Source organism: Duganella sp. SG902 (assembly GCF_013376005.1).
Classification (GTDB): Bacteria; Pseudomonadota; Gammaproteobacteria; order Burkholderiales; family Burkholderiaceae_D; genus Rugamonas.
On record NZ_JABMJK010000009.1, the window covers coordinates 1 to 115343 of the forward strand.

The 115343-nt window shown below is 64.6% G+C and carries 105 protein-coding genes, 1 tRNA gene and 1 rRNA gene (1 of these 107 running past the window's edge); 44 read left to right on the forward strand and 63 right to left on the reverse strand.

The window, feature by feature from the left end; translation table 11 throughout:
* Both FHW83_RS18865 and FHW83_RS18870 read right to left on the reverse strand, forming a co-directional pair.
* Positions 1–278: ribosomal RNA gene (locus FHW83_RS18865) — 16S ribosomal RNA — on the reverse strand; the annotation flags it as partial.
* Positions 279–537: 259 nt separating this feature from the next.
* Complete coding sequence (locus FHW83_RS18870) at positions 538–1314, reverse strand: enoyl-CoA hydratase (protein ID WP_176647897.1); 777 nt, start codon at positions 1312–1314, stop codon at positions 538–540.
* 72 nt (positions 1315–1386) lie between these two features.
* Between FHW83_RS18870 and FHW83_RS18875 the strand changes: the two genes are divergently transcribed.
* Together FHW83_RS18875 and FHW83_RS18880 are read left to right on the forward strand one after the other, a co-directional pair.
* A complete protein-coding gene (locus FHW83_RS18875; protein ID WP_229224262.1) occupies positions 1387–2658 on the forward strand; it encodes an MFS transporter in 1272 nt (423 codons plus the stop codon).
* A gap of 44 nt (positions 2659–2702) precedes the next feature.
* Complete coding sequence (locus FHW83_RS18880; RefSeq protein WP_176647898.1) at positions 2703–3140, forward strand: universal stress protein; 438 nt, start codon at positions 2703–2705, stop codon at positions 3138–3140.
* Here the strand turns inward: FHW83_RS18880 and FHW83_RS18885 are convergent.
* A complete protein-coding gene (locus tag FHW83_RS18885) occupies positions 3137–4363 on the reverse strand; it encodes a murein transglycosylase A (RefSeq protein WP_176647899.1) in 1227 nt (408 codons plus the stop codon). The two genes, FHW83_RS18880 and FHW83_RS18885, sit on opposite strands and share 4 nt — an antisense overlap.
* A gap of 96 nt (positions 4364–4459) precedes the next feature.
* A complete protein-coding gene (apaG, locus tag FHW83_RS18890) occupies positions 4460–4834 on the reverse strand; it encodes a Co2+/Mg2+ efflux protein ApaG (protein WP_176647900.1) in 375 nt (124 codons plus the stop codon).
* Between the two features lie 158 nt (positions 4835–4992).
* Between apaG and rpe the strand changes: the two genes are divergently transcribed.
* The 7 genes from rpe to trpC all read left to right on the forward strand — a co-directional run bounded on the left by rpe (position 4993) and on the right by trpC (position 11118).
* Positions 4993–5658 carry a ribulose-phosphate 3-epimerase gene (gene rpe, locus FHW83_RS18895; protein WP_176647901.1) on the forward strand — a complete coding sequence of 222 codons (666 nt, stop codon included), beginning with the start codon at positions 4993–4995 and terminating at the stop codon, positions 5656–5658.
* A 4-nt stretch (positions 5659–5662) separates the two neighbouring features.
* Positions 5663–6355 carry a phosphoglycolate phosphatase gene (locus tag FHW83_RS18900; RefSeq protein ID WP_176647902.1) on the forward strand — a complete coding sequence of 231 codons (693 nt, stop codon included), beginning with the start codon at positions 5663–5665 and terminating at the stop codon, positions 6353–6355.
* A 199-nt stretch (positions 6356–6554) separates the two neighbouring features.
* Positions 6555–8051: an anthranilate synthase component I gene (trpE, locus tag FHW83_RS18905; RefSeq protein WP_176647903.1), complete on the forward strand. Its 1497-nt coding sequence runs from the start codon at positions 6555–6557 to the stop codon at positions 8049–8051.
* Between the two features lies 1 nt (position 8052).
* On the forward strand, positions 8053–8616 hold the full coding sequence (locus tag FHW83_RS18910) for an aminodeoxychorismate/anthranilate synthase component II (protein WP_110846629.1): 564 nt from the start codon (positions 8053–8055) through the stop codon (positions 8614–8616).
* Positions 8617–8633: 17 nt separating this feature from the next.
* Positions 8634–9671: an anthranilate phosphoribosyltransferase gene (gene trpD / locus FHW83_RS18915; RefSeq protein WP_176647904.1), complete on the forward strand. Its 1038-nt coding sequence runs from the start codon at positions 8634–8636 to the stop codon at positions 9669–9671.
* Positions 9672–9673: 2 nt separating this feature from the next.
* Entirely contained in the window at positions 9674–10315 is a 642-nt protein-coding gene (locus FHW83_RS18920; RefSeq protein WP_176647905.1) for a LysE family translocator, read from the forward strand.
* Positions 10316–10317: 2 nt separating this feature from the next.
* Entirely contained in the window at positions 10318–11118 is an 801-nt protein-coding gene (gene trpC / locus FHW83_RS18925) for an indole-3-glycerol phosphate synthase TrpC (RefSeq protein ID WP_176647906.1), read from the forward strand.
* Here the strand turns inward: trpC and FHW83_RS18930 are convergent.
* The 7 genes from FHW83_RS18930 to FHW83_RS18960 form a co-directional block, all read right to left on the reverse strand.
* Entirely contained in the window at positions 11069–12262 is a 1194-nt protein-coding gene (locus FHW83_RS18930; RefSeq protein WP_229224263.1) for a diguanylate cyclase, read from the reverse strand. The two genes, trpC and FHW83_RS18930, sit on opposite strands and share 50 nt — an antisense overlap.
* Positions 12263–12401: 139 nt before the next feature.
* Positions 12402–14210 (reverse strand): M61 family metallopeptidase, encoded by a 1809-nt coding sequence (locus tag FHW83_RS18935; RefSeq protein WP_373997236.1) that lies wholly within the window; start codon positions 14208–14210, stop codon positions 12402–12404.
* A complete protein-coding gene (locus tag FHW83_RS18940) occupies positions 14210–14776 on the reverse strand; it encodes a nucleotidyltransferase family protein (protein ID WP_176647908.1) in 567 nt (188 codons plus the stop codon). Before FHW83_RS18940 ends, FHW83_RS18935 begins: the two co-directional genes overlap by 1 nt.
* A 5-nt stretch (positions 14777–14781) precedes the next feature.
* Positions 14782–16998 carry a xanthine dehydrogenase family protein molybdopterin-binding subunit gene (locus FHW83_RS18945; protein WP_176647909.1) on the reverse strand — a complete coding sequence of 739 codons (2217 nt, stop codon included), beginning with the start codon at positions 16996–16998 and terminating at the stop codon, positions 14782–14784.
* A 13-nt stretch (positions 16999–17011) separates the two neighbouring features.
* Positions 17012–17470: a (2Fe-2S)-binding protein gene (locus FHW83_RS18950; protein WP_092279619.1), complete on the reverse strand. Its 459-nt coding sequence runs from the start codon at positions 17468–17470 to the stop codon at positions 17012–17014.
* Positions 17471–17510: 40 nt separating this feature from the next.
* Positions 17511–18239 (reverse strand): DsbC family protein, encoded by a 729-nt coding sequence (locus FHW83_RS18955; RefSeq protein WP_176647910.1) that lies wholly within the window; start codon positions 18237–18239, stop codon positions 17511–17513.
* Positions 18240–18260: 21 nt separating this feature from the next.
* Complete coding sequence (locus tag FHW83_RS18960) at positions 18261–19481, reverse strand: FAD-dependent monooxygenase (RefSeq protein WP_176647911.1); 1221 nt, start codon at positions 19479–19481, stop codon at positions 18261–18263.
* Between the two features lie 77 nt (positions 19482–19558).
* Between FHW83_RS18960 and FHW83_RS18965 the strand changes: the two genes are divergently transcribed.
* From FHW83_RS18965 to FHW83_RS18985, 5 genes are all read left to right on the forward strand, one after another.
* Positions 19559–19634 (forward strand) — tRNA-Phe (locus tag FHW83_RS18965).
* A 151-nt stretch (positions 19635–19785) separates the two neighbouring features.
* Positions 19786–20253 (forward strand): DUF2846 domain-containing protein, encoded by a 468-nt coding sequence (locus tag FHW83_RS18970; RefSeq protein ID WP_176647912.1) that lies wholly within the window; start codon positions 19786–19788, stop codon positions 20251–20253.
* Positions 20254–20385: 132 nt separating this feature from the next.
* Positions 20386–22419 carry a sugar nucleotide-binding protein gene (locus tag FHW83_RS18975; protein ID WP_176647913.1) on the forward strand — a complete coding sequence of 678 codons (2034 nt, stop codon included), beginning with the start codon at positions 20386–20388 and terminating at the stop codon, positions 22417–22419.
* 5 nt (positions 22420–22424) lie between these two features.
* The gene (locus tag FHW83_RS18980) at positions 22425–22886 is read left to right on the forward strand and encodes an outer membrane beta-barrel protein (RefSeq protein WP_176647914.1); all 462 of its coding nucleotides are present in this window, start codon (positions 22425–22427) and stop codon (positions 22884–22886) included.
* Positions 22887–22962: 76 nt separating this feature from the next.
* Positions 22963–23457 (forward strand): CAP domain-containing protein, encoded by a 495-nt coding sequence (locus FHW83_RS18985; RefSeq protein WP_176647915.1) that lies wholly within the window; start codon positions 22963–22965, stop codon positions 23455–23457.
* Positions 23458–23464: 7 nt separating this feature from the next.
* On the opposite strand, the gene FHW83_RS18990 is transcribed toward FHW83_RS18985, so the two are convergent.
* The 19 genes from FHW83_RS18990 to FHW83_RS19080 form a co-directional block, all read right to left on the reverse strand.
* Positions 23465–24001 (reverse strand): DUF2058 domain-containing protein, encoded by a 537-nt coding sequence (locus FHW83_RS18990; RefSeq protein WP_218106353.1) that lies wholly within the window; start codon positions 23999–24001, stop codon positions 23465–23467.
* A gap of 57 nt (positions 24002–24058) precedes the next feature.
* Complete coding sequence (locus FHW83_RS18995; RefSeq protein WP_176647916.1) at positions 24059–26488, reverse strand: cyclic nucleotide-binding domain-containing protein; 2430 nt, start codon at positions 26486–26488, stop codon at positions 24059–24061.
* A gap of 2 nt (positions 26489–26490) precedes the next feature.
* The gene (locus tag FHW83_RS19000; RefSeq protein ID WP_176647917.1) at positions 26491–27852 is read right to left on the reverse strand and encodes a multiheme c-type cytochrome; all 1362 of its coding nucleotides are present in this window, start codon (positions 27850–27852) and stop codon (positions 26491–26493) included.
* Positions 27849–31610 (reverse strand): multiheme c-type cytochrome, encoded by a 3762-nt coding sequence (locus tag FHW83_RS19005; RefSeq protein ID WP_176647918.1) that lies wholly within the window; start codon positions 31608–31610, stop codon positions 27849–27851. Before FHW83_RS19005 ends, FHW83_RS19000 begins: the two co-directional genes overlap by 4 nt.
* Position 31611: 1 nt before the next feature.
* Positions 31612–33609, reverse strand: a complete 1998-nt coding sequence (locus FHW83_RS19010) for an SH3 domain-containing protein (protein WP_229224272.1) — start codon at positions 33607–33609, stop codon at positions 31612–31614.
* The gene (locus FHW83_RS19015; protein WP_176647920.1) at positions 33599–35593 is read right to left on the reverse strand and encodes a heme-binding protein; all 1995 of its coding nucleotides are present in this window, start codon (positions 35591–35593) and stop codon (positions 33599–33601) included. Before FHW83_RS19015 ends, FHW83_RS19010 begins: the two co-directional genes overlap by 11 nt.
* Entirely contained in the window at positions 35590–37038 is a 1449-nt protein-coding gene (locus FHW83_RS19020; protein WP_176647921.1) for a cytochrome c3 family protein, read from the reverse strand. The genes FHW83_RS19015 and FHW83_RS19020 overlap by 4 nt, the downstream gene beginning before the upstream one ends.
* A 6-nt stretch (positions 37039–37044) precedes the next feature.
* On the reverse strand, positions 37045–37863 hold the full coding sequence (locus tag FHW83_RS19025; protein WP_176647922.1) for a hypothetical protein: 819 nt from the start codon (positions 37861–37863) through the stop codon (positions 37045–37047).
* A gap of 114 nt (positions 37864–37977) precedes the next feature.
* Complete coding sequence (gene ccmI, locus FHW83_RS19030) at positions 37978–39201, reverse strand: c-type cytochrome biogenesis protein CcmI (protein ID WP_176647923.1); 1224 nt, start codon at positions 39199–39201, stop codon at positions 37978–37980.
* Positions 39198–39629 carry a cytochrome c-type biogenesis protein gene (locus FHW83_RS19035; RefSeq protein WP_176647924.1) on the reverse strand — a complete coding sequence of 144 codons (432 nt, stop codon included), beginning with the start codon at positions 39627–39629 and terminating at the stop codon, positions 39198–39200. The genes ccmI and FHW83_RS19035 overlap by 4 nt, the downstream gene beginning before the upstream one ends.
* A complete protein-coding gene (locus FHW83_RS19040; RefSeq protein ID WP_176647925.1) occupies positions 39622–40161 on the reverse strand; it encodes a DsbE family thiol:disulfide interchange protein in 540 nt (179 codons plus the stop codon). Before FHW83_RS19040 ends, FHW83_RS19035 begins: the two co-directional genes overlap by 8 nt.
* Positions 40158–42110 carry a heme lyase CcmF/NrfE family subunit gene (locus FHW83_RS19045; protein WP_176647926.1) on the reverse strand — a complete coding sequence of 651 codons (1953 nt, stop codon included), beginning with the start codon at positions 42108–42110 and terminating at the stop codon, positions 40158–40160. Before FHW83_RS19045 ends, FHW83_RS19040 begins: the two co-directional genes overlap by 4 nt.
* Positions 42107–42544, reverse strand: a complete 438-nt coding sequence (gene ccmE, locus FHW83_RS19050; RefSeq protein ID WP_176647927.1) for a cytochrome c maturation protein CcmE — start codon at positions 42542–42544, stop codon at positions 42107–42109. Before ccmE ends, FHW83_RS19045 begins: the two co-directional genes overlap by 4 nt.
* Complete coding sequence (ccmD, locus tag FHW83_RS19055) at positions 42534–42692, reverse strand: heme exporter protein CcmD (protein WP_176647928.1); 159 nt, start codon at positions 42690–42692, stop codon at positions 42534–42536. Before ccmD ends, ccmE begins: the two co-directional genes overlap by 11 nt.
* On the reverse strand, positions 42689–43429 hold the full coding sequence (ccmC, locus tag FHW83_RS19060) for a heme ABC transporter permease CcmC (RefSeq protein ID WP_176647929.1): 741 nt from the start codon (positions 43427–43429) through the stop codon (positions 42689–42691). The genes ccmD and ccmC overlap by 4 nt, the downstream gene beginning before the upstream one ends.
* Positions 43430–43454: 25 nt before the next feature.
* On the reverse strand, positions 43455–44111 hold the full coding sequence (gene ccmB / locus FHW83_RS19065; RefSeq protein ID WP_176647930.1) for a heme exporter protein CcmB: 657 nt from the start codon (positions 44109–44111) through the stop codon (positions 43455–43457).
* Positions 44105–44761: a cytochrome c biogenesis heme-transporting ATPase CcmA gene (gene ccmA / locus FHW83_RS19070; protein ID WP_176647931.1), complete on the reverse strand. Its 657-nt coding sequence runs from the start codon at positions 44759–44761 to the stop codon at positions 44105–44107. Before ccmA ends, ccmB begins: the two co-directional genes overlap by 7 nt.
* A 15-nt stretch (positions 44762–44776) precedes the next feature.
* Positions 44777–46429: a M28 family metallopeptidase gene (locus tag FHW83_RS19075; protein ID WP_176648135.1), complete on the reverse strand. Its 1653-nt coding sequence runs from the start codon at positions 46427–46429 to the stop codon at positions 44777–44779.
* Between the two features lie 42 nt (positions 46430–46471).
* Entirely contained in the window at positions 46472–47947 is a 1476-nt protein-coding gene (locus FHW83_RS19080; protein ID WP_176647932.1) for an amidohydrolase family protein, read from the reverse strand.
* 123 nt (positions 47948–48070) lie between these two features.
* Between FHW83_RS19080 and FHW83_RS19085 the strand changes: the two genes are divergently transcribed.
* Genes FHW83_RS19085 through FHW83_RS19095 form a run of 3 tightly spaced genes read left to right on the forward strand, consistent with a single transcriptional unit; the run spans position 48071 to position 50585 of the window.
* Entirely contained in the window at positions 48071–48991 is a 921-nt protein-coding gene (locus FHW83_RS19085) for a DUF2167 domain-containing protein (RefSeq protein WP_176647933.1), read from the forward strand.
* Positions 48992–48995: 4 nt separating this feature from the next.
* Positions 48996–49709, forward strand: a complete 714-nt coding sequence (locus FHW83_RS19090) for a site-2 protease family protein (protein WP_176647934.1) — start codon at positions 48996–48998, stop codon at positions 49707–49709.
* Between the two features lie 60 nt (positions 49710–49769).
* The gene (locus FHW83_RS19095; RefSeq protein WP_176647935.1) at positions 49770–50585 is read left to right on the forward strand and encodes a DNA-formamidopyrimidine glycosylase family protein; all 816 of its coding nucleotides are present in this window, start codon (positions 49770–49772) and stop codon (positions 50583–50585) included.
* Here the strand turns inward: FHW83_RS19095 and FHW83_RS19100 are convergent.
* Together FHW83_RS19100 and FHW83_RS19105 are read right to left on the reverse strand one after the other, a co-directional pair.
* Positions 50527–51948: a GntP family permease gene (locus FHW83_RS19100; protein WP_176647936.1), complete on the reverse strand. Its 1422-nt coding sequence runs from the start codon at positions 51946–51948 to the stop codon at positions 50527–50529. The two genes, FHW83_RS19095 and FHW83_RS19100, sit on opposite strands and share 59 nt — an antisense overlap.
* 87 nt (positions 51949–52035) lie before the next feature.
* Entirely contained in the window at positions 52036–53871 is a 1836-nt protein-coding gene (locus tag FHW83_RS19105; protein ID WP_176647937.1) for a glycosyltransferase 87 family protein, read from the reverse strand.
* An 87-nt stretch (positions 53872–53958) separates the two neighbouring features.
* On the opposite strand from FHW83_RS19105, the gene FHW83_RS19110 reads away from it, so the two are divergent.
* From FHW83_RS19110 to FHW83_RS19120, 3 genes are all read left to right on the forward strand, one after another.
* Positions 53959–55107 (forward strand): TIGR04552 family protein, encoded by a 1149-nt coding sequence (locus FHW83_RS19110; protein ID WP_176647938.1) that lies wholly within the window; start codon positions 53959–53961, stop codon positions 55105–55107.
* A 64-nt stretch (positions 55108–55171) separates the two neighbouring features.
* Positions 55172–55927, forward strand: a complete 756-nt coding sequence (locus FHW83_RS19115; RefSeq protein WP_176647939.1) for a hypothetical protein — start codon at positions 55172–55174, stop codon at positions 55925–55927.
* 9 nt (positions 55928–55936) lie between these two features.
* Positions 55937–56347, forward strand: coding sequence for a hypothetical protein (locus FHW83_RS19120; protein WP_176647940.1), 411 nt, complete (start codon positions 55937–55939; stop codon positions 56345–56347).
* A gap of 57 nt (positions 56348–56404) precedes the next feature.
* Here FHW83_RS19120 and FHW83_RS19125 read toward each other — a convergent pair whose 3' ends face one another.
* The 5 genes from FHW83_RS19125 to FHW83_RS19145 all read right to left on the reverse strand — a co-directional run bounded on the left by FHW83_RS19125 (position 56405) and on the right by FHW83_RS19145 (position 66258).
* A complete protein-coding gene (locus FHW83_RS19125; RefSeq protein WP_176647941.1) occupies positions 56405–59566 on the reverse strand; it encodes a S8 family serine peptidase in 3162 nt (1053 codons plus the stop codon).
* 16 nt (positions 59567–59582) lie between these two features.
* On the reverse strand, positions 59583–60293 hold the full coding sequence (locus tag FHW83_RS19130; RefSeq protein WP_176647942.1) for an NF038120 family PEP-CTERM protein: 711 nt from the start codon (positions 60291–60293) through the stop codon (positions 59583–59585).
* A gap of 378 nt (positions 60294–60671) precedes the next feature.
* The gene (gene pepN / locus FHW83_RS19135) at positions 60672–63299 is read right to left on the reverse strand and encodes an aminopeptidase N (protein WP_176647943.1); all 2628 of its coding nucleotides are present in this window, start codon (positions 63297–63299) and stop codon (positions 60672–60674) included.
* Between the two features lie 93 nt (positions 63300–63392).
* Positions 63393–65450, reverse strand: coding sequence for a S9 family peptidase (locus FHW83_RS19140; protein ID WP_176647944.1), 2058 nt, complete (start codon positions 65448–65450; stop codon positions 63393–63395).
* A 100-nt stretch (positions 65451–65550) separates the two neighbouring features.
* A complete protein-coding gene (locus tag FHW83_RS19145; RefSeq protein ID WP_176647945.1) occupies positions 65551–66258 on the reverse strand; it encodes an ABC transporter substrate-binding protein in 708 nt (235 codons plus the stop codon).
* Between the two features lie 107 nt (positions 66259–66365).
* Between FHW83_RS19145 and FHW83_RS19150 the strand changes: the two genes are divergently transcribed.
* The 9 genes from FHW83_RS19150 to FHW83_RS19185 all read left to right on the forward strand — a co-directional run bounded on the left by FHW83_RS19150 (position 66366) and on the right by FHW83_RS19185 (position 75506).
* A complete protein-coding gene (locus tag FHW83_RS19150) occupies positions 66366–66944 on the forward strand; it encodes a TetR/AcrR family transcriptional regulator (protein ID WP_176647946.1) in 579 nt (192 codons plus the stop codon).
* Positions 66945–67016: 72 nt separating this feature from the next.
* Complete coding sequence (locus FHW83_RS19155; protein WP_176647947.1) at positions 67017–67724, forward strand: SDR family oxidoreductase; 708 nt, start codon at positions 67017–67019, stop codon at positions 67722–67724.
* Between the two features lie 406 nt (positions 67725–68130).
* Complete coding sequence (locus FHW83_RS19160; protein WP_176647948.1) at positions 68131–68697, forward strand: hypothetical protein; 567 nt, start codon at positions 68131–68133, stop codon at positions 68695–68697.
* A gap of 141 nt (positions 68698–68838) precedes the next feature.
* Positions 68839–68961: a hypothetical protein gene (locus tag FHW83_RS31090; RefSeq protein ID WP_255490464.1), complete on the forward strand. Its 123-nt coding sequence runs from the start codon at positions 68839–68841 to the stop codon at positions 68959–68961.
* A complete protein-coding gene (locus FHW83_RS19165; RefSeq protein ID WP_176647949.1) occupies positions 68958–70355 on the forward strand; it encodes an MFS transporter in 1398 nt (465 codons plus the stop codon). Before FHW83_RS31090 ends, FHW83_RS19165 begins: the two co-directional genes overlap by 4 nt.
* A gap of 73 nt (positions 70356–70428) precedes the next feature.
* The gene (locus FHW83_RS19170; protein ID WP_176647950.1) at positions 70429–72780 is read left to right on the forward strand and encodes a S9 family peptidase; all 2352 of its coding nucleotides are present in this window, start codon (positions 70429–70431) and stop codon (positions 72778–72780) included.
* 8 nt (positions 72781–72788) lie between these two features.
* Entirely contained in the window at positions 72789–74081 is a 1293-nt protein-coding gene (locus FHW83_RS19175; RefSeq protein WP_176647951.1) for an alpha-amylase family glycosyl hydrolase, read from the forward strand.
* A gap of 127 nt (positions 74082–74208) precedes the next feature.
* The gene (locus FHW83_RS19180; RefSeq protein ID WP_176648136.1) at positions 74209–74535 is read left to right on the forward strand and encodes a helix-turn-helix transcriptional regulator; all 327 of its coding nucleotides are present in this window, start codon (positions 74209–74211) and stop codon (positions 74533–74535) included.
* Positions 74532–75506 (forward strand): cation diffusion facilitator family transporter, encoded by a 975-nt coding sequence (locus tag FHW83_RS19185; RefSeq protein ID WP_176647952.1) that lies wholly within the window; start codon positions 74532–74534, stop codon positions 75504–75506. The genes FHW83_RS19180 and FHW83_RS19185 overlap by 4 nt, the downstream gene beginning before the upstream one ends.
* On the opposite strand, the gene cysK is transcribed toward FHW83_RS19185, so the two are convergent.
* From cysK to FHW83_RS19200, 3 genes are read right to left on the reverse strand one after another with little or no spacing between them, the layout of a single operon-like run.
* Complete coding sequence (gene cysK / locus FHW83_RS19190; RefSeq protein ID WP_176647953.1) at positions 75503–76435, reverse strand: cysteine synthase A; 933 nt, start codon at positions 76433–76435, stop codon at positions 75503–75505. The two genes, FHW83_RS19185 and cysK, sit on opposite strands and share 4 nt — an antisense overlap.
* A 40-nt stretch (positions 76436–76475) precedes the next feature.
* Entirely contained in the window at positions 76476–76964 is a 489-nt protein-coding gene (locus FHW83_RS19195; protein ID WP_229224264.1) for an FKBP-type peptidyl-prolyl cis-trans isomerase, read from the reverse strand.
* A gap of 48 nt (positions 76965–77012) precedes the next feature.
* Positions 77013–77849, reverse strand: a complete 837-nt coding sequence (locus tag FHW83_RS19200; protein ID WP_176647954.1) for a ThiF family adenylyltransferase — start codon at positions 77847–77849, stop codon at positions 77013–77015.
* A gap of 185 nt (positions 77850–78034) precedes the next feature.
* Between FHW83_RS19200 and pdxH the strand changes: the two genes are divergently transcribed.
* Together pdxH and FHW83_RS19210 are read left to right on the forward strand one after the other, a co-directional pair.
* Positions 78035–79270, forward strand: coding sequence for a pyridoxamine 5'-phosphate oxidase (gene pdxH / locus FHW83_RS19205; protein ID WP_176647955.1), 1236 nt, complete (start codon positions 78035–78037; stop codon positions 79268–79270).
* 33 nt (positions 79271–79303) lie between these two features.
* On the forward strand, positions 79304–80515 hold the full coding sequence (locus FHW83_RS19210) for a cyclopropane-fatty-acyl-phospholipid synthase family protein (protein WP_176647956.1): 1212 nt from the start codon (positions 79304–79306) through the stop codon (positions 80513–80515).
* On the opposite strand, the gene msrA is transcribed toward FHW83_RS19210, so the two are convergent.
* Positions 80508–81032, reverse strand: a complete 525-nt coding sequence (gene msrA, locus FHW83_RS19215; RefSeq protein WP_229224265.1) for a peptide-methionine (S)-S-oxide reductase MsrA — start codon at positions 81030–81032, stop codon at positions 80508–80510. The genes FHW83_RS19210 and msrA overlap by 8 nt on opposite strands.
* A gap of 88 nt (positions 81033–81120) precedes the next feature.
* Between msrA and FHW83_RS19220 the strand changes: the two genes are divergently transcribed.
* Positions 81121–81624 (forward strand): flavin reductase family protein, encoded by a 504-nt coding sequence (locus FHW83_RS19220; RefSeq protein WP_176647957.1) that lies wholly within the window; start codon positions 81121–81123, stop codon positions 81622–81624.
* 91 nt (positions 81625–81715) lie between these two features.
* Entirely contained in the window at positions 81716–82900 is a 1185-nt protein-coding gene (locus tag FHW83_RS19225; RefSeq protein ID WP_176647958.1) for an acyl-CoA dehydrogenase, read from the forward strand.
* Positions 82901–82904: 4 nt separating this feature from the next.
* On the opposite strand, the gene FHW83_RS19230 is transcribed toward FHW83_RS19225, so the two are convergent.
* The 13 genes from FHW83_RS19230 to FHW83_RS19290 all read right to left on the reverse strand — a co-directional run bounded on the left by FHW83_RS19230 (position 82905) and on the right by FHW83_RS19290 (position 97533).
* Positions 82905–84488, reverse strand: a complete 1584-nt coding sequence (locus FHW83_RS19230) for a methyl-accepting chemotaxis protein (RefSeq protein WP_176647959.1) — start codon at positions 84486–84488, stop codon at positions 82905–82907.
* A 205-nt stretch (positions 84489–84693) separates the two neighbouring features.
* A complete protein-coding gene (locus FHW83_RS19235) occupies positions 84694–85374 on the reverse strand; it encodes an OmpW family protein (protein WP_176647960.1) in 681 nt (226 codons plus the stop codon).
* A gap of 25 nt (positions 85375–85399) precedes the next feature.
* Positions 85400–86776, reverse strand: coding sequence for an SGNH/GDSL hydrolase family protein (locus tag FHW83_RS19240; RefSeq protein ID WP_176647961.1), 1377 nt, complete (start codon positions 86774–86776; stop codon positions 85400–85402).
* Positions 86777–86949: 173 nt separating this feature from the next.
* Positions 86950–88491, reverse strand: coding sequence for a lipase family protein (locus FHW83_RS19245; protein ID WP_176647962.1), 1542 nt, complete (start codon positions 88489–88491; stop codon positions 86950–86952).
* A gap of 105 nt (positions 88492–88596) precedes the next feature.
* The gene (locus FHW83_RS19250; protein ID WP_176647963.1) at positions 88597–89670 is read right to left on the reverse strand and encodes an L-threonylcarbamoyladenylate synthase; all 1074 of its coding nucleotides are present in this window, start codon (positions 89668–89670) and stop codon (positions 88597–88599) included.
* Entirely contained in the window at positions 89667–90863 is a 1197-nt protein-coding gene (locus FHW83_RS19255; protein WP_176647964.1) for a 5-(carboxyamino)imidazole ribonucleotide synthase, read from the reverse strand. Before FHW83_RS19255 ends, FHW83_RS19250 begins: the two co-directional genes overlap by 4 nt.
* A 3-nt stretch (positions 90864–90866) precedes the next feature.
* Entirely contained in the window at positions 90867–91364 is a 498-nt protein-coding gene (gene purE, locus FHW83_RS19260; RefSeq protein ID WP_176647965.1) for a 5-(carboxyamino)imidazole ribonucleotide mutase, read from the reverse strand.
* A gap of 3 nt (positions 91365–91367) precedes the next feature.
* Positions 91368–92261: a phosphoribosylaminoimidazolesuccinocarboxamide synthase gene (locus FHW83_RS19265; RefSeq protein ID WP_176647966.1), complete on the reverse strand. Its 894-nt coding sequence runs from the start codon at positions 92259–92261 to the stop codon at positions 91368–91370.
* A gap of 95 nt (positions 92262–92356) precedes the next feature.
* Positions 92357–93421: a class II fructose-bisphosphate aldolase gene (gene fba, locus FHW83_RS19270; RefSeq protein WP_176647967.1), complete on the reverse strand. Its 1065-nt coding sequence runs from the start codon at positions 93419–93421 to the stop codon at positions 92357–92359.
* Positions 93422–93544: 123 nt separating this feature from the next.
* Entirely contained in the window at positions 93545–94993 is a 1449-nt protein-coding gene (gene pyk / locus FHW83_RS19275) for a pyruvate kinase (RefSeq protein ID WP_176647968.1), read from the reverse strand.
* 183 nt (positions 94994–95176) lie between these two features.
* Complete coding sequence (locus FHW83_RS19280) at positions 95177–96394, reverse strand: phosphoglycerate kinase (RefSeq protein ID WP_304506229.1); 1218 nt, start codon at positions 96392–96394, stop codon at positions 95177–95179.
* Positions 96395–96461: 67 nt separating this feature from the next.
* Complete coding sequence (locus FHW83_RS19285) at positions 96462–96794, reverse strand: AzlD domain-containing protein (protein ID WP_176647969.1); 333 nt, start codon at positions 96792–96794, stop codon at positions 96462–96464.
* A complete protein-coding gene (locus FHW83_RS19290) occupies positions 96787–97533 on the reverse strand; it encodes an AzlC family ABC transporter permease (RefSeq protein ID WP_176647970.1) in 747 nt (248 codons plus the stop codon). The genes FHW83_RS19285 and FHW83_RS19290 overlap by 8 nt, the downstream gene beginning before the upstream one ends.
* A 135-nt stretch (positions 97534–97668) precedes the next feature.
* Here FHW83_RS19290 and FHW83_RS19295 point away from each other — a divergent pair, with 135 nt between their 5' ends.
* Genes FHW83_RS19295 through FHW83_RS19310 form a run of 4 tightly spaced genes read left to right on the forward strand, consistent with a single transcriptional unit; the run spans position 97669 to position 99861 of the window.
* Positions 97669–97872, forward strand: a complete 204-nt coding sequence (locus FHW83_RS19295) for a zinc-finger domain-containing protein (protein ID WP_176647971.1) — start codon at positions 97669–97671, stop codon at positions 97870–97872.
* 27 nt (positions 97873–97899) lie between these two features.
* Complete coding sequence (locus tag FHW83_RS19300) at positions 97900–98322, forward strand: nuclear transport factor 2 family protein (protein ID WP_176647972.1); 423 nt, start codon at positions 97900–97902, stop codon at positions 98320–98322.
* An 8-nt stretch (positions 98323–98330) separates the two neighbouring features.
* Positions 98331–99281 carry an alpha/beta fold hydrolase gene (locus FHW83_RS19305; protein ID WP_176647973.1) on the forward strand — a complete coding sequence of 317 codons (951 nt, stop codon included), beginning with the start codon at positions 98331–98333 and terminating at the stop codon, positions 99279–99281.
* Positions 99274–99861: a DUF2946 family protein gene (locus FHW83_RS19310; protein ID WP_176647974.1), complete on the forward strand. Its 588-nt coding sequence runs from the start codon at positions 99274–99276 to the stop codon at positions 99859–99861. The genes FHW83_RS19305 and FHW83_RS19310 overlap by 8 nt, the downstream gene beginning before the upstream one ends.
* Here FHW83_RS19310 and FHW83_RS19315 read toward each other — a convergent pair.
* Positions 99833–101509: a M48 family metalloprotease gene (locus tag FHW83_RS19315; protein ID WP_176648140.1), complete on the reverse strand. Its 1677-nt coding sequence runs from the start codon at positions 101507–101509 to the stop codon at positions 99833–99835. The two genes, FHW83_RS19310 and FHW83_RS19315, sit on opposite strands and share 29 nt — an antisense overlap.
* Positions 101510–101612: 103 nt before the next feature.
* Here FHW83_RS19315 and moaC point away from each other — a divergent pair, with 103 nt between their 5' ends.
* Positions 101613–102098, forward strand: a complete 486-nt coding sequence (gene moaC, locus FHW83_RS19320) for a cyclic pyranopterin monophosphate synthase MoaC (protein ID WP_176647975.1) — start codon at positions 101613–101615, stop codon at positions 102096–102098.
* Between the two features lie 33 nt (positions 102099–102131).
* Here moaC and FHW83_RS19325 read toward each other — a convergent pair whose 3' ends face one another.
* A complete protein-coding gene (locus FHW83_RS19325; RefSeq protein ID WP_176647976.1) occupies positions 102132–102380 on the reverse strand; it encodes a hypothetical protein in 249 nt (82 codons plus the stop codon).
* Between the two features lie 174 nt (positions 102381–102554).
* The gene (locus FHW83_RS31370; RefSeq protein ID WP_176647977.1) at positions 102555–102773 is read right to left on the reverse strand and encodes a DUF2188 domain-containing protein; all 219 of its coding nucleotides are present in this window, start codon (positions 102771–102773) and stop codon (positions 102555–102557) included.
* A gap of 252 nt (positions 102774–103025) precedes the next feature.
* Here FHW83_RS31370 and FHW83_RS19335 point away from each other — a divergent pair, with 252 nt between their 5' ends.
* A complete protein-coding gene (locus tag FHW83_RS19335) occupies positions 103026–103739 on the forward strand; it encodes a flagellar brake protein (protein WP_176647978.1) in 714 nt (237 codons plus the stop codon).
* A 198-nt stretch (positions 103740–103937) separates the two neighbouring features.
* Here the strand turns inward: FHW83_RS19335 and FHW83_RS19340 are convergent, their stop codons facing one another.
* From FHW83_RS19340 to recA, 6 genes are all read right to left on the reverse strand, one after another.
* A complete protein-coding gene (locus tag FHW83_RS19340; protein ID WP_218106355.1) occupies positions 103938–104405 on the reverse strand; it encodes a pilin in 468 nt (155 codons plus the stop codon).
* 169 nt (positions 104406–104574) lie between these two features.
* Positions 104575–105153, reverse strand: a complete 579-nt coding sequence (locus FHW83_RS19345) for an FHA domain-containing protein (protein ID WP_176647979.1) — start codon at positions 105151–105153, stop codon at positions 104575–104577.
* Positions 105154–105218: 65 nt separating this feature from the next.
* Positions 105219–106100 (reverse strand): succinate--CoA ligase subunit alpha, encoded by an 882-nt coding sequence (sucD, locus tag FHW83_RS19350; RefSeq protein ID WP_176647980.1) that lies wholly within the window; start codon positions 106098–106100, stop codon positions 105219–105221.
* A 13-nt stretch (positions 106101–106113) separates the two neighbouring features.
* Positions 106114–107280: an ADP-forming succinate--CoA ligase subunit beta gene (gene sucC / locus FHW83_RS19355; RefSeq protein WP_176647981.1), complete on the reverse strand. Its 1167-nt coding sequence runs from the start codon at positions 107278–107280 to the stop codon at positions 106114–106116.
* Positions 107281–107700: 420 nt separating this feature from the next.
* Entirely contained in the window at positions 107701–108153 is a 453-nt protein-coding gene (gene recX, locus FHW83_RS19360; protein WP_176647982.1) for a recombination regulator RecX, read from the reverse strand.
* Positions 108154–108258: 105 nt separating this feature from the next.
* The gene (gene recA / locus FHW83_RS19365; RefSeq protein ID WP_176647983.1) at positions 108259–109347 is read right to left on the reverse strand and encodes a recombinase RecA; all 1089 of its coding nucleotides are present in this window, start codon (positions 109345–109347) and stop codon (positions 108259–108261) included.
* A gap of 144 nt (positions 109348–109491) precedes the next feature.
* Here recA and FHW83_RS19370 point away from each other — a divergent pair, with 144 nt between their 5' ends.
* The 5 genes from FHW83_RS19370 to FHW83_RS19390 all read left to right on the forward strand — a co-directional run.
* Complete coding sequence (locus FHW83_RS19370) at positions 109492–110205, forward strand: response regulator transcription factor (protein ID WP_176647984.1); 714 nt, start codon at positions 109492–109494, stop codon at positions 110203–110205.
* Positions 110202–111722, forward strand: a complete 1521-nt coding sequence (locus FHW83_RS19375) for a sensor histidine kinase (protein WP_176647985.1) — start codon at positions 110202–110204, stop codon at positions 111720–111722. The genes FHW83_RS19370 and FHW83_RS19375 overlap by 4 nt, the downstream gene beginning before the upstream one ends.
* 37 nt (positions 111723–111759) lie before the next feature.
* Positions 111760–112011, forward strand: a complete 252-nt coding sequence (locus FHW83_RS19380; RefSeq protein WP_229224275.1) for a DUF4212 domain-containing protein — start codon at positions 111760–111762, stop codon at positions 112009–112011.
* Complete coding sequence (locus tag FHW83_RS19385; RefSeq protein WP_176647987.1) at positions 112008–114065, forward strand: sodium:solute symporter family protein; 2058 nt, start codon at positions 112008–112010, stop codon at positions 114063–114065. The genes FHW83_RS19380 and FHW83_RS19385 overlap by 4 nt, the downstream gene beginning before the upstream one ends.
* An 83-nt stretch (positions 114066–114148) precedes the next feature.
* Positions 114149–115343, forward strand: partial view of a S9 family peptidase gene (locus FHW83_RS19390; protein WP_176647988.1) — the 5' portion only. The gene runs 821 nt beyond the window's last position; the window shows 1195 of its 2016 coding nt (coding positions 1–1195); the start codon lies at positions 114149–114151; its stop codon lies beyond the right edge, outside the window.

Here is a 115343-nt window from a genome sequence, read left to right on the forward strand (position 1 = left end):
GATCGATGCCTTGGTGGGCCTTTACCCCACCAACTAGCTAATCAGATATCGGCCGCTCCAGGAGCACAAGGCCTTGCGGTCCCCTGCTTTCATCCATAGATCGTATGCGGTATTAGCGTAACTTTCGCTACGTTATCCCCCACTCTTGGGTACGTTCCGATATATTACTCACCCGTTCGCCACTCGCCACCAGAGCAAGCTCCGTGCTGCCGTTCGACTTGCATGTGTAAGGCATGCCGCCAGCGTTCAATCTGAGCCAGGATCAAACTCTTTAGTTTAATCTCTGTTTGTGGTCATTTCTGACCAGGTTCGCTCACTCAAAATACTGACAGTATTTTTTGTTGAGCATTTAATGCTTTTTGTTGCAGCACCAAATGCCCACACTTATCGACTGTTAATTTTTAAAGATCTTGTCTTGCGCTACGAAGCGTTTTGTTCGCAGCAGAGAGATGAGATTATGAAGTGTTTCGTAGATCTCGTCAACCCCTCGTTTTTCTTAACATTTGCGTGTCTCGAATCGCGAGGGACAGAATCATATCAAAGACCCTCGAAGTTTGGCAAGCGCTTTTCCAGGAAAGCTTGCATGCCTTCTTTTTGGGCAGGCGTGCCGAACGCGGCCTGGAACAGACGGCGCTCATAAGAGACGCCTTCCGACAGCGTGGTTTCAAAGGCGCGGTTGACCGAGTCCTTGATCTGCATGGCCACCGAGGTCGACATCGAAGCGATCTGCCTGGCGATCGCCAGCACTTCCTCGATCAGTTTGTCCGCCGGGATCACGCGCGACACCAGGCCGATGCGCTCGGCCTCGGCCGCGTCGATGGTGCGCGCGGTCAGCAGCATGTCCATGGCCTTGGCTTTGCCGATCGCGCGCGGCAGGCGCTGCGTGCCGCCAGCGCCCGGCACCACGCCGACCTTGATCTCCGGCTGGCCGAACTTGGCGCTGTCGGCCGCCACCAGGAAGTCGCACATCATGGCCAGCTCGCAGCCGCCGCCCAACGCGAAACCGGCCACCGCGCCGATCACCGGCTTGCGCACGCGCAGGATGTGCTCCCAGTTGCGGCCGATATAGTTGTCGCGGTAAGTGTCCGGGTAGGTGTAGTCGACCATGGCGGCGATGTCGGCGCCGGCCGCGAAGGCCTTCTCGCTGCCCGTCAGCACGATGCAGCCGATGGCCGGGTCGGCATCAAACTTATACAAGGCGTCGCCCAGCTCGTTCATCATGCGGTCGTTGAGCGCATTCAGAGCCTTAGGGCGGTTCAGGCGGATCAGGGCGACTTTGTCGTGCACTTCGACGATCAGGTCTTCGTATTGCATGGGATGCTCCTCCAGAGGGAAATATGACTGATCGATTGTAGCGTCTATCGCCGGCGCTGGTATGATTGAAATTTGGCAATCCGCACTGAAGAGTTCCCCATTTTTAACTTCCTTCGCAACGACGAACTGCTGCGCAACGGCGATTTCCGCCGCTACTGGGCCAGCGCCATCCTGAACGGCTTCGGCAGTTATGTCAGCGCGCTGGCGCTGCCGCTGTGCGCGGTGCTGATGCTGAAAGCCTCGCCCTCGCAGATGGGCATGATGGGCGCGGCGGCCGCCCTGCCCTTCGCGCTGCTGGCCCTGCCGGCCGGCGTTTTCCTCGACCGCAACCGAAAGTTGCCGATCTTGCTGGCCAGCAAAGCCATCCAGGCGGCGGCGCTGGTCAGCATCCCGCTGGCTTGGTGGCTGGGACTGCTGTCGGTGCAATGGCTGTATGTGGTGTCGTTTATTTCCGGCGCCTGCGGCGTGGTGGGCGGCGGCGCCGAGCAGGTGTTCCTGACCAATATGATCGGCCGCGACAAGCTGACCGACGCCCAGTCCAAGTTCACCGCCACCGATTCCGCCTCGCGCCTGGTGGCGCCCGGCATCGCCGGCGTGCTGATCCAGTGGCTGACCGCGCCCTACGCGGTGATCCTGAACGCGCTCGGCTTCCTGGTCTCGATCGCCCTGCTGCGCAATGTAAAGGCCAACGATCCCAAACCGCCGCCCTCCGACAAGCATCCGCTGCGCGATGTGATGGACGGCTTCCACTTCATCTGGAGCCAGCCGCTGCTGCGCACGCTGGCCTGGGCCTCGGGCCTGTGGCACATGCTGTTCTACGGCTTCGCCGCGCTGCACGTGATTTTCGCCACGCGCGAGCTGGGCATGAGCCCCGGCATGCTGGGCGTGGCGCAGATGATCGGCGCCATCGGCGTGCTGGCCAGCTCGCTGCTGCTGAAGCCGCTGACGACACGCTTCGGCGCCACCGGCACCATGCTGACCGGCATCGGCCTGTGCACCTTTGCCTATATTATGAATCCGCTGATCCCGGCCAATCTGTTCGGCTATCCGCTGGCCAGCGCGATCGCCTGCGCCGCCATGTCGCTGTTCCTCGACTGCGGCGTGATGCTGTTCCTGATGCCCTACACCACGCTGCGCCAGAAGGTCACGCCGGACGCCTACCTGGGCCGCATGGTCTCCACCATGCGCTTCCTGACAGTGGCGATCGCGCCGGTGGGCGCGCTGACGGCCGGCTACCTCGGCGAGCATTTCAACGTGCGCACCGGGCTGGCCTGCGTGGCGGCCGGCAGCGTGGTGCTGATGTTGCTGCTGGCCCTGTCGCCATCCGTGCGCCAGAAAAGCTGACTAGCCAGTAGGCTGGCTCCAATGCTCACCCACGGGAGTCAGCCATGTTCAAATCCATCCTGCTGCCCACCGACGGCTCCGACCTGTCGGACAAAGCCACCGCCATCGCGGTCGATTTCGCCAAGCTGCACCAGTCGCGCATCGTCGCCGTCACGGTGATCCAGCCCATGCTGCTGCCCTCGCTGGGCGACAGCGGCGCCATGATCGACACCGGCCAGTACGAAACTCAGATCAAGAACGCCGCGCGCCACCATATCGACAAGGTAGCGGCCGCCGCCAGCGCGGCCGGCATTCCATTTGAAGGGGTGATCGCGATGTCGCCCAATCCCTACGAGGAGATTGTGGAAGCGGCCAAAAAATACGGCTGCGACCTGATCATGATGGCCTCGCACGGACGCAAGGGCCTGAACAAGCTGTTCCTGGGCAGCGAGACGCAGCGCGTGTTGTCGCACACCACGCTGCCCGTCCTGGTCCTGCGCTAGAACTGCTTCGGCAGCAGCACCCAGATGCTGCCGCGCTGCTTCATGCGGCCCGCGTTCTCGGCCGCCTCCGTACCGAAGCCGAAGAAGTAGTCGACGCGGATGGCGCCACGGATGGCGCCGCCCGTGTCCTGCGCCATCACCAGCCGCTGCAGCGGAATGTCGCTGTTTGGCTGGGTGGTGGAGAGGAACACCGGCGCGCCCTGCGGCAGCTGGGTGGCGTCGATGGCGACCGAGCGCTGCGGCGTCAACGGCACGCCCAGCGAGCCCTTCGGCCCCACTTTCGGGTCCGGCAGCTTTTCCTCCTTGAAGAACACATAGCTCGGGTTCACATTGAACAGCTCCTGCATGCGGGTCGGATGGCCGGCGATCCACGCCTTGATGCCCTGCGCCGAGGCCTGCTCCAGCGTCAGCTCGCCCTTCTCCACCAGGTATTTACCGATCGACTTATACGGATGGCCGTTCTGGTCCGCATACGCGACGCGCACGGTTTCGCCGGTGTCGCTCAGCTGTACGCGGCCCGAGCCCTGCACTTGCAGGAAGAAGGACTCGACCGGATCGTCCACCCACAGCAGCTCCTTGCCGCTGAAATTGGCCGATTCGATATCGGCGCGGGTGGCATACGGCACCACCTTCTTGCCCACCACCTTGCCGCGCAGGCGCATGCCCTTCAGCTCGGGATAGACGCTGGCCAGGTCGATGGTGACCATGTCGTCCGGCACCTTATACAGCGGCGTCTGGTACGGGCCGCCCTTCTTGCGGGCGCCGTGCAGCAGCGGCTCGTAGTAGCCGGTGATCAGGCCGTCGGTGGCGCCATCCGGCGCGATCACCTGGTTCGGCTCCAGGAAGGTCTCGAAGAACGTGCGGATGGCGCGCTCGTCGTTGGCGTTCACCGAGCGGGCGATGGTGCACGGCTCTTTCCACGTGGCCTGCTTGATCAGCACCGAGCAGGAGGACATGAACGCCGGCCAGGCGGCGCGCACATCGTCCTTGTCCCAGCCCGGCAGCGCGGCATAGGTGGCCGGCACCAGTTGCAGCTTGGCGGGCGGCGCCGGCTGGACGGGCGGCGTCGGCGGCGCGGGCTGGGCCGGCGGCGGCGCGGGAGGCTGCGGCAGCGCCGGCGGCTCGGCCGGTTTTTGCGGCGGCAGCGGGGTGGAGGTGCAAGCGGCCAGGGCCAGCGCGACGGCGCTCAGCGGAACGAGTAGACTACGGGACGTGAGAGACATAAAAGGATAACTATGTGGCTATTGATGATAGAAGCAGGCGTGGCCTTCTTCCTGCTGGTCTTCATCGTCTGGTGGACCATGAAGGGTAAGAAGTAATCAATGCAGAGTGCGCGGCAGCGACAGCACGAATTCCGGGATCTTGGCCTCGAACTGGTGGCCGTCCTCGGCCACGCAGAAATATTCGCCCACCATCGAGCCCTGCGGGGTTTGCAGGGCGGCGCCGCTGGTGTACTCGAACTGCTCGCCCGGCTGCAGCAGCGGCTGGTGGCCGACCACGCCCAGCCCGCGCACTTCCTCGATGTGGTTGTTGGCGTCCGTGATGATCCAGTGGCGCGAAATCAGCTGCGCGGCCACCGTGCCGGTATTCTTGATCGTGATCGAGTACGTAAACACGAAATTCGTGCGCTCCGGGTCCGACTGCTCCGGCAGGTACTGGGTTCTGACCGACACGGTAAATTCATAAGTGGACATCAACATTCCTCTAAATAGCAAACTTGGCGATTGTATATCGCCAAGCACTCATTGCACCGCAAATCCGCTTTGTGTGCAAGGAGGACGCGGCTGAAAACGGGCGCTGGCGTCCGGACCAGCGTAAAATAGCGCATCTTTTTTATTGCAAGCCCCAAGCCATGACCACCTACCGCATCGCTCCCAGCATCCTGTCCGCCGATTTCGCCCGCCTGGGCGAAGAGGTACGCAACGTCGTATCCGCCGGCGCCGACATCATCCACTTTGACGTGATGGACAACCATTATGTTCCCAACCTGACCATCGGCCCGCTGGTGTGCCAGGCGATCCGCCCGCACGTGGATGTGCCGATCGATGTGCACCTGATGGTCAAGCCGGTGGACCGCATCATTCCTGACTTCGCCAAGGCCGGCGCCAACATCATCACCTTCCACCCGGAAGCGTCCGAGCACATCGACCGCTCGCTGCAACTGATCCGCGACCACGGCTGCAAGGCCGGCCTGGTGTTCAACCCGGCCACCCCGCTGAGCTACCTGGAGCACGTGATGGACAAGGTCGACATGATCCTGATCATGTCGGTCAACCCGGGCTTTGGCGGCCAGTCCTTCATTCCGCAGGCGCTGAAGAAAATCGCCGAGGCGCGCCGCCTGATCGACGAATCCGGCCGCGACATCCTGCTGGAAGTGGACGGCGGCATCAAGATCGAGAACATCGCCGCCGCCGCGGCAGCGGGTGCGGACACCTTCGTCGCCGGTTCGGCCATCTTCGGCCAGCCGGACTACAAGGCCGTGATCGACGCCATGCGCACCAACCTGGCCAAGGTATAAGACGATGAGCGTGCTGGCAGGCGTGCGCGCCGCAATCATCGACCTCGACGGCACCATGCTGGACACGATCCCCGACTTCCACGTCGCGATCAACGGCATGCGCGCCGAACTGGGCCTGGACCCGATCACCCAGGAGCAAATCGCCCTGATGGTCGGCAAGGGCTCGGAAAACCTGATCCGCTCCGTCCTGGGGCTGGATTGGGAGGCGGAGCGCGTCGAGGCGGCGTTCGCGCAAGCGATGGACGCCTACCAGCGCCACTACCTGGCCATCAACGGCAATTACAGCACCCTGTTCCCGCAGGTGACCGAGGGACTGGCGGCCATGAAGGCGCAAGGCCTGCGCCTGGCCTGCGTGACCAACAAGCCAATCAGCTTCACCACGCCGTTATTGAAATTGAAAGGCCTGGACCAGTTCTTCGAAGTGGTCTACGGCGGCGACTCGCTGCCGCGCAAGAAACCGGATCCGCTGCCCCTGCAAACGGTGTGCGCCGACTTCGACCTGCCGCCGTCCCAAGTGGTGGCGATCGGCGATTCCTCGAATGACGCGCAAGCCGCGCGGGCTGCGGGTTGCCCGGTTTTGACGGTCCCATATGGATATAACCACGGAGAGTCTATACACGACACGGATTCCGATGGTATAGTAGCCACGCTGCTAGAAGCGGCTAGCCTGATTCGTTCACATCACACCAATAGCTGAACAACTGACCAAAATGTCGTCTCTCACCAAAAAACACATCGTCAACCAACCAGGCTCGATTGAGGCCTGGCTGTGGCGACGCTGGCAATCCTGGCAAAACTAAGCCGAACTGATTGCTGTCGTCCGCCCGCTTGCGCGCGACAGGTTTTTTGATGCACCACTACGCTGGCACACCTCGGCCAGCGCATGGAGAGAACACATGACCGAACTCGAATTCAAATCGCTGGCCACGGATGGCTACAACCGTATCCCCCTGATCGCGGAAGCTTTCGCCGATCTCGAAACGCCCCTCACGCTGTACCTGAAACTGGCCCAGACCCAGAACGCCGGCAAGAACACCTTCCTGCTGGAGTCGGTGGTGGGCGGCGAGCGTTTCGGCCGCTTCTCCTTCATCGGCCTGCCGGCGACCACGCTGCTGCGCACCTTCGGCAACCGCACGGAAATCGTCAAGAACGGCGCCGTGATCGAGACCCACGAAGGCAACCCGCTGGATTTCATCGAGGCGTATCAAAAGCGCTTTAAAGTCGCCATCCGCCCCGGCATGCCGCGTTTCTGCGGCGGCCTGGCCGGCTACTTCGGCTACGACACCGTGCGCCACATCGAGAAAACCCTGGCCCACAGCGCACAAAAAGATGACCTGGGCCTGCCCGACATCCAGCTGATGGTGACCGAGGAACTGGCCGTCATCGATAACCTGAGCGGCAAGCTGTATCTGATCGTCTACGCCGACACGACGCAGCCCGAGTCCTATTCCAAAGCGAAGCAGCGCCTGAAAGACCTGCGCATGATGCTGCGCCGTGGCGTGGAGGCGCCGGTGACCAGCGCCTCGGTGCGCACCGAGGCTGTGCGCGAGTTCGCGAAAGAGGATTACCTGAAAGCCGTGGCCCGCGCCCACGAGTACGTGCTGGCCGGCGACTTGATGCAGGTGCAGATCGGCCAGCGCATCCGCAAGCCTTACGTTGATTCGCCACTGAGCCTGTACCGCGCGCTGCGTTCGCTGAACCCGTCGCCGTATATGTACTTCTACAATTTCGGCGACATGCAGATCGTCGGCGCCTCGCCGGAGATCCTGGTGCGCAACGAGACCGCGCCGGACGGCGAGAAAAAAGTCACGCTTCGCCCGATCGCCGGCACCCGCCCTCGTGGTTCGACGCCTGAACGCGACGCCGAGCTGGCCAAGGAACTGCTGGCGGATCAAAAGGAAATCGCCGAACACGTGATGCTGATCGACCTGGCGCGCAATGACCTGGGCCGCATTTCGGAGATCGGCAGCGTCAAGGTTACCGACCGCCTGGTCATCGAAAAATACTCGCACGTGCAGCACATCGTCTCCAACGTCGAGGGCAAGCTGAAAGAAGGCCTGTCCAACCTGGACGTGCTGCGTGCCACCTTCCCGGCCGGCACGCTGACCGGGGCGCCGAAAGTGCGCGCGATGGAAATCATTGACGAGCTGGAAATCTCCAAGCGCGGCATCTATGGCGGCGCCTGCGGCTACCTGTCGTTCGGCGGCGAGATGGACGTGGCGATCGCGATCCGCACCGGCGTGATCAAGGACGGCAACCTGTACGTGCAGGCCGCCGCCGGCATCGTCGCCGACTCCATCGCCGAGATGGAATGGCAGGAAACTGAACACAAGGCGCGCGCAGTGCTGCGCGCCGCCGAGCAAGTGCAAGATGGTCTGGATGGGGAGTTCTAATATGCTGCTGATGATCGACAACTACGACTCCTTCACCTACAACATCGTGCAGTACTTCGGCGAGCTGGGTGAAGACGTGCGCGTCTACCGCAATGATGAAATCACCATCGCGGAGATCGAGGCGCTGAACCCTGACCACATCTGCATTTCGCCGGGACCGAAAGATCCTTCGCAAGCAGGCATTTCGATTGAAGTGCTGAAGCACTTCGCCGGCAAAAAGCCGATTCTGGGCGTGTGCCTTGGCCACCAGGCCATAGGCGAGGCGTTCGGCGGCAAGGTTATTCGCGCCAAGCAGGTCATGCATGGCAAAACTTCTTTAATCGCGCATACGGGCGTGGGCGTCTTCAAGGACTTGCCCTCCCCCTTCACAGTGATCCGGTATCACTCGTTGGCCATCGAGCGTAGCTCGCTGCCGTCCTGCCTGGAAGTGACGGCATGGACCGACGACGGTGAAATCATGGGCGTGCGGCACAAGGAATACGACATCGAGGGCGTGCAGTTTCACCCCGAGTCCATCCTGTCGGAACACGGCCACCAACTGTTGAAGAACTTTCTCGTACGCTGATTAAAGAAGGATAAGCCATGCCTATCACCCATCAAGAAGCACTGCTGCGCTGCATCGAACATCGCGAAATCTTCCACGACGAGATGCTGCACCTGTTCCGCCAGATCATGTCGGGCGAAATGTCGCCAACCATGGTGGCCGCCCTGACCATGGGCCTGCGCGTGAAAAAAGAAACCATCGGCGAAATCGCCGCCGCCGCGACGGTGATGCGCGAGTTCTCCACCAAGGTGCCGATGGCCGACACCACCGGCCTGCTCGACATCGTCGGCACCGGCGGCGACGGCGCGCATACCTTTAACATCTCCACCACCGCCATGTTCGTCGCGGCGGCGGCGGGCGCGCGCGTGGCCAAGCATGGCGGCCGCAGCGTGTCGTCGTCGTCCGGCAGCGCGGACGTGATTGAGTCGCTGGGCGCCAACATCAATTTGAAGCCGGAGCAGATCGCGCAATCGATCGCGCAGACCGGCATCGGCTTCATGTTCGCGCCGAACCACCACGCCGCCATGAAGCATGTGGCGCCGGTGCGCAAGGAACTGGGCGTGCGCTCGATCTTCAACATCCTCGGCCCGCTGACCAATCCGGCCGGCGCGCCGAATATCCTGATGGGCGTGTTCCACGCCGACCTGGTTGGTATTCAGGTGCGCGTGCTGCAGCGTTTGGGCGCGCAGCATGCCATCGTCGTCTACGGCAAGGACAATATGGATGAAGTGTCACTGGGCGCTTCCACCATGGTCGGTGAGCTGATCGACGGCGAGATCCGCGAGTATGAAATCCATCCGGAAGATTTCGGCATGTCGATGATCGCCAGCCGCAATCTGCGTGTGGCCGATGCGGCCGAGTCCAAGCTGCGCATGATGGAAGCGCTGCGCGGCGAGCCGGGCGCGCCTTACGATATCGTCTCGCTGAATGCCGGCACGGCGCTATACGCGGCGGGCGTGGCCAGCTCGATCGAGGATGGCCTGAAGCGCGCGCGCGAAGCGATTCATTCCGGCGCGGCGCTGCGCAAGATCGAGCAGTTCGTCGAAGTCACGCAAAGCCTCGGCCGGAGTAACTGACCATGTTCGGCATCCATGACCTGACGTTGTTTATCATCTCGGGCCTGCTGCTGAACATCATGCCCGGCCCCGATTCGCTGCTGATCATGACGCGCAGCGCCACCCAGGGCTGGCGCGCCGGATCGGCCGCCGCGCTGGGCATCGGCGCCGGCACCATGGTGCACATCTTCGCGGCGGCCCTTGGCCTGTCGGCCGTGCTGTCCACCTCCGCCGCCGCCTTCACGGTGGTGAAATGGGTGGGCGCGGCCTACATCGTCTACATGGGCATCGGCATGCTGCGGGCGAAGCTGCGCAACCAGGAACCGGAGGCGCCGGCCGCCGCCAGCCAGCCGCTGGCCTGGCGTAAGATTTTCTTCCAGGGCTTCCTGACCAACGTCCTCAATCCCAAGGTGGCGCTGTTCTTCCTGGCGTTTGTGCCGCAGTTTATCTCGGTGGACAGCGGCAGCAAGCCACTGGCCTTCATCATCCTCGGCACCATATTTAATTTCAACGGCATGCTGTATTGCCACGGCCTCGCCTTGTTCACCGCCTTTGCCAGCACGCGTTTGAAAATCAAGCCGCTGGTGTCGCTGTGGCTGAACCGCACCATGGGCGGCCTGTTCCTGGCCCTCGGCGTGCGCCTTGCACTCTCGGAGCAACGTTAATCATGTCTGACATTCTGAATAAGATCCTCGCGGTGAAAGCCGACGAAGTCGCCGCCGCGAAAAAATACCGCAGCTTCGCCAGCCTGCGCGACGAGGTGGAATCCAACACCGAACTGCGCGCCGGCCTGCGCTGCTTTGAAGCCAGCCTGCGGGCGAAAATCGACGCCGGCAAACCAGGTGTGATCACCGAAATCAAAAAGGCCTCGCCATCGAAAGGCGTGATCCGTGCCGACTTCCGCCCGGCGGAAATCGCCGCCACCTACGAAGCCAATGGCTCCGCGTGCCTGTCGGTGCTGACCGACGAGCAGTTCTTCCAGGGTTCGGTGGCGTATCTGCAGCATGCGCGCGCAGCCTGCTCGCTGCCGGTGCTGCGCAAGGACTTCATGATCGACATCTACCAGATCTACGAAGCGCGCGCCATGGGCGCCGATGCCATTCTGCTCATCGTGTCGGCGCTGGATCATGGCCTGATGGCGGAAATGGAAGCCGTGGCGCACGAATTGGGCATGGACGTGCTGGTCGAAACCCACGATGGCGACGAGCTGACCGCCGCGCTGAAACTGAAAACCCGTCTGGTCGGCGTCAACAACCGCAATCTGCGCACCTTCGAGGTCTCGCTGCAAAACACCCTCGGCCTGCTGGACTGCATGCCATCGGACAAGATGGTGATCACCGAATCCGGCATCCTGACTCCGGCCGATGTCAAAACCATGCGCGACGCCAATGTGCATGCCTTCCTGGTGGGCGAAGCGTTTATGCGCGCGCCTGACCCTGGTGCCGAATTGGCACGCTTGTTCCAGTAAATACCGCCTCCGGCGCGATCTCATAGCGGTCGCGCCCTCTTTCCTTAGCGCAATACAGTGCCTTGTCGGCGCGCGCCAGGATGCCATCCAGGCTTTCCTCCGCGCTGGTCTGACACGCCACCCCAACGCTGACGGTGTACGGCGGCACGTCCGCACGCGGTGACCGCAGCGCGGTGCGAATGCGCTCGGTAATGTGCAGCGCCCGGTCCAGGCCGGTGGCCGGCAACAGCACCACGAATTCCTCTCCGCCGAATCGCGCCAGATGGTCGGAGGCGCGCAAGGCTTTGGTAATCACTTGCGCCACGTCGATTAATACACGGTCGCCGACGGCGTGACCGTGGGAGTCGTTAATTTTTTTGAAGTAATCGATATCGATATTCAGCATGGTCAGGAAGGTGCCTTCCCGGCGCATCAACGCATGCTCTTTGGCATAAATATCGGCAAAACCACGTCGGTTTAATACCTCGGTTAATGGATCCAGCGTGGAACGGCGCTCCAGCGTTACCTGCAAACGCCTTGTGCAGACGGTCATAAAGCCCACCGTCATCATCAATGTCATGAACTGCGCCGTCGCCAGATATAAGCTGGCAAATGTACCTGTGCCCAGCAGGTTCACATCGCTATCACTTGTTACGGCCAATATGCCGCGCACCGCAACCATAATGGACTCAATTATCATCAAAGTGACGAAAAACCACATGGAAAAATGGCCGTCGCCATATTTCAGGATAACACCCACGGCACGCACATGCAGGGTAAATACCACCAGTGAAGAAATAGCGACGCGCGTAATAAAATCGGGCTTAATCCACAACCAATAGCCAAGCAGTACGGCGATTAATATCCAGCTTAAATGAAATAAGCGCCACGACGGTTTTATTTCATAAAAACGCTCAGTGCCGATCATCATTAATCCCAATCCCCAGGTCATAACGATGTTGGCGAATAGCAGCAGGATATTCGACTTGCCGTGCAGGGCGAACATCACCACGCCGCCCACCAGCAATACCAGCGCCAGCGCCCAATCGCGCAAGCCCTGGATTTCTTTGGGGAAGTTCAGATGTGCCGAGTACAGCACGACGCTCATGGCGACAGCCATCAGCGTTGCCATCAGCAATATGGTGGAGGGATCGGGTAAATTCATCGGGGCCGATTCTAAACCACAAAGCCTGGCTGGGGAAAAGAAAGCGGGAAACACGCTGGAAACTAGCGAGTACATGCCAAAAACTGGCATGAGCCGGACGAAAAAAAGGCCGCATCGGCGGATGCGGCCCTGTTTTTTATCAGCTAGCGCTTGGACGGAGCGGACCGGCTGCCTTCCTGGCGGGCTGTTCCAGCGTGAGGGTAATGCCTGGCACGCGGTCGCCTTGCAAGGTCAGACTGAACACCATCAGCTCGTCGCGGCGGAAGGCGTGCACCTCCACCGTATCGCCGACCGCATAACGGGACAGCAGATTATCGAGATTAGTGGCCGTCACGCGCAAACCATCGACTGCCACCAGAATATCGCCGGCCGATAGTCCGGCACGATGCGCGGCGCCATTTTCATGGACGGCGGACAATTTGCAGTCATTGCCATCCCGGCCGAGATTCGCATCGAAGCTGGGTTTGGACGATTTACGTTCGTCATTATATTTAACGCCAAATGGCGCCAGCAATTTCGCCAACGGCAAATCTTCGGTGCCGCGAATATATTTGTCGAAGAAAGGTTTGAAACGGCCGCCGCTGATTTCATCAAACAAGGCCTCCGCTTCCGCAGGCGTAACGCCACGGCCGCCGCCATGATAAAAATCGCGGCCATAACGCTGCCATAATGCACGCATCACATCGTCCAGCGATTTTTTACCGCCGGTTTTAGCGCGAATACTCAAATCCAGCGCCAAACCGATTAACGAACCTTTGGTGTAATAGCTGATAATCGCATTTGGCGCATTTTCGTCCTGGCGATAATATTTACCCCAGGCATCAAAACTCGAATCCGCCACGCTTTGCTTGGTGCGCCCGCTGCCGCGCAATACGCTGCCCACGGTTTTACCCAACAGTTTGAAATAAGCCGGTTCCGCGATCAGGCCGGCGCGTACCAGCATTAAATCGTCGTAATAGCTGGTGAAACCTTCAAATAACCATAGCAGCGGCGAATAATTCTCCACCTGCAGGTTATATGGCGCAAACGCGGCCGGCTTGATGCGCTTCACATTCCAGGTATGGAAGTATTCGTGGCTGCACAGGCCGAGGTATTGCAGGTAACCGTCGTTGATTTCCTTGCTTCTGGACGAGGTGGTCGGCAGATCGTTGCGGTTGCAAATCAGCGCGGTCGAGGCGCGGTGTTCCAGCCCGCCATAGCCATCGCCCACCGCCATGGTCATGAAGACATAGCGGTCCATCGGCGCTTTCTTGGTCTTCGGCTCGAAGAAGGCGATCTGGGTTTCGCAGATTTTTTTCAGGTCGGCGCTCAGGCGCGCCAGATCCAGGTTGGGCACACGGCCGGTGATGACGATGTCGTGCGGGACGCCATGCGCCTTGAAGGTGGCCAGCGCAAAGTCGCCCAACTCCACCGGATGGTCGATCAGTTCATCGTAGTTGGAGGCGATATAGGTGCCAAAACCATAACGTTTCGCTTTCAGTTCCGCCAGCGAGGTGGCCACGCGCCAGGTGGCCGCCGCTTCGTCGGCCGGGCGCTGGATGTCCACCACGTGCGGCTGCTCCTCCTGCCCAAGCACGCGCAGGAACACGCTGGTGCCGTTGAAGAAGCCATGGTTCTGGTCCAGGTGCGCGGCGCGCACCGACAGGTCCCAGGCATAGACTTCATAGTGCACCGTCAGCGGCGCGCCGCGGTCGGCCAGCGGGGCGGCCTGCCAGGAGTGCTTATCGAGCTTGGTCAGCTCAACCGGCTGGCCCCTGGACTCGGCGCGGATGCGTACAATATTGCGGGAAAACTCACGGATCATGTAGCTGCCGGGTATCCACGCCGGCAGCGCGAAGATCTGGCCCACTTCGGCCGGCGCGGCCACCGTGACCGAAACATGGAACAAGTGCGCGGCCAGATCATGGCCGACGATGGTATAGGCGATAGCCGCTTGGTTTTTTTTCATCATAAGTCCTGTTTTGTGTCGATGTCGCGCACGATGCCGTCATCATCGACCACCACTTCGCTGACCGCATGGCTTTTCAAGATCGCGCGCGCGCCCTGGTCGCCCTCCAGCGCCAGCAGCAACGGCAAGTGATATGCACTGAAGGCGACCGGATTGCCGCGCCTTCCTTCAAACACGGGCGCCGCGATGCGCGCGCCACGCTCTATTGTAGCGACCAACGCGCGCATGGTGTCCGGCCGGACGTGCGGCATGTCGCCCAGTCCTATCAGCCAGCCTTCGGCGCCCTTGGTGTAATCGATTGCGGTGACGAGGGATTCGCCCATGCCCAGATCGGCGGTGGCGCAGACGCGCACCTCGCAACCGAGGCGGCCCAGCAGCGCGGCGACCTTGTCGTCGCCCTCGCGCACCACGGCCAGCACGCGCGGAAGCACGGCCAGCATATTCTTCGCACTGGCGGCGACGACGATCTCACCGCCGGCCAGGGTTTGCAGCAGTTTGTTCTCCACGCCGGACGGATCGAAACGTCGACCACGTCCGGCGGCCAGCAGGATGCCGGTCAGCGCCACCCTGCTCAGGCGCTGGCCAGGTCGAACGGCAGCTTGCGCAGGCGCTTGCCGGTCAACTTGAACAGCGCGTTGGCGAATGCGGGCGCCAGCGGCGGCAGGCCCGGTTCGCCCATGCCGGTCGGCGGATCGTTGGACGGCACGATATGGACATCGATCTTCGGCATGTCCGTCATGCGCGCAACGGTGTAGTCGCTGAAGTTCTGCTGCTCGACCACGCCGTCCTTCAGCGTGATGGCGGCGCCCGGCAAGGTCATGCCGAGGCCCATCAGCGCCGCGCCCTGGATCTGCGCCTCGATGGTCAAAGGATTGACCGCCGTGTTGCAGTGGACGCCCGCCGTGACCGAGTGCAGTTTTGGCTGGCCGTTCTTCACCGAGGCCACCACCACGTAGGCGATCACGGTGTTGAACGATTCGTGCACCGCCACGCCGTAAGCCTGGCCTTTAGGTAAAGCCTTCTTGCCGTAGCCCGACTTGGCGACCGCCAGATCCAGCGCGGCGACGTGGCGCTTGCCCTTCTCGCCCACGAGCTTTTTGCGATAGGCCACCGGATCCATTTTGGCCGCATGCGCAGCCTCGTCGATCAGGGTTTCCATCACATAGGCCGTGTGGGTCGAACCGACGGAACGCCACCACAGCACCGGCACATTGGCCTTGACCGAGTGCGCGCTCAGGTTGAGCGGCACTTCATAAGGCTCGCCCATGCCTTCGACCATGGTCGCATCGACGCCGTCCTTGACCATCATCGGCTCGAACGGCGTGCCGGTGATGATGGACTGGCCGACGATGACGTGGTTCCACGCCACGATCTCGCCCTTGGCATCGATGCCGATATCGGCGCGGTGCACGTGCGACGGACGGTAGTAGCCGCCCTTGATGTCGTCCTCGCGGCCCCAGATCACCTTGATCGGCTCCTTATGACCGGCGGCCTGCCACACCTTGGCGACGTTGACCGCCTCCACCAGATAGTCCGAAGTCGGCACCGCGCGGCGGCCGAAGCCACCGCCGGCCATCATGGTATTCAGCGTGACCTGCTCCGGCTTCAAGCCGGCGGTGGCGGCAATCGCGCCCTGGTCAATGGTCTGGAATTGCGAACCGGCCCACACCGTGCAGCTGTCCTTGCGCAGGTCGACCACGCAGTTCAGCGGCTCCATCGGCGCGTGCGCCAGATAGGGGAATTCATACACGGCGGAGATTTTCTTCGCCGCGCCGGCCAGCTTGGAGGTATCGGCCTTGCGCACCGGGCTGCCCGGCTTTTGCGACAGCGTCTTGAACTCGGCCAGTTGCTTCTCGCTGCTGACCTTTTCCACGCCGCTGGTATCCCAATCGATGGCCAGCGCCTCGCGGCCGGTCTTGGCCGGCCAGTAGCCATCGGCGATCACCACCACGCCGCTGCCGCCGCGATCGGTCTTCACCTCCAGCACATCGATCACGCCCTTGACGGCCTTGGCCTTGCTGGCGTCGAACTTGGCGACCTTGGCGCCGAATACCGGCGGGCGCGCCACTACGGCGACCTTGCTGTCGGGCGCCTTGAAGTCCATGCCGAACTGCTGCTTGCCGGTGGACTTGGCGCGCGCGTCGAGGCGTTTCACCGGTTTGCCGATGATGGTGAAGTCCTTCGGGTCTTTCAGCTTGACGGTGGCGGGCACCGGCTGCTTCATGGCCGCTTCGGCCAGTGAGCCGTAGGTGGCTTTCTGGCCCGATGGACCAATCAGCGTGCCCTTGACGGTCCTGATCTGGTCAGCCGGCACCTTCCACTGCTCGGCCGCCGCCGCGATCAGCATCGCGCGCGCCTTGGCGCCGATTTCGCGGTACTGCAGATACGAGTGCGCCACGCTGCCAGAACCGCCGGTGATCTGGATGCCGAACGCCGGGTCCTTATACTGATCCCCGGCCGGCGCCAGCGCGCCATTCACCAGCGACCAGTCGGCGTCCAGTTCTTCCGCGATCAGCATCGGCAGCGCGGTTTGCACGCCCTGCCCGAACTCCAGGCGGTTGACCTGCACCGTGACGCGGTTGTCCGGCGCGATGTGCAGGAAGGCGTTTGGTTCGTACACCTTGGCCGGCGGCTGCTGCGCGTTGGCGAAGCGCCCGCCACCCGGCACCACGAAGCCCAGCACGAAGCCGCCACCGACGACCGCGCCGGCTTTCATGAAACCGCGGCGCGACATGCCGGAGGCCGAGGCGCTCGCGATCATGCCTTGATTAAGCCATTCGATACGCATAATGGTCTCCTCCTCAGGCGATGGATTTGGCGGCGTCTTTGATTGCGGCGCGGATGCGCTGATAAGTGCCGCATCGGCAGATATTGCCGCTCATGGCGTTATCGATTTCCGCATCCGACGGATTCTTGTTGGTGCGCAGCAGCGCGGTGGCGCTCATGATCTGGCCACTCTGGCAGTAGCCGCATTGCGGCACATCGATCTTGACCCACGCATCCTGGACCGCCTTGCCCACCTTGTCGGTCTCCATGGCCTCGATGGTGGTGATCTTCTGGCCGGCGGCGGCCGAAATCGGCGTCACGCAGGAGCGGATCGGCTGGCCGCCCAGGTGCACGGTGCAGGCGCCGCACAGCGCCATGCCGCAACCGAACTTGGTGCCCGTCATGTTCAGGTTATCGCGCAAGGCCCACAGGATCGGCGTCGAGGGATCGGCGTCTACCTGCACATCTTTACCGTTGATGTTCAAAGTGATCATTCAAGTCTCCAGTTGTCGCTGCGTTTTATGTGCCACCAAATTACTGCTTAACCTTGTTGAGTTTCGCCTCCAGCGTCTTGGCGTCGATCGCGCCCGGAATGCGGGAGCCGTCGGCAAAGAAGATGGCCGGCGTGCCGGACACGCCCAGCTTGCGGCCCAGCGCCAGCACCTCGTCGTTCGGCGCTACGCACGAGGCGCCCGCCGCCGGCGCGGCCTTGCCGCCGACCATCCAGTCATCCCACGCCTTGCTGCGGTCGGCCGCGCACCAGATGTTCTTCGACTTGGTGAACGAATCATCCGACAGGATGTTGTACATGAAGGTGTAGATGGTGACGTTGTCGGTTTCCTTCAGCGTGGTCTGACGCAGGCGCTTGCAGTAGCCGCAGTTCGGGTCCTCGAACACCGCGATCACGCGCGAGCCGTCGCCCTTGACGGTCTTGATGGCCTTATCCAGCGGCAGGTCGGAGAATTTGATCTTGGAGATTTCGTCGATGCGCTCGCGCGTCAGGTCGGCGCCGGTGGTCAGGTTGAAGATATGACCATTAATCAGATAGGTGGCGGTTTTGTCGGTGTACAGGATGTCGCTGCCGATGCGTACTTCATACAGGCCACTGTACGGGGTTTCCTTGACCGAATCGACCTTCACGTTCTCACCCAGGCGCGGCTCGATCAGCTTCTTGATGGCCTCCGTGCTGGGCGGGTTTTGCGCGCCGACGCAGGATGCCATCAACACGGACAGCGACAGCAAAACGGCTTTACTCTTTCTCATGACTTCTCCGGTAACGACTGATTACTTGCCCATCGCGTGAGAGATGAGGCGGCGCTTCAGCACAGGTAATTTATCCAACAAGTTTAATCCGAAATTACGAACCGCGCGCAGAGGCTCGATATCGGTCTCGAACAGGCGCGCCAGACCGTCGGTGGTGAGCTGCATCAGCAGCACATCCTCCTTGCGCGCGCGCTCGTACCGGGCCAGCACGCGGTCGTCGCCGATGCCGCGCTGCGCCTCCCTTTCGGACAGGGTCTTGATCAATTGCGCCACGTCGGCGAAGCCCAGGTTCATGCCATGTCCGGCCAGCGGATGCACCACGTGGGCGGCGTCGCCGACCAGCGCCACGCGCGGCGCGATCATGCTATGCGGGCGCATCAGCCGCAACGGGAAGTCGCGCACCAGCTCCGGTTGCAGCGGCGTCAGCGCGCCAAGCTTCTCGCGGGCGTAGACCGCCAGGCGGTCGGCGATCTGCTGTGCCGATTCGGCGCGCAAGGTGTCGGCCAGCTGCTCGGGCGCCGACCACACCAGCGACACCTTGTTGCCGGGCAGCGGCAACAAGGCCACGATGCCCTCGGCGCCGGTGAACCACTGATAGGCCGCGCCGTGGTGCGGCAGCTCGCATTCAAAGTTGGTGACCACCGCGCACTGGTTGTAGCTGCGGTAATCGAGGCCGATGTCGCACTGGCCGCGCACCCACGACTGGGCGCCGTCGGCGCCGACCACCAGCGCGGCCTTGATGCTGCCGCCATCGTCCAGATGCACGCTGGCGCTGTCGTCGGCGCGCAGCAGGCCGGTGGCGCGGCCGGTCACCATCTTCACGTTCTGGGCGAACCGCAGCGCGGCGTCCAGCGCCTGATTCAGATTGCGGTCCTCCAGGATCCAGGTCAGCGTGCTGGCGTGGGCGCCGTAGGCGTCGAAAGCCAGGCCGCCGGCGTGCGGGCCGTCGCCCTGCACGATCATGGCGTCGACCGGCGCCACGCGGGCGTGGTCCAGCGCATCCCAGACGCGGAGGGACGACAGCAGATGGTGGGCGGTGTGATTGAGCGCGTAGACGCGCGCGTCCCACCCCTGATCGGCCGACGGCGGCATCGGTGGCGGCGCCGGCGGCCCCAGCAAGGTCACGCTCAGGCCGGCCTGGGCCAGGCCCAGCGCCGCGGTCTTGGCAATCGCGCCATTGCCAACTATGCAAATATCGCTTTCGGTCACGCGCAGCGCGGCGGGAGAGATGGGCTTGTTCATCCGGCCATTATAGCGTTTGTGGGAAATGGAAATTGCCCCTTGCACTTTGCGCTCGACATGCTATAATTCTGCACCTTGGCCTGGTAGCTCAGTTGGTAGAGCAGAGGATTGAAAATCCTTGTGTCGGTGGTTCGATTCCGCCCCGGGCCACCAAGAATTCAGAAAAAGCCACCTTCGGGTGGCTTTTTTATTTGCCCAGAATAAATGTTAATTGCCGTATCGATATATTTAAAATAGTATGTCGTTACCAAATGGATAATTCCAAATGGACTACACAATTAACACCACCACTAGGGTAATTACAATGAAATTCATTCCTCTCCTCGTCGTCGCCGCCGGCGTCCTGCTCACCGGTTGCGCCTCCGTGAACATGGCCCCCAAAGAAGATTCCGCTAAAGCGAAGCAATTCGCCGCCCCTGCTGGCGCAAATAACGCCGGCCTCTATGTTTATCGGAATAGCTTTGTCGGCAAGGCTCTGAAGAAGGATATCTGGGTTGATGGCAAGTGCCTGGGCGAAAGCGCGCCGGATGTGTTTTTCTACACCCAAGTTGATGGCGGAAAAAGCATCACTGTTTCCACCGAGTCCGAGTTCTCTCCCAATGATTTGAAACTGAGCGTCGAGTCTGGAAAAAATTACTTCGTACGCCAGTACATTAAAATGGGCGTATTGGTCGGCGGAGCCGGTGTCGAGCTCGTAACGGAGCAACAGGGCAAGGCCGATATCGCCCCGCTGGAAATGGCTGTCGCCGGCAAGTGCAGCGGAGCAAAATAAGCGCCACCTTGGTCTAGCCCAGGTAAAAACGCCAACCTTCGGGTTGGCGTTCTTGTTTCTGTGGCAACGCTGCGCTGGAGCATGCTTTTTTTGGCCATACTGGACGCTTGTTCGACCAGCAGACCATCCAAGATGAGCAAAACGACCGACGACCATACGCCGCCGCTGGAACTGTGGGGCGGACTGGAAGCCACCGTCAACCGCGTGCGTGACCGCTACTTCAGCCAGATGGAACAAAACGGCCACGACAAGCGTATTTCCGACCTCGACCGCTTTGCCGCGCTGGGCATCACCGCCCTGCGCTACCCCGTGTTGTGGGAATTGATCGCGCCGGACGGCCTGGAGCGGGCCAACTGGTCCTGGCCCGACGAGCGCCTGCCGGCGTTGCGCGCGCTCGGCATCACGCCGATCGCCGGCCTGGTGCACCACGGCAGCGGCCCGCGTCACACCAGCCTGGTCGATCCCGGCTTCGCCGAACAACTGGCGGCATACGCCGGCGCCGTCGCCCGGCGCTATCCCTGGCTGGAGTACTACACGCCCGTCAACGAACCCTGCACCACGGCGCGCTTTTCCGGCCTGTACGGCCTGTGGTATCCGCACGAGCAAAGCGACCGCAGCTTTGTGCGCGCCTTGCTCAACCAGTGCCGCGGCGTGGCGCTGTCGATGCAGGCGATCCGCAAGATCAATCCCGCCGCCAAGCTGATCCAGACCGACGATCTCGGCAAAACCTACAGCACGCCGCCACTGGCGCACACCGCCGCGTTCTACAACCAGCGCCGCTGGCTGCCTTGGGACCTGCTGTGCGGCATGGTCGTGCCCGGCCACGCGCTGTGGGCCTATCTGCTCGAACATGGCGCCAGCGTCGCGGAACTGCGCTGGTTTGCCGAGCATCCCTGCCCGCCCGACATCATCGGCGTCAACTACTACATCACCAGCGAGCGCTGGCTCGACCATCGCGCCGAACACTACGCGCCCGGCGAGGTGGGCGCCGAGGGCTACGCCGACATCGTGGCCGCGCGCGCGCTGGCCACGCCGCGCCCCGGCATCGGGCCGCTGCTGGAGGAAGCCTGGCGCCGCTACCGGCTGCCGCTGGCGGTCACCGAGGCCCACATCGACGCGCCGCGCGAAGACCATCTGCGCTGGCTGGCCGAGATATGGCACGCCGCCCAGCAGGCGCGGCGGCGCGACATCGACGTGCGCGCCGTGACCGTGTGGTCGCTGCTGGGCTCCTTCGACTGGAACTGCCTGGTCACCGAGTGCAAGGGCTATTACGAAACCGGGCCGTACGACCTGCGCGGCCCGGAACCGCGCGCCACCGCGCTGGCCACGCTGATGCGGGAGCTGGCCAGCGGGCGGCCGCCCTCGAGCCCGGTCCTGCAGGGCCATGGCTGGTGGCGCCGTCCGCAACGCCTGCTCTATCCGGCCAGTCACATCGAGGACGCCGATCCCTGGCACGACCTGCTGCCATCCGCCGGCACGGCACAACCGCTGCTGATCGCCGGCGCCAGCGGCGCGTTGGGCCGCACCTTCGCCCGCCTGTGCGCCGAACGCCACCTGGCCTGCCTACCGCTCACGCGGCAGGAGATGGACATCGCCAACCCGGCGGCGGTGGAGGCGGCCATTTGCCGCTACCGGCCGTGGGCCATCGTCAACGCCGGCGGTTACGTGCCGCGCCCAGGCAGCGACTACGACGCCGAGCGCTGCCAGCGCGACAACGTGCAGGGCCCGGTGATCCTGGCGGCGGCCTGCGCGCGGCATGGCATCGGGCTGCTGAGCTTTTCCAGCGACCAGGTGTTTGATGGCGCGCGCGACCGGCCCTACGTGGAGAGCGACCCGGTCACCCCGTCCGGCGCGCATGGCCGCAACAAGGCCGAGGCCGAGCGGCGCGTGCTGGCCATGTATCCGGCCGCGCTGCTGGTGCGCACCAGCGCGCTGTTCGGCCCCGGCGATCCGCCGGGCCTGGCGGCCGGCGACCTGGCGGCCTCGCCCACCTACCTGCCCGATCTGGCCCATGCCTGCCTCGACCTGCTGATCGACCGCGAATCCGGCCTCTGGCACTTGAGCAACCCCGGCGGTGGCGGCCGCGCCACGCTGGGCAGCGAGCGCGGCCAGTTGCTGCCACCACTTGAGGATGCAATACAACGCTTTTTGGCCAGCCAGCCATGAATTAATTGCACGACCTCGCCACCGCGCGCTACACCAACGGCAAGTCCCAGGACATCAAGGCCGGCGGCGGCGTCTATTTCACCGCCGGCGCGGATTACCGCGTCAGCCCGGAATTCTCGATCCAGGGCACGCTGAACTTCCACGTGGACGACACCAACGCCGACAACGGCAGCATCAAGTTCAAGCGCTTCCCGGTGGAAGTGCTGGGCTACTACCACCTGAACAACCAATGGCGCATCGGCGCCGGCGTGCGTTACACCAGCGGCGCCAAATTGAGCAGCAGCGGCGCGGCCGCGGGCCTGAACGTCAAGTTCGACAACGCCGTCAGCGGCGTGCTGGAAGCGGAATACTTCTGGACCCCGAGCTTCGGCATGAAAATGCGCTACGTGAACGAGACCTTCAAGAAGTCCGGCTACGAGGACGTGAAGGCCAACCACGTCGGCATCTCCGCCAACTACTACTTCTAAGCCACAAGCCGGTTGCGCCGGCGGCGGCGCTGTGACAAGATGACTGATCCCGTTGCTTCCCCGATCAGGAGTCGCCATGTCCCAGCTGCCCTCGCTGCTTGCATTCCTGGTCGCCGCCGCCAACGCGCAGGACGCGCGGCCGGAGGGGCAGGAAGCCGGACTGTCCATACTAGACGGTGTAAACCAGGCCCGCGCCAGCGGCTACGTCTGCGGCGGCGCGGCCTATCCGCCCGCCCCTCCGCTGCGCTGGAACCAGCAACTGGCCGCGGCGGCGCAGGAACACAGCGCCGACATGGCGTCGCGCGGCAAGCTCGATCATGCGAGCAGCGATGGCGGTACGGTGCGGGAGCGCAGCCAGCGCGCGGGCTACTACTGGACGCGCATCGGCGAGAACATCGCCTACGGCCAGTGGACGCCGCAGGAGGTGCTGGCCACATGGCTGGCCAGCACGGCCCACTGCACCAACATCATGGACCGCGAATTCACGGAGATGGGTGCCGCCGCCAGCCGCACACAGGACGGCCGCGACGGCGTGATCTACTGGACGCAGGTGCTGGGCAGGCCGCGCTAGCGGCGGCTTACCACATCAGGTCATCAGGGATCTTGAAGTCGGCGTACGGGTCGTCCTCGTCCACCTCGGTGCTGGCTTGCTTGACGCGCACCACGATCTCCGGATTGCGCTCCGCGATCTTGTCCGCGATCACGCGCGGCACCAGCTCGTAGCCGCCGCCCTCGCCCACGATCACCAGACGGCCGGCCACGATGTGCTCGCGCACGGCCGCCGTGACGTAGATGCGTTCGATCTTGGTGCCGAAGGTGAAGTTGTAGGCGACGTCGCCGTTCCGGCCCTTGTCCTGCTTATTCTGCCGCACCATCTGCGTGATCTGCGCGGCGATGGCTTTTTGCTGGGCGGCGGCGTCGCGCTCGGCGTTGGCCTGGCGCGCCTTCTCGGCGTTCAGGCGCTGCAGCTCCTGCGCGGCCAGCTTGGCCTCGTCCACGGTTTCCACGCCAGCGCGGCGGTTGTCCTTCTGCTGCTTGCTCTTGTTCTGGTGGGCGACCTTGACTTTGCTCTTGTCGACCAAGCCGGCTTTTAATAACTGATCCGCTAGTCCCATGATGCTAACTCCTTATAAACGAAGGCGATAGCATAACATCATGCGGAACCGGCGCGATCACATCTGACTCTTGAAAAACTTCTCCGGCGAGATGCGGATGGCGGCGCCGGTCGGGCAGGCGCGCACGCAGGACGGCCCGCCCTTCAAGTCCTTGCACAAGTCGCATTTGACGGCCTTTTTCTGCACCGCCGGGTCGTAGTCGGCCTGACGCTCGCCGGGCGATGCACCAAGGCCGAACAGCAGCCACGAAAGGCCGCCGCCGCGCTTGGGCGGCTTGTCCACCGCCATCTGGATCACGCCATACGGACAATTGCGCTCGCAGTTGCCGCAACCGATGCAGGCGTCGCTGATGAACACCTCCCCTTGCAGCGAACGGCCGATGGCGTCCGGCGGACAGTCCTTCATGCAGTGCGGGTTCTCGCAGTGGCGGCAGGCGGTCGGCAGGTGGATGTTGGCAAAGGTCGGCCCCAGGGCGCGCTTCAAGCGCGAGGTGCCATTGTGCGTTTCCGCGCAGGCGGTCTCGCAGTTATTACACTGGATGCACATGGTCTCGTTGATCAGCAGGACATCCGAGGCCTCGCCCACGCCCTGCCCCAGCAGGAACTGCATCAACTCGCCGTCGCGGCTCTTGGTGTGCTCCAGCAGGACATTCTGCTCGGTGCGCGAGATGACCTGGTCCTCGACCGATTTGCGCCAGCTGGGATTGGCGATCAACTGATCGCGCACGGTTTCCGCGTCCAGCACCAGCGCCTCGGTCAGCACCGTGGCCGTCACCGTGGCGCTGCGCGGCGCATCGCGCAGCAGCGCCATCTCGCCGACGTAGTTACCGGCGGCGACGTACGACAGGATGCGCTCACCTCCGCGCACCTCGTCCTTGCGCGACACCGTGACCGAGCCGCGGCGGATCAGGTACATGCCGTCCGCCGGGTCGCCCTCCTTGAACAGCGTCTGCTTGGCCTCGTAACGCCTGACCGTGACGCCGCCGGCCACCAGCGCATCGATGGCGGTGCGCGACAGCATATTGCCGAGATAGTTGTAGATCGCGTTGCGCACGAAGACCATGTCCATGCGCTTGCGCACGTCGTCCACCGACGCGATCAGCTTGAGCATGGTGCGGCGCGGCGTTTCCATCAACACGCAATCGGCGCCGGCGCGGACAGTGGCGGTACGGCGGCGGCCGGAGATCAGGCCCATCTCGCCGAAATACTGGCCCTTTTCCAGCTTGATCTGGCGCACCTTGCCATCATTGCCGGTCAACTCGATTCCCACCGTGCCTTCCAAAATCGAGTAGAAGGTGTTGGTGTAGTCGAACTTGCGGAAGATGATGTCATCTTTGCGCGGTGTGAGCAGGGTGGAGTCCAGCATGAACTCGCGCAGCTGCAGCGTAGTGACGTGGCTAAACAGCGGGACGCCAGCCTTGATTTCATTGATGACCTTCGCCACCTGCACGCCCGGGCGCCACGGCACCAGTTTTTCACGCAGCAGCGCTTCATCGACCGGCTGCACCGGCTTGCCGACGATGGTTTGCACCACCTCGTAGCCCTGATTCATGGCCTGTTTGATCAGCGGGTAACCACCCAGCGCGCCGACGATGTACAGGCCCGGCACGTTGGACTCGTAGGAATCCGACAGCGCCGGCGTGGCGGCCGGATTCGCGTTCGGGAACACCACACCGAAGCTTTCGATCAGCTTGCGCGGCGGCGTCGCGCCCAGGCGGGCGATCACGCGGTGCGCGTGCACCAACTCCTCGCCGTGCTTGCCGTTGAAGACAAACAGCAGCGGCGTGTCGCTGGCCGGTTCGATGTATTTAGTGGTGGCGCTGTAGCGCACCTTGATCTTGCCGCTCTTTTCCGCCGCCGTGATCAGCACGCGGTTGCCCTCTTTGCAGGTGGCGAATTCCTCCTGGCGGTTCAGGATGTAGACCGTGTTCTTCTCGGCCAGCGCCAGCGCGTTCTCGATACCGGCATCGCCGGCGCCGACCACCACGATGGTCTCGCCGGAGAATTCGTCCGGATCGGACAGCGTGTACTGCACCTGCGGCAAATCCTCGCCCGGCACGCCCAGCTTGCGGATATTCCCCTGCAGGCCGATGGCCAGGATCACATGCTTCGCGCGCCAGGTGCTGGCGTTCCCCCCGTTGCCCTGGCTGGTCAACGTGAAGACACCAGTGTCGGCGTCGCGCACGATGGCGGAGACGCGCTGGCCATGCACCACGTTGACGGCCTGCTGTCCCATCTCCTCGTTCCAGGTGGACAGCAGGGCCTCGCGCTTGCCGGCGCTGAAACTCAGGTCGCTGCGCAGCGGCAGGATGCCCGGTTCGGCCATCACGTGCTTGCCCTTCTGGTACTGGTGGATGGTGTCGGACAAATGCGGCTGCGCTTCCAACAGCACGTGGCGCACGCCCAGCGCCTTGGCGCGGGCGGCGGCCGACAGGCCGGCCGGCCCAGAGCCGACGATAACGATCTCGTACAGTTCAGTAGCGTCCATGATTAATTCGCCTGCAGTGAAATGGTGCGCGACAGGCCTTGCAGGCCGTTCGCAAAAACGTCCGGCTTGAACGCATCCTCGTTGGCCAGCGACACGCGCAGCGCGGCCAGCTTGCGGTTCATCTCGGCCACGCCGGCCGCGCCGCCCAGCGCGCCCTGCTTCGCCAGCGACGACGACAGGCTGGAGATGGCCATGTAGGCCTGCTCGGCGCCGGCGTAGTCGGAGAACTGCTGGCGTTTGGCCTCATCGATCAGGCCTAGCAGCACCGCGCGCTGCATCAGCGGCGTGAAGCGCTGCTGTTCCAGCTTGTCGATATAGCGTTGGATGGTGATCGACAGCGCCGAGGCCAGCGCCAGCGGACCGGCGCCGCGGCCGGCGACGCCGGCGGCGCTATTGCCCGCCACCGCCTGGTGCAGTTGCGCGACTTGCGCGCTGAAGGCGTTGGCGCCTGCGGGGTCGGTGGCGCGCACGATGGCGCGCAGCATCAGCAGATTGCTGTCGTTGAGGCGCATGCGGCCCGGGCCCACGCCCAGGCGCGGCGTCCACTTCCTCTCGCTCATCGGGTGATGGCAGGCGTGGCAATCGAACAGCGCCAGTTCCGGGAACAGGCCATCACGCCCGCGCTTAGGATCGGTCAACGCGTCCAGCTGGTTCTTCGACGCCAGCGCCTGGCCGATGGCCCACAGGCGCACGCTGTCGTAATCGCCCTTGCGCTTGCGCCAGTCGTCATCGATTTTGTAGTGGGCCGGCGCCAGTTGGGCGAAGGTGTCCAGCTCAAAGCTCAGGCGCGGGTGGCCCGCGCCCATGATGCGATGCGAAACGAAGCGGCTGTTGTCGCCGACGTGGCAGGACAGGCACAACCTCGCCTGCTCCACCGGTTTCTCGGTCGGGTACATGCCCTTGGCGACGTTGTCCGCATGGGTGGCGCCGGGCGCGGTGTGCGAGCGGATCCACTTGTCGGCCGGGCCGTGGCAGGCCTCGCACCCGACGCCGTCGGACAGCATGTGGCGCTCGCCGCGCAGCGCCGGCGGCGGCGTGTGGGCGTGGCAGTCCAGGCATTCCTGCGCATTCTCCGCGCCCTGCTTGAGCCCCAGCTTGGCGGCGATGGAGCGCGACTGTGCGTTCAGCAGCACGGCATACGCCTTGGCATGCTTGTCGAGCCGCAGCCAGGTGGTGTATTCGTTCTGCTGCACGGTGGAGCCGGTCCACGGCGCCACCGCGCCGTGGCAGGTGCTGCTGGCGCAATTGACGGTGCCGACCGACTGGTGTGGCGACGCGTTGGGCAGCACTGGCGAAGTGCTGGAACTGGCGGCCAGCACCAGCCCGCAGGCCAGCATCAGGCAGGCGGACAGGATCCGTTTCATTTCTTTCCTTTCTGCGCGCGCGGCACATAGTCGCCGGGCACACCCTGATCGCTCACAGTCCAGACTTGCGCGTCAGGCTTTAAATACAGTTTAGCCATTTCGGCGGCGTTGAACGGGCGCGAGCCGATGCGGCCGAACACCGCGATCTGGCCGCCCGTCTCGTCGACCGCGCGGTCGCGGTCCAGGCCTTTGGACAGCGCCAGCGCCGGCGTGCGGGTGTGGCTCCATGCGATCAGCTGCGGCTTGGGCTCCGGCGAGAAACCGTAGAAACGCGGCTGCGTGTCCGGCGCCGTCAACTGCAGCACCTTGAGGCCATTGGCGCCGTCGGCCACGTAGCCGAACAGCGAGGCGTTGGTGGAGCCGACAATCACATCGCGCGCGTCATTCAGCTTGCCGTCGGCGTTGAACATCTGATAGACCTTCGGCTCCGCCGGCTTCTCGACATCGATGATGGCCAGGCCTTGCTTGCCCGCCGCGACGTAGGCGTAAGTGCGCGCCACGTAGACTTTGCGCGCATCGTCCAGCGCCACGCGACCCGGCAGCAGCGCCGGCTTGGCCGGCAGCGTCACGTCGACCACGCGCAGGCCGCTCCGGTCGGTCACGAACAGGTAGCGGAACTGCAGCGCCGAGGCGCGCGCGCCGTCCAGCGGAATGGTGGCCAGATGGCGCGGCTTGAGCGGATCGTCCAGATCAACGATCACCATGCCGGCGTCGGCGGCGATGTAGGCGATATGCCCGCCCAGCACAATGTGCTGCGCGCCGTTCAGCAGGCCGTTCGGATTCCATGTTAGCGCACGCTTGAGGAAGTTGTTGCGCGCCTCGCCGTCGGCCAGCGTGTCCACGTTCACCAGAATCAGGCCCTCCTGCGCATCGCTGATGGCGGCGTAATGATAGATCGGGTGGAACGGCTGCTCCTGGTTCGTCACGCGCATCAAGTCGCCCTGATTGCGGGTCGGCGCGATCGGCTGGTTGGTCGGCAGCGCCATGCAGGTGGCGTTCCTGGACGGCACCTGCGTGTTTTGTCCCAGCGGCGAATACGGCGCGGTGACGATACGCTGCGACACGCCCTTGTTGGCGATGCTGGCAACATCGTACACGCGCAAACCGCCCTTGCCTTCGGCGGTGAACAGGTACTCGCCGCGCAGTTGCAGGCAGTTGGCCGCGCCCTCGGTCGGATGCGAGTGCGTTTCGGTCAGCTCCATCTGACGCGCCTTGTGCTGCTCGTACCAGTCCGGATACGCGTAGCGTTGCAGATAGCTGCCCTTCACCGCCTGCGGCTCGTCCCACTCGGTGACGGTGGCCGCCTCCACGTGGCCCGCTTCGCCGATCCAGGCGTTGTAGCCGACGAAGTTGACGAAGTTGGTCCCTTGCAGCAGCAACTGCGCCATGATGGCGTTGTTGTCATTGGCCCTGGAAACGTGGCAATCGGAGCAGGTCTTGGTCTCCTCCTTGCGCTCGGTGTGCGGATAGTGTGGCGCAAACGCCTGCGACGAGAAGCCGCTGGCGGCGATCGGCGGCTGCTGGATGTAGATCTTCTCGCGGTTCGAGTTCACCGACGACAGCACCAGCGCGGAGCTGGAACGCACCGGCGTGATCTTCGATCCCTTGACCGGACCGGCCACGCCCAGCTGGAACATGTCGTCGCGCGCCACCTGCGGGTTGTACGAAGCGTAGTTGCGCGTTTCGCCGCCCTCGTAGTGCAGGCGTTCCGTCTTCCAGTTGGCCTGGATTGGCAAGTGGCAGCCGGCGCAGCTGGTGGTCCACGACAGGTGGCAGCTGTGGCAGCTCATCTTGTCGTTGTCGTGCGCCAGCTTGCCGACGCCCGGCCCCCACTTGCCTTGCTGGCCTTCCGGGCCGGCGCTCATCAACTTGGCGCGCGCGGCTTTCTCGTTGTAGTGCGGGTTGGCCGGATTGACCGAATCCTTCACCAGGCTGACTTCCCATTCCTTTTTCGGATCGGTGGCGGCGCGCTGATACAAGCGGCCTTCGCGCCACTCGAAACGCTGGCGGCCATCCTGCGTTTTCAGCAGCGACATATCCATGCCGCCCGGTTTGGCCGCCGGACCGCTGGTGCGCAAGGTCGGATATTTGGTGGCGCTGCCGTGGCAATCCACGCAATCGACCTCGATCGCCGCCGCCACTTCACCATAGATATGGCCATTGCTATGCGCGTCCTGCGAGAAGTGGCAGTCCACGCACTGCATGCCCTTCTCCATGTGGATGGAAGCCAGGTGCACGGTCTTCTTGAATTTATCCGGGTCGTTATCGTCGATGATATTGCCCTTGGCATCCAGCAGCGCACCCTTGCGGTCACGCTTGTAGATGGCGCGGAAATTCCAGCCGTGGCCGTGGTAGTCGGCGAACTGCGTATCCTTCAGCGTTGGATTCAGCTTGGAGACATTCTTCAGGAATTCCGGATCGCTCCAGTTGCCGCGCGTGGCCGCTTCTTCCGGATTGCGCGACTGGATGGCGCGGATCTCGGCGTCGGTCGGGTACTTCTGCTTCTTTGGCCACATGGCCGGCGCGTCCGATTCGTAGTCCCACATGGTGTAGCCGTAGAACGAGTTCACGAAAATGTTCGGCTGGTGCATATGGCAGGTCATGCACTGCGATGAGGGAATCGCGCGCGTGAATTCGTGCTTGATCGGATGGCCCGGCTCGTTCTTCGGAATCGTTGGATCGGCCGTCCTGGTCATGCCGCTGTTGCCGGCCGCCGCGTAAGGGCCGGAGTGCAGCGGGTCGCGGTCGTTGGCGTAGATGGTATGGCAGGCGGTGCAACCGGAGGAGCGATAATCGCCCGGCTGCTCGTTCGTCCCGAGGAACCACAGGTGCGGATCGTTCAGGCGCGTCTTGGTGATGTTGATGGCCGGGACGGCGATACGGCCGCCGGTGCCCGGACCGCGGTTGGACTGGTGTATGTCGGGACGGCCCGGTTCATCCAGCTTTTGCAGTGTGCCGGAGCTGTTCGGCAGACCGATTTCCGGGAATGCGCTGCTGATCACGCGGCCGCCGCGCTCGAACACGCGGAACACGTCGGCCGGTGCGATGGTCTCCCACGCCGGCAGTGGATACAGGCGATCGAGGATGCCCTTCTCCACAAACAGCTGGTTATCCACGCGCAGCGGATTGACGATGGCCGCCGCCGCGCCTTCCGGCGTGTACGACTCGCCGAGGATGTAGCGTTTATAAGGCAGGATGCCGTTGTTGTAGCTGGCGCCGCCCCACAGCATGGCGGACGTCGCCATCAGGCTGCGTTCCTGCGCCTGGATGATGGGCAGGTGGCAGGCGCCGCATGCGTCGCGCGCCACGCGCAGGTCGCCCGGATTGATGAAGCGGATGTAGGCTGGATGCTCCTGATTCAGCTTGGCGTAGGAACCTTGTGGATTGGCGGACGACGGGTACTTCCAGTACTTCTCGTTGCGCGGCAGGATGTGCGCGGCGTCCAGCGCCGAGCGGTAGGCCGGGCTGTCCGGCTTTCCTTCGCCGATGACGGAGGCATTGCCGCCGTGGCAGTCGGTGCAGCCCAGCACCACGCCGGGATTGGCGTGCATGGTGTGACGGTCGGTGACGGTGTGGCAGCTCAGGCAACCGGACGATTTGGCGTCGGCCTGCTGTTCGCTTTGCGCGGCGGGGGCGGCAGGCGCCATGATGTAGTCGCGCAGCGTCAGCACCGCCGTGGAATTGGCGCTCACCAGCGATACCGCCGCAGCCGCCATCAGCAGCAGCGCCAGTGCGAGGATGTGTTTAAACGCCTTCATGTCAGTAAGTCAGGACCATGTTGAATAAAACGGAATACAGCGTGCCCTGTTTGTCGCCATACAGGGCCTTGAGCGCTTTGCCGGGACGCAGCGCCGCGACCGAGCTGTTGATGATGACGTTCTGGTTGTAGAACGGCCGCCAGTGCATGCCCACCGACAGGTCGATGCCCATCTCCTTGGACGGCAACGCCTGCGCGCGCAGCACTTCCAGCACACGGGTGTCCATGAAGCGCAGATAGGAGACATTGCCGAACACGCGCAGTTCCGGCAGCAGGTCCATGTCCGCGCCCACGCCAACCAGCGCCAGGCCGGGATTGACGAAGTTGGACTGGCCTTCATCTTTCGATGACCGCAGCGAAGGCAATATGCCGTTGCGGCCGGACAGCGCCACGCCGCCGCCACCGATCAGCGGCAAACCTTGCCGGATCGAGAAGCTGGTATCGGAACCGGCGATCTGCGGGTTTTCCAGGATGGCGTCGAAGCCGGTGGACTTGTTGTCGTACGGGTCCTTGTCGCCGGAAGCCAGCACCAGCGAGGCGCGTGCGCGTATCCAGCTGAAGTCGCGCGACAGTTCGCTGGCGTGGAAGCCCGCGCGGATCCGCTGCGCGCCATGCGCCAGCGGGTCGTGTTCGTTGTGGCCGAACGCCAGATACGTGGCCGTGGACAGGTTCCACGCGCCGATATGCCCGTCGCCGCTGTAGCCCAGGTAGGTGACGTGGTAGCGGTGCGAGCGCAAATCGCCCAGGAAAGCCGGACGCACCAGGAAGCCGTTGGTGTCGTAGGCTTTTTCGGTGTCCGCATTGCGGTTGTGGACGACGCTGGCCTGCGACGTGAAGCCGACCCACGGCCAGTCTTGGCGATACAAGTTGGCCAGATAGACCTGATCCTTGCGCAGTCCTTTGCCGACCGCGTTCAAGCCGCTGTTGCTGTCTTTCTCGAAGCGCGCGAACGCGGCGATGTTGTACTGCCAGCGGTTGTTGTCGCGATTGCCGAACAAGCGCACGCCGAACGGCGAGTCCTGAAACAGGAAGCCCCGGAAATCGTTGGTGAACGGCTGGATGCCAACCCGCAGGCTGTCGAAGTCGTAGCGGTCGGAGACGTTGCGCAGGTGGACGTCCGCGAACATCTCCTGTATGCCCACGAAGTTGTCGGTACGGCGCTTGCCCTGCGATGGGTCGATGCGCAGCGCGCCCGCCTCCTGCACCAAGGCGCGGTTGAAGTTGAACACCGGGACGAAGCGCAGTTCATAGTCCGGCGGCCGGAACGTGGTGTCGCCCTTGATCAGCCCCAGGTTCAGAATCAGGTTCTGCACCATCACCGTTTGCTGGCCGCGCCCGAAGATGTCGTTGGCGCCCGGCGCGATGCCGATCTGGCCGGCCACCGGCGTCGGCAGGCGGCGCAGCTCCAGCAGCGAGTCGGAGACCACGCCGAGGTTGAAGAACAGATCCGGCGCGTACTGCTTGAGGACGGGCAGGTCGGCTTTCAGGGCGTTCTGGTTGTATGGGTCATACCATGGGAACTTGAAGCCCAAGGTTTGCATCAGGCGCCAGCGGTCCGCTATCGGCAGGGATTCACGCGGCAGGTTGGCTTGCGGCGGCGGCACCTGCGATGGATCGATCGCAGGCAGAACGGCCAGTTGCGGCACGCCGGCGTTTGCGCCCGGACGTGCGGGCGTGATGCCATCGGCGGCTTCCGGAGCGCGTGCCGCGCCGGGGGCGTCGAAGACCTCTATCGTCATTTCCCCATATTCCGCAGGCACCATCTGGATCCAGCCGGCGCGCTGTGCATCCAGCGGCACCTTGTACCAGTCGCCGCGCTGCTCAAGAATACCAACCATCGCGCCGCGCGACAGCTCGGCCAGCGGCAGCGACTTGGCCGAAGGTTCGGCGCGCACCGGTACGGTGACGGCCAGCACCTGCAACTGCTGCGGCGCAGCCTGCGCGGCGACCGCCACCAGAACTGCAGCCACACCAAAAGAGAACGCGGTTTTATATGCCATCACACACGCTCTGCTCTGTGCTGTTGTTGAACGGCGCCTGCGGGCACTGGGCATAACGCAGGTTGCGGCCTTTCGGCGCCAGCGTGTCAGCGCGGCGCGACGCCGGCGCGTGGCCGATACCGGTCTTGAGCGACGACGCCGCGCGCGACACGCCCAGCATACCGATCATGTCATCCTGATCGACGCCGTCGCCGGACACGCCGATCGCGCCGATCAAGGTTGTGCCGCGATAAATCGGGAAGCCGCCGGGGAAAGTCTGCATGCCGTTTTCCAGCCCGATCGCGTTGCCGGTGCAGCTGCGATTGGCCGACGACGGCGACAGGATCGCGCCTACCAGCGACGGATATACCAGATCCAGTTGCAGGCCGACGTTGAACGGGCTCCATGTGGCCGTGGTCTTGGACAACGGCCCGGCCGGATTGCCATCTATCCCGTCCGGGAAATTAGGCCGCGCTATATTGCCGATCGCGCGCGCCGAAAACGCCACGCCGTCGCTGAACGCCGCCGCGTTCCCAAAGAAGCTGCGCGATGACGCCATATAGCCATCCACGCCAAACAACGCGCCCTGCTTGAGCGAACCGTTGAAGTAGCCCAGCTGCGGCAAGGCGGAAATCGCCGACGACGCGCCGGCCGACGAGAAGAACGCCGCCGTGCGCGCCTTCTGCAGGGACACGTCCACGCCGAACACCGGCCCGTCGCCACTGCGTGCGAGACCCAGCACATGGCCTCCCGCATCGACGATCGATACCGTCACCTCCGCCGCCGATCCGACCGGAATGCGGATCTGCGCGCGCGCCTGCGCCGCCACGCCCAGCGCCTGCGACAGCAGCTCCTGTACCTCCACCGCGCTCATGCCGGCGCCACCGGAAGCAACTGGCAACGGCGATAGCGAGGCGCTGGCCGGATACCGGTTGCCCTGCGCCGCGTTCACCAGGATCTGCGAACCGCCCTGCGCGACAAAGCCGGACGCCGGCTCGCCAAATGCCGTACCGGCCAGGATGCCGGCGCCGTCGTAGTAGCCATCCACCGCCAGCAGGCCGCCCGCCATGCCGCTGACGCGCGTGGCCGTGACGGCGACCGGCTGCGAGGCCGAATTCGCGTACGTCAGCGTCACGCCGCCGGCCGTGATGCGGTCGGCGTGGATGCAATCCGGCGCCGCAAAACCGCTCTGCGCCGACAAGGCGATACGCTCATCCAGATCCGCGCCGCTGGTGGTTGGCGAGGGATCGAGTCCGTACACACCATCGGCGATGACACCCACGCCGCCCACCACCCGGCCGTTTTTATATAACGGGAAACCGCCCGGATCAGCGGCCAGGCCCAACGGCGAGCGCTTGGGGCCAATGCCGATGCCGGCGCCGCGTTGAACCAGATCGCCGCAAGGCAGTTGGCTGAACTGCACGCCAAACAGCGGACCGCCGGCGGTCTGCGCGATGCCCGGCACAAAGTGGTCCTGCACGATAAAGCTCGCCGTACGGGTGCTGAATGCGTTGCCGGACGAGGACAGATAGGCGCCAGTCAGCGCCTTGGCCACCGCCGCGAGGTCGGAGCCGATCAGGCCACTCAGGCCGTCCAGTCCTTGCGGATTGTCCGCGCTGTTCTTGCCGCTGCCGCTGAGGATATTCACCGTGGCGCCGGCGCCCGTCATGCGATAAACCGCCAGCACGTTGCCGGCGCGGTCCACCACCGCGATGGTGGCCTTGGCGCCCAGTTTGGAGGCCGCCTCCGCGCCTTGGGCCAATACCTGCTCCACTTCCGCCGCCGTGATGGACTGTGGCGTGGCGGCCGGCGTGAAGCAGGCGCCGGAAGATCCGCCCCCCGTGCCGCCGCCTCCAGCCGTGCCGCCGGACGAGCCGCCACCACCGCTGCACGCCGTCAGCATGGCCAGCGCCACCGCCAACACACCAGCCCACGGGCCGGCTCCCAGCCGGCGCGGAACGCGGCCCGTGGCGCCGCGTACTTTCGTGATTCGCTGCGCGCTCATGGCTTCATCGCCTTCGCCGCTTGAGGACCGGCATGCAGATCAGGCATGTGATAACCGTGGCACATCGCGCAATCCGACTTCACCTTGCCGACCACCGGCTCGGTGCCGGCATGGCAATCGCGGCACTCTTTAATGGTCGGCATCAGCACATCGCTGGACTTGCCCGACTTGGCTGCCAGGTGGCAGTCCGCGCATGGAGCCTGGCGGTGGGCGGCGTGATCGAAACCGGCTTTCGGCATCCACGCGTGCTGCGGCGTGACCGGTGCGATCTTCCACTGCGGCAGATCGGCGCCCGGCGTACCGACCTTGCCCGGACCGGGCACGCGGCTCACATCGTGGCAGACCACGCACGAGGTTTTCTCGAACAGTTCGGTCGCGGCGGCGGCGGCGCGTGCGCGCGCATCGCCCGGGCCTTGCACGAAACTGGCCGGCGCGCGCTGCGCGTCGCCCGGGCGAACCGTGAACACCGGACCGTTGACCGGCGGCGTATCGATGGCGACCTTGCTGCTGTTGACGTAGCCATAGAACTCGCGCAACGTGGACAGCACTTCGGCCGGCGATCCGTGCGGCACCTGGCGCTGCGACAGCGCCGGCTCGAAAGCCAGCGTGTGGCAGGACTGGCAGTCGCGCTGCATGGTCACGCGCTGGAAGCCGGCGCCGCTCTCGGTCGGGCGGTGGCAGCTTGCACATTCCAGCCGGGTCTTGCCATTCGGGCCGGCGATGCCGCCCACGGCCAAGTGTTTATCGTGCGGGAACTTGAGCGTATTGGCCTGGCCGATCGGCTGGCTGCCCTGGCGCAGGCGCACAAAAGTGGTTTCCGAAGCCGCCACCTGCACGCGAAACTGCGGGTGCGCCTTGGCGAAGTCCTTGACGTTGGCGACTTGCGTCCCGGGCAGCTTGCTTTCCAGGTCGCCGTGGCAGGACGCGCAACCAGCGCCGATATAGCGGCGATTCTGCGACACCAGCCCTTCCGCGCCCTGGTGGTCGCGGTGGCAGGTGGCGCAGCGGGTTTCGTGCAGCGCCGGCATCGACGCGATCTTGTCGGCCACGTGGTTGCCGATACCGCGATGGCACGCAAGGCAGTCCTTGTCCTGCACCTGCTGGAACGGCGCGGAATGGCAGGACTTGCAGTCCAGTCCAAACGGCTGATGCGACGACGACAACGTACCGGGATTCCATTGCGCGTCCAGTCCAAAAGCGGTCGGCGAGGCGCGCACGAACGCATGGTTAAGCACCGGCGCGGCGGCCGGCGTCTTGCGCAGCTTGGTGGCCTGCTCTTCCACCGGTTGGAATACCGCGGGCCACATCGAGGCCATCACCGGCAGCACCAGGGCGCCCAGCAGCACCAGCACAAACAGCAGCCATGACATGCCGCGCCGGCCGACCAGCGGACGTTGCAGCGCGTCGATCTCCTTCTGGAGCTTATCGTTGTTACGGGATTGCATAAGCGATTACCAGTAGAAGAAGACCGAGACGATGTGGGCCACCAGCGCCACCAGCAGCGCGATCGACATCGGAACATGGAACAGCAACCAGATTTCCGTCAGCGTGCGCAGGCGCACGAAGGAGCGGATGCGCTTGAGCTGCTGCAGGCGGCGAAACTGCAGGGTATAGATTTCGTTGGAGTTGGGGTCGGCCTGGTCGCCCACTTCACGCAGGCGTTTCAGCACGCGCGCGGTGGCGCAATGGCGATTGCGGCCGGTCAGGCGCTGGCGGCGTTTAGTAAAGATCTCGCACGCCGCCGATTCCTCCACCAACGCCAGCAGCATCGGCGGGCGGCCTTGCGCCAGCATGCGGCAGCGGTCATCGAGGTCACGCAGGTCTTGCGCGATCTGGTCGAGCGTGCGGCCATCCAGCAGGTCGCCCATCAGCGACGGGTGATGCAGGTACAGCACCACGCCCCAGATGCCGCTGACGATGACGGCCATGGTGAGGGCGTAGGCAAAGGTGTGGACGTTCCAGCCGAATTCAAAACCGCAGTGCAGCGTGGCCACCACCGCCAGCGCCAGGCCAAGATAAACGTGGGCAGACAACCAGCCGCGCAGGGTGCCCATGCGCGAGGCGTAGGCGCGCTTGCGCACGCCGAGCAGCAGCAAAAACACGATCAGCAGCGCGCCCAGCGTGCCGAGGCCATAACCGAGGATGGTGCCGCCGCCCGGTTTGATCGGCGGATTATCGACTACATACAGCGCGATGCAGGCGGCCAGCAGGACGATAGCCCACTTGGCGTAGCGGAAACGCTGGTACGACATGAAATTGTCTTGCAACATAATTGTGACTTCTGGCGGGAGAGGCTGGTGTCTGTTTAATCAACTTAAATTGCAAATAGTCAACTATATACCGGCAGTCTAACACTATCTGGCATGGGTAATTGGGGGATATTTTTATTTGGCGCGTATACGCAACTGTATGCGTGTATCGCCTGGTTTTGCGGATTGCGGGGGCGATTCCAGGTCGTCGGGCGCGGCGATGGCGTTGCCGGTTTTGGAGATGCGTGCGGTCACGACAAGTTTGTCAAATTGTGACATTTTCACGCCAGGCATCATACCCATGCTGTCGTCGAGGGTGAATTGCAAAGGCAAATCGCGCACTTGTTTACGCAACACGGCGAGCGGGAAGCGCGGGCCGTCGGCGGCCTTGGCCACCACGAACAGGGTGTCGCCGTCCGCTACTTGCGCGCGCAAGGCGGGATCCAGGTCGACGGTGCCGCTGATGGCCGTGGTGGTGGCCGGCGTAGCGGCGGCCGCGCCCTCCACCGGCGCGCCGATGTGGGCCAGGTTGTCGCGCGCCATCTGGGCGAATTCGGAATTCGGGGCGGCGTTGGCCAGCGCGGCCTGCCAGTGCAGGGCGGCGGCGGCGAGGTCGGTGCGTTCGAACGCGGCGTCGCCGGACAGGATCAGGGCCTTGACGTTTTTCGGATCGGCGGCCAGGGCGCGGGCCAGCAGGCGTTCCGGCTCGCCGTGCAGTTTCTGGTTTTGCGTCATGGCGAGGACGTCGGCGTAGTCGGCCAGGATCTGGGCGTCGTCCGGGATCAGCGTGATCAGGCGCGCGTAGGCGCCGCTGGCGGCGACGAAACGGCCCATGGCGCTGTAGGAGCGCGCCAGCAGCGCCCAGCCGTTGGGATCCTGCGGCTCACGCGCCATGCGCTCGGCCAGTTTGGCGACCATGGCCTCGGCTTCATTGCTGGTATGCGGATCGAGGCCCTGGCCGGCGGCGACAGGTGCGGCCGCCGGCGCGGTCAACGCCTGCGGCGTGCCAAGCGAGGCATACAGCGCGCCGGCGCCGGCGGCCAGCGCGAGCGCCAGCACGGCGGCCTGCCAGCGCGCCGGCGTGAGTGCCGCCTGCGCACCACCGGTATGGGCGGTGGGATGAACGTCTTCGGCCACGCGCTGTTCGAGTTCACGGCGGGCGGCGGCGTAGGCTTCGGCGTCGATGCTGCCTTGCTCGCGGTCCGCTTCCAGCTCGCGCAGCTGGTCGCGCAGGACGGCCAGGTTCAGTTGGTCCGCCTGCGGCGCGGCGGTCACGCCGGCGCGCGACAGCAATGGACGCAAGAGCAGCCACAGGACCAGCACGCACATGACCGCGGCGGCGAATACGAAGCCGTTCATGGCTGCTCCTTGTCGTTATCCAGCAGCGCGCGGGCGCGTTGCATATCCTCTTCCGATGGCGCGGTCTCGCGCCGCGCCGCGCGCAGGCGCGACATCAACAACGCCACACCTGCCAGCAACAGCAACGCCGGCCCAAACCACAAGAGCCACGTGGTCGACTTCACCGGCGGACGATACAAGACAAAATCCCCATAGCGCTGCACCATGAAGTCCAGCACCTCCTGCTCGGACTTGCCCTGCGCCAGCTGCTCGCGCACTTCGCGACGCAAATCGGACGCCAGGCCGGCGTGAGAATCAGCGATGGTCTGGTTTTGGCACACCAGGCAACGCAACTCCTCTTCCAGCGCGGCGGCACGTTTGTCCAGATCTGCGTCGGCGTGGGCCGACAAGGCCAATGCCATCAGCAAGGCGGCAATCCATTTAACCATTGCCGCTCTCCTTGTTCAGCTTTGCGATCAACGGCACCAGCGTGCCCGTCACCACTTCCGGCGTCAGGATGCCGATCTGCTTGTAGCGGATGATCCCACGCTTGTCGATCACGAACGTCTCCGGCACGCCGTACACGCCATAGTCGATGCCAACGCGGCCATCCTGATCGAACGCCGACACCAGATACGGATCGCCCTCACGCTGCAAATTGGCGATGCCGTCGTCGCGGCCATCCTTGTAATTCAGGCCGACGATGGGCGCGAGCTTCATGCGTGCCAGCTCCATCAGCACAGGATGCTCCTGGCGGCAAGCCACACACCACGAAGCCCATACATTCAGAATCCACACCTGCCCCGCCATGTCGCGCGTGCCGATCTGACGCTCGGGCATGTGCAGCTGCGCCAGCGAAAACACTGGCGCCGGCTTGTTAATCAATGGCGACGGCACCTCGCGCGGGTTCAGATGCAAACCCACCCACAGGAATCCCAGCAGCGCGACGAATACGCCCAGCGGCAGAATAAAGCGTTTCATGCCTTGCCTTTCTTCAGACGATAGCGCTTGTCCAGCGCCGCCAGCAGCCCGCCGAATGCGATCAACAAAGCGCCGGCCCAGATCCACGCCACAAACGGCTTGTGCTGGATGCGGACGATCCAGTTGCCGGTCTTGACCTCTTCGCCCAGCGCCAGATACAGGTCGCGCGTCGGACCGCGATCGATGGCCGCCTCGGTCATCGGCATGCCGCCGGACGCGAACTGGCGCTTCTCCGGCAACAGCGTGGCAATGTGCTTGCCGTCGCGCGTGACATCGAACGTGCCGCGCACCGCCGAATAATTCGGGCCTTCCACATTCCGCAAGCCGACAAAACGGAAATCGTAACCGCCCACGTGATGGATATCGCCGCTGCGCATCGGCACATCGTGCGAAATCTCGCGGCCCTTCACCAGCGTGACGCCGATGACGAACACGCCGATGCCGGCGTGCGCGATCAGCATGCCCCAATAGCTGCCCGGCAGCGTGGACAGGCGATGGCTGAAGCGCGTGCGGTTGTCCTCGAACACGCGCAGGCGCTGCAGCAGATGCCACACGCTGCCCAGCAAAATCCACGCGGCCAGCGCGAGGCCCATGACCAGCAGCGGCGACATGCCGACAGCGACGGCGGCGGCCAGCGCCAGCAGCACCGCAGCCGCGCCGACCCAGCGCAGGCTGCGCACGTCCTTGAAGCCAGCCTGCTTCCAGCGCAGGAACGGGCCGGCGGCCAACAGCAGCAGCATCGGCGCCATCAGCGGCACGAACACGGTTTCGAAGTATGGCGGGCCAACCGAGATCTTGCCCATACCCAGCGCGTCGAGGAACAGCGGGTACAGGGTACCCAGCAACACGGTGCCCGCGGCGGCCACCAGCAGCACGTTATTCACCAGCAGCAGCGACTCGCGCGAGAACATGGCGAAACGGCCGCCAAGGCCGACCTGCGGCGCGCGCCATGCGTACAGCAGCAGCGAGGCGCCCACCACCAGCGCCAGGAACACCAGCACGAACAAGCCGCGCTTTGGGTCGGTGGCGAAAGCGTGCACGGAGGTCAGCACACCCGAGCGCACCAGGAAGGTGCCCAGCAGCGACAGCGCGAACGCCATGATGGCCAGCAGCACGGTCCAGTTCTTGAAGCTGCCGCGCTTTTCCGTCACGGACAGCGAGTGGATCAGCGCCGTGCCGACCAGCCATGGCATGAAGGAGGCGTTTTCCACCGCGTCCCAGAACCACCAGCCGCCCCAACCCAATTCGTAATAGGCCCAGAAGCTGCCGAGGAAGATCCCCAGCGTCATGAAGATCCACGCCACCAGGGTCCATGGACGCGACCAGCGCGCCCACGCGGCATCAAGCTGGCCGCCGATCAGCGCGGCGATGGCGAACGCGAACGCCACCGAGAAGCCGACGTAGCCCATGTACAGCAGTGGCGGATGCGCGATCATGCCGATGTCCTGCAGCAGCGGGTTGAGGTCCTGCCCTTCCGCCGCGCCGGGCAGCAGGCGCTCGAACGGATTCGAGGTCCACAGGATGAAGGCGAGGAAGCCGACACTGATCAGGCCCATCACACCCAGCACGCGCGCCACCACCTCGGCCGGCAGCTGTCGGCTCAACGCGGCGACAGCGGCGGTCCACAGCACCAGAATCTGAATCCACAGCAGCAGCGAGCCTTCGTGCCCGCCCCACACGGCGGAGATGCGGTAATGCAGCGGCAACAGGGTGTTGGAGTGCGAGGCGACGTACAACACGGTGAAGTCATTCGCGACAAAGGCTTGCACCAGGCAGGCGAAGGCGAACGTCACCAGCAAAGCCTGCGCGTAGGCGGCGGGGCGGGCGACGGCCATCCAGCGGCCGGCTGTGGCGCCGCCGCGCAGCGACGCGAAAAGCGGCATCACGCCTTGCAGCAGCGCGACGCAAAACGCCAGCATCAGCGCGAAGGAACCCAGTTCTGGAATCATTTCTTGTCCTTGGCCTCGGCGGCCTCTTTCAGTGCGCGCGCGGCGTCCGGCGGCATATAGTTTTCATCGTGCTTGGCCAGCACCTCCGTGGCGACAAACACGCTGTCCGCGCCCAGTTTGCCCTGCACCACAGCCCCTTTGCCTTCCTTGAACAGGTCCGGCAGGATACCGCTGTAGCGCACCGGCACACGCTGCGCCAAGTCGGTGATGATGAAGTCCACGGTGACACCGTCGCCATTCCTGCGCAGGCTGCCCTTTTCCACCAGGCCGCCCATGCGCAGATTGCGCGCGCGGTCCGGGCTGGCCAGCACCTCGGTCGGCGTGACGGAGAACACCAGGTTCTTCTGGAAGGCGGACGAGATCAGCCAGGCCGCCAGCGCCAGCAGGGCCAGGCCCGCCGCCACCAGCGCCAGGCGCTTTTGTCTAGGTTTCATCGTGGTCCTGCTGATGTTTCAGTTGCGCCAGCGCGGCGCGTCGGCGCAGGCGCAGCGCCACGCTTTCGCATACAGGAAGCAGCAGCGCGGCGCCGATGGAGCCCCATACGTACAGGCCATAACCGCCCATGCGCAGCCATTCGCTCATACGGCCTCCTTGAGCCACGCGCTGCGTTTCTCGCGTTCGAGAATGATGCAGCGCAGGCGCGCGAGCGCTGCGGCGAAGGTGTAGGACCATGCGCCCAGCGCCACCAGCAGCATCCCGGTCAACATGATCGCGGCCATACTGGGCGCGGCGGTCAGGCTGACGGAGGCGCCCTGGTGCAAGGTGTTCCACCACTTCACGGAGAAGTAGATGATGGGGATGTTCACCACGCCGACCAATGCCAGCACGGCGCCTGCGCGGTCGGCGCGGCGTGGGTCGGTGATGGCGGATTGCAGTGTCATGAAGCCGATGTAGAGGAACAGCAGTATTAATTCAGAGGTCAGTCGCGCGTCCCATACCCACCAGGCGCCCCATGTCGGCTTGCCCCACAGCGCGCCGGTCCACAGGGCCAACGCGGTGAATATGGCGCCGGTGGGAGCGAGGGCGCTGGCCATCATGGATGACAGACGGGTATTGAGCACCAGGCCCAGTCCTGCCCAGAAGGCCATCGCGAGGTAGATCACCATGGACATCCAGGCGGCTGGCACGTGGACGTAGATGATGCGGTAGGAGTCGCCCTGCTGCCAGTCGGTCGGCGCCATCACCAGGCCGACGTACAAACCGGCGACGGTCAGCAAGACCGCCAATGCGGCAAACCAGGGAACCAGTTTGCCTGCCAACGGATAGCACTGCTGCGGCGACGCCCAGCGGTAGAGCAAACTGTTAAACTGGTTTTTCATGAGGATGACATTGTATCTACCTCTGTCACTCCAGTGCAATGCGCAAAGCCGCCGCCGTGGCCCACGGAGCCAGTGCCACGGCGCCTGCGAGCAGGCCTCCCAGTAAAAATAAATGCGATTGTGGATCTGGCGCCACAGCTGCGCCGGCGCCGAAGATTAGTACTGGTACGTACAGTGGCAAAACTAATAATGCAATCAGCACCCCGCCGCCGCGTACGCCCAATGTGAGGGCGGCACCGATGGCGCCGATCAGGCTGAGGATGGGCGTGCCCAATGCGAGGCTGGCCATCAGGATGAGGACTTGTTCGGCGGGCAGGCCGAATTGGAGCGCCAGCAGTGGCGAGAGGACGATCAGCGGAATGCCGGTGGTGAGCCAGTGGGCGAGGATTTTGCCGGCCACCAGCAGGGTCGCCGGCTCGGGCGAGAGCAGCATTTGTTCGAGAGTGCCGTCGGCGTGGTCCTGCGCGAACAGGCGGTTCAGCGCGAGCATGGAGGCCAACAGCGCGGCGATCCACAGCATGCCGGGGCCGATGGTGCGCAGCATGGCCGGTTCGGGGCCAAGGCCCAACGGCGCCAGCGCGGCGACGATGACGAAGAAGAAAACGGAGGACAGCACATCCGCGCGGTTACGCATCGCCAGCAGCAGGTCGCGGCGGATCACGCCAAGGAAGGCGGTCAGCATGGTGGCGCTTTCGGCGCGCCGGGGCGGTCGAGGTTCAGTTCCAGCGCCTGCGCGGGATTGAGCGGCAGGTCGGTGTGGGTGGTGTAGACCAGCATGCCGCCGCGCGTGAAGTGCCGGTCCAGCGCGGCGCACAGCGCGGCGACCGCGTCCTGGTCCAGCGCGTTGAAAGGTTCATCGAGTATCCACAGCGGCGCGGCCTCGCCTTCCGCGCCATGCAGGCGCGCCAGCGCCAATCGTTTGCGCTGGCCTTGCGACAGCGATCGCGCCGGCAGTTGCGCCGCGCGGCCCAGGCCCAGCGCGGCCAGCGATTGTTCGGCTGCGGCGCGATCCAGCACGCGGCCGTTGAGCCGCGCGCTGTAGACCAGGTTTTCCCAAGCGAGCAGCTCATCCTTCACGGCGGCCGCATGGCCCAGATAAATCATCTGGGCATGGTAATCATCTCGGCAGGCGGCAAGCGCCCTGCCCCGCCAGCGCACCTCGCCCGATTCGGCGTGCGCCAAACCAGCCAGGGTGCGCAGCAAGGTGGTCTTGCCGCTGCCGTTGGCGCCGCGCACGCGCAACGCCTGTCCCGCCGCCAGCGACAACGACACGTCCTTGAACAAGCGGCGCTCGCCACGAACGCAGCACAGATCAAGGGCCTGTAACGTCATCGCGGCGCGGACCGGCTACTTGCGCTTGGCCGCGCTGGCGTCACGCGCGGCGCGGAACTCGGCGTCCTGGGACCAGTTAGGCCAGTCCCTGGATTCCGCCAGATCGCGCCCCAGCGAGTACAGCATGCCCAGGTCGTGCGCCATGCCGGCGAAGCTCCAGTTGGCGCTCCACTCGTCCGACGGCTGGTGGTAGTTGTTGGTGGTGTAGGCTTCCTCCGCCTTGCGGCCTGCCTCGACGCCCCCATCAACCAGGTCGTTACCCGAGCCGTAGGAGATGGCCGGCACGCCACGCTTGGCGAACGGGAAGTGGTCCGAGCGGAAGAAGTGGCCAGCTTCCGGCAGGGGATCAGGCGTGTAGGCCAGGTTGTACTGCTTGGCCTTGGCGATCAGCTGATCCAGCAGATCCAACTTGGCGCTGCCCGAGATGGTGAAGTTGCGCGCCAGGCCTTCCGGGCTCAGTGCGTCCATATTGATCACGCCAACCGTGGTCGCCAGCGGATACAGCGGATTGGCCGAATAGTACTCGGAACCCAGCAGGCCTTTCTCCTCGGCCGTCACCGCCAGGAACACCACGCTGCGCGCGGGAGCGGGCGCCTTGCCGTAAGCGCGCGCCAGTTCCAGCAGCGCGGCGATGCCGGTGCCGTTGTCGATGGCGCCGTTGTAGATCTTGTCGCCCTTGGCGTCCGGCAGGCCTACGCCCAGGTGATCCCAGTGGCCGCTGTAGATGACGGTTTCGTCAGGCTTCTTCGCGCCCGGCAGGCGCGCCACCACGTTCTTCGAGGTGATGACTTGCGCGTCAACCGCGTAGTTGGCCGACAGCGTCACGCCCTTCAGCACCGCAGGCTTGAAGTCGCGCGTTTGCGCCTGCTTCTTCAGCGCTTCGAAATCGAGGCCGCCGCGCTTGAACAACTCCACCGCCAGGTCGCGCTGGATCCACGCTTCCATCGGCGCGTGCGCTTGCGCGGGATGCTTGCGCACGATGTCGTACATGACGTTGGTGTTGGAGTTCTTCACCGTGTTCCAGCCATACGAGGCTGGCGCGGTTTCGTGCACGATGATGGTGCCCAGCGCGCCACGGCGCGCCATCTCTTCATACTTGTAGGTCCAGCGGCCGTAGTAGGTCATGGCCTTGCCGCCGAAATCGCCCTGGCCGGTCTCGAAGTCCGGATCGTTGATCAGCACCACCGCCAGCTTGCCCTTCAGGTCCTGGCCCTTGAAGTCGTCCCACTTGCGCTCAGGCGCGGTGACGCCGTAACCGACGAACACCAGCGGCGCGTTCTTGAAGTCCACCAGCTTGGAGCCGTTCATGGCGGCGCGCACGGCCATGTCGTCGCCCTGCTTGAGTTCCTGCACGCTCTTGCCATCGTTGACCGACAGCTTGACCGGGCCCTTGATCTCAAAGCGGCCCAGCGGCACGTCCTGCGTCCAGGCGCGCTTGGTCTGGCCTTTGATCAGATCACCGCCCGGCTGCAGGCCGGCGGCCTTGAACTGTTCGATGATATAGGCGACGGTCTTGGTCTCGCCGGCGGTGTTCGGGCCGCGGCCTTCAAATTCGTCGGACGACAGTACCTTCACGTCCTGCGACAGACGTTTTGCGTCGATCTCAGGACCGTTCGCCGCGTGCGCGGCGGTCGCTGCAAACGCCGCGATCAGCGACATTACAAGCATGGTTTTTTTCAAGCTAGCCTCCTTGGGTTACATAAAAAATGGTCAGCGTATGCCGACCATGCCGCGAACGGACGCGTTCAACTTGGCCGGGTCGTAGCCATAGCCGTCCTTGAACACGATTTCCACGTTTTCGATATCGGCGATGCGCCGTGTCGGATCGCCGTTCAGCACCACCAGGTCGGCGTGCTTGCCCGGCGCGATCGAGCCGATGCTCTCCTGACGCCCCAGGTACCGGGCGCCGTTCAGGGTGGCGATACGGATCGCCTCCAGCGGCGTGAACCCCGCCTCCACCAGCAGTTGCACTTCGCGCTGGTCGCCAAAGCCGGGCAAGGTGCCGCCATTGCCGGTCGGGTCGGGGCCGGCGATCAGCAGGCCGCCGGCGCGCACGAAGGCCAGTTCAAAGGCCATCTCCTTTTTCAGCAGCGCTTCCTGGCGCGCGGCGTAGCCGGGAATGGCGGACGTCAGCGCGCGCGCCTCGAGATGGCTACGCAGCGCCTCCGGCGACATCAGCGCCATCTGCTTGCGCGACAACAGCGGACGTGTCGGCACGAACGCCTCGAACACCGGCAGCGTGGAGGTGATGGCGACCTTGCGCGCCACCAGATCGGCAATCAGCGAACGCACTTCCGGGCTGTCGATCTCGCGCCGCTCCCACGACGCGGCCACCGCGCCGCCGGCCGGGCATTCATCCGGCTTGCGGTTGGCGACGAATTCAGTGTCGGTGAACACCGGGCCGTGTTCCAGATTGTCGATGCCCAGCGCGGCGGCCTGGCGATAGTCGACCGCGCACAGGTGGCCGGTCACTTTCAGGCCATGCTTGTGCGCCTGGTCGATGGCCGCGCCCAACACCGCGCCGGAGATCTTCATGTAGGCCTTGAACGAGGTGGCGCCCTCGCCGGCCCAGAAGTCGACGGTCTTGCGCGCGTGCTCGGTCTCGGTCAGCACCGCCATCTGCGGGAAGAAGGTGTCCTTGCCTTCGAGGTAAGGGCCGGTGACGTCGATGTGCGGGCCGGGAATCTTGAATTCGTCGATCTGGCGGCGGATATTCAGGTCGGTGTACGGCTCCACGCTGCCGGTGGTGCGCATGGTGGTCACGCCGGCAGCCAGGTACAGGCGCGGCGCGCTGAAGGCGATCTCGGTGACGAACACGCCCGGCGGCGGCGTCTTGCCGTCCTCGTCGCGGTTGATCGACTCCACGTACATCAGATGATTGTGCATGCCGACCAGGCCGGGGATGACGCTGCGGCCGGTCAGGTCGATCACATGGGCGCCCTTGGGTGGCGCGCGGCCGGCGTCGGTGATGGCTTCGATGCGGCCATCGCGCAGCACCACGGTGCGGTCTTCCTGCGCCGGCGCGCCGGTGCCGTCGATCACACGCACGTGGGTGAGCGCGATCAGCGGCTGGTCGTACTGGAGGAACTTGCGCACTTCCGCGGACGGGGACGGCGGTGCCGATTGCGCCAGCGCCGCGGCGCTGAGCAGCATGGCCGCACAAGCGAACTCGATCTGATGTCGCATCCATCCCCCTTTTTTCGTAGCTGGACATACTGCCACGAAACACCCATGGGAACAATGTCATAAACGATTTTCAACTTTGCAATTATTTCCTGTAGGATATAGGTTTTCTGATAAGGAGCACATATGCGCCGTTTGATCACCGCCCTGCTTTGCCTGAGTCTCACGGCCGCCCTGCCTGTCGTCGCGGCCGCCGCTGACGAGGCGCCCAAGATGACCTCCCAGCAGTTCTTGGCCTCGCTGACTTTCCGCGAGGGCAAAATCGCCCTGCCGGGCGAGATCGCCACCCTGGACCTGCCATCCAGCTTCCGCTACCTCAACCCGGCCGACACCGCCAAGCTGCTGACCGATGGCTGGGGCAACCCGCCGGGCGCCAAAACGCTGGGCATGATTGTGCCGGCCGACGTCAATCCGCTCAGCGCCGCCGGCTGGGGCGTGGTGGTGACCTATGACAAGGACGGCCACGTCAAGGACGACGACGCCGACAAGATCAACTATGCCGATCTGCTGAAAGACATCCAGGAAAGCATGGTCGAGAACAACAAGGCCCGCAAGGAGCAAGGCTACGCGCCGATGACGCTGGTGGGCTGGGCCGAGCAGCCCAGTTACGACAAGGCGCAGCACAAGCTGTACTGGGCCAAGGAATTGCATACCGAAGGCGACAAGGGCAACGGCTTGAACTACAACATCCGCGTGCTGGGCCGCGAGGGCGTGCTGGTGCTGAACGCGGTGGCGGGCATGGACCAGATTGCGCAGGTCAAAACCGAAATGAAGAAAGTCACCGGCTTCACCGAGTTCACGGCGGGCAATCGCTACACCGACTTCAATGCCAGCACCGACAAGGTGGCGGAATACGGCATCGCGGCGCTGGTGGCGGGCGGCGTCGCGGCCAAGCTGGGCTTCTTCGGCAAGATTTTCGCCGTCCTGCTGGCCCTGAAGAAATTCATCCTGATCGGCGTGGCGGCGATTGGCAGCTGGGTCTACAAAGTGCTGGGCCGCAAGCGCGAAGAGAAAGCCACGGCGGTCGACCTGAGCAAGCCGGAATAAGCTGATGGGCAAGCTGATCGTATGGCTGCTGGCGGCCGGCAAAATGGGCAAGCTGCTGACCACCTGCGGCACCATGTTGATTTCCATCGTGGCCTACAGCTGGATCTATGGCTGGCGGTACGCGGTCGGCTTTGTGGGCCTGATCTTTGTGCACGAGATGGGCCATTACGCGGCGGCGCGCCAGCGCGGCCTCGCGGTAGGGGCGCCGACTTTCATTCCATTCGTCGGCGCCTGGATCGCGCTCAAGGACATGCCGCATGACGTGGAGACCGAAGCCTACATCGGCTTTGCCGGACCGTTGGCCGGCACGGCGGGCGCCATGATCTGCTACTACTTCGCTCGCAACAACGATAGCAGCCTCCTGCTGGCCCTGGCCTATTCGGGCTGCATGCTGAACCTGATTAACCTGATTCCGATCTCGCCGCTGGATGGCGGACGCATCACGGCCATCATCTCACCCAAGGTGTGGCTGGCCGGCGTGCCGTTGCTGGCGGCGCTGTTCTTCTATCACCCAAGTCCGATGCTGATCCTGGTGGCGGTACTGGCCTATCCGCAGATCAAGGAGGCCATCTGGGGCGATCCGGCCAAGCCAGATGACTACTACACCGTGGCGCGCGACACGCGCATCAACTACGGCGTGCTGTATCTGGGCCTGGTGGCGTTCCTGGCGATGATGAGCTACAGCGTGCACGACATGCTGGACGGCTCGGTGAAGTAGCGTACGGTACGGGCGCGGCGGTACGCCCATACTGAAAGCCTGTACGCTTGAGAGACCGCCATGCCGGAGGGACCATCCATCGTTATCCTGCGCGATGAGACCGCGCGTTTTGCCGGACGCACCATCGCACAGGCGGAGGGCAACAGCAAGACCGTCGATTTCAGCGCGCTGGCCGGCCAGCCGGTGGTGGCGCTGCGCAGCTGGGGCAAGCATTTCCTGATCCAGTTGCCGACGCTGGCCCTGCGCATTCATTTGCTGATGTTCGGCAGTTACCGCATCAATGAGCGCAAGGATGCGGAACCGCGCCTGCGCCTGCGGTTCGACGATGGCGATGAGTTGAATTTCTACACCTGCTCGGTCAAGCCGCTGCCGCCCGACCTGGACGCCCAGTACGATTGGCGGGTGGATCTGATGTCGGATCAGTGGGATCCGAAACTGGCGCTGAAAAAACTGCGCGCCAAGCCGGACATGCTGGTGTGCGACGCCACGCTGGATCAGGAGATATTCTCCGGCGCCGGCAACATCTTCAAGAACGAGGTGCTGTTCCGTATCCGCGTGCATCCGCTGTCCACGGTGGGCGCGCTGTCGGCCGCCAAGCAGCGCGAGCTGGTCGAGCAGATGCGCGTGTATGCCTTCGATTTCCTGCGCTGGAAAAAAGCCTATGTGCTGAAGCCGCACTGGCTGGCGCACACCAAGCGCATCTGCCCGCGCTGCGAGATCCCCTTCCTGAAGGCCCATCTGGGCAAGACGCACCGGCGCAGCTTTTATTGCGAGCGCTGCCAGAAGCTGTACACGTCCGGCGCGGCCACGACGCCTATCACACCAGCCCGGTCAGGTAGTAAACCGCGATCACGAAAAACACCGCCAGCGTCTTGATGATGGTGATGCCGAAGATGTCGCGGTAGGACTGCCGGTGGGTCAGGCCGGTGACCGCCAGCAGGGTGATCACCGCGCCGTTGTGCGGCAGGGTGTCCATGCCGCCGCTGGCCATGGCCACCACGCGGTGCATCACTTCCAGCGGGATCTGCGCCGCCTCGGCCGCGCGGATGAACTGGTCCGACATGGCCGCCAGCGCGATGCTCATGCCGCCCGAGGCCGAGCCGGTGATGCCGGCCAGCGAGGTCACGGACACGGCCGCGTTGACCAGCGGGTTGGGCACGCTGCGCAGCGCCTCGCTCACGGACAGGAAGCCGGGCAGCGCGGCGATCACGCCGCCAAAGCCATATTCGGAGGCGGTGTTCATGGCCGCCAGCAGCGCGCCGCCGACGGCCGCCTTGGTGCCGTCGGCGAAGGTGAGACGGATGCGGCCGAAGGCGGTGGCCACGGTCAGCAAAATGCCCAGCAGCAGCGCGCCTTCCACCGCCCAGATGCCGATCACGGATTTGATCGGCAGCGTGACCGGCGCGTGCAGGCCCGGCAGGGCGTCAGCAGTCAGCGCGTAGCTTTCGCCATACCAGCCGGGGATCATTTTGGTGAGGACGAAGTTGGCGACGCCGACCAGCACCAGCGGCGCCAGCGACAGCAGCGGATGCGGCAGATCGGTGCGCGCTGGCGCCGTCCCGGCGGTCCCAGTCGCAGAGGCGGTGGCGGGCGTGGCGCTGTCATACCCCTCGCCTTTCGCCATCGCGCCGCGGCGGCGCCATTCAAGGAACGCCAGGCCGGCGGCAAGTGTGGCGATCGAGCCGATCACACCCAGCCACGGCGCCGCCCAGCCGGTGGTCTTGAAGAAGGTGGTCGGAATAATGTTCTGGATCTGTGGCGTGCCCGGCAGCGTATCCATGGTGAACGAGAACGCGCCCAGCGCGATCGCGCCCGGCATCAGACGCTTGGGAATATTGCTCTGGCGGTACAACTCCGCCGCGAACGGATAAACGGCAAACACCACCACGAACAGCGACACGCCGCCATACGTCAGCAGCGCGCACACCAGCACGATCACGGCGTTGGCGCGGGTGCGGCCGATGTACTTGATGGCTGCCACCACGATCGACTCGCTGAACCCGGACAGCTCGATCAGCTTGCCAAACACCGCGCCCAACAGGAACACCGGGAAGTACAGCTTGACGAAGCCAACCATCTTGTCCATGAAGATGCCGCTGAACACCGGTGCCACCGCACCCGGGTCGGTCAGCAGCACCGCGCCCAGCGCGGCGACCGGGGCAAACAGGATCACGCTGTAGCCGCGATACGCGGCCAGCATCAGGAACACCAGTGCGGCAAGGACGATCAGGAAGGACATGCGGGCTCCGGAACAAGTTGGCGTGATGTCATTGTAGAGACTATCGCCGCGCCACGCGCGCACCAAAAGACAGGGAACGCATGACGCCTATCGCGCGCGCACCTCGCACCACAGGAAGGGACGCGGCTCGGCCCCGACCGCCGCACGGTGGGTGCCGCAGCTGGCGGTGTCCAGGCGCAGGCCATAGCCTTGCAGGCGCTGCGCGGCCTGCTCGATGGTGGCGCGGTCCAGCGCGGCCAGGTCGATCCGGTGCTGCGGCAACAAATCGAAGGTACAGCCGCCGGCCGGCAGCCGCCGCAGCTCGACTTGCAGGCGCACATGTCGCATCAGGCTTTCCAGTTTGCCGCAACCGGCCGCGTCCTCTGTCAGGCCGAGCCAGCGCGCCGCAGCCAGCTTGCGCAGGCGGGTTCCGTCGCGGTCATTGCGGGCGGCGCTCAGCAGCAGGTAATGCGGCCCCTTGCGTTCGGCGATTGCCGCCTGCTGACGCGCGCGCCATGCCGGCGATTCCGGCAAACCGGTGCCCAGTGCGATCACGCGCGCGGCCGGCGGCATGAAGCTGGCCATCCAGCCCGACGGCGGGTCCGGCTGGGCGAAGAACACGATGCTGTCCGCCGGGTTGGCAATCGCCGGCACCTCGGCGCTGAAGGCCTGGTCCGCCCATTCCGCGTGGCCCCAGTTGGCGATCGGGAATACACCCACCGCCAGCAGCGCCAGCGCCAGGCCCGCGATGCGCCGCGCCTGCGGCGCGATGTACTGCCAGGCCAGCCAGATCGCCAGCGGCGCCAGCAATTCCAGCGGCACCAGGTAGCGATAGATGCTGAACATGCGCATCCACACCAGGTAAGCGATGGCGACGAACACCAGCAGCACCACGCCGCGCGGCGCCAGCGCGGGCGCGGTGGTGGTGCCGCGCACACGGCGCACCAGCCAGACCAAGGCCAGCGCCACCAGCACTGCGTACAACACGGGCCACACCGCCAGCTTGAGCGGAATCTCGGACACCCGCCGCGTGTTGACGGCAAAGATGAAAGGCCAGCACAAGTTTTCCATCAGGCCTTTCGGACGGAAGAAGACGTCGATCACGCCATTCTCTTGCGCCAACGGACTGTGGAAGATGTTGTTGAATTGCGGGAACAACGGGTTGCCGAAGGTCTGCCACATCTTCAGGAACCACCAGCCGGCGGCGGTGGCGATGCCGCCCAGCACGCCAATCCCGAACACGAACGCCAAACGCAGCCGCCGCCACCAAGCCAGCGGCACCCACAGCAGCGCGGCGCACAGCGCCAGCGCATACGTGGCGTTGGTCAGTTTGAGGCCGGCGCTCAGGCCCATCGCCAGACCCGCCCCCAACACCGCCGCTTGCGCGCGCCAGCCCCATTGCGGCAGCGCGTCCCAATGTCGCAGCACCAGGTACAGCGACAGCAGCACCGGCAGCGCGCTCAGGTTGTCGCCCATCGAGTTGCCGAGTTCGCTCAGGAAGCCCGGCGCGAACAGGCAGGCGCCGGCCAGCAGCAGCACCAGCCGGCGTGACGCGCCGGCCCCCAGCAACTGGCGCGCGATCCCGCACAGCAGCACAAAGCTCAAGCCGTGCACGAAGCCCAGCACAAAACCGACCACGCGCGGCGGCAGCCACTGGTTCAGGTAGTGGTACGGCAAGTCCAGCGTGGGATTGAAATAACTCTGGAAACCGGCCGGCGCCAGATCGAAGCCGATGCGGCCGTTCAACAGCGCGTGCACGTTATACAGATGATAGTTGCGCATGTCCCAGCCATCGTCCTGGCCGTTGCTGAGCGACAGCAGGCCCAGCAATACAGGCACCAGCAACGCGGCCCACATGCCCGCGCGCGGATGGTTGAGGAAGGCGGTGCGGCGCGCCCACCACGCGCCCAGCGGCGCCAGTCGGTTATCTATCGATTTAATCATCCGTGTGCAGGCCGGCGACAGGCAAAGGCGCTATTATAGTTCCAAGCTGCAAGCAGTTATGACAAGATAAAAGCGGTGGGAGGAGACATGACGGAACTGCAAGCCTCGCTCAAGAGCGAGGGCAAGTTGTCGCTGAACTGGACTTATCTGAACGCGATCGCCAACGGCATTTCGGCCATCGACCTGGGCGCGCTGGCCCTGCGCAACTTGCACGATGCGCGCCAGTTCGTGCGCGAGTATGGCTTCGACCTCGACCAGCCGGCCGCCGCCGCGCTGATCCGCCGCGCGCACCAGGAGGCGGTGGCTTTCATCCGCTGTTCCTTTCTTGAACCATCGCAAGCCGGGTTGATCCCGCCCGAAGTGGCCGAGCCGGAGGATCCGCTCTCGCTGCTGGTGTACGCCTCGCTGCGCGGGCAGCAGGTGGACACGCGGCGCATGTGGTCGTGCGCGGTGCTGAAGGTGATGCACGGCATCTTCTACATCGACAACAACCTCAAGCTGCGCCACTTCCACGCCATCCGCGCGCAGGTGTTCGGCACGCTGGACGAAGTGATACGCGGCGACGGCGAGCGCCATTTCCTGACCGACGGCGAGGTCTGCCTGCCGCTGCTGCATTACGACCGCAAGGACAACAAGGGCCGCAACAGCATCCTGCTCAAGCTGCTGCAAAAGGCCGCCTACCTGGCCGCCGATATCTTCGACCACCTCGGCGTGCGGCTGGTGTTCGCCACCCGCTGCGAATGCCTGCTGGCCCTGCGCACGCTGCAGCGCGCGCACCTGCTGTCGGTCACCAACGTCGACGCCGAGCGCACCCGCAACACCCTGCTCGACCTCGACGCCGCCAGGCAGGTGTTCTGCAAGTACCGGGCGCAGCTGGAGCACAGCAAGGACTACCCGCTCGATCTGCTGCGGCAAATGGACGCCGAGCTGGCCGAGATTGCCCAGCCACAAACGCGCTGCGACAATCCGCACAGCGGCGTCGGCTTCAACAGCATCCAGGTCACGGTGCGCAAGATGATCCACGTGCAGCAGCTGGACGCGGCGCCGGAGCAGGATTACGACGTCGGCTTCTTCTTCGAATACGAAATCCAGCTCATGGATGAAGCCAGCTACCAGCGCAGCCTGAGCGGCCCGGCCAGCCACGAGGCCTACAAGAAGCGCCAGGTCGACACCGCCCGCACCCGCGTGTTCGGGCGCGAGCTAATACGCTGGATCGACAGCCAGTCCGCGCGTTGAAGCGTGCGCCCCCGGCGCGCGCGCTGGCTTACCATTTGCCGTCATGCGCATACGGACTATTCTGATGGCGGCCCTGTTGGCGGCGGCAAGCGCCGCCGTGGCACAAAGCGCGCCCAGCGTGACCGTGCAGTCCACCCGCGATCCGGTCGACAAATCCTACCGCAAGATGATCGCCGGCATGGACATATTCGAACGCCACCGCGCGCTGGCGCCGCAGGCCACGCTGCGCTTCCAGCTGCTGCCGCGCCTGCCGACCACGCAACTGGACGGCATCACCCTGCGCGTGGCCGGCGACAGCATCTCGCTGCCGGTCCCGGTGGCGCCCGATCACACTTTCACGCTGGAACGCAATGAGCAGGCGTTGAAGGAAGACGCCGCCCTGATCGCCAGCCGCAAGACCAGCACCCTCACCTGGCGCGCGCAGGTGCGCAGCCCCAACGTGCCGGCAGGCATGCGCCGGCTGGGCGACTTGCGGCTCGAATGCCTGGTCGGGGTCGAGGCCGGGCTGCTGTCCAACAACAGCCAGTTCTTCGCCTGGCTGGACCAGCTGTTCACCAGCGCCGAAAGCATCTGCAACGCGCCGGACGGCAACTACCTGTTCTTCGCCGACCGCCCGCTGGCCGGCATCACGCTGTTCGACGGCAACCTCAGCGCCAACCTGCCACCGGCCGCGCTGCACGCCGGCGGCACGCAAACCCCGGCCACCCTGCCGTTTTGCGATTGCCAGGTCCTGCTGGACCGCGCCTACTACGCGCCGATCTGGGACCGGCGCTGGTCGGACGAAACCCTGCTAAGCTTCAAGGACCAACCGTCACTGTAAAGGCATGCCATGAGAAACCTCGCCCACACCCTGCGCCTGGCCGCGGCCAGCCTGCTGGTGCTCACCGCCTGCGCCGGCGCCCAAGCGCCGGCCAGCACGCCGGAACTATGGCAAAAAATCCAGTCCGCCAACACCGACCTGTCGTGCGACGACAGCAGCCAGTGCCACAGCATCGGCGTCGGCTCCAAGGCCTGCGGCGGGCCGGAAAACTACATCGCGTGGTCGAGCAAGAACGGCGACGGCGCCCAGCTGAAAGCACTGGTGGAACAGCACTCGGCCGCGCGCCGCGCCGACGACAAGCGGCAAGGCATGATGTCGACCTGCTCGGTGGTCAGCGATCCCGGCGCCACCTGCCGCGCCGGCATCTGCGTCATCAACCCGCGTTCGGTCGCCAGCCCCGGCCAGCCGGGCAGCAAATAAAAAAAAGCCCGCCCCTGCAAGGAGGCGGGCTTCGGTCCGGCGTGGTGGCGTGTCAGCTTAGAACGCCAGCACTTCCTTCACGCGCGAGTTCTGGAACAGCGGCAGCGGATCGGTGGTATCCACCTCCACCACCGTGGTGCCCTGCTTGACGCCGCTTTGCAGGAAGTTCACCGCGCCCAGGTAACGCTTGCCGGTAGGCAGGCCGGACCAGCTGACGCCCACGCTGGCGGTGCCGCCGATGGTGGCCGAGCTTGGCGCGTTGACCTTGAAGTTGCCACCGGTCGAGGTCGATTGCACCAGCCAGCTCGACAAGGCATAGGTGGCCGAGCCGCCCTTCGGCGCATAGCCGACCACGCACACCTTGTACTCGCCGGCGGCCGGATTCAGCAACTGCACCGATTCGTTGGCGGTGTCGCCGCCGCTGGTGCCGACCACGGTCGAGCCCTTGGCGACCACCATGTCGAGGTCGCTCAGTCCCGGCGATGCGCCTTGCACCTCGTCATCGAACAGCGAGAAGCGCGCGGCGATGGTGCCGGCCGGAATGGTGACCGTGTGCACGTTCACGCCGGTGCCGGCCGTGCCCGCGCACTGCGCGCTGCCGGTCGACGGGCTGCTTGCCTGCACCACCGTGCGGGTTTCCACCGCCGCCGGCACCAGGCCGCCCTTCACCGTGCCCAGCGCGCCGGAGAAGCCGGTGCCCACGGTGATGATCTTGCTGCCGCTGGTGGCCTCGCTGTAGACGCGGGCCGGCGCGGCCAGCGCGCTGCCGCGCACGGTCAGCGGGCTGCGCACCACGTGGCTGCCATCGGTCCAGGTCAGCTTGCCGTAGGCCCAGGTGTCGATCGGCGCGTCCACGCGGGTGACCTTGACGGTGAAGCTCGCCTTCTCGCCCGGCGCCAGCACCAGTTGCGACGGCGTGACCACCACCGAGTAACCCGGCACGGCCGCGGTGGCCTTGTAGGTCGCGGCGTTGGCGCCGACGTTGGTCACGGTGCGGGTCAGGGTCATCGAACCGAGCACGTTGCCGGCGGTCAGCGACGCCAGGTTCAGGTTTTGCGGCGCCAGCGAGCCGCCAAACGCCGAGCACTGCGCGGCGCTGTAGATCAGGCCCTGGCCGCACAGGAAGCGCGCGTAGTCGACCGGGTCGATGTCGTACACCAGGCCGGGATCGGCCGCCGAGGTCGGCGACACGTGGCCGGCGCCCTGGCCCCATGGCAGGTTGCCGGTGTTCTTGGCGGTCGCGTCCCACGCCACGCCGGTGGTCAGGCCATCGGTGTAGGTGTCGAAGGCGGTGGTCATCAGCGCCGACTTGATGGCGGCCGGGGTCCAGTCCGGATGGCGCTGCTTCAGCAGCGCGGCGATGCCGGCCACGTGCGGCGAGGCCATCGAGGTGCCGGTCTTGAAGCCCCACTCGGCCACCGGCGACACGCCGCTGGCGGCGATCGCGTCGCGCTGGTCCCTGGTCAGGTCGGCGGTGACTGCTGCCAGGATGTCGGTGCCCGGCGCGGTCAGGTCCGGCTTCAGGATGTTGGCGTTGGCCACGTTCGGGCCGCGCGACGAGGAACCGTTCATGATCGGCGCCTTGACGGTCGGGTCGAAGGTGGCGCGCACATTGCCCAGCGCGCTGTTGGCCGAGGCCGGCGCGGCCGCGACATAGTCCTTGACCTTCTTGCCCTCTTCCTTGGTGATGTGGACGGTCGACAGCACGTGGCCCTGGTTGATGATGGTGGTGTTGCCGCCTTCCACGTTGGTGATGATCACACCGACCGCGCCGGCCGTCTTGGCGTTGGCGCTCTTGTTGACCAGCACGTTGTCGCCGCGGTCGCACACCAGCACCTTGCCCTTGACCTTGTTTTCGTCGAGGTAGGTGACGGCGCCATCGGCCGGGCCGAAGCAGCGCGACAGCTTGAGCGGATCGACGTCCGGCAGGCCGGCGTCCTTGGCCAGGATCAGCGGCGCGGCCGGGGTGTTGGCGTTGCTCGAGGCGCCGCTGACGGTGACGCCGTTGCCGAGGATGGCGTCGCCCAGGTAGATGCGGTCATGGGTCGAGTTGCCGACCGTGGTCAGCCATGGGCTGATGTGGGCCACCGGCGCCGGCGCGGTCGCGGTCGGGCCCTGGTTGCCGGCCGACGCGGCCACGAACACGCCGGCCGCCGCCGCGCCCAGGAAGGCTTGCTCGCCGGCCTCGTTGAAGGTGCCGCCGCCGGCCGACGGGCCGATCGAATAGTTGATGACGTTGACGCCGTCCTTCACCGCCTGGTTGATGGCCGCCACGCTGCTCGAGGTCGAGCAGCCGTTCTTGCCGGTCACGCCGTCGGTCCAGCACACCTTGTAGGCGGCGATGCGGGCGCGCGGGGCGATGCCGGAAATCTTGCCCATGTTGACGCCGTTGATGGTGGCCGCCACGCCGTTGTTGCCACCGGCCGTGCTGGAGGTGTGGCTGCCGTGGCCGCCCTGGCCCTCGGTGCCGGCGACCGAGTCGCGCGCCGAGTTGAACTCGGTCCAGTGCAGGGTCTGCGAGGCAGGCTTGTAGTAGCGCGCGCCAATCAGCTTGTTGTTGCAGTTGGCCACCGTGAAGCCCTCGCCGGTGTCGCAGTTGCCCTTCCAGCTGGCGGGCGGCGCGTCGTACACCACGGTCGAGCCGCTGTGGCTCGGGTTGCCGTTCTCGTCCACGCGGTCGGCGTAGCTGTTGTTCTCCGGCCAGATGCCGCCGTCGACGATGCCGATGATGATGTTCTCGCCGGACGAGCCCTTGCCGCCCAGTTGGTCCCACAGGCCGCCCGGTTTGTCGAGGCCGAGGAAGCTCGGGGTGTAGCTGGTGTCCAGCTGCAGGATGTTGTCGGCGGTGACCGCCGCCACGCCGCTGTGTTTTTTCAGCGCGCGCACCTCGTCGTCGGTCAGCAGCGCCGAGAAGCCGTTGAACACCACGTCGAACTTGTTGGTGATCTCGGCGTTGGCGACGGTGCTGATCACGTCGTTCTGTTTGGTTTCAAGATAGTTGATGTAAGCCTGCACGTCGGCGGCTTCCACGTTCAGGCGCTGGCCCTGCGGCGGCATGGTGGCGGCCAGTCCGGCCACCTGGCCGGTGTAGGTGGCGACCGGCTTGTCGACCAGTTGCACGATGTAGGAACGGCGCTCGGCTTCCGCGTGCGCGCCGGCGGCCATGGCCGACAGCACCAGCAGGACGGCGGTGGAGACAGGACGAAGTTTCAGTTTCATGATGGTGTCTCCTCGCTTAAACGTTGCTGTGCCGCTGGGCGCGACGGCGCGCCGCCAGGCTGATCGCCGCCAGGCCCAGGCCCAGCATGGCGTAGGTTTGCGGTTCCGGCACCGGCGCCAGCGTCAGGTTGTCGAACGCGAACTGGGCCTGGTTGTTGGATGGATTGACGCAGCCGGCGCCATCGAAGATGCAGGAGCTGATGGTGACGTTGCTGAACAGGGTGGCGCCAAACGCCGACTGCAAGCTGGCAGTCACGAACGGCGAATAGCCGCCCACCAGTTCGGGGAAATCGAAGGAGTGGGTCACGGTGCCGCCGCCGACGGTGGTGCCGGTCACGGTCAGCTGGCCGTAGGAGTAGCCGGGCAGGTTGTCGACCGGCGCCAGGAAGGCGTATTCCAGGCTGCCGAGGCTGAAGGCGCGATGGTCGCCGCGCGAGATTTTCAGGCTGCCGTCGTTGACGCCGAGGTAGTAGTTGCTGGTGTTGCCGGTCGGGCAGCCGGCGATCGCGCACAGGAATGGATCGTTGCCGTTGCCGATGGCGCCGGCGAAGCCGTTGCCGCTCGGGCCGGCGGCCGGGGTGTCGATCACCTCGAAGTGGTAGCCGCCGAAGTCGAAGGTGTCGAGCCCGTTGTAGGTGTTGGGGTCGAGGCTGTCGAAATCGATGGTGTCGGCCATGGCAGGCGCGGCGCCGATCAGCGCCAGGGCGCCGATCGCGGCCGCAGCCATTTTTTTCAGCGCGGGCGTAGACCGGGCTGTCTGGACTTGCGTGAAGTATTTCATTTCTCTGCCTTGTGGTTAAGGGATGGAGCCATGGCCCGCCCGGTCGATTGCCAGACTGGACCGTGATTACTTTTCTTAAAAAGTAACAATCAATATAGCCAAACCAGTTCCGCAAAGTAACGAAATATTAACGTTTATTATTTATTTATGTTTTCAAAAACCAAATAAAATCTTGCTTTCGCTATGACAGCCATGTCATCACACGGTCATGCGAATATGGTGAGATCAGGTACTTTCCGTTGTAATTGTGCAAAAATTTCCCCTGAAACGCGTAAAAAAAGCCAGCCGCAGGGGCTGGCTCTCCAGTGCGCGCGCTGGCGCCAATTAAAATATTGTCATAGATTTCCTTATGGCAACACAACGTTCATCCTCCTGTTTTGTTACCAAAAGGGAACGCTTGGTGCCAACCGACAAATCCGGGAATTTAACAATTGCCGCTTCCAGGCGTTGCACGCTGGCCGGCGTGCAGGTGGCCGGAATCAGCGCCGGGCCATAGGCACGCATGTAGACCGGACCGGCGTCCTTGTCGAGCTGCGACAGACGCTCCAGGCGTTGCGCCGCGCTCTGCTCGTTGAGCGCGACCTGCTCGGCCGGATACAGGCTGTTCATCGCCGTGCGCACGCGCGAGAACGGTAGCTTGGTCTGCAGATCGGCGATCGTGGCCAGCCACTCGGCCTTGACCTTGGCGTCCGGACGGCTGGCGGCCGCCGCGATCGCGGCCTGCTGTCCGCTATCGGATGGATCACGTTTCTGCTCGGCCGCCAGCAATTCCGCGCTGCCCGGATACGCATAGCGGTTCAGGCGCGCGACGATCTCCCAGCGCACATCCTGGCTGACGTTCAGGCCCGGCACCACCAGCTTGCCGTCCAGGATGTCGGCCAGTTGCCTGAGCGCGGCCGGGCTGCTGGCCAGGTTCAGGTAGGCGCCAAACCAGCGGCGCTGGAAGTTCTTGTCGGCGCTGGCCGCCTGCGTGGCCGCGAACGCCATCCGCTCCAGCTGCGCGCCCACCTTGGCGCGGTAGGCCGACGGGCCCATGGCGTCCAGATAGCCCTTGGCGGCGCGCATCTTGTCGACGATATCGCCCAGCAGCGTGTAATCCTTCTCGGCCGGCGCGTTGGCCAGCACGACGCCCAGGAAGTCGTTGAGCGGCAATTTGGCCGCGCGCACGCCATCCCACAGGCTTTGCCACAGCATCGAGCGCAGGAATGGATCGTCCACCTTGCTCAGGCTGGCGCGCGCGGTGGCGAAGGATTTTTTATCCAGCTGTACTTGCGCGAAGCCCCAGTCCTGATAGTTCGGATACACCAGATCCGGGCAAGCCGCGCCTTGCAGCGATGGCACCGCTGCGGCAGCGCCCTTGTAGGTGACCGCGACGTTCTTGCTCAGCGCCAGACCCTGCGGGCCCTGCTGGAACAAGGCGATCTGCACCCGCTGTTCGCGCAGCGTCGGCAGCGCCGGGCTGCCGGCACTCTGGCGCAGCGTGAAGGCGCTTACCTTGCCGCCCTTGCAGCTGAAGTCGGCGGTGATGGTGTTCACGCCCGCCTCATACAGCCACTCCCTGGTCCAGCCGCTCAGGTCGCGCTGTGCCGCCTCGGCCAGGCTGCCGATGAAATCGTCCAGCGTGGCGTTGCGGTACTGGTATTTGACCAGGTAGTTGTGCACGCCCTGGCGGAACACTTCCTCGCCCAGCAAGTGGCGCAACTGCTTGAGCGTGGAGGCGCCCTTCGAGTAGGTGATGGCGTCGATGTTGTCGAAGGCGTTGGCGGTGGACGCCACCGGCGTCTCGATCGCGTGCGTGGTCACACGCTGATCCTGCACGTAGGCGGCCTGCTTGCCACCCGAGTAGAAGCCCTGCCACGCGTTGGTGAACTCGGTCGCCTCGGCGGTCGCCAGCGTGCCCATGAAGGAGGCGAAGCTCTCGTTCAGCCACAAGCCGTTCCACCACTTCATGGTGACCAGGTCGCCGAACCACTGGTGCGCCATCTCGTGCATGATGACGCCGGCCAACGATTGCTTCTGCGCCGCCGTCATTTCCTCCTTGTGCAGGAAGCGTCCCTCGGCGAAGGTGATGGCGGCGGCGTTTTCCATCGCGCCGTACAGGAAGTCCGGCACCAGCAATTGATCGTACTTCTCGAACTGATAAGGGATGCCGAAATACTGGTCGAAGAAGCCCAGTCCCTGCTTGGTGTACTTGAACCAATCCTGCGGCGACACCTGCGCCGCCACCGACTGGCGCGCGAACAAACGCATCGGGTATTTGCCGCTGTTGTCTTCCCATACCTTGTACGGGCCGGCGTGCATGGAGAAGTTGTACGGGCTCAGTTTCTTCGAGCGCGGGAAGGTCCAGCGCTTGCCGCCGTCCACGTCCTGCACGCTGGTTTCGCGCATGGTAGATGACACCACCCAGTCGGCCGGCGTGCTGACGGTGATCTGGTAAGTGCCTTTCAGGTCGGGCTGGTCGAACACCGGGAACATCTGGTGCGCGGCGGCCGGCTCGAAGTGCGTGTAGGTGTAGACGCGGCCATCGACCGGGTCGACCATCCGGTGCAAGCCCTCGCCATTGGTGCTGTGCGGACGCGTGTAGGCGATGGTGATGGTGTTGCGGCCCGCCTTCAGATCCTGCGCCGCCAGCGTGATGAACCACTGGTTGTACTGCGGCGTGACGGCCTTGCCGTTGACGGTGAGGCTGGTGATGGCGGCCTTGTCCAGATCGATGGTCAGCGCCTGCGAGGCGTCGTTCAGGTCAAAGCTGACGGTGGTGGTGCCGCTGAAGGTTTCCTTGCCGGTCAGCGCGAAGTCCAGCGTGTAGTCGACGTTGCTGACGCGAGCCGCGCGGGCAGCGGCGTCCTGTTGCGAGAGGTAGGCGTTTTCGGCGCGCGGAGCGGGGGTGGGGGCGGCATGCACAGCGCCGACGGTCAGCGCTACCGCTGCCGCGATCAGATACTTTTTCATGTGATCCTCGAAAGGCAACCGTCATTCCCGCGCAGGCGGGAATCCATACTCGGCATGGGCTCCCGCCTGCGCGGGAGCGACGTGGTGGTGGGCTTACTTCTTCTTGGTGTAGGTATCGAGCCAGTCGATCACGGTGTGATGCCACAGCACCGAGTTGGCCGGCTTCAGCACCCAGTGGTTCTCGTCCGGGAAGAACAGGAACTTGCTCGGGATGCCCCGGCGCTGCAGCGCGGTGAAGGTGCCCAGGCCCTGCGCGGTCGGGATACGGAAGTCCAGGTCGCCCTGCACCACCAGCATGGGCGTCTTCCAGTTCTTCACCTTCAGCGCCGGGTTGAACTTCTCATGCTGTTCCGGCACGTCGTAGTACGGGCCGCCGTTTTCCCACTCGGTGAACCAGATCTCCTCGGTGGAGTAAGCCATGCCGCGCGTGTCGAACACGCCGTCGTGATTGACGATGCACTTGAAGCCATCCGGCCAGTTGCCGGCGATCCAGTTCATCATGAAGCCGCCGTACGAGGCGCCCAGCGCGCAGCTGTTCTCACGGTCCAGCCAAGGGAATTTCTGCACCGCGGCCGCCAAGCCTTTTTGCAGGTCTTCCAGCGGCTTGCCGCCCCAGTCGCCACTGATCGAATCGGTGAACTTCTGGCCGTAGCCGGTGGAGCCGTGGAAGTCGATGAACACGGTCGCGTAGCCGGCGCCCGCGTACACCTGCGGATTCCAGCGATAGCTCCACGAATTGCCGAAGCTGCCCTGCGGGCCGCCGTGCACCAGGAAGGCGACCGGATACTTCTGGCCCGGTTGCGCGTTCCATGGCTTCATCACATGGCCATACACCGTGTCGCCGTTGGCGCCGGTGAAGGAGAACTGCTCGTACTCGCCGAACCTGACGTCGGCCAGCGCGGCCTCGTTCAGGTGGGTCAGCTGCTCGGCCTTGTCGGCCGTGGCGCCCAGCTTGAACTTGTACAGCTGCGCGCCCGAGGCCAGGTTGGCCTGCGCCATCACCACCGTGTCCCTGGCGACGTCGAAGCCGCTGACGTAGCCCTTGCCGGTCAGCGCGCTGACCTTGCCGCTGGCGGCGTCGATCGAGAACAGACGGTGCTGGCCGATGTCGTCGGCCACCGCCAGCACGGCCTTGCTGTCCGGGGTCCAGCGGAAGTCCGCGATCGAGCGGTCCCAGTTGTCGGCCACGGTGCGCTTCTTGCAGGTAGCGACGTCGATCAGCACCAGGTGGAAGCGGTCGGCCTCGAAGGTGGGCTTGTCCATGGCCACGTAGGCCAGCGTCTTGCCGTCCGGCGAGTAGGTGGCCTTGGTGTCCCAGGCCTGGTTGTCGGCGGTCAGATTCCGAGGCTCGCCGCCGGTGGCCGGCACGGTGTAGACATCGAAGTTGGTCGACCACGCCTCGGTGCGGCCGGCGATGCGGGCCGAGAAGGCCACGGTCTTGCCGTCCGGGCTGAAGTGGTATTCATCGTGGTCGCCAAACGGCTTGGACGGCACGTCGCCATCGAGCTTGCCGCTCAGGCTGACCGGCTCCGCGCTGACCTTGCCGGCGGCGTCGATCGGCGCCGAGTACAGCACATTGTTGCGGCCATCGGCCCAGGTATCCCAGTGGCGCACGAACAGCTTGTCATAGACCTTGCCGCTGGCCTTGACCTTGGCCTGCTCGTCGAGGCGCTTCTTGCTGCACGCCAGGTCGGCGCAGTCGCGGTAGACGGCCATGCTGAACAGCAGGCGGTCGCCCTGCGGCGACAGGCGGAAGTTATCGACGTCCAGCGGCAGGTCGGTCACCTTGCTGGCTTCACCGCCGCCCAGCGGCAGGCGCCACACCTGAGACGAGCCGGAGCGGCCGGACAGGAAGTAGATCGCGTCGCCGTTGGGCGACCACTCCGGATCGCTGGCGCTGGCGGCGGCCTGCGTCAGGCGCACTGGCGCCGCTTTCGGATGGCGCAGATCCAGCAGCCACAGCTGCGTGTTGCCGCGGTTCTTGTCCATGTCGGTGGTACGGACGGTGTACACCACGCGGGTCGCGTCGGGCGACAGCAGCGGGGTACCGACGCGCTCCATCTTGACCAGGTCTTCTACGGTGAAGCCGCGCGGCGCGGCTACGGCGCTGGACGCCATCGCGGCGCCCAGCAGCAGCAGGGAAAATCTCATTCGGGGGTTCTCCGATGTTATTAGAAAAATACCGGCTTGTGGCCGGGCATCGAGCATGATACCAAGAGCGGCGGACCGGGCGTAGGCTTGTTACTTTATGCTACTTTCCGGAGCGCGCCTGACGCACCGCGTCCCAGTAGGCGTCGACCTGGGCCTGGTGCTTTTGATAGAACTGCTTGTTGACGATCAAATACATGGGCGTGACGATCAGCGGCGTCGGCAGCATCTCGATCTCGCCCTTGTACTTGTGGGCGATGATTTGCTCGCCCTCGCCCTGCTGCGTGACCACCGCCGCCACGCGGTTTTGCGCCAGCATGGCGAACGCCTGCTCCGGGCTGCCGGCGCTGTCGTTGATCACCACGTTGAGCTGGCGCAGCAACGACACGTGCAGCAAACCCGGCTGCGTGCCCACCGGCTGGCGGCCGAGATTGATGAACTGCCGGCCATCCCAGTCCACCGTGCCGCCGCGCCGGCGCGACACCGAGAAGTTGATCTCGCCGACGGCGCGGCTGACGTCGGGCTGCGATTCCCTCATCGGGAAGGCGGCGTAGGAGGTGCGGTCCTCGATGAAGGCGGCCAGCATGGCATCCACCTGGCCGGTGCGCAGCTGCTCCATGCACTGGAAGCGCGGCGCCACCACCGTGTGGATCTGGACCGGCTGCAGCCTGGAGGCGCGGCGCAGCACCTCCTGCGCCTGGCCCGAGCCATCGGGATAGGTCATGGGCGGGAACGCGTGGTCGAAGATGCACATCCTCACGTCCAGCGGCGCGGCCTGCGCCAGCAACGGAAAACCCAGCAGCAATGACATCACACTCCGGCGCACGGCGCTCTCCTTTGCAAGTTGATAACGAATATCTTATCGCTTCATTTAAAAAAGTTCTTGACTTCTTTAAGACGACCGGTCATATTACACACATGGCTAAAGCAAACGTTAAAGAGCAAATCGTCGCCACCAGCTTGAACCTGCTGCACAGCAAGGGGTTCAACGCCACCAGCGTGCAGGACATCACCGACGCCGCCGGGGTGCCGAAGGGCTCGTTCTACAACCACTTCTCCAGCAAGGAAGCGCTGGGGCTGGAAGTGTTGCAACGTTACACCGACGGCGTGGGCAACACGGCGGCGGTGCTGCAAGCGCGCGCACTGGCGCCGCGCGAGCGCATCCGGCAGTATTTTGAGCGTTTAATCGACGGCAACGCCGCCAATGAATTCAATTTTGGCTGCATGCTGGGCAACTTCAGCACCGAGCTGTCCAACCAGATCCCGGCCATGCGCAGCGCCATGCGCGAAGCGTTCCGCGTCTCGACCGGCGCGCTGGCGGCCGCGATCGCCGACGGGCAGCGGGACGGCAGCATCCAGGCCGACGCTCCCGCCGAGGAACTGGCCGGCTTTGTCACCGACGCCTGGCAAGGCGCCGTGCTGCGCGCCAAGGCCGAGCAAAGCCGCGCGCCGCTGGAGCGTTTCGTGCGTGTGGTGCTGGGCCGCATCCTGCCCTGATTTTTTTTCGGCCGTTTTTAAGACGACCGGTCATATTGTAGTTTTTTTATTCAACTCTCGAAAGGAAACATCATGAACTTCAAAGACTCCGTCGTCCTCGTCACCGGCGCCAACCGTGGTTTGGGCAAAGCCCTGGCCGAGGCGGCCGTCAAAGCCGGCGCGCGCAAGGTGTACGCGGCCGCCCGCAACCCCGCCAGCGTCGACATCGCCGGCGTCACCCCGATCAAGCTGGACGTGACCAACGCGGCCGACATCGCGGCCGCCGTGCAAGCGATCCCCGACCTGAGCATCCTGATCAACAACGCCGGCATCCACGTGGTGGGCGGCGTGACCGGGCCGGAGGCGCTGAGCGCCGCCCGCGCCGAATTCGAGACCAACTTCTTCGCGCCGCTGGCGCTGAGCCACGCGTTCGCGCCGGTGCTGGGCCGCAACGGCGGCGGCGCCATCATCAACATCCTGTCGGCGCTGAGCTGGGCCAGCTTCCCGACCACCGGCACCTACAGCGCCTCCAAGGCGGCGGCATGGGGCCTGACCAACGGCCTGCGCAACGAGCTGCGGGCTCAAAACACCCAGGTGCTGGCGGCGCACATGGGCTATATGGACACCGACATGACGGCCGGCATCGACGCGCCGAAATCGTCGCCGGCCGTGATCGCCGCCGAAATCGTCAGCGCGCTGGAGGCCAACCAGGATGAAGTGCTGACCGACGAGCCCTCGCGCCAGGTCAAGGCCGGCCTGGGCGCGCCACGCGGCTTCTACCTCGGCGAAGCGCGCGCCTGAAATTCGGGGTCAGCTCTGACATTCGGACATCGGGGAACTAAAAATTTTGCAAAAGTTCCGCAAGTGTCCGATTGCCAGAGCTGACCCCGACTGTTGAGGGCGATAGAAAATTTTTTCGGCCTCTGCAATAAATCGCGTATTTTCAATCGCGGAAACAAGGCATAATCGTCCTCTCAGCCAGGTGAAGCGTGCACGTTGTCCGCCGGCTTGACGTGCACGCAATTCGTTTTCCCCGCCGGTAATGCTTCGCTTTGTATTGCCTCACACGCAGTTGTGAACAATTGTAAATCGGCGTTGTATGAGCCTGTCGAGCGCGCTAAGGTAGCAGCTTCACCTCGGCGCGTTTTGGCTCCTCTGCGATGACCACCGCGCAGCCGAAGTCACATGGAATACGGGAAACGCCACTATGCTTACTGCCACCTATGTCTTGTTGACACTATCTATCGAGCAAAAGAAAGAACGCCACTTCATTTCGCGTCTGCTGCAATATGTGCAGTCGATCGCGCGCCGTCCGCAGGAGATCGATCCTGTGTTCATCGAATCCCAACTCAAGCAACTGGCCAGCTTCGCCGAGGCCCGCCACCAGCGCAAGCTCGAGGCCTGCCTGATGCCGGCCGTGCGCGCCGCCGAACCCAATTGCACGCCGCTGCTGAACGACCTCGAATGCCTGAGCAAACGCGGCAGCGCCATGCTCAACGCGGTCTACCGCTGCCTGCGCCGCGCCATGCGCCGCAGCGCCTCGCACAGCAAATTCCTGTGCAAGACGGTCGACCTGTATTGTCAGAACCTGCTCAAGCGCCTCGACAAAGAGGAACAGGAATTGCTGCCGCTGGCGCAGAAAGTCATCTCCAGCGACGAGTGGTTTGAAATCGGCAGCAAGTTCCTGGCCCAGGACGACGATGACGCCGCCTCGCGCCCGGAACTGCGCCCGCGCCGCGACTACGGCGCCGGCCACCGCGCCGCTTCCGCCTGAGACGCTCTCACGCGTCCCCCCGCACCAAAAACGGGCACGCGCCACGCCGCCGCAAGGCGGCGCCGGCGCGTTGTTGTTTTGAATTCCGCCGCGCGCCGCTAAAGCTTGCACACGCCATATCGTGCGGATAATATCGGCCATATGCAGACCAATCCCGCCACCGACCTCGCACCGCTGGACGTACAACTGCCATGGCTGCCGGCAGCCAAGCCGGGCAAGCTATTTTCCGCCGCCGATACTCCGCAAAGGAAACCCGCACCATGAACCAGGGCGCCAGGATATTGCATCTCCGTGGCGCCGCCGGCATGGACGCCATCTACCGCAAAATCAGCTGGCGGCTGCTGCCGCTGCTGATGTTGTGCTACGTGGTGGCTTATCTCGACCGCGTGAACGTCGGCTACGCCAAGCTGCAGATGGGCGCCAGCCTCGATTTCAGCGAACAAGTCTATACCTTCGGCGCCGCCGCCTTCTTTATCGGCTACTGCCTGTGCGCGCTGCCGGCCAATCTGCTGCTGGAGAAGCTCGGCGCGCGCAAGACCCTGCTGCGCCTGATGCTGTGCTGGGGCGCCATCGCCGCCGCCAGCGCGCTGGTGCGCGAGCCGGCGGAGTTCTACGCGCTGCGCTTCCTGCTCGGCGTGCTGGAGGCGGGATTCTTCCCCGGCGTGATCCTGTACCTGACCTACTGGTATCCGGTCGCGCGGCGCGCGCGCGTGTTCGCCATCTTCGCCTCCGCCGCGCTGCTGGCCGGCGTGGCGGCCGGTCCGCTGTGCGCCTTCACGCTCAAGCACTTACGCAACTACGGCATGCTCGATGGCTGGCAGTGGATGCTGGTCACGCAAGGCTTGCCGGCCGTGCTGCTCGGCGTGATCGTCTGGCTTTACCTCGACGACAAGCCGGACGAGGCGCGCTGGCTATCCTCCTTCGAGCAGCAGATGGTGGAGCAGGACCTGGAGCGCGACGAGGCGGCGCTGAACGGCCATGCCGCCGGCAATGCGGCGGCAGAGCATGAGGAACCATCGGCGTTGGCCACCATCTGGTCGCTCTTGCGCGAACCGTCCATCAGCTTGCTGGCGCTGTCCAACCTGCTGCTGCTTGGCGCCAGCTACGCGCTGGTGTTTTGGTCGCCGGCGCTGATGCAGCGCTGGGGCGCGGGCAGCCATACGGAGCTGGGGTTGCTGACCACCCTGCCCAACCTGGTGGCCGCGGTGGGCATGATCCTGATCGGCTACGACTCCGACCGCCGCCGCGAACGGCGCGGCCACTTCATCGCCTGCATGGTGCTGGCGGCGGGCGGCCTTGGACTGGCCATCGCCGCCGACAACGGCCTCGCATGGTCGCTGGCCGGACTGGCGCTGGCGACGCTGGGCGTGGCGGCCGGCGCGCCACTGCTGATCGCCATCCTCACTGGCATGCTCGATCGGCGCCGCATCGCCGCCGGCATCGCGCTGGTGGCCAGCCTTGGCCTGGTGGGCGGGGCGCTCGGCCCCACGCTCAGCGAACATGTGCTGCACTGGGGCGGCAGCGCCGGCATGCTGGCCGCGCTGATCGTGCTGTACATCGCGGCCGGCGCCATCCTGCTGTGGGCCTTGCGCGTCGCCCCGCGCCGCGGCGGTCCCGACGCCGGCCATGGCCAGACCGACAAGATGGCACGGAGCTAGCGCCTTGGGCTAGAATCTGGGGCGTGCCGCGATCCGGCGCCCCTGTTCACCCAACCTACAAGCGAAACTACCGATGCGTTTTGTATTGCCACTCCTAGCGGCCGCCATCGCGGCCGGCGTCCAAGCAGCGCCCACACCGATCACCCTCGACCAGGCCATGGCCAACCCGGACTGGATCGGCAATCCCGTCGAATCGGCATGGTGGGGCTGGGACAGCAAACAGGTCTACTTCAAGCAAAAACGCAGCGGCTCCGCCGTCCGCGACATGTATCAGGTGAACGGCGCCGCCGTGAAACTGGTTGAAGAAAAACAGTTGGCCAATCTGGATAGCGCGGAGGTCATCTACAACCGTGAGCGCACGCGCGCCGTCTTGCAGCGCAACGGCGACCTGTTTGAACGCGACCTGAAAACCGGCGCGCTGACGCAGATCGTGCGCGGCACCACGCCGGCGTCCGACGCACAGTACGCCGCCGACGGCAACCACGTGCAGTTCCGCGTGGGCAGCGACTGGTTCAGCTGGAGCCGCGCCGAGCGACTGGTCTCGCCGGTGGTCCTGCTGCGCACCGCGAAAGACCCGGACGCCGCACCGGACGCCGACTTCCGCCGCGACATGCAGCTGCGCCTGATGTCGACGCTGGCCCGCCTCAAGCAGGAGAAGGATGAAACGCGCGACCAGCGCAACGCCGACCGCGCCGCCGACGCCACCCGCGCGCCGCTGCCGGTGTACCTCGGCGAGAAAGTCACCATCGAAACCAGCTCGCTGTCGCCGGACGGCCGCTACCTGCTGGTGGTCACCGCGGCCAAGGATGGCGACAAGCGCCGCGTCGGCAAGATGCCGAAGTACGTCACCGAATCGGGCTACGAGGAAACCGACGATGAGCGCAAGCGCGTGAGCGAGGCCGGCCCACTGCAGCATCAACTGAAACTGGTTGAAGTGGCGACGCGCAAGGTCACCGAGCTGTCGTTCGACGACCTGCCGGGCATCAAGGCCGATCCGCTGGCCGAGATGCGCGCCGCGCAGAAGCTCGATCCGCTGAAGGGCAATCGCGGCCTGCGTTTCGAGGCCCGCGAGGAATCGATCCGCTGGAGCGCCAACGGCGCGCGCGTGGCGGTGATGGCGCAGGCCATCGACAACAAGGACCGCTGGATCGCCGGCGTCGACCTGGCCGCCGGCAAATTGAAACCGCTGCACCGCCTGAGCGACGCGGCATGGGTCAACAATCGCGGCAACGACTTCGGCTGGCAGCCGGACAACAGCACGCTGTGGTACGAGTCGGAGGAAAGCGGCTATTCGCACCTCTACCTGCAGGCGGCCGACGGCAAGACGCGCGCGCTCACCTCGGGCAAGTGGGAGGAGTCGAACGTGACGTGGTCGGGCGACGGCCAGACCGCCTACTTCATGTGCAACCCCAAGCTGCCGGGCACCTATGAAGTCTGCTCCACCAGCACCAGGGACGGCGCGCTGAAGGAACTGACCGCGCTGGGCGGCGTCGAAAGCTTCACGCTGTCGCCGGACGGCCGCAAGCTGCTGGTGCGCTACTCCACCGCCTACATGCCAACCCAGATCGGCACCGTCAGCAGCGGCGGCGGCGCCGTCACCCAGCTGACCGACACCCGTACCGCCGAATTCAAGGCGCGCGAATGGATCCAGCCTGAAATCGTCGCCGTGCCGTCGACCCACGGCGCCGATCCGGTATGGGCCAAGCTGTATCGCCCGGCCACGCTGGAAGCCGGCAAAAAATATCCGATCGTGATGTTCGTGCACGGCGCCGGCTACCTGCAGAACGTGACCAGGCGCTACCCGGTCTACTTCCGCGAGCAGATGTTCCACAACCTGCTGGTGCAGAAGGGTTACATCGTGCTGGACATGGACTATCGCGCCTCGCTGGGCTATGGCCGCGACTGGCGCACCGCCATCTACCGCCAGATGGGCCATCCGGAGCTGGAAGACTACATCGATGGCCTGAACTGGATGGTGGCCAACCAGCAGGGCGACGCCAGGAACGTCGGCATCTACGGCGGCAGCTACGGCGGCTTCATGACCTTCATGGCGCTGCTGCGCGCGCCGGAGCAGTTCAAGGCCGGGGCGGCGCTGCGTCCCGTCACCGACTGGACCACCTACAACCACGAATACACCGCCAACATCCTGAACACGCCTGAACTGGACCCGCAAGCGTACAAGGTGTCGTCGCCGATAGAATACGCCGACAAGCTGCAAGGCCACCTGCTGATCGCGCACGGCATGATCGACGATAACGTGTTCTATCAGGACTCCGTGCGCATGGCCCAGCGCTTCATCGAACTGAAAAAGGACAACTGGGAACTGGCGTCGTATCCGCTGGAGCGCCACGGCTTCGTGCATCCGGAAGCGTGGTACGACGAATACCGCCGCATCTACCAGCTGTTTGAACGCACCCTGAAATAAGGAGCACCATGAAAAAGCTTGCCGCCTCGCTGATACTGGCGACCTTGTTCACCGCCGCCCACGCCGAGCCGAAACACCCGGCGTGGACGCGCAGCTCGAACGTGTATGAAGTCAACCTGCGCCAATACAGCAAGGACGGCACGCTGAACGCGTTCACGGCCGACCTGCCGCGCCTGAAGGCGCTGGGCGTGGACATCATCTGGCTGATGCCGATCCACCCGATCGGCCAGAAGAACCGCAAGGGAACGCTGGGCAGCTACTACGCGGTGCAGGACTACACCGCCGTCAATCCGGAGTTCGGCGGCGTCGACGACGTGCGCAAGCTGGTGAAGCAGGCGCACGCGCTGGGCATGCACGTGATCCTCGACTGGGTGGGCAACCACACGGCGTGGGATCATCCCTGGGCCACGCAGCATCCGGACTGGTACAAGAAGAACGACAAGGGCGAGATCGCCGCCGTCAGCTTCAAGAACGGCGCCGGCGAGACCGAGGAATGGGCCGACGTGATCGGCCTCGATTACGGCAACAAGGAACTGTGGCCGGCAATGACGTCGGCGATGGCGTTCTGGGTCAAGGACGTGGGCGTGGACGGCTTCCGCGCCGACGCGGCCAGCATGGTGCCGGTCGAATTCTGGAACCAGGCGCGCGCGCAGCTGGACAAGATCAAGCCGGTGTTCATGCTGGCCGAAGCCGACGACGCCGCGCTGCACGACAAGGCCTTCGACGCCAGCTATGACTGGTCGCTGAACGGCATCATGAAGAAGATCGGCAAGGGCCAGGCCGGCGCCGCCGAGTTGCGCGCGTACGTGAGCAATCCGGCCAAAGGGTTTGTGCGCGACAGCTATCGTTTGCAGTTCACCAGCAACCACGACATCAACTCGTGGGAAGGCACGGACAAGGAACTGTACGGCCCGGCGTGGGGCGCGATGGCGGTGCTGAGCTACACGCTGCCCGGCATCCCGCTGGTGTACAACGGCCAGGAAGCAAAGCTGGACAAGAAGCTGGCGTTCTTTGAAAAGGACGCGATCGAGTGGAACAACATCGACCTCGAATTGTTCTTCGCCGGCCTGAACGCGCTGAAGAAGCAGAATCCGGCGCTGTGGAACGGCGCGTCGGGCGCGCCGGCGCAGCTGCTGGACGTCGGCAACGAGAACCTGTTTGCCTTCAAGCGCCAGCAAGGCGCCAACAACGTGCGCGTGATCGTCAACACCACCGGCCAGCTGCAGAAGTACAAGCTGGCCGGCGACGAAGGCCAGGCGTTCCTCAAGCCATGGCGCTGGCGCATCGTGGTGCCTGAATGAACTCCGGGGTCAGGTCCTCCATTTCTACACGGCCTCAACAGCTGCGCTGTTGAGGCCGTGTAGAAATGGAGGACCTGACCCCGGAGTTTGTGCTAACATGTGAACACCTATTCATTTGTTAGCAATGATGAGCTGCCAACACGACTATTCCAACTGCGATCCGCAGATCGCCCAGCTGGCGGACCTGTTCCACCTGCTCGGCGACCCCACCCGCCTGCGCATCGTGCTGGCCTGCATGCCCCAGCCAATTGCCGTCGGCGAGATCGCCGCTACACTGGATTTGAGCGGCTCGCTGGTGAGCCACCACCTGCGCCTGCTGCGCGCGGCCCGCATCGTCAAGTCCGAGCGCCAGGGCAAGCAGGTTTTCTATTCCGCCGCCGACGCCCATATCAGCGGCGTACTCAACGATATGCTGGAACATATCGCCGAACCTTCCACCGGGACCGAAGCATGAGCAAGCACCACGATCACCACCACCATGATCACGATCATCACCACGGACATGATCACAGCCATGCCCACGGCCATCACCATCACGGCGATCCCAACACCATGGGCCGCGCGTTCGCCATCGCCATCGTGCTCAACACGGCCTTCGTGGCGATCGAGTTCTTCTATGGTTTCCTGGCCAACTCCACCGCCCTGATGGCCGACGCCGGCCACAACCTGTCCGACGTGCTGGGCCTGATGCTGGCCTGGGGCGCCGCCATCCTCGCCAGGCGCGCGCCCAACCAGCGCTACACCTACGGCCTGCGCAGCACCTCCATGCTGGCCGCCCTGTTCAACGCCATGCTGCTGATGGCCGCGTGCGGCGGCATCGCCTTCGAGGCGGTGCAGCAACTGCTGCATCCCGATCCGGTGGCCGGCCTGACGGTGTCGGTGGTGGCCGGCGTCGGCATCCTGGTCAATGGCTTCTCGGCCTGGCTGTTCATGGCCGGCAGCAAGGATGACATCAACATCCGCGGCGCCTACCTGCACATGGCCGCCGACGCCGCCATCTCGCTGGGCGTGCTGGTGGCCGGCGTGATCGTGCGCTACACGGCATGGAACTGGCTGGATCCGCTGGTCAGCATGATCATCGTGGCCTTCATCGTGGCCAGCACCTGGTCGCTGCTCAAGCAGTCGCTGCGCATGATGCTGGCTGCCGTGCCCGACAATGTGGACCGCGCCGAAATCGAGCAATTCCTGCGCAGCCGGCCGGGCGTGACCAAGGTGTGCGATCTGCACATCTGGGCCATGAGCACCACCGAGAACGCGCTCACGGCGCAGCTGGTCACGCCGGCCGGCTATCCGGGCGACAACGTGATGGACGCCATCAGCAAGGAGCTGCGCGAGGAATTCTCGATCAAGCACAGCACCCTGCAGGTGCGCACCGGCGCCAGCGAGCAGGAGTGCTGTTTAAACGAGGCGGCGCACGCCCACTAGTCGGCCAGGCTGGCGTACAGCGCGGTACTCAGGTAGCGCTCGCCATACGAGGGGATCACGGTCACGATGAGCTTGCCGGCGCTCTCCGGCCGCCGCGCCACCTGCAGCGCCGCCCACAGCGCGGCGCCGGACGAGATCCCCACCAGCAGCCCCTCCTCGCTGGCCGCCCGCCGCGCGGTCGCGAACGCGTCCTCGTTCGACACGCAAACGATCTCGTCGTAGATGTGGGTGTTCAACACGGCCGGCACGAAGCCGGCGCCGATGCCCTGGATCGGGTGCGCCCCCTTGGCGCCCCCGGACAGGATGGGCGACGCCTCCGGCTCCACCGCCACGCAGCGGAAATCCGGCTTGCGCGCCTTGATCACCTCGCCCACGCCGGTGATGGTGCCGCCGGTGCCGACGCCGGCCACCAGGATGTCGACCCGGCCGTCGGTGTCGCTCCAGATCTCCTCGGCGGTGGTGCGGCGGTGCACCTCGGGATTGGCGGGATTGTTGAATTGCTGCGGCATCAGGTAGCGCGGATCGGACGCGGCCAGCGCGTCGGCGCGGCGGATCGCGCCCAGCATGCCCTCGCCGCCCGGCGTCAGGATCAGCTCGGCGCCATAGGCGCGCAGCAGCATGCGCCGCTCGCGGCTCATGGTGTCGGGCATCACCAGCGTGCAGCGGTAGCCGCGCGCCGCGCACACCATGGCCAGCGCGATGCCGGTGTTGCCGCTGGTCGGTTCGAGGATGATGGTGTCGGGGCCGATCTGTCCGGCCGCCTCGGCCGCTTCGATCATGGCCAGGCCGATGCGGTCCTTCACGCTGTGGGCCGGGTTGTAGTACTCCAGTTTGACCAGGATCTGGGCGCTGCCGCCCCTGGTCAGCCGGTTCAGCCGCACCAGAGGGGTGTGGCCGATCAGCTCGGTAACGTCGTTGGCAACCTTCATGAGCAACCTCCGGGGTGGACGGAGGTTCCAGTCTACGCCTTTATTTGACGTCCACCAGCTCGACGTCGAAGATCAGCGCGGAATTCGGCGGAATGTTGCTGCCTGGCGAGGGACGCGAGCCGTAGGCGAGGTCGGATGGAATGATCAGCGTGCGCTTGCCGCCCACTTTCATGCCCTTGATGCCCTGATCCCAGCCCTTGATTACGCGGCCGGCGCCCAGCACGAAGTCGAGCGGCTCGCCGCGCGGAATGGAGGAGTCGAACAGCTTGCCGTGCATATTCTTGGCCAGCGGACGGTACAGCCAGCCCGAGTAGTGCATGAACACGGTGGCGCCCACGGTGGCTTCCTTGCCGGTGCCGATCTTGGTGTCGGTGATGATCAGCTGTTCGGCGGCCGGGCCGGGCGTGGCCGAGCCCACCACCACCGGCTCGGCCGGCGCGGGGGCGGCCTCAGGTTGCGGCGCTTGCGCGCGGGCGGCGGCGGCGGCGGCGGCCAACAGCATGGCGGCGAAAACGGAACTACGCTTCATGTGGTTTTCTTTCGATGAGTTCTGTGGACAGCTCGGAATGATAGCAAACTAGATGGCGTCCGGGGACGTTGTTGGCAATGCGCCATCGGCCAACTGGCGCAGCGCGTGGCCGGCGCACACCATGCCGAAGGTGGCGGTGACCACCATGGCCGAACCGAAACCGGCGCAATTCAGGCCGGTGACGCCGCCGCGGTCGTCGCCATCGACCGTGCACACCTCGCCGGTTTCCGGGAATTTCAGCGGCTCGGTGGAGAACACGGCGTCGATGTGGAACTTGGTCTTCTCGCCGCGCGGGAAACCGTACTGGGCGCGCATGATCTTGCGCACCTTCTTCAGCAGCGGTTCCTGTTCGGTCCTGGCCAGGTCGCGCACCGAGATTTGCGCGGCGTCGGTCTTGCCGCCGGCGCTGCCGATGGTGATCACCGGCAGATCGTGCCGGCGCGCCCAGGCCAGCATGGCGGCCTTGGCCTTGACGGAATCGGTGGCGTCGATCAGGTAATCGTACTTGCCGACGCCGATCATCTGTTCGATGTTGTCCGGATCGACGAATTCCTCGATCTGGTTGACCTTGCACAACGGATTGATCTGGGCGATGCGCTCGGCCAGCGCGGTGATCTTGGCCATGCCGACGGTGCTGCTCAGGGCCTGGATCTGGCGGTTGATGTTGGACTCGGCCACGTTGTCGAGGTCGATCAGCGTGAGCTGGCCGATGGCGCTGCGCGCCAGCGCCTCGACGATCCACGAGCCGACGCCGCCCACGCCCACCACGCAGATGTGGGCGGTGCGGAAACGCGCCAGCGCGTGCGCGCCATACAGGCGGGCGATGCCGCCGAAACGGCGTTCAAAGTCGACATCGTCGAAGTCAGGGGGAGAAATGCTGTTCATGCCGCCATTTTAACGGACTGCGGCCCACCCCACCGATTCGGGGTCAGCTCTGACATTCGGACAAATAAAAAACGTATTGATATTTCTCAAATACCGTGCGTCCGTGTCCGAATGTCAGAGCTGACCCCGAACTTGCTGGTGAGTTATTCTAAAATATCGTTGTTACCAGCCAGAGGCCCCACGCCATGAGCAATTCCTTGTACGACACCGCCCCCGACTTCAGCCAGCCGATCGCTGTGCTGAAGCATTGCCACGACCGCATCCGCAAGCAGCTGGCCACCCTGCAAAACCTGCTGGCCCACCTGCCCAAGCATGGCGCCGATACCGACGCTCAAAAGGCCGCGCAAGCGGTGCTGAAATACTTTAACAACGCCGCCCATCTGCACCACCAGGACGAGGAGCAGAACCTGCTGCCGATGCTGCAGGCCACCGCGCGCGACGCCGATGCGCTGCTGCTGGCGGAGTTGACGCCCGGCATTCTGGCCGGTCACGAGCAAATGGATAGAGACTGGTCTATAATCAAATCGCAACTTGAGCAGATTGCCAATGGCGCCGGTTCCGCCCTCTCGGCCAGCGATGTCGCCCGTTTCTGCGACACCTACGCGGCCCACATGGTGGTGGAGGAGTCGCATATCGCGCCGATGGCCAAGCGCCTGTTCAGCGCCGAGCAAATGGCGCAGCTGGGCAGCGCGATGCAGGTGCGGCGCGGGATCACCCCCGACCTGCCAATCAGCCAGGTGCCCGAACAACAAACCGCGCCGGTCAACAACACGGTGGCCGACGGCGTGGTGCTGGCCGACCTGCGTCTCGACTACGGCCGCGCCAGCCTGACGGAACACGATGTGCTGGACGATCCGATCGCCCAGTTTGGCAAATGGTTCGAGGAAGCCCTGCACGCCAAGGTCAACGAGCCCAACGCGATGAGCGTGGCGACGGTGGGCGCGGACGGCAAGCCGAGCTCGCGCATTGTCCTGATCAAGCAGTACGACCAGCGCGGCTTCACGTGGTATACCAATTATGAGAGCCAGAAAGGCCAGCAACTGCGCGCCAACCCGCATGCCGCGTTGCTATTCTTTTGGAGTGAACTTGAGCGCCAGGTGCGGATCGAAGGTAAGGTGGTGCGAACCGCCGCCGAGGAAAGCGACAAGTATTTTTACAGCCGGCCGGTGAAGAGCCAGATCGCCGCGATCGCCTCGCGGCAGAGCGCGCCCATCGCCAACCGGGAGCAGATGGAAGCCAATTACGAGGCGGCCGCCGCCGTCAGCGGCGAGCGTCCGCTGCGGCCGGCGCACTGGGGCGGTTACCGCCTCGAACCGGAGCGCATCGAGTTCTGGCAGGGCCGCCGCTCGCGCTTCCATGATCGGATTGTGTATGTCAAGCAGGCAGATGGCAACTGGATAAAGGAGCGATTGCAGCCGTAAGCATGGCGCCTCCTTTTTTTTAAGGAGGATATCTTGTTCGTACAGAATCAACTGAGCAACTGGATCGCCGGCATGCGCGAGCAGCTCACGCTGCCGCTGCGCATTGAGTTGTGGAACGGCCAGCACGTCGACCTGTCCAGCGAGGCGCCGCGCGTGACCATCAAGCTGCCCAATGTGAAGGCGGCGCGCTACCTGCTAACGCCGTCGCTGTCCAATCTGGGCGCCGCCTACGTCGAGGGCGCCATCGAGGTCCGCGGCAAGGCGCGCGACATGATCGCCGTGGTCAACGCGCTGGCCCGCACCTCGCTCAAGGCCGAGGGCAAGTTCGCGCGGCTGGCGCGCACCTTCCATCACAGCAAGCAGAAGGACGCCGAGGCGATCCGCTATCACTACGACGTCTCCAACGAGTTCTACCAGCAGTTCCTCGATCCCGACATGGTGTATTCCTGCGCCTACTTTGAGAACGGCGACGAGGACCTGGCCAGCGCGCAACTCAAGAAGATCGACCACATCCTGCGCAAGATCGAGCTGCGCCCCAACCAGACCCTGCTCGACATCGGCTGCGGCTGGGGCGCGCTGGTGATCCGCGCGGCCCGGCGCTACAACGCGCGCTGCGTCGGCGTCACGCTGTCGGAGAACCAGTACGCGCTCGCCAGGCAGCGCGTGCGCGAGGCCGGGCTGGAGCATCTGGTCGAGATCCGCCTGCAGGATTACCGCGACGTGCGCGGCCAGTTCGACCGCATCACCAGCGTCGGCATGTTCGAGCACGTGGGCCTGCGCCATTTGCCCGAGTATTTCTCCGCCATCCACAGCCTGCTGGCGCCCGACGGCGTGGTGATGAACCACGGCATCACCACCACCGATCCGGACAACGGCGAAACGCCCTACGGCGGCGGCGAGTTCATTGAAAAATATGTGTTCCCGCACGGCGAGCTGGCCCATATCGGCCACGTGCTGCGCGCCATGCAGCAGGGCGCGCTGGAGGTCAGCGACGTGGAAAATCTGCGCCGCCACTACGCCCGCACCTGCGCCATCTGGACCGACAATTTCGAAGCGCATGGCGACCAGGTGCGCGCGCTGGGCGGGGATAAGCGCTACCGCATCTGGCATGTGTACCTGGCCGGCTGCGCCTATGCGTTCGAGCAGGATTGGATCAGCCTGTACCAGATCGTCGGCCGCAAGGCGGGCCAGCGCTCGGCCGCGCTGCCGTGGTCACGCAAGCATATGTATCCGGCCGCTACCTGATGCGGCTGGCGTAGGTCTTGCGGAATTTCTCCAGCTTGGGCGCCACCACGAAGGCGCAGTAGCCTTGCAGCGGGTGCTGGCGGAAGTAGTCCTGATGGTAGTCCTCGGCCTTGTAGAACGTCTGGGCAGGGGCCAGCTCCGTCACGATCGGCGCGTCCCACACATGCGCCATCTCGGCGATCACCTGGCGCGCCATGGCTTCCTGCTGGGGCGACTGGTAATAGATCACCGAGCGGTACTGGGTGCCGACGTCATTGCCTTGCCGGTTGAGGGTGGTCGGGTCGTGGATGGTGAAGAAGATTTCCAGCAGGTCGCGGTAGCTGATCACCGCCGGGTCGAATTCCAGCCTGACCACCTCGGCGTGGCCGGTGTCGCCGGCGCACACCTGCTCGTAGGTCGGATGCTCGACATGGCCGCCGGTGTAACCGGATTCGACCGACGTGACGCCCTTCACCTCCATGTACACCGCCTCGGTGCACCAGAAGCAGCCGCCGCCCAGTATCGCCGTTTCCGTCATGATCCGCTCCTTCTCCACCATGCCGCAACTGTAACGCAAACGTGGCCAATTCGCTACGGCCGCGCAAACTTTGGCATAATGACAGACCATGAACACCACTTCACCACGCGCCGACGAGCGCAGCTTCGACACCGCCCACTTCCGCCAGGCGCTGGGCCAGTTCGCCACCGGCGTGACCATCATCACCACCCGGCTGGCCGACGGCAGCTTCCGTGGCCTGACGGCCAGTTCCTTCAACTCGGTGTCGCTGGACCCGCCGCTGGTGTTGTGGAGCCTGGCCAACGGCGCCAACAGCATGCCCATCTTTACCGGCAATTCGCACTACGTGATCAATGTGCTCAACGCCGAACAGGCCCATCTGGCCAAGCGTTTCGCCACCCGGGGCATCGATCCGTGGGAAGGCGTGGAATACGAGCTGTCGCGCACCGGCCAGCCGGTCATCAAGGGCGCGTCGGCGTGGTTCGAGTGTCATAACCGCAGCCGCTATCCCGAGGGCGACCACGTGATTTTTGTTGGCGAAGTGGAATTCTGCGAGTTTTCGCCCTCGCCGCCGCTGATTTTCCATGGCGGCCAGTTCGCCGGCCTGGGCTAAAAACGGAAATTGGTGTCGCTCTTTGAAAAGCCGGCACCGGGGCGGCGGCATAGAATGCTGGCAGCATTCATCATCATAATGAGAGACTATCATGAGCCAAGCCCGCGCCCACTTCCACTGGGATGATCCCCTGCTGCTGGACCAGCAACTGACCGACGACGAGCGCATGGTGCGCGACGCCGCCGCCGCCTACTGCCAGGACAAGCTGCAGCCGCGCATCCTGGAAGCCTTCCGCCACGAGCAGATGGACACCTCCATCTTCCGCGAGATGGGCGAGCTGGGCCTGCTGGGCCCGACCATCCCCGAGCAATACGGCGGCCCCGGCCTGAACTACGTGGCCTACGGCCTGATCGCGCGCGAGGTCGAGCGCGTCGATTCCGGCTACCGCTCGATGATGAGCGTGCAATCGTCGCTGGTGATGGTGCCGATTTACGAGTTCGGCACCGAGGCGCAAAAACAGAAATACCTGCCCAAGCTGGCCACCGGCGAGTGGATCGGCTGCTTCGGCCTGACCGAGCCCAACCACGGTTCCGATCCCGGCTCGATGATCACCCGCGCCAAAAAGGTGGCCGGCGGCTACGCGCTGACCGGCGCCAAGATGTGGATCACCAATTCGCCGGTGGCCGATGTGTTCGTCGTGTGGGCCAAGGACGATGAGGGCGCGATCCGCGGCTTCGTGCTGGAGAAGGGCATGGCCGGCCTGAGCGCGCCGGCCATCCACGGCAAGTTCGGCCTGCGCGCCTCGATCACCGGCGAAATCGTCATGGACAATGTGTTTGTGCCGGAGGAGAACGCCTTCCCGGACGTGCGCGGCCTGAAGGGCCCGTTCACCTGCCTGAACTCGGCGCGCTACGGCATCGCCTGGGGCGCGCTGGGCGCGGCCGAGTCGTGCTGGCACACCGCGCGCCAGTACGTGATGGACCGCGTGCAGTTCGGCCGGCCGCTGGCCGCCAACCAGCTGATCCAGAAGAAGCTGGCCGACATGCAGACCGAGATCACGCTGGGCCTGCAGGGCTGCCTGCGCCTGGGCCGCATGAAGGACGAGGGCACGGCGGCGGTGGAAATCACCTCGATGATGAAGCGCAACTCGTGCGGCAAGTCGCTGGACGTGGCGCGCATGGCGCGCGACATGCTGGGCGGGAACGGCATTTCGGACGAGTTCGGGATCATCCGCCACATGGTGAACCTGGAGGTCGTGAACACCTACGAGGGCACGCACGACATCCACGCGCTGATCCTGGGCCGCGCCCAGACCGGCATCCAGGCGTTCCAGTAAGCGCCTACAGCAGGGCGACGGCCTTGGGGTAGGACAGCCCGGCGGGCATGCCGCCGAGCTTGAACACCGACACCATCTGCGACAGCCTGGTGGCCTGCTGCTTCATCGCCTCGGAGGCGGCGGCCGATTCCTCCACCAGCGCCGCGTTCTGCTGCGTCACCTGATCCATCTCCGTCACCGCCTGGTTGATCTGCTCGATGCCGGCCGACTGTTCCCGGCTGGCGTTGGTGATGTCCTGCATCATGTCGGTCACCTGGCGGATGCTGTCCACCACCTCGCGCATGGTGCTGCCGGCCTGCTCGACCAGCTGGCTGCCGGCGTCCACCTTCTGCACCGAGTTGTCGATTAACACCTTGATTTCCTTGGCCGCCGCCGCGCTGCGCTGCGCCAGCGTGCGCACCTCCGACGCCACCACCGCGAAGCCGCGCCCCTGCTCGCCGGCGCGCGCCGCCTCCACCGCCGCGTTCAAGGCCAGGATGTTGGTCTGGAACGCGATGCCGTCGATCACGCCGATGATGTCGGCGATCTGGCGGGCCGAATCGTTGATCGAGCCCATCGTGCCCACCACCTGCGACACCACCGCGCCGCCCTTGACCGCCACCTCGGCGGCCGCCAGCGCCAGCTGATTGGCCTGGCGCGCGTTGTCGGCGTTCTGCCTCACCGTCGCGGTCAGCTGTTCCATCGACGAGGCGGTCTCCTCCAGCGAGCTGGCCTGCTCCTCGGTGCGCGAGGACAGGTCGGCCGCGCCGAAGGCGATCTGCTGCGACGCCGAGGCGATCATGTCGGTGCCGCCGCGCACCTCGCCCACCATCACCACCAGGCCGGTGTTCATGTCCTTCAGCGCCTGCAGCAATTGGCCGGTCTCGTCCCGGCTGGTGACCTCGATGTTGCTGGTCAGGTCGCCGGCGGCCACGGTCTGCGCCACCTTCACCGCCGCGCCCACCGGACGCACGATGGAGCGCGTGATCAGCCAGGCGATGAGCGCCCCCAGCACCACCGCCGCCAGGGTGAACAGGCCCATCTGCAGGCGCGTGCGCTGGTAGATCGCCCGCGCCTCGGCCACCGACTTGGCGGTGTTCTCGTTCTGGAACTGGGTCAGCGCGTCGAGCGCCGCGTACCACTGGTCCTGCGCCGGACGCACCTGGCCCATCAACACGCTGGTCGCCTCGGCGTCGCTGTCGGCCTGGGCCAGGGCGATCGCCTTGTCCATCAGCACCGCCGCCTCGGCGCGCCGCGCCTCGATGTTGGCCAGCAGTTCCTTGCCTTTCGCGCGCGTCACCAGCCCGGTCAGCTGCTGATAGCTCTTCTCGTAGCGGGCGCGCTGTTCGGCGATACGTTTGACCTCGGGCGCGCGCTGGACGTCGTCGGAAAACAGGATCACATTGCGCACCGCGACGGAATTCGTCTGGATCGCATCCCCCATGTCGGTGAGCAGCGCGATCTTCACCATGTTGGCGTTCACGATCTCCTCAAACTGATCCTCGACCTTCGCCATGCTCGACAAGCCGACCAGCGCCAGCGCCAACATCAGGGTTAGCACCACGGCGAACCCCAGCCCGAGGCGGCCTCCAATTTTAATGTTCTTCATTTCATCCCAGTATTTTATTAACAACAATCGATGCTCAAAGATAACGCTAACCGAGCGCTGAATTAATTCATATCAGCATCTCCTGATGTGCTTGTAGGGAAATCCCTCGCCACCTCTGGCGGCGCGCAAAAAAAAACCCCGCCTTCGAAAAGGCGGGGTTGCTGGACTGCGACGCGGCCGCCCTGGCGGGCGGCGCCGGCGGCGGTCAGAAGCCCTTGAAGTTGTAGCCCACGCTGACGTTGACCGCCAGCGGATCGAGGCGCACGTCCTGCACCTGGCCGGTCGAGTAATGCGCCTTGGTCTTCAGCCTGGTCTTGATGACCGAGGCGTCCAGGAACCATTTCTCGTTGATCTTCACCGTGCCGCCGATCTGGAAGCTGGCGGCCACCTTGTCATCCAGCTTGAAGGTCGCGCCCGGGCCGCCGGTGTTCAGCACCGCGGTCAGCTGCCCCGAACCGCGCTCCTTCTGGAACATGGCGTAGGTGATGCCCAGGCCGACGTAAGGACGCACCATCGCGTCCGGCTTCAGGAAGCGGTACTGGATGAAGGCGGTCGGCGGCAGCACTTCGGCGGTGGCCAGCTTGCCGGTGCCGTTGATGGAGCCGGCGCCGTACAGGTCGTGCTTGTACGGCAGGCCCAGGTCCAGCTCGGCCGAGATGTTATCGGTCAGCATGTAGGCGATGGTGAAGCGCGGCTTGGTGTCCGAGCCCACGTCGGTCTTGGTGTTCGGCAGCGCCGGCGCCGACACGTTGCCCGAGTCCACTTTCGGGGTGATTTTGTTGACGCCCAGCGTACCGATCCAGGTGCCGGCGCCTTGTTGTGCCGAGGCGGCCGAGGCCACCGTCATCGCGGCGGCCAGCGCCAGCAGTTTTACCGTGTTTTTCATAGTGTCTCCGAATAGTGATGTGTGATTACAGCCAGCCCTTGGTCACCAGCGCCATCGACACGTAACGCGCCAGCAGCAGGTTGTTGTACGGGGTTGGGTGCACATCGTCGGCGAACGACCAGTGGCTGACATCGCCCGACTTCAGGTTGCCGCCGTTGCAGGTCAGCGAGCTGCCCAACGGGTTCTTGGCCAGGCTGAGGTCGCAGGCCGGTTCGGAAACATTGGTCAGGCCATACGGGCCGGGATTGGTGGCCTGGTCGTGGCTCACGGCGAACACGTCCACCAGCAGCACCTTCGCCTCGCCGCTCAAGCCATTGCTCAGCGCGGTGTTGAACGCGGCCACCATGGCGTTGATCAGGGCCTGGGTGGCGGCATCCCTGGCGCGACCGGCCGGGGTGGTGGCCACGTCCGGCAGGTTATTCACCACCACGAAGTTGGCGCCGTTGGCGATCAACTGGTTTTTCACCAGCGCCACCAGCTCGGTGCCGGCTTGCGCCATCGCGGTGACCAGTTCCGGGCCGTGGGCAGCGGCGTAGTCCGCGCCCGCCTTGTTGCCGGCGGCGGTGGCGTCGGCGGTGGCCTTGGTCACCATCGGACCGTAGACGGCGGGCGAGGCGACCGCCGAGTTACCCGGCTGCACGGCCGCCGCGCCGATCGCGGCCTGGGTGATGGTGGTCTGGGTCGCGCCCGGCTGGGCGGCGGCCGTTTGCGCGGCGGCGCCGATGGCCTGGGCGGCGGTCAGCGGGCTGGTGGCGCCGGCGGCCAGCTGGCTCACCAGGCTGCTGACATAGGCGGTGTTGCCCGCCGCCGTGCCGGCGGCGGTGGCGGCGCTGCTCAGCGCGCCCAGCTGGAACAGCGCGTCGTTGCCGCCGGCCATGACCAGCACCAGCTCGTCGCCCTTGAATTTGCCGCCGACGGCCTTCAGGTGGTTGGCGATCTGGGTGGCGACCGGGTAGGTCAGCGCGCCCAGCGCGCTGCCGGTCAGCTTGTTGTTGGGGCCGACCGGATTGGTCACGCGCGAGCCGCCCATGGCGTAGCCGTAGCAGCCGGCGTTGGCTTTGGCCGGCACCGAGAAGCCTTTGCTGGCGTCGCCATCGAGGCCGGTCACGGCGGCGCACGGCGCGGCCACGCCGATCTGGGCGGCCAGCAGCTCGGTCCAGTTCTTGCCGGTGAACGTGGGGTTGATCGCGGTGTTGTCGCCGTTGATGGTGAACTTGCCGCCCTTCAGCGCGGCAACGGTACCCACGGCGTACGAGCCGACGTCGGACAGGCTGTCGCCGAACGACACCTGCGCGCTGTACTTGACTTTGACGGATTGGTTGCCCGGCGCCGGATCGGTGCCGCCGCAACCCGCAAGGACGGCCAGGGCCATTGCAGCAAGTGCAAATTTGGTGTGACGCATATTGTCTCCTCTAGATATTTTGTAACTTCCGATACGAACGGCCGTGCTATTCGCAACCCAACTAATATGCCAGCCAGAACCGCTTCTGTATAGAGGAACACCACTAAAATCCGGGGTTTGTGAGCAAAAAAGAACGCTTGCTCGGCGACTGTTAATCCAGATCAAATCATGACTCACCGCGATGGTGCAGAATCGAAAAAGGCGCGCGCCTCGCGCAGGCAGAAAGGCGCCACCAACCCGGCGTGGTAGGCGTCCTTGACGGCCTGGTCGGCGGCGGCCGGGGTGGCGCCCTGGTCCAGCGCCGCCCGCCGCACCAGCGCCTTGGCGGCGGCGAAACCGGCGCGGGTGCTCAGGTAGGGACCGGTGAGCGCCGTGTCGTCGACGTTCAGCACGCTCAACTGCAGGCTGGCGGTGTTTTGCGCGCGGAAGTAGGCGGCGGTGGCGGTCGTGTTGGCATACGGCACCAGCGGATCGGCGTCGCCGCCGCACAGGAACAGCGGCACGGTGGGCGCGTACGTGCGCAAGTCATTCTTCAGCAACCACTTGCGCAGCGATTGCGCCGGCGCGCAACTGAGCGGCGCGGTATTGCCGCCGTTGCAGGGATTGGCCTTCAGGTCCGCCAGATAGCTGTCGCGGTAGCTGGTCTTGATCAGGTGGTCCGGGCCGAAGAAACCACCATAGCCGGGCGCCTGCGGCAGCGAGTCCGAGGCGAACAGCACATCGTTCGGCAACTTGCCGGCCGCCACCAGGTCGCCCAGGCTTTGCGTGCCCGGCAGCAGGGTGTCGATGCCGCTGGCGTATTTGGACTCATAAATATCGCCGGTGCTGTTGTACAGCGCGGCGCCGGCGCGCTGGCCGGCATTGATCAGCATCGGAATGAACGCGGCCGAACCGGTGGTCGGCGCGCCGTTGAAGATGCTGTCGCCAAACAAGGTCAGCGCGTACGGGCCGGACAGCGGCGCCGCCGCCGTCACCGCGAACTCGCTCGGGTATTTGGTCTGCATGGCGCGCTGGGTGGCCAGCGCCACGAAGCCGCCCTGCGAGTAGCCGGTCACCATCAGCCGGGCCGAGGCGCTGGCGTTGATGCTGCCGAACACGCTGCGGGCGGCGCGCAAGGCGTCGATCATGTCGGCCGACTGCTGCTCGGCGTCCAGGTAGGGATGGTAGCCGGCGGTGGAGCCGGCATAGCCGACGTAGTTGGGCGCCACCACGATGTAGCCTTGCGCCGCGAACATGGCGGCGATCAGGCGCGGTTCGTTGGAGGACAGGTTGGCCATGTTGGTGCTCTTCTGCACCGAGGTGCCGTGCGCATACAGCATCACCGGACGGCCGCCCTGGCAGGCGGTGTTGGCGCCGGAGGGCACATAGATGGCGGCGCCGGCCTGGGTGTCGGCGGCCAGGGAATCGATGGTGTGGTACTTGAGCGCGTAGACCGTGATGGCGCAGGTGGGCGTGCCGGTGACGGTGCTGCCGAAATCGGTCTGGGCATCCACCAGCGCCTTCAGCGCGGCCGGCTCCACCGTGCTGACCGACACCCCGGGGCTGATCGTGACCGGCGCCACCGTGGCGCTGCCGATCACCTGCCCGCGCAGCGACACCGGCGGTGCGGGCGGCGTCACCGACACCCCGCCGGTCTGGCTGCCGGCGCTGCCGCCGCCACCGCAGGAAGCCAATAACATCGCCAGGGGAATCAGTGCCAATCGTGCGTTACGCATAGCGAATCCTTGCAAGATGGCCGGGCGAGTTTTTCGGCCGGCAACAAAAACATCTTAGCAGGTAAGCAATGCGCACACGACACCCCGCAGGGCAAGAATGTCAGCTTATTTTTGCAGCAGCGCCTCGATCACACCGGCCGAGCCAAACACCGAGCGGCGCAGGCGGTCGTTGACGCCCAGCCAGTCGCTGTCCTGCGGCGGCGTTTCGACCAGGATCAGGTCGGAGCCGGTCTGGTCCATGTCACGCAGGGCGGCGTACAGGCCATACGCGTAGCCCGCCGGGTCGGCCGGCAGCTTGCGCTGGGCCGACACCAGCGACGGCAGGGCATGGCTGATCAGCGCCACCTTGATGCCCTTGGCCTGCAGATTGCCCAGCGCCGTGCGCAGCGCATCGGCGGCCAGCATGGTCACCGGCGTGCGCGGCGCGTAGTGCGATTCCAGCGTGCCGGAGGCGCGCGGCGCGGCCTGGTCGGGCGCGGCCGGCAGCATGCCGATCACGTCGGCGATCTGCTGCGCCGTGATGTGGCCCGGGCGCAGCAGCACCGGGCCGTGCGTGGCCAGGCGCGACATGTCGACGATGGTGGATTCGATGCCGACTTGGCTGGGGCCGCCTTCCAGCACCACGCTGAGCGCGGAGGCCGAGCAGGCGGCGTCGCCGTTGAGGGCGCCGTCGTCGTGGGCGTCGAGGCCGAACTCATCGCGCACGTGCTGCGCGGTGGTCGGGCTGACGTTGCCGAACTTGTTGGCCGATGGCGCGGCCACGCCGCCCTTGCCGCCCTTGAAGGCGCTCAGCAAGGCGATCGCCACCGGGTGCGACGGGCAGCGAATGCCAACCGAATCCTGGCCGGCCGAGACGGCGTCCGGAATGCGCGGGTTGCGCTTGAGGATCAAGGTCAGCGGGCCGGGCCAGAACGCCTGCGCCAGCTGGCGCGCCTCGTCCGGCACCTCGGTGGTCCAGTAATCCAGATCGGCGCCGGGCGCCACGTGCACGATCACCGGGTGGTCGTGCGGACGGCCCTTGGCTTCGTAGATGCGCGCCACGGCGGCCGGATTTTCCGCGTCCGCGCCAAGGCCGTAGACGGTCTCGGTCGGGAAGGCGACCAGGCCGCCCTCTTCCAGCACGGCCGCCGCGTTGGCGATGGCCGCCTGGTCGGCAACGGTGGCAGCGGGCTGCTTCACGGCGCGATCCCGAGGATGGCGCAGGCGGCGTTGAGCTGCTGCTGCGCCTGCTCCAGCGTCGGCGCGATGAAGGTCAGGTGACCCATCTTGCGGGCGCGGCGAGGATCATCCTTGCCGTACAGGTGCAGGTTGGCGCCCGGCAGCGCGAGGATTTCATCCCACGCCGGTTCGCGCGGCTCGTTGCTGTCGCCCTCGAACCACACATCGCCCAGGATGTTCAGCATGACGGCCGGCGAATGCTGGCGCACATCGCCCAGCGGCAGGCGCGCCATGGCGCGCACCTGCTGCGCGAACTGGCTGGTGACGCAGGCGTCGATGGTGTAGTGGCCGCTGTTGTGCGGACGCGGCGCCATTTCGTTGACCACCAGCGAACCGTCGGTCAGCACGAAGAATTCGATGCACAGCACGCCGACGTAGCCCAGTTCAGCCACGATGGCTTGCGCCGCCTTCTGCGCCTTCAGCGCGCTCTCGTCCGAGACGTTCGGGCCGGGCACGGTGGTGGTGAACAGGATGCCGTCGCGGTGAACGTTCTCGGCGATCGGGTAGACCACCGATTCGCCGTCGTGGCCGCGCGCGGTCAGCACGGACACTTCATACGCCAGCGGCAACATCTTCTCCAGCAGGCAGGTGACCTTGCCCATGGATTCAAACGCGGCCTGCACGTCGGCGCGCGATTTCACGCGTACCTGGCCCTTGCCGTCGTAGCCCATGCGCACGGTCTTCAGGATGCCTGGCAGCAGGTTGTCATCGATGGCGTCGATGTCCGCCTGCGAGGCGATCACCTTGTGCGGGGCCGGCATCACGCCCGATTTGGGCGCGCAGCTGACAAAGAAGCTCTTTTCCGCGATGCGATCCTGCGCCACCGATACGCCATGCGCGTTGGGCGCCACGAACACCGATTGCGCCAGGCGCGACAGGCTGTCGGCCGGGACGTTTTCAAACTCGGTGGTGACGGCGGCGCATTGCGCGGCCAGCGCGTCGAGGCCGGCGGCATCGCTGTAGCCGGCGTTGACCAGACGTTGCGCGACCTGGCCGGCCGGGCAATCTTCCGACGGCTCCAGCACGGCGACCTGATAGCCCATGGCTTGCGCGGCCTGGGCAAACATGCGGCCCAGCTGGCCGCCGCCCATCACGCCCAGCCAGGCTGGCGGATTGGCTTGCGGCAGGATGGGTTTCAACTTCGTATCACTCATTGTTCACAGCGGCAGGGTCATGGCCTTGGCGGCCTCGGTTTGCGAAACGCGGAAGGCCTCCAGCTTTTCGGCCAGCGCGTCGTCGGTCGATGCGATCATGGCCACGGCGGTCAGCGCCGCATTGGCGGCGCCCGCTTCACCGATGGCGAAGGTCGACACCGGCACGCCCTTCGGCATTTGCAGGATGGACAGCATGGAATCCTCGCCGCGCAGGTACTTGGACGGCACCGGCACGCCCAGCACCGGCACGATGGTCATGGCGGCCACCATGCCCGGCAAGTGCGCCGCACCGCCGGCGCCGGCGATGATGGCGCGCAGGCCGCGCGCGCGCGCGCTCTTGGCGTAGGCGTACATCTCGTCCGGCATACGGTGCGCCGAGATCACCTGCGCTTCAAACGGCACGCCAAATTGCTTGAGGATGTTGACCGCGTTCTGCATCACGTCCCAGTCCGAGGACGAGCCCATGATGACGCCCACCAGTGGTTTGTTCTGATCGCTCATCGCTCAGGCCTTCAGCTTTTCGCCGGTCAGGCGTTCGATGGCTTCGAAGTACTTGGCCTGGGTTTTGTTGATGACGTCAGCAGGCAATGCTGGTGCCGGGGCGGTCTTGCCCCAATCCAGCGTTTCCAGGTAGTCGCGCACGAACTGCTTGTCGAACGATGGCGGCGAAATGCCGGTGGCGTAGGAATCGGCCGGCCAGAAGCGCGAGGAGTCGGCGGTCAGCACTTCATCCATCAGGTGCATGACGCCGTTTTCGTCCAGGCCGAATTCGAACTTGGTGTCGGCGATGATGATGCCGCGGGTGGCGGCGTATTCCGAGGCCTCGGTGTACAGCTTGATGGCGACGTCGCGCATCTTGGCGGCCAGTTCGGCGCCGATGCGTTTTTCCATTTCCTCAAAGCTGATGTTTTCGTCGTGCTCGCCCAGGTCTGCCTTGGCGGCCGGGGTGAAGATCGGCTGCGGCAGCTTCTCGGCCTGCTTCAGGCCTGCCGGCAGCTTGATGCCGCAGACCGAGCCGGTGTCCTGGTAGTCTTTCCAGCCCGAGCCGATGATGTAGCCGCGCACCACCGCCTCCACCATGATCGGCTTCAGGCGCTTGGCCACCACGGCGCGGCCCTTGACCTGATCCACCTCGTCGGCGGCCACCACCGATTCCGGCGCCACGCCGGTCAGGTGGCTGGGGACGATGTGGCCCAGCTTCGAGAACCAGAAATCGGTCATCTGGTTCAGCACCATGCCCTTGCCGGGAATCGGTTCATTCATGACAACATCGAAAGCCGACAGGCGGTCGGTGGTGACGATCAGGATCTTGTCGTCGCCGACAGCGTAGTTGTCGCGGACTTTGCCGTGGCCGAGGAGTGGCAGGGACTTGATGGAGGACTGGTAGAGGCTGTTCATAGCAAGGAATGTAATGAAAAAGCAAAAACCGGCAAAAGAGGAAGTCCTCGATCGCCGGTTGAAAGAGGTTAATCCAAAGGGACTAACCCGTTATTTTACTTCACAATCTGGGCCAGCTCGCCGGCCTTGTAGCGTTCCGCCATTTTTTCCAGCGGAATTGGCTTGATTTTCGACGCCTGGCCTTCGCAGCCGAAGGCCTGGAAGCGGGCGCGCACCACTTCTTCCGCCGCGACGCGGGCTGGCTTGAGGAAGTCGCGCGGGTCGAACTTCGACGGGTTCTGGAACATGAACTTGCGCACGGCGGCGGTCATGGCCAGGCGGATATCGGTGTCGATATTGATCTTGCGCACGCCGTGACGGATGCCTTCCTGGATCTCTTCCACCGGCACGCCGTAGGTTTCCTTCATGTCGCCGCCGAATTCGCGGATGATGGCCAGCAGTTCCTGCGGCACCGACGACGAGCCGTGCATCACCAGGTGGGTGTTCGGGATGCGGGCGTGAATTTCCTTGATGCGGTCGATGGCCAGGATGTCGCCGGTCGGCTTGCGGGTGAACTTGTAGGCACCGTGCGAGGTGCCGATGGCGATGGCCAACGCGTCGCACTGGGTCTTCTGCACGAAGTCGGCGGCTTGCGCGACGTCGGTCAGCAGTTGTTCGCGGGTCATGGTGCCGTCGGCGCCGTGGCCGTCTTCCTTGTCGCCCTTCATGGTTTCCAGCGAACCGAGCACGCCCAGTTCCGCTTCCACGGTCACGCCGATGGCGTGCGAGAACTTCACCACTTCGCGCGACACTTCCACGTTGTACTCGTAGGAGGCGACCGACTTGCCGTCGGCTTCCAGCGAGCCGTCCATCATCACCGAGCTGAAGCCCGAGCGGATGGCGGCCATGCAGACCGCCGGCGACTGGCCGTGGTCCTGGTGCATGACGACCGGGATGTGCGGGTAGGCTTCGATGGCGGCGTCGATCAGGTGACGCAGGAAGGCCTCACCGGCGTATTTGCGGGCGCCGGCCGAGGCTTGCATGATGACCGGCGCGTTCAGCGCGTCGGCGGCGGCCATGATGGCCTGCACTTGTTCCAGGTTGTTGACGTTGAACGCAGGGATGCCGTAGCCGTTTTCAGCGGCGTGGTCCAGCAGTTGACGCATGGATACGAGGGACATGGTAATACTCCAATAACAATAAAAAAACCTGTCGCGTCGTCGCCCCGGCACACGCCGGGGCCCATACGTCAGCTGCCCTTCAGGCGCAGCATGGGTTCCGGCCTGCGCCGGAACGACAACGACTTAACTAAATTCGCCGACCTTGACGATCCGCAACGCGTTGGTGCCACCCATCTGGCCCATCGGCGAACCCCAGGTGACCACGATGGTGTCGCCCTTCTTCACCACGCCATTGGCCACCAGCAGTTGCTCGGCCTTCTTCAGCACGGCGGTGCTGCCGCCTTCCTGCGCCAGACTATAGCCCTTGACGTTGCGGTACAGCGCCACCTTGCGCAGCGTCGTGGTCGACGGCGTCAGCGCGAAAATCGGCGTATCGATGTTGTGGCGGCTCATCCACAGCGCGGTCGAGCCGGACTCGGTCAACGCCACGATCGCCTTCACGTCCAGGTGGTGCGCGGTGAACAGCGCGCCGTAGGCGATCGACTGGTCGATACGGGTGAAGGTCGCATTCACGAAGTCGGCGTCGAGCTTGTTGTACTCGGACTGCTCGGCTTCCACGCAAATGGCGGCCATCATTTCCACGGTTTCAATCGGGTAGCGGCCCGACGCGGTCTCGGCCGACGTCATCACGGCGTCGGTGCCGTCCAGCACGGCGTTGGCCACGTCCGACACCTCGGCGCGGGTCGGCACGGCGTTGAAGATCATCGACTCCATCATCTGGGTCGCGGTGATCGCCAGCTTGTTCGACTCGCGCGCCATGCGGATCATGCGCTTCTGCAGCGCCGGCACGGCGGCGTTGCCCACCTCCACCGCCAGGTCGCCACGCGCCACCATGATGCCGTCGGAGGCGTCGAGGATCTCCTGCAGCAGCGGGATCGCTTCGGCACGCTCGATCTTGGCGATCATCAGCGGCTTGTGGCCGAACGGCTCGCCGGCGATGTTGGCCAGCTGGCGCGCCATTTCCATGTCGGTCGCGCTTTTCGGGAACGAGATCGCCAGGTAATCGCACTGGAAACTCATTGCCGTCTTGATGTCTTCCATGTCCTTGGCGGTCAGCGCCGGCGCGGTCAGGCCGCCGCCCAGGCGGTTGATGCCCTTGTTGTTGGACAGTTCGCCGCCGATTTTCACGACGGTGTAAATCTCGCTGCCGATCACCTTCTCGACCACCAGCACGATCAGGCCGTCGTTCAGCAGCAGCTGGTCGTCCGGGCGCACGTCCTGCGGCAGCGCCTTGTAGTCCAGGCCCACGCGTTCCTGGTTGCCCAGTTCGCCGTTCTCGCCCCACTTGGCGTCGAGGATGAACTTGTCGCCCTTGGCCAGCTCGATCTTACCATTCTCGAATTTGCCGACGCGGATTTTCGGGCCCTGCATGTCGGCCATGATGGCCACTTCACGGCCGCACTCGGCGGCTGCCTCGCGCACCAGGCGAGCGCGGTCGATGTGATCCTGCGCCTTGCCGTGCGAGAAATTCAGGCGCACGACATCGACACCGGCCCGTATCATCTTGACGAGGACGTTGAAGTCGGTGGAGGCCGGGCCGATCGTTGCGACAATTTTGGTGCTACGAGACATAGTATTCCTTAGCGGTAGGTCATGCGAACAGTCCCCGCCTGTGGCGGGAACCAGGAAGCTGCGCTTTGTTGCGCGAAGGACATCAAATCTGTAGATTTGCTACATATTTGCCATCCTTCGCTGGCATTAACACGATTCTACTGTTAATTTGCTACAAAGCACGACCGTGCTATTTACTACCCTTTACTTCGCTGCGGCGCGCTGGGCCAGGATCTCGACCGCCGGCAGGGTTTTGCCCTCCAGGAACTCCAGGAAGGCGCCGCCGCCGGTGGAGATGTAACCGACCTGCTCGCTGATATCGTACTTGGCGATCGCGGCCAGGGTGTCGCCGCCGCCGGCGATCGAGAACGCCCTCGACTGGGCGATGGCCAGCGCCAGCGTCTTGGTGCCTTCGGCGAACTGGTCGAACTCGAACACGCCGACCGGGCCGTTCCACACGATGGTGCCGGCGGCGCCGATCTGGGCGGCCAGCTGGGCGGCGGTTTTCGGGCCGATATCGAGGATCATGTCGTCATCCGCCACGTCCTTGACGTCCTTGACGGTGGCGGCGGCGGTGGGCGAGAATTCCTTGGCGCACACCACGTCGACCGGAATCGGCACTTGCGCGCCGCGCTTGGCCATCTTGTCGATGATGATTTGTGCGGCGCCCACCAGATCCGGCTCGGCCAGCGATTTGCCGATCTTCAGGCCGGCGGCCAGCATGAAGGTGTTGGCGATGCCGCCGCCGACGATCAGGTTGTCCACCTTGTCGGCCAGCGATTCCAGGATCGACAGCTTGGTCGAGACCTTGGAGCCGGCCACGATGGCCAGCAGCGGACGGGCCGGGGCTCCCAGCGCCTTGCCCAGCGCGTCCAGCTCGGCGGCCAGCAGCGGGCCGGCGGCGGCCACCGGCGCGAACTTGGCGATGCCGTGGGTGGAGGCTTCCGCGCGGTGCGCGGTGCCGAAAGCGTCATTGACGTAGATGTCGCACAAAGTGGCCATTTTCTGCGCCAGTTCATCGCTGTTCTTCTTTTCGCCCTTGTTCACGCGGACGTTTTCCAGCAGCACCACCTGACCGGCCTGCAGGCCTTCCAGGCCGGCGCCGTCCACCCAGTTCTGCTTCAGCTCAACCGGCTGGCCCAGCAGCTCCGACAGGCGCTTGGCGACCGGCGCCAGGCTGTCCTCCGGCTTGAACTCGCCCTCGGTCGGGCGGCCCAGGTGGGACGTGACCATGACCTTGGCGCCAGCCGCCAGCGCCGCCTTAATGGCGGGAACGGAAGCGCGGATGCGCGTATCTTCGGTGATATTGCCGGCATCATCCTGCGGCACGTTCAAGTCGGCGCGGATGAAAACGCGCTTGCCTTGCAACGCGTTTTGATCGATGAGGTCTTGCAGACGGATGAAGTTCAGAACAGCGGACATGGCTACCCAAGGTCGAGTTGTAAGAAGAGCGCTATTTTACCGCAACCGCAACATGATTTATCTGTTATTAAGTTACATGAATCAGCCGTAATGCCGTGAAGAAAGCCATGCCGAACACAATGGTTTCCAGCATATTGCGTCGCAGCAAATAATAGATCGTGGCGACAATGCCGGACACCAGTTTCAGGTTGCTGGCGTCCAGCAGCGGCTGGCCATCGGCGGCCAGGATCAGGTCCGGCGCCACGATGGCCGCCAGCGCGCAGGCCGGCGCGTAGCGCAGCATTTCCTGCACCCGTTTCGGTATGGTGATGTGGTGGCCGACCAGCCAGAACGAGCTGCGCGTGCAGGCGGTCGCCAGCGCCAGCACCAGGATTACCAGCCAGATTTCCCAGTCAGCCACGCTTGCCTCTCCATTTTTCAGCGGTTTCCTCGATGAGCATGGCGGTCAGCATGCCGACCAGCACCGCGATCAGCAGGCCCAGCTTGTACGGCAGCCCGGCCGCCAGCACCGAGATGGCGCCGGCCACCAGCACCCCGCACAGCGCGGGGCGGCCCACCATCAGCGGGATCATCACGCAAATGATCGCCAGCGTGCCGGCGAAGCTCAGGCCCCACTCGGGCGGCACCGCGCTGCCGAGGAAGATGCCGGCGATCGAGCCGACCTGCCACGAGGCCCAGTTGGGGTACAACAAGCCCTTCAGATACGACAGTTTGCCGACCTGCGGCGCCTCGGACGGGTATTTCTGCAGGAACAGGGCCACCGTCATGTCGCCCGCCACGTAGCCCAACGTCAGGCGCTGGCGCCACGGCAAATGGGCGAAATGCGGCGCCAGCAGGGCGGAAAAGATCACAAACCGCAGGTTCACCACCAGGGCCGTGGCGAAAATCACCCAAATCGGCGCATCGGCCGCGATCAGCGGCAAGGCGGCCAGCTGCGCCGAGCCGGCGAACACCACCAGCGTCATGCCCAGCGCCTGCGGAATGGTCAGCCCGGACTTGACCATGGCGATGCCAACCACCAGCCCCCACGCGCCGATGCCGAACAGCGACGGCATGCCGGTTTTGACGCCCTCGCGCCAGGAGGGTTCGTGGTGCGCCGCGACGCAGGGAAGGTCGGCTGTGCTGCTCGATTGGGTCATGGATCGGTTGTGGCATTCCTGCCACATGGTGGGCTGGACCGGGGTTGTAGAGGCGCTATTTTACCGACGATTTTTGCTCGGTGCGCGAATCCGTTAAAATCGTGCTTTTCTCTCAGCCATCTGGAGCCACAAGAAATGACCACCCCCAACGCCGCCAACGCCGCCAACGCCGTAGAACTCGATGGCAAGGATTTGCCGGCCCACTGCCCCAACCCAGCCATGCCGCTGTGGTCGTCGCACCCGCGCGTATTCCTCGAATTCATCCACGGCGAAGCCAAATGCCCCTACTGCGGTACCGCCTACCGCCTGAAGCCGGGCACGGTCGTCGGCCACCACTAAGCCACCACTCACCAGCCAGCGCCCACCATGCCAGCCAAGAAAACGCACAACGGCAGCGCCGCCGAAACCGAAGCGGCCTTCTACGATGCCCTCAACCGTGCTGACCTGGAGGCGCTGATGGCCCTGTGGGCCGAGGACGACGAAATCGTCTGCGTGCACCCGGGCGGGCCGCGCCTGATCGGGCACGTGGCGATCCGCAACGCGTGGGCCGCCATCCTTGAGCATGGCGGGTTGCACATCTCGCCGTCGCAGCTGCACGAAACCCATACCTTGATGAGCTCGGTCCACACCGTGGTCGAGGGCGGCACGGCCGCCAGCGGCGAGCCGGCGCACCTGCTGGCCACCAACGTCTACGCGAAAACGCCGCGCGGCTGGCGCATCGTGCTGCACCATGTGTCGATCGCGCCCGGCCCGGCGCCGGTCGATACGCCGTCGCAAATCCTGCACTGATCGCTGTCGTGAAGTACACCGCACCGTTCTGGCTGCCCAGCGGCCATCTGCAAACCATTTATCCGGCCATCGCGATAGCCAAGCCGGCGGTGCGCTTCCGCCGCGAGCGCTGGGATACGCCCGATGGCGATTTCATCGACGTCGATTTTGTCGATGGCCAGCCGGACCGGCCATTCGTGGTGCTGTTCCACGGCCTGGAAGGCTCGTCCGACAGCCATTACGCGCGCGCGCTGATGGCGGACCTGCGGGCGCGCGGCTGGTCGGGCGCCGTGCCGCACTTCCGCGGCTGCTCCGGCGAGGCCAACCGCGCGCCGCGCTTCTACCACTCGGGCGACGCGGCGGAAATCGACTGGATCATCCGCCGCCTGCACGCCGGCCGCGCGCCCGGCGCCGGCAAGTTCTACGCCACCGGCGTCTCGCTGGGCGGCAACGCCCTGCTGCGCTGGCTGGGCGAATCGCAGCATCAGGCCGGGTTTGTCGACGCCGCCTGCGCGGTGTCGGCGCCGCTGGACCTGGCGCAGGGCGGCGTCTCACTGTCGAGCGGCTTCAACATGGTCTACACGCGCATGTTCCTGCAGACGCTGAAACCGAAATGCGTAGCCAAACTACAGCAATTCCCCGGCCTGTTCGACCTGGACGCCCTGCGCGCCGCGCGCGACCTGTATGCCTTCGACAACGTCGTCACCGCGCCGCTGCACGGCTACCGCGACACCGACGACTACTGGCACCGCGCCAGCGCCAAGCACGTGCTGAACGACATCACCGTGCCGACCCTGGTGCTGAACGCCAAAAACGACCCCTTCCTGCCGGGCCGCCATCTGCCGCAACGTGCGTCGTCGCGCGTGGTATTGGACTATCCTGAGCATGGCGGCCATGTCGGCTTCGCCGTCGGCGGGCCGCCGGGCCGCATCAACTGGCTGCCCAAGAAGCTGATCCACTTCCTCGAACAACATGGATGACATCGTCAAACAGGCACTGGCCAAATGGCCCAACGTGCCGCACTGCTACGGCTGGCTGGCGCTGGACGCGCGCGGCAACTGGCGCATGCGCGACGAGCGTGCCCAGCACTTCAACCTGCCCGGCGACAAGCTGACCAATGCGGCGCTGGTCGGCTTCATCAACCGCAACTACGCGGCGGACCAGCGCGGCTGCTGGTATTTCCAGAACGGGCCGCAACGGGTGTACGTGCAGCTGGAGGCAACGCCCTACATCGTGCGCACCGATCCGGCGGCCGGCTGGCTGCTGCACACCGGCGCGCCGCTGGGCGCGGTGGACGCGGTGCTGCTGACCGAGGCCGGCGCGCTGGTGCTGCGCAGCGGCGACATCGTCGCGCAACTGGACGACCGCGATTTCGCCCTCGTGCTGCCGCGCCTGCAAATGGATGGCGCGCCGGTGGCGGATGAAGTCCTGCTGGGATGGATGGAGGGGCGCGGCGACGGCGTGCTCAGCCTGGACGGCGTGCTGGTCGAGCGCATCGCCGCCGACCGGCTGGCGGCGCGCTACGGCTTTGTCAGCGTACCGTCGGCCCCGGCTGCATAGGGTCGGTCAGCTTGCGCACGCGGTCGAACGGGTTGGCGTACGGATTCTTACTGTTGTCCTCGACGCCGGACTTGAGCTCGGCCTTGAAGGCCGGGCGCGATTCCGCCATATCCTTCTTGCCCTTGTCGCCCATCTCCTCGCGGCGGCGGGCCTGCCATTCGCGCTCGCGCGCATCGATCAGCGACTGATCGTAGAACGAGGCGTCGGGCGCCTTGCGCGCCAGCGCCAGCTGATCCAGCGCCGACAAGGTGCCGCCCTGCAAGGCGTACGATTCCGCCAGCGCGATGTGCTGCAGCGCCAGCTTGCCCTGCTTGGAATACACGCGCGCCAGGATGTCGTAGATCTCGATATCGTCGCGGTACAGCTGCGCCTGATCACGCAGGTAGACGGCGGCCTCCTCCAGCTTGTCGGCCGCCAGCAGCGCCTCGCCGTACTGATGCGCGATGCCGCGCGACAGCGGAAACTTCTGGTGCGCCGCGTCCGCCTCCACCACGGCCTTGGCCAGCACCGTCTTGTTGTCCGGTTGCGCCAGCTTGATCTCGATCGAGGTGGCGGCAAAAATCGCTTCCGCCTTGCTGCGCGGCGAAGCGCCAAACACGCCGGTCGGCGGCGGCCGGTTGACCGTGGCTTGCGCCTGCTCCAGCCAGGTCTGCGCGGCGGCGGTGTCGCCCTGCTTCATGCTCAGGAACGCCATGCCGTACTGGCCGGCGGCCTTCTGCTGCCAGCTGTCCTGCAGGATTTGCGCCTGGAAGAACTGCCTGGTCTCGGCGTAGCCGCTGGAGGTCTGGTCCTGCAGCACGCGGGCGCGCGAGCGCACCAGATAAAAGTCCAGGCTGTCCACGCGCTGCTTGTACGGCTGCTCGCGGATGCGCGCCTGGATGTCGGCGATACGCTCGGTGGTGAGCGGGTGGGTCAGCAGCCAGGCCGGCACGAGGTCGCTGTAATTGCGGGTCGAGTTCTGCATCTGCTGGAAGAACGCCACCATGCCCGAGGTGTCAAAACCGGCCTCGCCCATGATCTGGAAACCGATGCGGTCGGCCTCGCGTTCAGCCTCGCGGCCGAAGTTCAACTGGCGCTGGATGGCCAGGCCCTGGCCGCCGAGGAACACGCCCATGGCCGCGTCGCCGCCCTGGCGCGACGCCAGCGCGGCCAGGATCATGGCCGCCAGCGGGATCAGCGCGTCCTGCTTCTGCTGGCCGATCGAGCGGGCGATGTGACGCTGCACCACGTGGCCGATCTCATGGCCCAGCACCGAGGCCAGTTCGGATTCATTCTGCGCCTGCAACAGCAACGCCGAGTGCACGGCGATGAAACCGCCCGGCAGCGCGAACGCGTTCAGCTGCGGATCGCGCACCACGAAGAAGAAGTAATCGTACTTGGCCTCGCCACGCGCGCCGGGGCGGGCGTCCACCAGCGCGTTGCCGAAGTTGTTCATGTATTCGAGGATGGGGCCGTCGTCGAGGTAATCGCGGTCGCGCCGGATATCGCGCATGATCTCCTCGCCCAGCTTGCGCTCCATCAGCGGCGACAAATCCTGGTTTTCCGTGCCGCCGAGCGCGGGCAGATTCGGGATCTTGGCGGGCGCGAGCGCGTTCTGCGCCATGGCCATCGGCATGGTCAGCAACAGGGCGGCGGCAACGGCGCGCATGCGGCCAGAGTAGGAGGAACGTTTTGCTTTCACGGTGATATGATACCCGCAACTGGGTTGCTAAAGCTTAGCGCCAGATTATGACTCATTTTACGCCGCCACCATGACCACCGAACACCTGACCCACTTCGACGCCACCGGACAAGCCCACATGGTGGACGTCGGCGCCAAGGCGGACACCCACCGCATCGCGCTGGCGACCGGCTCGATCCGCATGAAGCCCGAGACCCTGGCCATCATCCTGAGCGGCACCGCCAAGAAAGGCGACGTGCTGGGCATCGCCCGCATCGCCGCCATCATGGCCGCCAAGCGCACCAGCGACCTGATCCCGCTGTGCCACCCGCTGGCCCTGACGCGCGTGGCGGTCGAGTTTGAAACCGACGAAACCAATTCCAGCGTCCACTGCAAGGCGCAGGTAGAAACCTATGGCAAGACCGGCGTCGAAATGGAAGCCCTGACCGCCGTGCAAATCGGCCTGCTGACCATTTACGACATGTGCAAGGCGGTGGACCGCGGCATGGTGATGTCCAACATCCGCGTCACCGAAAAGCACGGTGGTAAAAGCGGCGATTGGAGCGTGACGAGCTAGGTAACTAATTCGGTCGGCGGCGATGTCGCCGTATTACCTGCCACCCGCTTTAGTCGACTTACGATTGTCTACAAACGTTTCCATCAGTTTAATCAACTTAGCCGTCTGAACGTCCTCAATATCAATAGCATCGAATCCCTTCTCTAGCATTTCATCAAACATCGCTGCATTAAAGTCCTCATAAGCCGCCCAGATCGCCTGTGGACCATCTTCACCGCCGATAATATTATCGATCCACTGGCGAACCACGCGCACAGCTCGCAATGAGTCATTGCCATGCACCCCGATGTCGGTCCCAGCAATATCGGACAGCGCCTTTTCCCAGAATCTATCCGCTCAGTTGCAATTCGCGGCTTTAAGCCGTGATAGATGATCGTAAATAGTATCGGGTGAAGGATTTTCTTGAAGTCACGGTCAAAGGGGCAATTAATGAACACATTGGTTTCAAAGGGCATGCTATTGCTTTCCCTTGACACTTGGATGCGGATCATTCGTTGCGTAAGAATCCTTACTCAATACCCGGCCATCTTTGCCGTGGATATATACGCCTGCGCTGGCATTCCTCGCCAATGTGCGGGCATGGCTGACAGCGAGTTCCTTGGATTGAAATACCTTACTCGCTTTTTCTGCCCCGGTACTTCGGACGGCCCAATTGCCGTCAGCACTGCGAACCACGCTGATCTTTTTTGGTGCTCATACGGTATCCTCGTCAGGCTGCGGAAGTACCAATTCTAGCAGCACGCGTGTCGCCACGATGGCAGCAAACGCAAGTCATGGTCGCGGCCGGGATGTACAACTCTGCCGAAACAGCTAACAAACGTTGTATGGATGACCGATTGGTAAGGTGTTGTATTGTCTGATTGTTACCCAAACTTGGCGGGTATATAATTAATGCGCAGGGACAATTTTTTCACGAGAAAGAGCTGAATGAGTAGCAACCCTCCGCCGAGCGAAGCCAAGACTCAGGAATATGAGTTCGAGCAAATGAACCTGCAGGTGGGCGGCAGGATTCAGTTCATTACCCATCGTACGATCAAACCCATCCAGCATTTCTCTACCCTGATCGGCTGGGTCAAGGATGAGTACATGATCGTCAAGGTGCCGTTCGAGAACGGCGCGCCGATCGCGCTCAACGAGGGCGACAAGCTGACCATCCGCGTGTTTTCCGGCGTGAACGTGTGCTCGTTCTCGTGCGTGGTGCAGCGCGTGTTCCCGCGGCCGCTGTTTTACGCCCACCTGAGTTTTCCGGTGTCGATCCAGGGCACCAGCCTGCGCGCGGCGATGCGGGTCAAGGTCGATATCCCGGCGCAGGTGACCACCGCCGCCGGCACCAGCACTTCCGTGTTCCTGGTCAATCTGAGCGTGTCGGGGGCGTTGATCGAGTCGCCCAAGCAGTTGTCCGATGGCGACGCCCAGGTGGCGCTGTCGTTTTACCTGATCGCCCAGCCCGGCAACCGCCAGGTGCGGGTCAATCCGAATGCGACGATACGCAATATCAATGTGGTTACGCCGGCCAGTGGCGACAAGCCGCTGGTGTTTACCTACGGCGTGCAGTTCATCGATCTCGATCCGATGCACTACACCATGCTGCAAAACCTGACCTACGAGGCGTTGATTGCCGACCGCCAGAAGATCGTTTGAGTAAACGAACAAGCCCGCCAACTGCCGTGATGCCGTTCAGTCAGGCCTGTCGTTCCGGCGCAGGCCGGAACCTATAGAACGCATGCATCGTATGAACGCATACTGTCCATGGATTCCGGCCTGCGCCGGAATGACGTATCGACCGCTAACTTAACCGCATCACGCCGGTTGGCGGGCTGCTTACATCAACTCAGATCATCAGTTGTTCTTGACCAGGGCGTCCTTGGCGGCCGTGTTGGTGACCGCGTCGGCATTTACGGTCCAGCGGACGTTGGTGGCGCCTGCCGCCACAGTCGGGGTGATGGTCACAACAGCGCCGTCCACGCCGCTACCCACACCGCTGGCAGCAAAGGTCATGGTGATCACGCCCGCCGCGACGTTGGCCGAGGCCACTTCCTTGGTCGGGGTGAACGCGGCCGGGATGCCGTTGGAACCCATGTTGCAATCGGTCAGCGTGCCGCCGGCTTCCTGGGCGCACAGCGCCACCGCGGTCTTCAGCGAATCCACCGCGCCCTGGGCGTTGGCGACTTTGGCCTTGACGGTGTAGTTGCTGTAGGCAGGAATCGCCACGGCGGCCAGGATGCCGATAATCGCGACCACGATCATCAGTTCGATCAGGGTAAAGCCGGCCTGTGCTTGTTGCTTCATCATTTTCATGGATTTCATTTTGCGACTCCTTAATTAAACACGTTGTTGGGTGCTACATCTCCCTTAGTGCAAGGGGTGTGCCAGCCGGTTTTTGCCTAAAATTTCAGCAAACCGGGCCAAAAAGTGCCGTTTTTTGTCAGCCGCCACCGCCACAATTTGTCATGCCACGCCCGACTGACAATTATTGTCAGGCGATGCGGAAGGCCAGCGTCGTGCCGCTGAGGTCGATGGCATCGCCATGACTGAGGCGCTCGGCCACGCCCGCGTCCAGCGCCACGCCGTTGAGCAGCGGCGCCACCCCGCCCTCGGTGTGGGTGATGGTGTAGAAGTCCGGATGACGGTGGATCACCACCACTTGCACGCCCGCCCGGCCCAGCGTGGTCCGCGGCTTGGTCAGCGCCACATGCTTGCCGGCGTTGTTGCCATTCAGGATAGAAATTTCAGCCAGCACCGGCTGCGCGGCGGCCAAGGGGCGGATGCCATCGGCCACAAAAGTCAGCTCGAACTTGGCCATCCTGATCACGTCCTGATGCTGCAGGAAATGCTTGCCGATGCGGTGGCCATTCACAAAGGTGCCGTTGGTGCTGTGCAGGTCTTCCAGGAAGGAATCGTCGAGGATGGTGACGATGGCCGCGTGCTCGCCGCTCACCGCCGGGTGCGCCAGGATGATGTCGTTGCGCGGATGACGGCCCAGCGTCATGCGCTCCTTGCTCAGTTGAATCTGCTGCTCGACCTGTCCATTGCGCGAGATGATGAGCTTGGCCAACCTGCACTCTCCATAAACGAAAAAAGGGAGCCCGCAGGCTCCCCTTTATTATTCCACAACCGAAATTACAGCATGGCTTTCAGCAGACGTGCCATTTCCGATGGGTTTTTGGTGGCTTTGATGCCGCACTCTTCCATGATGTCCAGCTTGGCTTGCGCGGTGTCGGCGCCGCCCGAGATCAGCGCGCCGGCGTGGCCCATGCGCTTGCCTGGAGGAGCGGTAACGCCGGCGATGAAGCCAACCACCGGTTTCTTCATGTTGTCCTTGACCCAACGCGCGGCGTTGGCTTCGTCCGGACCGCCGATCTCACCGATCATGATGACCGCGTCGGTATCTGGATCGTCGTTGAACATCTTCATCACGTCGATGTGCTTCAGGCCGTTGATCGGGTCGCCGCCGATGCCGACTGCCGACGATTGGCCCAGGCCCAGGGCGGTCAGCTGACCCACCGCTTCATAGGTCAGGGTGCCCGAACGCGACACCACGCCGATACGGCCTTTCTTGTGGATGTGGCCTGGCATGATACCGATCTTGATTTCGTCAGGGGTGATCAGGCCTGGGCAGTTAGGGCCCAGCAGCAGGGTCTTCGAACCGGCCTTGGCCATGCGATCCTTGATTTCCATCATGTCGCGGACCGGGATGCCTTCGGTGATGCAAATCGCCAGTTCCAGTTCAGCTTCCACAGCTTCCCAGATCGCGGCGGCCGCGCCTGCTGGTGGCACGTAGATCACCGACACGGTGGCGCCGGTTTCCGATGCGGCTTCCTTCACCGAACCGAAAATTGGAATGCCTTCGAAATCTTCGCCGGCTTTCTTCGGGTTCACGCCGGCGACGAAGGCGTTTTTGCCGTTCGCGTATTCGCGGCACATGCGGGTGTGGAACTGACCGGTTTTACCGGTGATACCCTGGGTGATGACTTTGGTGTCTTTGTTGATCAGAATAGACATATCGGTTCCTTAATTATTTACCAGCAGCAGCGGCAACAACGCTCTTCGCTGCGTCTTCCATCGTGTCGGCGGAGATGATCGGCAGGCCGGAGTCAGCCAGCATTTTCTTGCCCAGGTCTTCGTTGGTGCCCTTCATGCGGACCACCAGCGGTACTTGCAGCGAAACCGCTTTCGAGGCGGTGATCACGCCTTCGGCGATCACGTCGCAACGCATGATGCCGCCGAAGATGTTCACCAGGATGGCTTTCAGGCCTGGGTTCTTCAGCATGATCTTGAACGCTTCGGTCACTTTCTCAGCCGTGGCGCCACCGCCCACGTCCAGGAAGTTGGCTGGCTCGCCGCCGAACAGTTTGATGGTGTCCATGGTCGCCATGGCCAGGCCGGCGCCGTTCACCAGGCAGCCGATGTTGCCGTCCAGCGAGATGTAGGCCAGGTCGAATTTCGATGCTTCGACTTCGGCTGGATCTTCTTCGTCCAGGTCGCGGTAGGCAACGATTTCCGGGTGACGGAACAGGGCGTTGGCGTCGAAGTTGAACTTGGCGTCCAGGGCGATGACTTTGCCCGAACCGGTCAGGATCAGCGGGTTGATTTCGGCCAGCGAGGCGTCGGTTTCCCAGTAAGCCTGGTACAGGCCCTTCAGGTTGGTGACGGCGTCAGCGATCGAGCCTTCCGGTACGCCAATCTTGGCGGCGATGCCGGCGGCTTCCGCGTCGGTCAGGCCAACGGCTGGGTCGATAGCGATCGAGTGGATTTTTTCTGGGTGGGACTCAGCAACTTCTTCGATGTCCATGCCGCCTTCCGACGAGGCCATCAGCACAACGCGCTGGGTCACGCGGTCGGTCACCAGCGATACGTACAGTTCTTTCTTGATGTCCGCGCCTTCTTCGATCAGCAGGCGGCGTACTTTCTGGCCTTCCGGGCCGGTCTGGTGGGTCACCAGCTGCATGCCCATGATCTGGTCGGCGTATTCCTTGACTTGTTCCAGCGACTTGGCGACTTTCACGCCACCGCCTTTACCACGGCCACCGGCGTGGATCTGTGCTTTCACAACCCAGACTGGGCCGCCCAAGGTTTCAGCAGCTTTGACTGCCTCTTCTACGGTCATGCACGGAATACCGCGCGGTACCGTCACTCCGAATTTTCGGAGGATTTCTTTGCCTTGATACTCATGGATTTTCATGCTGGCTTCCCTTCTGATGCTGATGTGTAGTAAATCGGTTGAATGATTAAGCAGATGATGTTGCTACGCGCTACCCGGTGCTGCTTTGTCCACCCAGCGCGGGTAAAACTGAGCCGCTGCGCCGCGTTGGGGGCACAGAGCGAGGAATGTGGGGTGCTTGATGCAGAGGGGGCCGCCAATATCCCGCGCGCCATCCTTGCTGGGGACAGCACTTGCGCGCGTGAGCCGCGGCGCACGTCGGATAACTGGAGTTAACAAAGACATAAGATCGATACCGCTCTCGCGGCATTTATATTAGTTAGCAGCCTGGCGCATTTCTCTTATTAAAAACGCACGTTGCCGCAGCTTCTACGGACAACCACCGCACCCGCGGTGCTGCAAAAACTCGTAGAGTGTAGCACACCCGCAAGCTTAGGGAAATTACTCGTCGAGCTCAGCGCCTTTGATGACTTTCTGCACAACACGTTGCGAAAAGCCACGCTGCAGCAGAAAGCGGATCTGTTTATTGCGCTCCTGGGGATCGTTGGCGACCACGCCAAATTTGCGCTGCCAGATCTCCAGTGCGCGCTCGAGTTCGGTATCGGCCAGATGGGATTTGAGGTCCTGCAGCGCTTCACCGTTGACGCCGTGGCTTTGCAGCTCGGCCACGATGCGGCTGTTGCCGTAGCGCGCGGCACGGCGGTGGATGAGGGATTCGGAAAAGCGTTCTTGCGACAGCCAGTTGTTTTTTTCCAGCAGGTCGAGCAGGGCGTCGACGTCGTCGCCCTCCTCGGCATATTTGGCCAGCTTGCGGCCCAGTTCCAGACGGCTGTGCTCACGCAGGGACAGAAAGCGCAGCGCGCGGGCCTTCAGGCTGAGTGGTGATGCAGGCATAAATCCTCCGCGGCGCGTCGCCCCGGCGCAGGCCGGGGTCCATGGAACGCTTGCTCAGCATGGATCCCGGCCTGCGCCGGGATGACGTGGGCAGCGCCAATGACGTTAGGCGGCGTCGGCTTCAGGCTTGGCCGGCTTGAGCTTGACCACGGTGTTGTCGGTGGCCAGTGGCGGCAGCGCGCGCACGCCCAGCGATTCGCGCACCTTGTTTTCGATTTCCCACGCCAGCTCCGGGCGCTCTTGCAGGAACAGACGGGCGTTGTCCTTGCCCTGGCCGACGCGCTCGCCGTTGTAGCTGTACCACGAACCCGACTTCTCGACGATTTTGGCTTCCACGCCCAGGTCCAGGATCTCGCCTTCGCGCGAGGTGCCGGCGCCGTACAGGATGTCGAAGTGCGCTTCCTTGAACGGTGGCGCGATCTTGTTCTTCACCACCTTGACCTTGGTCTCGTTGCCGATCACCTCGTCGCCGGACTTGATCGAGCCGGTGCGGCGGATGTCCAGACGCACGGAGGCGTAGAACTTCAGCGCGTTGCCGCCGGTGGTGGTTTCCGGCGAGCCGAACATCACGCCGATCTTCATGCGGATCTGGTTGATGAAGATGACCAGGGTGTTGGTGCGGTTGATGGAGCCGGTCAGCTTGCGCAGCGCTTGCGACATCAGGCGCGCCTGCAGGCCTGGCAGGGCGTCGCCCATGTCGCCTTCGATTTCCGCGCGCGGAGTCAGCGCCGCCACCGAGTCGACCACCACCAGGTCCACCGAGCCGGAACGCACCAGCGCGTCGCAGATTTCCAGCGCCTGCTCGCCGGTGTCCGGCTGCGAGATCAGCAGCTCGTGCAGGTTGACGCCCAGCTTTTGCGCGTAACCCACGTCCAGCGCGTGTTCGGCGTCGATGAAGGCGCAGGTGCCGCCCAGTTTCTGCATTTCCGCGATGGTTTGCAGGGTCAGCGTGGTTTTACCCGACGATTCCGGGCCGTAGATTTCCACCACGCGGCCGCGCGGCAGGCCGCCGACGCCCAGCGCCACGTCCAGGCCCAGCGATCCGGTCGACACGACCTGCACTTCTTCGATAGGGGCACTGGCGTCCATGCGCATGACGGAACCTTTGCCGAATTGCTTTTCGATCTGGGCCAGCGCCGCAGCCAGCGCCTTGGCTTTTTCAGATGCAGGTACTACGCCTTTTTTCTCGTCCATAATGTGCTTTCCGCCAGTGGGGTTGTTCGATACAGGTAGCACTGTATAAAAAAACAGTGCTTAATGCAAGCGGGTTTTTGTATTTCTTTGAGATTGCACAAAAACTCGCCAAAATAGTGGCTCGTGTAGCCGGAGTGTTTTTCAATGCGTATTTTACTTGCCGAAGACGATAGCGTCCTGGCCGACGGGCTGACCCGCTCCCTGCGCCAGTCCGGCTATGCCATCGACTGCGTAAGAAACGGGCAGGAGGCCGATACCGCCCTCTCGACCCAGGAATTCGACCTGCTGATCCTCGACCTCGGCCTGCCCAAGCTGTCCGGACTGGAAGTGCTGCGCCGCCTGCGCGCGCGCGGCTCGCTGCTGCCGGTGCTGATCCTGACCGCCGCCGATTCGATCGAGCAGCGCGTCAACGGCCTCGACCTCGGCGCCGACGATTACATGGCCAAGCCCTTCGCCCTGTCCGAGCTGGAGGCGCGCGTGCGCGCCCTGACCCGGCGCGGCGCCGGCGGCGGCGCCACCGTCATCAAGCATGGCCCGCTGAGCTACGACCAGGTCGGCCGCAGCGCCTACATCAACGAGCAGATGCTGGACTTGTCGGCGCGCGAGCTGGGCCTGCTGGAAATCCTGCTGGCGCGCACCGGCCGCCTGGTGTCCAAGGAGCAGCTGGTCGACCACCTGTGCGAATGGGGCGAGGAGGTCAGCAACAACGCCATCGAGGTGTATGTGCACCGGCTGCGCAAGAAGATCGAGGTGGGCGGCGTGCGCATCGCCACCGTGCGCGGCCTCGGCTACTGCCTGGAGAAATTCAATGAGGCCGCCGCGCGCGCCAGTGCCGAGGCCGGGGACAGCCACAAGTGAACCCCGCGCAGGAAGCCGCCGAGCTCGAGTACCAACCGCCGCCGCCCGAGGCGGACGAAGATATCCAACACTCCCTGTTCGGTGAAATCCTGGACTGGATGCTGGCGCCGCTGCTGCTGCTGTGGCCGATGAGCATCGCCATCACCTACCTGGTCGCCAAGTCGATCGCCAACCAGCCGTTCGACCACGCGCTGGAGGACAGCGTGACCGTGCTGGCGCAGCAGGTGCGCTCGGTGGACGGCAAGATCATCAAGAGCCTGTCCGGTTCGGCGCGCGACATCCTGCGCGCCGACGACATCGACAATGTCTACTTCCAGATCCAGGGCCCGCGCGGCGAGCACATCGACGGCGACCGCGACATGCCGCAACCGGTGCTGGACGACGAGGACAAGAGCAGCGCCGGCGGCGTGCGCTTCCGCAACGACACCATGCACGGCACGCCGGTGCGCATCGCCTTCGCCTACGTGCAGCTGGAGCGCCACGACGGCCACGCGCCGCAGCTGGCGCTGGTGCAGGTGGCGGAAACCCTGGAAAAGCGCGCCCAGCTGGCCAACGCCATCATCAAGGGCGTGATCCTGCCGCAGTTCATCGTGCTGCCGGTGGTGCTGGCCCTGGTGTGGTTCGCGCTGGCGCGCGGGCTGTCGCCGCTGGCGCAGCTGCAGGAACGCATCCGCGCGCGCAGCCCGGAGGACCTGAGCCCGATCGCCTCCAACCAGGTGCCGGAGGAAATCACGCCGCTGGTGCGCTCGCTCAACGAGATGCTGTCGCGGCTGTCGCAGACCATCGACATGCAGAAGCGCTTCATCGCCGACGCCGCGCACCAGATGCGCACCCCGCTGGCCGGCATGCGCATGCAGTCCGAGCTGGCGCTGCGCCAGACCGACAAGCAGGAAATCCATCGCTCGCTGGAACAGCTGGCCAAGAGTTCGGAGGCGGCCACACGCCTGGTCAACCAGTTGCTGGCCCTGGCGCGCGCCGAGAACCAGCAGCCGTCCGGCAGCGCCATGCAGCCGCTGGACCTGGGCGAGCTGGCGCGCAACGTGGTGCAGGACTGGGTGCAGGCCTCGTTCTCGCACCGCATCGACCTGGGGTTCGAGGCGCCGCGCGAGCCGCTGACCATCACCGGCAATCCCACCATGTTGCGCGAATTGCTGTCCAACCTGATCGACAACGCGCTGCGCTACACGCCGGCCGGCGGCAGCGTCACCGTGCGCGTGCGCTGCGACGAGCTGGAGCACGCCTACCTGGAGGTGGAGGACACCGGCCCCGGCATCGCGCCGGCCGAGCGCGAGCGCGTGTTCGAGCGTTTCTACCGCATCCTCGGCAATACCGCCGAGGGCAGCGGCCTGGGCCTGGCCATCGTGCGCGAGATCGCGCAGCAGCACGGCGCCGAGGTCGACATCTACAGCAACCCGCGCGCCACCCAGCCCAAGCTGCCGGGCGCGCTGTTCCGCCTGACCTTCCCGCTGCCGCCGGCGCCGCCGGAGCCGGAGGAGGAGGCACCGCACTATGGATAAACCCAACCAGCCCGCCAGCGCCGGCACGCCCGGCGACATGCCACGCCAGCCGCGCCTGTCGCGCGCCGCGCACTGGCGGCGCGCGCGGCGCCTGACCGCGCTGCTGTTGTCGCTGTGGCTGCTCACCGGCTTTTGCGCCGCCTTCTTCGCGCGCGAGCTGGCCGGCCTGAGCGTGTTCGGCTGGCCGCTGTCGTTCTACCTGGCGGCGCAGGGCGCCTCGCTGGTCTACCTGGCCATCCTCGGCTGCTACGCCTGGCGCATGCGCAAGCTCGACAAGGACGCCGCGTGAAGCCGGCCCGCACCTACTTCCAGCGCCTGCGCTATTACTACAGCCTGTTCACGGCCGGCTTTGGCGGCTTCCTGATCGCGCTGGCCGCGCTGGAACAGGAGGGCATGCCGCGGGTGTGGATCGGCTACCTGTTCATGTTCGCCACCATCGTGCTGTACGCCCTGATCGGCGTCATCAGCCGCACCTCCAACGTGCTGGAATACTACGTGGCCGGACGGCGCGTGCCGGCCATGTTCAACGGCATGGCCACCGCCGCCGACTGGATCTCGGCCGCCAGCTTCATCAGCCTGGCCGGCGGGCTGTATCTGCACGGCTTCGACGGCCTGGCCTACATCATGGGCTGGACCGGCGGCTACTGCCTGGTGGCGCTGCTGATCGCGCCCTACCTGCGCAAGTTCGCCCAGTACACCATCCCCGACTTCCTGGCCGAGCGCTACGGCGGCGCCGAGCAGGCCGGGCACGGCGGCCGCGCGGTGCGCATCCTGGCCGTGATCGCCACCATCATGGTCTCGTTCACCTACGTGGTGGCGCAGATCTACGCGGTGGGCCTGATCGCCTCGCGCTTCACCGGCGTCGATTTCTCGGTCGGCATCTTCCTCGGCCTGGCCAGCATCCTGGTGTGCTCCTTCCTGGGCGGCATGCGCGCCATCACCTGGACCCAGGTGGCGCAGTACATCATCATCCTGGTGGCCTTCCTGATCCCGGCCATGTGGCTGTCGGCCAAGCATTCCGACAATCCGATCCCGCAGGTGGCCTACGGCAAGCTGCTGCCCAAGCTGAGCGCGCGCGAGCACGTGCTGCAGGAGGATCCGAAGGAGGCCGAGGTGCGCGCCATCTACCGCCAGCGCGCCGCCGACTACGAGGCCCGCCTCAGGTCGCTGCCATCGTCGTGGGAGGCCGGCCGCATCGAGGTCCAGCGCAAGCTCGACAGCGTGAAGGCGCGCAACGCCTCGCTGCTGGAGATCCGCGGCGCCGAGCGCGAGCTGGTGGCCTATCCGAAGAACGCCGAGGAGGCCGAACGCATGTGGGCCGAGGCGCGCGAGCAGAACCTGCTGCACGCCGAGCCCATCACCCCGCACGCCACGCCCTACCCCGGCGACCCGGCCAGCTCCGACATCAAGCGCAACAACTTCCTGGCGCTGGTGTTCTGCCTGATGCTGGGCACGGCCGCGCTGCCGCACATCCTGATGCGCTCCTACACCACGCCGTCGGTGCACGAGACGCGGGTGTCGGTGTTCTGGACCCTGTTCTTCATCCTGCTGATCTACCTGACCATCCCGGCGCTGGCGGTGCTGGTCAAGTACGACATCTACAGCTCGCTGGTCGGCATCGACTACGCCCACCTGCCCAACTGGGTGTCGTACTGGACCAACGTCGACAAGCTCAATCCGCTGTTCAGCATCAACGACGTCAACCGCGACGGCGTGGTGCAGCTGGCCGAGATCAGCATCGACGCCGACGTGCTGGTGCTGGCCACGCCCGAGATCGCCGGCCTGCCCTACGTGATTTCCGGGCTGGTGGCGGCCGGCGGGCTGGCGGCCGCGCTGTCCACCGCCGACGGCCTGCTGCTGGCCATCTCCAACGCGCTGTCGCACGACGTCTACTACAAGCTGGTCGACCGCGGCGCCTCGACCCAGAAGCGCGTGACCATCTCCAAGCTGCTGTTGCTGGCGGTGGCCTTCATCGCCGCCTACGCCGCCTCGACCAAGCCGGGCGACATCCTGTCGCTGGTGGGCGCGGCCTTCTCGCTGGCCGGCTCGACGCTGTTCCCGGCGCTGGTGCTGGGCGTGTTCTGGAAGCGCGCCAACCACCAGGGCGCGATCGCCGGCATGACGGTCGGCTTTTTAGTATGCATTTACTACATGCTGCACACCAACCCGGTGCTGGGCGGCAGCGCGGCCCACCAGTGGTTCCACATCGCCCCCATCTCGGCCGGCATCTTTGGCGTGCCGGCGGGCTTGCTGACGATTATCGGCGTCAGTTTGCTGACGCGCGCGCCGGGGCCGCAAAGCGCCGCGCTGGTCGATTACATCCGCGCGCCGGAGCAACAATAGAATACAAAGCCATACAAACCCAAGTGGCGGATTTGATAACTTGGTGCTATTGTGCTTGAGTTACCAATTTCATAAGCAAGGCCATGCGTTTCCCTTCCTTCCTGCGCGCCGCCGCCCTGGCCGGCGCCATCCTGTGCGGCCATGCGCCGGCCGCCGAACCGGCCAAGCCGCCGCCCGCGCTGGCCGACTTCTTCAACAACCCCGACTTCAGCGACGCCGAACTCTCGCCCAGCGGCAAATACCTGGCCGTGCGCGTGGGCGGCAAGAACAAGCGCGACATGCTGGGCGTGGTGGAGCTGGCCAGCAACGCGGTCAAGGTGGTCGGCAATTTCTCCGACGCCGACATCGGCAACTTCGCCTGGGTGAACGACAACCGGCTGGTGTTCACCGCCACCGACCGCGACCTGGCGCAGGGCGACATGCGCTACGCGCCGGGCCTGTACGCTATCAACCGCGACGGCAGCGGCTTCCGCCAGCTGGCCATGCGCAACGGCAAGCCCTTCATCACCAACGGCAGCAGCAGCACCAGCCGCGAGCTGCTGCCCTGGCACACCTACCTGCTGGACGACGACGGCGCCCAGGACTCGGACTACATCTACGTGCAGGACCGCGACATCAGCTACCCCGGCCAGCTCAACCACGTCGACCTGCTGCGCCTGAACACCGTGACCGGGCGCACCGCCGCCACCGTCAAGCGCCCCGGCGACAGCCACTACTGGCTGCTCGACTACCAGGGCGAGCCGCGCCTGACCATCACGGTCGACAAGGGCACCAGCAGCATGTACTACCTCGACCCGGCCACCAAGGAGTGGCGCAAGCTGGGCGAATACGACAGCTACACCGGCAAGGGTGGACGGTTCCGCCCGCTGGCCTTCGGCCCCGACGGCACGCTGTACGTGACCTCGAACAACAAGGGCAACTTCTCGGCGGTCTACACCTACGACCTGGCCACCGGCAAGCTGGGCGACAAGCCGCTGGTCAAGCTGGATGGCTACGACTTTCGCGGCCGCCTCATCATGAACAAGGACAAGCTGGTCGGCGTGCGCCACCTGACCGACGCCTGGAGCACCACCTGGCTCGACCCGGCCATGAAGGCGATGCAGGACAAGATAGACGCCATGCTGCCCAACACCATGAACCTGCTGACCCTGCCCAAGCGGCCGGAGTCGCCCTGGGTGCTGGTGACCGCCTACGCCGACATCTGGCCGCGGCGCGTGATGCTGTACAACAGCGAGACCGGGAAGCTGACGCTGGTCGGCTCCGCCCACCCGGCCATCG

Bases quoted from the DNA above. Each gene is read 5' to 3' on its own strand.
- FHW83_RS18985 (WP_176647915.1), top strand. From the start codon at position 22,963: ATGTCCCAGCTGCCCTCGCTGCTTGCATTCCTGGTCGCCGCCGCCAAC.
- FHW83_RS19150 (WP_176647946.1), top strand. From the start codon at position 66,366: ATGGCTAAAGCAAACGTTAAAGAGCAAATCGTCGCCACCAGCTTGAAC.
- FHW83_RS19165 (WP_176647949.1), top strand. From the start codon at position 68,958: ATGAACCAGGGCGCCAGGATATTGCATCTCCGTGGCGCCGCCGGCATG.
- FHW83_RS19180 (WP_176648136.1), top strand. From the start codon at position 74,209: ATGAGCTGCCAACACGACTATTCCAACTGCGATCCGCAGATCGCCCAG.
- FHW83_RS18950 (WP_092279619.1), bottom strand. From the start codon at position 17,470: ATGATCACTTTGAACATCAACGGTAAAGATGTGCAGGTAGACGCCGAT.
- FHW83_RS18920 (WP_176647905.1), top strand. From the start codon at position 9,674: ATGTTCGGCATCCATGACCTGACGTTGTTTATCATCTCGGGCCTGCTG.
- FHW83_RS18880 (WP_176647898.1), top strand. From the start codon at position 2,703: ATGTTCAAATCCATCCTGCTGCCCACCGACGGCTCCGACCTGTCGGAC.
- pdxH (WP_176647955.1), top strand. From the start codon at position 78,035: ATGAGCAATTCCTTGTACGACACCGCCCCCGACTTCAGCCAGCCGATC.
- ccmA (WP_176647931.1), bottom strand. From the start codon at position 44,761: ATGACGTTACAGGCCCTTGATCTGTGCTGCGTTCGTGGCGAGCGCCGC.
- FHW83_RS18910 (WP_110846629.1), top strand. From the start codon at position 8,053: ATGCTGCTGATGATCGACAACTACGACTCCTTCACCTACAACATCGTG.
- recX (WP_176647982.1), bottom strand. From the start codon at position 108,153: ATGCCTGCATCACCACTCAGCCTGAAGGCCCGCGCGCTGCGCTTTCTG.
- sucC (WP_176647981.1), bottom strand. From the start codon at position 107,280: ATGAAAATCCATGAGTATCAAGGCAAAGAAATCCTCCGAAAATTCGGA.
- FHW83_RS18885 (WP_176647899.1), bottom strand. From the start codon at position 4,363: ATGTCTCTCACGTCCCGTAGTCTACTCGTTCCGCTGAGCGCCGTCGCG.
- ccmE (WP_176647927.1), bottom strand. From the start codon at position 42,544: ATGAAACCTAGACAAAAGCGCCTGGCGCTGGTGGCGGCGGGCCTGGCC.
- FHW83_RS19335 (WP_176647978.1), top strand. From the start codon at position 103,026: ATGAGTAGCAACCCTCCGCCGAGCGAAGCCAAGACTCAGGAATATGAG.
- FHW83_RS19265 (WP_176647966.1), bottom strand. From the start codon at position 92,261: ATGAACAGCCTCTACCAGTCCTCCATCAAGTCCCTGCCACTCCTCGGC.
- FHW83_RS18900 (WP_176647902.1), top strand. From the start codon at position 5,663: ATGAGCGTGCTGGCAGGCGTGCGCGCCGCAATCATCGACCTCGACGGC.
- cysK (WP_176647953.1), bottom strand. From the start codon at position 76,435: ATGAAGGTTGCCAACGACGTTACCGAGCTGATCGGCCACACCCCTCTG.
- FHW83_RS18975 (WP_176647913.1), top strand. From the start codon at position 20,386: ATGAGCAAAACGACCGACGACCATACGCCGCCGCTGGAACTGTGGGGC.
- FHW83_RS18990 (WP_218106353.1), bottom strand. From the start codon at position 24,001: ATGGGACTAGCGGATCAGTTATTAAAAGCCGGCTTGGTCGACAAGAGC.
- FHW83_RS19175 (WP_176647951.1), top strand. From the start codon at position 72,789: ATGAAAAAGCTTGCCGCCTCGCTGATACTGGCGACCTTGTTCACCGCC.
- recA (WP_176647983.1), bottom strand. From the start codon at position 109,347: ATGGACGAGAAAAAAGGCGTAGTACCTGCATCTGAAAAAGCCAAGGCG.
- FHW83_RS19300 (WP_176647972.1), top strand. From the start codon at position 97,900: ATGCCAGCCAAGAAAACGCACAACGGCAGCGCCGCCGAAACCGAAGCG.
- trpE (WP_176647903.1), top strand. From the start codon at position 6,555: ATGACCGAACTCGAATTCAAATCGCTGGCCACGGATGGCTACAACCGT.
- FHW83_RS19005 (WP_176647918.1), bottom strand. From the start codon at position 31,610: ATGAAGGCGTTTAAACACATCCTCGCACTGGCGCTGCTGCTGATGGCG.
- FHW83_RS19100 (WP_176647936.1), bottom strand. From the start codon at position 51,948: ATGTCCTTCCTGATCGTCCTTGCCGCACTGGTGTTCCTGATGCTGGCC.
- FHW83_RS19230 (WP_176647959.1), bottom strand. From the start codon at position 84,488: ATGAAGAACATTAAAATTGGAGGCCGCCTCGGGCTGGGGTTCGCCGTG.
- FHW83_RS19075 (WP_176648135.1), bottom strand. From the start codon at position 46,429: ATGCTTGTAATGTCGCTGATCGCGGCGTTTGCAGCGACCGCCGCGCAC.
- FHW83_RS19090 (WP_176647934.1), top strand. From the start codon at position 48,996: ATGGGCAAGCTGATCGTATGGCTGCTGGCGGCCGGCAAAATGGGCAAG.
- ccmB (WP_176647930.1), bottom strand. From the start codon at position 44,111: ATGCTGACCGCCTTCCTTGGCGTGATCCGCCGCGACCTGCTGCTGGCG.
- pyk (WP_176647968.1), bottom strand. From the start codon at position 94,993: ATGTCTCGTAGCACCAAAATTGTCGCAACGATCGGCCCGGCCTCCACC.
- FHW83_RS19295 (WP_176647971.1), top strand. From the start codon at position 97,669: ATGACCACCCCCAACGCCGCCAACGCCGCCAACGCCGTAGAACTCGAT.
- FHW83_RS19115 (WP_176647939.1), top strand. From the start codon at position 55,172: ATGGCGGCCCTGTTGGCGGCGGCAAGCGCCGCCGTGGCACAAAGCGCG.
- FHW83_RS19315 (WP_176648140.1), bottom strand. From the start codon at position 101,509: ATGCGCGCCGTTGCCGCCGCCCTGTTGCTGACCATGCCGATGGCCATG.
- trpC (WP_176647906.1), top strand. From the start codon at position 10,318: ATGTCTGACATTCTGAATAAGATCCTCGCGGTGAAAGCCGACGAAGTC.
- FHW83_RS18995 (WP_176647916.1), bottom strand. From the start codon at position 26,488: ATGGACGCTACTGAACTGTACGAGATCGTTATCGTCGGCTCTGGGCCG.
- msrA (WP_229224265.1), bottom strand. From the start codon at position 81,032: ATGACGGAAACGGCGATACTGGGCGGCGGCTGCTTCTGGTGCACCGAG.
- rpe (WP_176647901.1), top strand. From the start codon at position 4,993: ATGACCACCTACCGCATCGCTCCCAGCATCCTGTCCGCCGATTTCGCC.
- ccmC (WP_176647929.1), bottom strand. From the start codon at position 43,429: ATGAAAAACCAGTTTAACAGTTTGCTCTACCGCTGGGCGTCGCCGCAG.
- FHW83_RS18945 (WP_176647909.1), bottom strand. From the start codon at position 16,998: ATGCGTATCGAATGGCTTAATCAAGGCATGATCGCGAGCGCCTCGGCC.
- moaC (WP_176647975.1), top strand. From the start codon at position 101,613: ATGACCACCGAACACCTGACCCACTTCGACGCCACCGGACAAGCCCAC.
- FHW83_RS19035 (WP_176647924.1), bottom strand. From the start codon at position 39,629: ATGGTTAAATGGATTGCCGCCTTGCTGATGGCATTGGCCTTGTCGGCC.
- pepN (WP_176647943.1), bottom strand. From the start codon at position 63,299: ATGAAAAAGTATCTGATCGCGGCAGCGGTAGCGCTGACCGTCGGCGCT.
- FHW83_RS19185 (WP_176647952.1), top strand. From the start codon at position 74,532: ATGAGCAAGCACCACGATCACCACCACCATGATCACGATCATCACCAC.
- FHW83_RS31090 (WP_255490464.1), top strand. From the start codon at position 68,839: ATGCAGACCAATCCCGCCACCGACCTCGCACCGCTGGACGTACAACTG.
- FHW83_RS19280 (WP_304506229.1), bottom strand. From the start codon at position 96,394: ATGTCCGCTGTTCTGAACTTCATCCGTCTGCAAGACCTCATCGATCAA.
- FHW83_RS19010 (WP_229224272.1), bottom strand. From the start codon at position 33,609: ATGGCATATAAAACCGCGTTCTCTTTTGGTGTGGCTGCAGTTCTGGTG.
- FHW83_RS19220 (WP_176647957.1), top strand. From the start codon at position 81,121: ATGAACACCACTTCACCACGCGCCGACGAGCGCAGCTTCGACACCGCC.
- FHW83_RS19105 (WP_176647937.1), bottom strand. From the start codon at position 53,871: ATGATTAAATCGATAGATAACCGACTGGCGCCGCTGGGCGCGTGGTGG.
- FHW83_RS19120 (WP_176647940.1), top strand. From the start codon at position 55,937: ATGAGAAACCTCGCCCACACCCTGCGCCTGGCCGCGGCCAGCCTGCTG.
- FHW83_RS18935 (WP_373997236.1), bottom strand. From the start codon at position 14,210: ATGAAAAAAAACCAAGCGGCTATCGCCTATACCATCGTCGGCCATGAT.
- ccmI (WP_176647923.1), bottom strand. From the start codon at position 39,201: ATGAACGGCTTCGTATTCGCCGCCGCGGTCATGTGCGTGCTGGTCCTG.
- FHW83_RS19110 (WP_176647938.1), top strand. From the start codon at position 53,959: ATGACGGAACTGCAAGCCTCGCTCAAGAGCGAGGGCAAGTTGTCGCTG.
- FHW83_RS19130 (WP_176647942.1), bottom strand. From the start codon at position 60,293: ATGGCTGCGGCCGCGATCGGCGCCCTGGCGCTGATCGGCGCCGCGCCT.
- FHW83_RS19200 (WP_176647954.1), bottom strand. From the start codon at position 77,849: ATGAACAGCATTTCTCCCCCTGACTTCGACGATGTCGACTTTGAACGC.
- apaG (WP_176647900.1), bottom strand. From the start codon at position 4,834: ATGTCCACTTATGAATTTACCGTGTCGGTCAGAACCCAGTACCTGCCG.
- FHW83_RS19045 (WP_176647926.1), bottom strand. From the start codon at position 42,110: ATGATTCCAGAACTGGGTTCCTTCGCGCTGATGCTGGCGTTTTGCGTC.
- FHW83_RS19145 (WP_176647945.1), bottom strand. From the start codon at position 66,258: ATGTCATTGCTGCTGGGTTTTCCGTTGCTGGCGCAGGCCGCGCCGCTG.
- FHW83_RS18955 (WP_176647910.1), bottom strand. From the start codon at position 18,239: ATGAGAAAGAGTAAAGCCGTTTTGCTGTCGCTGTCCGTGTTGATGGCA.
- ccmD (WP_176647928.1), bottom strand. From the start codon at position 42,692: ATGAGCGAATGGCTGCGCATGGGCGGTTATGGCCTGTACGTATGGGGC.
- FHW83_RS18870 (WP_176647897.1), bottom strand. From the start codon at position 1,314: ATGCAATACGAAGACCTGATCGTCGAAGTGCACGACAAAGTCGCCCTG.
- FHW83_RS19015 (WP_176647920.1), bottom strand. From the start codon at position 35,593: ATGAGCGCGCAGCGAATCACGAAAGTACGCGGCGCCACGGGCCGCGTT.
- FHW83_RS19290 (WP_176647970.1), bottom strand. From the start codon at position 97,533: ATGACCCAATCGAGCAGCACAGCCGACCTTCCCTGCGTCGCGGCGCAC.
- FHW83_RS19240 (WP_176647961.1), bottom strand. From the start codon at position 86,776: ATGCGTCACACCAAATTTGCACTTGCTGCAATGGCCCTGGCCGTCCTT.
- trpD (WP_176647904.1), top strand. From the start codon at position 8,634: ATGCCTATCACCCATCAAGAAGCACTGCTGCGCTGCATCGAACATCGC.
- FHW83_RS19235 (WP_176647960.1), bottom strand. From the start codon at position 85,374: ATGAAAAACACGGTAAAACTGCTGGCGCTGGCCGCCGCGATGACGGTG.
- FHW83_RS19310 (WP_176647974.1), top strand. From the start codon at position 99,274: ATGGATGACATCGTCAAACAGGCACTGGCCAAATGGCCCAACGTGCCG.
- FHW83_RS19125 (WP_176647941.1), bottom strand. From the start codon at position 59,566: ATGAAACTGAAACTTCGTCCTGTCTCCACCGCCGTCCTGCTGGTGCTG.
- FHW83_RS19040 (WP_176647925.1), bottom strand. From the start codon at position 40,161: ATGAAACGCTTTATTCTGCCGCTGGGCGTATTCGTCGCGCTGCTGGGA.
- FHW83_RS19225 (WP_176647958.1), top strand. From the start codon at position 81,716: ATGAGCCAAGCCCGCGCCCACTTCCACTGGGATGATCCCCTGCTGCTG.
- FHW83_RS19370 (WP_176647984.1), top strand. From the start codon at position 109,492: ATGCGTATTTTACTTGCCGAAGACGATAGCGTCCTGGCCGACGGGCTG.
- FHW83_RS19140 (WP_176647944.1), bottom strand. From the start codon at position 65,450: ATGAGATTTTCCCTGCTGCTGCTGGGCGCCGCGATGGCGTCCAGCGCC.
- FHW83_RS19340 (WP_218106355.1), bottom strand. From the start codon at position 104,405: ATGAAATCCATGAAAATGATGAAGCAACAAGCACAGGCCGGCTTTACC.
- FHW83_RS19080 (WP_176647932.1), bottom strand. From the start codon at position 47,947: ATGCGACATCAGATCGAGTTCGCTTGTGCGGCCATGCTGCTCAGCGCC.
- FHW83_RS19020 (WP_176647921.1), bottom strand. From the start codon at position 37,038: ATGCAATCCCGTAACAACGATAAGCTCCAGAAGGAGATCGACGCGCTG.
- fba (WP_176647967.1), bottom strand. From the start codon at position 93,421: ATGTCCCTCGTATCCATGCGTCAACTGCTGGACCACGCCGCTGAAAAC.
- FHW83_RS19195 (WP_229224264.1), bottom strand. From the start codon at position 76,964: ATGAAGCGTAGTTCCGTTTTCGCCGCCATGCTGTTGGCCGCCGCCGCC.
- FHW83_RS19085 (WP_176647933.1), top strand. From the start codon at position 48,071: ATGCGCCGTTTGATCACCGCCCTGCTTTGCCTGAGTCTCACGGCCGCC.
- FHW83_RS18960 (WP_176647911.1), bottom strand. From the start codon at position 19,481: ATGAACAAGCCCATCTCTCCCGCCGCGCTGCGCGTGACCGAAAGCGAT.
- sucD (WP_176647980.1), bottom strand. From the start codon at position 106,100: ATGTCTATTCTGATCAACAAAGACACCAAAGTCATCACCCAGGGTATC.
- FHW83_RS19155 (WP_176647947.1), top strand. From the start codon at position 67,017: ATGAACTTCAAAGACTCCGTCGTCCTCGTCACCGGCGCCAACCGTGGT.
- FHW83_RS18930 (WP_229224263.1), bottom strand. From the start codon at position 12,262: ATGAATTTACCCGATCCCTCCACCATATTGCTGATGGCAACGCTGATG.
- FHW83_RS19245 (WP_176647962.1), bottom strand. From the start codon at position 88,491: ATGCGTAACGCACGATTGGCACTGATTCCCCTGGCGATGTTATTGGCT.
- FHW83_RS19170 (WP_176647950.1), top strand. From the start codon at position 70,429: ATGCGTTTTGTATTGCCACTCCTAGCGGCCGCCATCGCGGCCGGCGTC.
- FHW83_RS19095 (WP_176647935.1), top strand. From the start codon at position 49,770: ATGCCGGAGGGACCATCCATCGTTATCCTGCGCGATGAGACCGCGCGT.
- FHW83_RS19255 (WP_176647964.1), bottom strand. From the start codon at position 90,863: ATGAGTGATACGAAGTTGAAACCCATCCTGCCGCAAGCCAATCCGCCA.
- FHW83_RS19380 (WP_229224275.1), top strand. From the start codon at position 111,760: ATGCCACGCCAGCCGCGCCTGTCGCGCGCCGCGCACTGGCGGCGCGCG.
- FHW83_RS19025 (WP_176647922.1), bottom strand. From the start codon at position 37,863: ATGTTGCAAGACAATTTCATGTCGTACCAGCGTTTCCGCTACGCCAAG.
- FHW83_RS19000 (WP_176647917.1), bottom strand. From the start codon at position 27,852: ATGAAACGGATCCTGTCCGCCTGCCTGATGCTGGCCTGCGGGCTGGTG.
- FHW83_RS18970 (WP_176647912.1), top strand. From the start codon at position 19,786: ATGAAATTCATTCCTCTCCTCGTCGTCGCCGCCGGCGTCCTGCTCACC.
- purE (WP_176647965.1), bottom strand. From the start codon at position 91,364: ATGAGCGATCAGAACAAACCACTGGTGGGCGTCATCATGGGCTCGTCC.
- FHW83_RS19160 (WP_176647948.1), top strand. From the start codon at position 68,131: ATGCTTACTGCCACCTATGTCTTGTTGACACTATCTATCGAGCAAAAG.